The sequence below is a fragment of the Bacillus sp. NPDC093026 genome, from assembly GCF_044754665.1.
Classification (GTDB): Bacteria; Bacillota; Bacilli; order Bacillales; family Bacillaceae; genus Bacillus; species Bacillus maqinnsis.
The window spans coordinates 748,884-864,226 of sequence record NZ_JBIVPN010000001.1 but is presented as its reverse complement, the minus strand read 5'-3'; the positions used below and the strand labels follow the sequence as shown (position 1 = coordinate 864,226).

Sequence of the window (115,343 nt, the reverse complement as noted above, 5' to 3'; positions counted from 1 at the left end):
CTGGTTCTCCCTCGACAATTTCAATGGCTGCTTCAAATTGTTCTTCATTTAGGATCATTTTCGCTTCAGTGACTACCTCTTCTGTATGATCTTCAAATATGGGATTTTGCTGTTCATCATGAGGCACATACACTGGAGGTATTTGAAGATCTGCCATTCCGCCGCCGATATATGCGCCGCCAGTTATTGGACGAGGGGCATCAAACACTTGTCTGTTTGATTTTCTATCATGTGCATAAGCGACTGTCAGCTTGGCATGCAAAGTTTTGGCTAGAGCGATTGCCTTTTTTAATGCTTTCTTACTGTCTTCATGTCCATCAAACGCAACGACCATCCGATCAGCTTGAAACAATTTCCTCATTCCTTTCAAAAGGAGTCAATACAATCATGGTATACCCGTTATGAGGAAAAGATACACATGAAGGCACAAGTCTTTTTGTTAGAAAATTTCATTTATTGAAAAATATTTATTGACAAAATAGTGACAGTCACTATAAGATAAAAAAAGATTCAAGAGCCAAAAGGAGGAAATGTCATGTGCAACATTGCCAGAATGAAACCAAAATGCATAAATGGGTTGATTCACGTGACAGTCGCACCTTCATTGGTCATTGAAAAAGAACAGTTTTTTTCTAATTGATCGTATGATATCAAGGCGTATGTTGCGTATTTGTCAACATGCGCCTTTTTCTCATGTATGAAAGAGGCGTACCAGTTTAGCTGGTTGCCTCTTTTTTTGTTGAATACATTTCGTTTATCGAAATAATGGAATGTAATCAACGATTCAATAAAAGAGGAGTGAAAGCATGTGAATATGCCAAAAGCAAGAAAAATGACAAACGTTAGGAAAAATAAACAGGGTGATAGCCGGGAAAATGTAGAAAGCGGTTAGCTTTAAAAGGGAGAGACAAACATGTTTTCAGTATTTGTGAAATTAGGCTGGTTCTTTAAACAAGAGTGGAGGCGATACACAATCGCCATTACGTTACTGCTCATTGTGAACGTAATTGAAATGCTGCCGCCTAAATATCTAGGGCAGGCGGTTGACGACATTCGTTCTGGTCAATTTACTTCATCTAGTATTGTGTTTTACGTGACGGTCTTTTGTTTCCTTGGTGTTGTGGTCTATACGCTTACATATGTTTGGATGTATCAGTTATTTGGTGGCGCAAATGTCATGGAGCGTGTGCTGCGCGGAAAGCTGATGCGTCATTTGCTGAAGATGACACCTACGTTTTATGAAAAGAAAAAAACAGGCAATTTAATGGCTTTAGGTACAAATGATTTAAATGCCATTGCGTTAACGACGGGTTTTGGTGTGCTGACATTGGTTGATTCCACGGCTTATATGCTCACAATCTTTTTTACAATGGGTCTTACTATTAGTTGGAAATTAACCTTTATGGTCATGATCCCAATGCCGCTAATGGCGATGTTGGTTACTTTTTATGGCAAGAAAATTCATGAACGGTTCACGGTTGCTCAGGATGCATTTGGCGATATGAACGATCGTGTGCTTGAGTCAGTAGCAGGTGTACGCGTCATTCGGTCATTTGTACAAGAAAAGCAAGATGTCGAACGCTTTCGTCAAATGACAGATGATGTGTTTCACAAGAATATGCGTGTCGCGATCATTGATTCATTATTTGAGCCGACAGTAAAATTGCTTGTTGGAATCAGTTACTTGATTGGGATTGGTTACGGGGCATATCTCGTGTTTCAAAGTCATTTAACACTTGGTCAACTTGTGGCATTTAACGTATACCTTGGGATGATGATTTGGCCAATGTTTGCTATTGGTGAGTTGATTAACATCATGCAAAGAGGAAATGCATCGTTAGATCGGTTGAACCATACGCTTAGCTACAAGCCAGACGTGACAGACTTAGATGAGCCAAAGGCTTTACAAGAGCCTGGAGATATTCAATTTGACCATGTTACATTCAGATATCCCGCCTCTTCTAAAGATAATTTAGTCGATGTATCCTTCACTGTTCGAAAAGGGCAAACAATCGGGATTACAGGAAAAACAGGAAGCGGGAAAACAACAATCGTCAAACAGCTCCTGCGCCAATATCCTTTAGGTGATGGACAAATATTACTTTCTGGTGTCCCTATACAAGAGATTGAATTAGATCAATTGTATCAATGGATTGGATATGTTCCGCAAGACCATATTCTTTTTTCAAAAAGTGTAGAAGATAATATAAGATTTGGCCATAGGGAAGCTGGAAAGAATGAATTAGCGCAGACGATCAAAGACGCCTACTTTGAAAAAGATGTGCGCCTACTGCCAAAAGGTTTAAAGACAATGGTTGGGGAAAAAGGCGTCGCACTGTCAGGTGGACAAAAGCAGCGAATTTCGATTGCACGTGCCCTTTTAATTGACCCAGAGATTTTGATTTTAGATGACTCGTTATCTGCAGTAGATGCGAAAACAGAAACAGCCATCTTAAAAAATTTAAGACAAAATCGTCATGGGAAAACGACGTTTATTACGACACACCGTCTATCAGCCGTTGAGCACGCGGATATCATTCTTGTGATGGAGCAAGGACGCATCGTTCAGCAGGGAACGCATCAAGAACTCATTCAGCAAGATGGATGGTACAAAGAACAATTTCTGCGTCAGCAACTGACAAACCAGTTGGAAGGAGGGGATGAGGCATGACAACAGGAAGAAGACTCCTTGCCTATGCACTCCAATATAAAAAGATGTTGTCCGTTGCCTTGATCTTTCTCATTATCGCTGTGGGCGCCGAGTTGACAGGACCATTTATTGGGAAGAAAATGATTGATGATCATATTCTAGGTGTTGAAAAACCGTATATTCAAGTGAATGAAAAAACAGAAGAAACGGTGAATTATCGGGGAAAAGAGTATATACGGCATGACCGATTAATAAGTGGAAACGAAACAGGAAAGAAAATCAATGTGGTTCAAGTCGGATTCGGTTACTATTTTGTTGATGAGCCAATTCGTTTTGATGGAAAACGCACTCTATCTGGAAATGAGCTGACCATTGAAAATGGGAAACAGCGCAAAACCTATCAAGTAGAACGCTTATCAAAGGCTGAGATTTTTGCTTTTTATCAGCCAGAAATAAGCGGTTTAGTAAAGCTTGTTCTGTTCTATTTAGGGCTGCTGACGATCGCTATTTTCTTTCAGTATGGACAGCATTATTTACTCCAGCGTATAGCAAATCGCATCATTCAAAAAATGAGGATAGATGTATTTGAACATATTCAAACACTGCCGATTCGCTATTTTGATAATTTACCAGCTGGAAAGGTTGTTGCAAGAATTACCAATGACACGGAAACCATTCGAGATTTATATGTGACGGTATTGGCGAATTTCGTGACAAGTGCCATCTACATGATCGGAATTTATATCGCAATGTTTTTATTGAATGTCAAGCTAGCACTCATTTGTTTGCTGGCAGTGCCGATTATCTTTTTATGGTCAATGACTTACCGAAAATTTGCATCAGTGTACAACCACCGGATACGTTCAATCATCAGTGAGATCAACGCCAAGCTAAATGAAGCCATTCAAGGAATGACGATCATTCAAGCGTTTCGCCATGAAAAAGCGACGAAGGAAGAATTTGATGCACTAAATAACGACCACTTTAATTATCAGCGGAAAATGCTGCATTTAAATTCGCTACTTTCACACAACTTAGTCAACCTGCTTCGTAATGTTGCCTATGCGGCGCTCATTTGGTACTTCGGAGGCGCCTCATTAAGTGCGACAGGCATTGTATCCATTGGGGTACTCTACGCATTTGTGGATTACTTGAACCGATTGTTCCAGCCGATTACAGGTATTGTGAATCAATTTTCAAGACTAGAATTAGCAAGGGTTTCATCTGAAAGAGTCTTTCAACTATTAGATGAGCCAGGAACAAAAGTGGAGGAGCCCGTTCAGCAGAAAATGGAAGGACACGTTGCTTTTCAAGATGTTACCTTCGCTTATCATGAGGGGGAAAACGTGCTAAAGAACATCACCTTTGAAGCGAAAAAGGGGCAAACTGTTGCTCTAGTAGGACATACAGGTTCTGGGAAAAGCTCGATTATGAATTTGTTGCTGCGTTTTTATGATATTCAAAAAGGAGACATTCTCATTGACGGGGAAAGCATTTATCATAAGTCTCGTCAAACCTTGCGTAAACAAATGGGCATCGTCCTGCAAGATCCATATTTATTTTCTGGAACCATTGCTTCTAATGTAAGTTTAGGGAATGAAGAAATCAGCAGAGAAACGATCGAATCTTCTCTTCAGCAAGTAGGTGCAACAGAGTTATTAAAGCACTTGCCTCAAGGCTTTGATGAACCTGTATTCGAAAAGGGAAGTACTCTCTCCTCTGGTGAACGTCAGTTAATCTCATTTGCCCGTGCACTAGCGTATGATCCAGCGATCTTAATTTTAGATGAAGCAACCGCCAACATTGATACAGAAACAGAAGCCATTATTCAGAGAGCGCTTGATGTAGTAAAAAAAGGGCGTACGACCTTAGTGATTGCCCACCGATTATCCACAATTAAAAAAGCCGATATGATCTTGGTTTTAGAAAAGGGTGAAATTGTGGAGCGCGGCAACCATGAGCAACTAATGAAAGAAGGTGGGCTGTATGCCCAAATGTACGAACTGCAAAAGGGTACTGTCGCTAGCAGTTAAAGAGAAAAGTCACTAGAAAAAGTGATCATAACGGAACGAGTCTCTTTCAATCGAAAGGGGCTTTTTCTATGTGAAAAATCATTTCCTGACCCTTTATGAACATGTGGTGCATGTTGAGAAGCTTTCGGTGCCGCTTAAGATCATCCGATACAACACAAAAAAAGCTGAGGCTTTTTCCTGACACCTCGGCTTTTTAACTTGTCCTATACGGTTTGCACTTGTTAAATGATTAGTAAGCGATGCCAACTCGATGATGCACAAATTCCTTTGAATTTAATTGCTGATACAAAAAATGTGCGGTATCTTCAACTGAAATTCTCTTTCCATCTATCGGGAGAAAGTCTTTCTCATAGCGATATGATCTTGTCACCTTTCCATCTGGTAAATAGGTTGGACAAATAATGGTCCAATCTAGATCAGTCGATTGAAGGATTTCAAATGCTTTGGCATGCTCTTTTGCTGCTCGAGTAGTTGTCCGCTTCGATTCATTTGTTTCAAAGCGATACAGCTCCGGCTGTTGCCTTGCCTTTAGGATACCCGCAGTACCAATCGAGATAATCCTTGATGTACCTGTTTGCTGCATGGCTTGTACGATATGTTTCATTGAAACAGATAAGGTATCATCTCCATCTGTTGACAGACAGCTCACAACGATATCTGCTCCCTTGATCGTTGCAAGCACATCCTCTTGATTTCTTGAATTGCCGGTGACTTGAAACATACCCGCAAGCATTCCTTCCCGATTCGTTCGAATCAATGAACGAACCATGTAACGGTCATCTACGTGAACGAAACGAAGAAATGCTTGTCCTACACGTCCATGAGCACCGAAAAGAGCTATTTTCATCTGTTCGATCCCTCCACTACATACTATAAGTGAAAAAGACCCAAAATGGTATCATTTTATATCATGCTTTTTTTGTAAAGATGAAAGGACCGAATACTATGAGCATATTCACATAATAAAGAAATGCCAACAAATTGTAATAGTTCAAAATTAACACCAGAAATAATGTCCATGTAGATTTGCTCCTTTCTAATACATGATATGAGCAGAAAGGAGATTGGTGCGGATGAAAACAAAAAAAGAAGACACCATAAAAGTGCCTTCTATTCGCCACATATGAAATTAAGCTTTTGTTCCGCCAAGATGTTGCTGAGCGTAAGATACAAGACGTTTTGTGATTTCTCCACCTACTGAACCGTTAGCACGAGCTGTTGTTTCTGGTCCAAGGTTTACACCAAACTCAGAAGCGATTTCGTATTTCATTTGATCGATTGCTTGCTCTGCTCCTGGAACGAGTAATTGATTTGAACTATTAGAATTTGCCATGATGTGAATCTCCTTTTTATATATGATTTGGTTGGGTTTGCTGGAATCGCACCAGCGAATGAAAATTGTCATTTGCCACTTGGCGAACCCAATGCGACAAGTCCTTTGTACTAAATATTATGGTTATTTGCTAAGAAAACATACAAAAAAAGAACATGGTAAATCTTGTTTTAAATGTTCCTCAATGAATTAAAAAAACCATCACCCAACAAGCGGGTGATGGAGCAAGTTTCTCTTTATTGAGCTGACCGAATGCGTTCTTCAGTGTCGATATCAAAGAAGTGAGCTTTATTCATATCAATAGCAAGCGGTAAAGACTGACCTGCCTGAATATCCGTACGAGAATCAACACGTGCAATAAAAGATTGGCCTTCAAGAGAAGAATAAAGCATCGTTTCCGCTCCCATAAGTTCAGCCACTTCTACATGTGCCTCAATTTTTGTACCTTCAGATGCCTCAATAAAGACAGGTTCATCATGAAAATCTTCAGGTCGAATTCCAAGAATCACATTCTTTCCGATGTAACCTTGACTGCGTAATACTTTCATTTTTCCTTCTGGCACACGAATGTGCGTTTTTCCAACAGCGATGGCGCCGTCAGAGAGTTTTCCTGTGAAAAAGTTCATGGCAGGAGACCCAATAAATCCTCCAACAAAGACGTTTTCAGGATTTTCATATACATCCTTAGGTGCTCCAACCTGTTGAATAAAGCCATCCTTCATGACAACAAGCCTTGTTGCCATAGTCATCGCTTCTGTTTGATCATGAGTTACATAGATGAAGGTCGTTTGCAGGCGCTGATGAAGTTTAGATATTTCAGCACGCATCTGAACACGTAATTTTGCATCTAGATTGGAAAGCGGTTCGTCTAAAAGGAAGACTTTTGCATCTCGAACAATGGCTCTGCCAAGAGCAACACGCTGTCTTTGTCCGCCTGACAAAGCTTTAGGCTTTCGGTCCAAATATGGTTCAAGACCTAGAATTTTGGCAGCATTTCGAACCCGCTCATCAATTTCCGTTTTAGGAAACTTCCTCAGCTTTAATCCAAAGGCCATATTATCGTACACATTCATGTGAGGGTATAAAGCATAGTTTTGGAAGACCATCGCAATATCCCGATCCTTCGGTGCTACGTCATTCATTCGTTTGCCATCTAACAGAAAATCCCCTTGTGAAATCTCTTCAAGACCTGCGATCATTCGAAGCGTAGTTGATTTCCCACAGCCTGATGGACCAACAAAAACAATAAATTCTTTATCATGTATATGAAGATTAAAGTTATCTACTGCTGTCACTTTGTTATCATATACTTTATAAATGCGATCGAGCATCATTTCAGCCATTTGCCGTAGCCTCCCTGTTCCTTTCTGTTGAAAGCGCTTTACTTATATGTAAAGTGTATAAAATGGGCAAGTGTCTGTAAATGGACAACGTGCACAACATCTTATTTCATTTTTTGGGCAGACTGCTTATGGCAGTTTTTTTTTAAACATCTAGAAGACTCATCATGAAATAAGTAGCTGAGGCTTCTGGGAAATGACGTATATCTATTCCTGTCCGTTCAATAAACTTATCAATGCGATATTGAAGGCTATTTCTGTGTACATATAAAGCTTTGGCAGCTTTGGACGCATTCAAATTGCACTGCATATACGTTTTGAGAGTGCGGGAAACTTCTCGATCAAGGACCGTTTCTTTAAATGCATCGGAAATCGAGCTAGATACCGCATGAGGATTATAACGAAATAGGTATGGAAGACATTGATAAAATGTCGCTACACCTGATCTAAGCTTTCCCCGTTGAATGAGCGTCAAAAAGAGCTGATGTTCATTTAACAATCTCGTTCTTAGCTGTTCATTTGGCAGATGCAATTGTCCTTGTAAAAAGACTGAATCTGTTAAAAAGTCACTTGTGAATGCTTGAGAAAGATCATTCAGCTTGTCTAATTGTCCATTTTCTGATGTGGCATTTGATTGAATCATCATGGCAGTGTCAGCGCCTGTCCAAATCAAATGAGTATGATCGAGGCTGCTGCTAACAGCCTCTTTTATTTGTTGTTTCTGTTCTGCTTGATGGAACATTCTAAAATAATAAACACGGACGGGTTCGTGCACTGTTAATGATTTTTCTTCAAAAAGATAACTGTACCAGTTCTTTTCATCTTCAGTTTCTTGAGTATTAGATAAATTGATCGGTGTAAGTAATGAGTTTAAAAGGAGTGTTTCTCTTGAAGATAATTCGGTTCCGTCTACTCCAAATATTTCGCCTTGATCGGTTTGATACCATAGAATATGTTTGTCATTGGTAGGTGAACTGATGATATGTTTGCCGTATACAAGCTTTAATTTTTCTAGCATGACGAGGCTCCTTAATCAGTTTAATCATAGACATGAAATAGCATTAATTCATGGATTTCTTCTTTTAGGTTTGGTTCAACTTCGTGTGGTGGAAGTTGGTAGCCCCATTCGATATCACCAGTTTTGTGGTAGATGCCTTCATAATGCGCACCATTGTGAAAAAAGGATATTTTCCAGCCAGGCAATTGAGCTTTCTTAAAAAGCGGTTTCCATTGAAAATGGGAAATCATATCGTTACTGCCTCCTTGCTTTTATTGATTACACAATAAACAAAAACGACAATAAGAAAAGAACCTTTGACTTAGTTATATTGTATCTCATCTTATGGATAGAGCATAGGAAAAGGATAGATTTGAGAACACTGTTGATAATAGAAAAGCAATTAATTGACGTTCGAATGCTCGGTGATAAAGAGCGCTTTTTGTGATAAGTAGGATGCGTAATCGATGATTCTTTTACCAACGAGCCATTCTGAATTTTTTAATAAAGAATGCCGAAAAATTTCTCTTCCAGGCCGGGAATTAGCTTCAAACATCCAAGTAGATCCAGAGTGATCGATTCCTAAGTCAAATCCGATTTCACCTATGAAGCCCGGCATTTTTTCATCAATGACTTGACTAAGATGGATAGCAGTTTCTGAAAGCTGCTGTAAAATCTTCAATCGTGTTTCTTGTACATGAAAGATGTCAGTCAGCGTTTTAACAGTCCCTCCATGTAAATGATGGGTGGTAACTGTATGGTCTCCAGATACTTTTGCAGCGATAGCAGTTACTGTCCAATAACCATATTTATTTTTGTTTGTATGCACTCTGAAATCAAGCGGCTGATTCTCGATATGTAGTAAATCGATGCCTTGTTGAGCTATAAATTCATGTATCGTGTGTTCCTTTCTAAATTTTTCTAGAAATTCCTTTACTGAATAAAATTCAACGGACATCCCTTTATTTGTATAGACATCAATTCCACTCTTAGTCGTTTTTAGCTGATAAATGTCATGTCCATGACTTCCGTTCATTGGTTTTAGATAAATCACATTGTGCAGATGGAGGAGTGTTTCTATTTTACATGAAGCATCTAAAGGATCTAGTTGTATAGAATGCGGTAGAAAGGATACTGAACGTTGATCTGCAAGCAGCTTTTCATGAATGTGCCATTTATTAAAGAAATAAGGATTGAACCAAGGGATATCGTAGTCTTGTGTAAGTCTTCGTCTTGTTTCTTGTATGAACGCTGATTGAGCAACCTTTCTATTTGGTAGTCGATCATAAATGACTGTCGGGAGAGGGAATTGCTTTTTAATCCATTTTTGTTGTTGGAAAAGGTACCCTTCCACTACTCCTTGTTCCCAATCAATAGAATGAGTGCCAAAAAGATAAGCAAATCCAACATGTTTTCTGCAAGACTTTAGTAGATGAACGAAAAAATCAGAGCGAGTTCCTAATGGTTGAGCATTCTGTTCAAACCCTGCGGTAAATATTCCAATGAGAGGTCCTATATAGAGTGTATTGTCATGTAAAATCACATCAGCTTTAGTCTCATAAGGAATAAGCAAATCGTGGAAAAGATCTTCAGATAATAACATTTTATGTTTATTTTGATGGTATGAAATGGTGAAGCCGTCTAAAGAGAGAGACCCGAAAGCGATAGATTGTATAGATTCCTGCTGCTTAAATTGAAAGGGGAGATGGATCGTTCTTTTACTTGTTAAATGAGGAGCGATGATATAACGTTTTTGGAGCATAATGAACCTCCTTTTGTTGAGATATCATTGATTGCCCATGCTCGAGAATACAACGGATGAATTTATTTTCTTTTTCAGGAAAGACCTTTAAAAAAGCGGACCGCCCTGGCTTTGACATGATATTTGATATAAAAAGTTTACCTTCGCTTGTATGGAGCAAGTCTACAGCGAATTCAATGAAAGGAGAAAATCTTGTTTCCAAATAAGCTGGAAGAGACGAATGAATGGTTGACATATCATCTAGCAAGAGCTGCCTTATGTGCGGTTGCAATGTGTTTAGGTAGTGATCAAAGACTAACATATGGTTTGAATTTTGTGTATTCCTTAAAAAGCTATTTTTAGCTGCTGATTTTATATAATTTCCCATGCAGTGCCATTGATGTTGAGCATCTTTCATGAGAAAACTCCTGATTTCAGTTAATAAAAAATTATTTTGGAAAGGCGTGTTGAAATATTGAAGTAAATAGCGACCGAGATACTTTTGGCACCAGCGCTCGGCGTCTGATTGACTAGAAAATGTGATGAAATGCTTTTGATTGAGCTGGACGGTTAAAGTTGATTGATCATTCATATAAACCAAGTAAGTTGGAGCTGAATGTTGCTGTGAGAGCGGATGCATTTTACAATACCCGTTTTCCTTTACCATCTCGATAAGATCAGATGGTTTTTTTAATAATGAGCAGACTGGTAGATATGGATTTAATGAAGGGTGATGTTGGAGCTGCTCGAATAGAATCATTTGATTTGGAAATCCTGTGTTCAAAAATGTTGTTTTTGGATACTTTTTTAACCAATTCATGATTGGTTTTGCTTTTTTAGATCGTAAATCATGCTGGTACAGACATCGATCATAAATGAAATCAGGAATCGGAAATTCCTCTGATACAAAACCTTGACCAACCTTAAACTTTTGACCTTGAATAAGATTTGAAGTTGGTTTTAAGTCAAGTGGTGTAAAACGCACAATTTCTAAACCAAAAGGAGAGGCAGCTTTGGCGAGCTGAAGCGTGAATGTCTCTTCATGTTGTGTTGAAAGAGTAACAACGCCTAATGTTGACATCATGTAAAACCACCTACTTTTCACATTCTTTTTTAACAAACGAAAAACATTTTTTTATGATTTTACAAAAATCTTGTGTTCCTTTATCATTACGACAGATAGCTTAACCATATGTCTTGATGAATGCCCATTTGCTTGGACTTTTGACAACAACTATAATACGAATAGATAAAAAACAATAAACATCGGGTGTTGTTTGAAAGGTAGATGACAATTTTGGATATACTCACAACGTTTATCTTTATGATCGTAATAGGAGCGGTCATAGGAGCAGCAACAAATTATCTTGCGATTAAAATGCTTTTTCGTCCTTATAAAACTTATTATTTATTTGGGAAGCAGCTTCCATTTACACCGGGACTCATTCCTAAAAGAAGAGATGAAGTAGCAAAGCAAGTAGGTGTGATGGTGATGGAACATCTCCTTACTCCAGATGGTATTAAAAAACGCTTTGAAACGTCAGAGGCGAGAGAAGACATATTGAACACTGTTCACCGCTATATTGATAAGACCGCTGAAATGGAGATATCAGTCGCTACTTTTTTAGAAAAATTCGGAGTTCTACAGGCTGACGTGAAAATGGATGAATGGTTGAGTCAGTGGTCAGATGAGAAGGTCTCTGCATTGCTTGAAAAGTATGATCAACAATCATTATCCGAACTGCTTCCACAGGAAGTCAAAGATAAGTTCTCGGCAAAAATCCCAGATGTGGCAGATTATATTTTAATGAGAGGGATTCATTACTTTGAAAGTGAGGAAGGGAAAGCAAGGCTCGGCAATATGATTGACGACTTCTTAAAAGAACGAGGGATGTTTGGCAGTATGGTTCAAATGTTTCTTGGCAATTCAAGCTTAATCGACCGAGTACACCCTGAAATCATGAAGTTTTTGAGAAATGCAGAAACAAAGAGATTTTTATCAGATGTGTTAGTACAAGAATGGGATAAGGTAAAGACATTTTCTCTTCAGAAGTTGGATGAAAAGTGGGATGTGAAGAGGATTGTGTTTTGTGTGAAAAGGCGATTGCTTTCACATTTCTCTACAAAGCTGCTTTTAGACAGACCGGTAGGAACTTATATCAGTGCCGTGGCAAATGATCTCAAATTCCAATTTGCACCTGTTCTCATTGATAAGGGGATGGAAGCGGCATCGAATGCTTTAGAGGGTTTACTGACGAAGCTTCAATTTGAAGATATCATTCGCGAGCAAATTGAACTTTTTCCACTTGAAAAAATGGAAGAGCTGGTTGTCAGCATTTCCAATAAAGAGCTTAAGATGATTACATTTTTAGGTGGTTTTTTAGGCGGAATCATTGGCGCTATTCAGGCTGTTTTCGTCACATTATTCTAACAGTAAGAAGAGAATTTTGATGAATTCATTGTATATATGTGAAACAAAAGCCATAGTTTGTTATAGTGGAGTGGTGTCCGCCGATGATATCGGTGATAACGGATAGAAAGGAGACATGACATGTCTGTAAATCTTTATGATGTTGCATATGACCTTGAAAAAGCATTGCGACAAAGCGAAGAATATTCAACTTTAAGAAATCTTTATGATGAGGTTAACGAGGATGAGTCTTCTAAAAGAATGTTTGAGAACTTTCGTGACATTCAAGTAAACCTTCAACAAAAACAAATGACTGGTCAAGAGATTACACAAGAAGAAGTTGAGCAAGCTCAAAAAACAGTTACACTTGTTCAGCAACATGATAAAATCTCTCGGTTAATGGAAGCCGAACAACGTGTGAGTGTTCTTATCGGTGAATTAAATAAAATCATCATGAAGCCTCTTGAAGAGCTTTACGGAAATCCGGAAGAAAATTAATTGTAAGGGCGATTGAATTTGCCCTTTTTTTTGTTTGATCATCCAACTTAAAAAAAAGGTTGTCGAAGCTGAGAAATTTTGCGATAATACTTATTGAAAGTGCTTTCAAAAATGTACTTTCATGATTTCATTGGGTGCGTTTCATTTTGGATTTCATGGTGATCAGTCAACTAAGAGAGAAGCGCTTCAGGGAGAAATACAAAGCATAAGGGGATATGATATAAGCAATGCTTTGGTGTGTGAAAGATAAAGGGGAAAATGGGGAGCTTCATCACGCCATTGTTACGCATCCAAATCATACATAAAAAGCCTTAGGGGTAGGCTGGGGGACTGATGCCCGTTTTTAGGCAGGGATATCAAACACCTTTATGAAACAGCCAGTTGCCGAAACTCTTTCGGTGACTGGTTGTTTCATTTCAACTTATGGGGGTATCCTTTTTGATTCATGAAAGTTCGACTTCAACTGCATGTTCTAAAGCTCTCGGTTAGGGCATATCCTCATCATAAGTACAGTCATCAAGAAGGGGGATGCCTCAGTGTCAAAAAAATTACTTGCACTCAATATAGATGGGACGTTACTTCGTTCCAATGGGAAAATTCATTCCGCTACAAAAGAAGCTGTGGAATATGTAAAGAGAAAAGGGGTTTATGTGACGATTGTGACCAATCGGCATTTTCGATCAGCACAAAAAATTGCCAAGGCGTTGAAAATATCGTCTTCAACACTTGTGACTCATAGTGGTGCTTTTATCGCAGATAAACTCGATGAACCACTTCATGTGAAGAAATTAACGGAAGAAAAAACGTTTAATCTTGTGCAAATCCTTGAAAGCTTTGATTGTAATATCCGATTACTACATGAAAAATTCTCAATTGGTAATCGAAAAAAGACCCAGTCTCAACTAATGGGGAAAACACTGATTCACCCGTCTGATCCGATCTTTTATCCAGTCCAATTTGTAGAATCTTTAAGTGATATGCTGATGGATGAGCCAGTAAGTACACCTGTTATCGAAGTATATTCGACAGCAGCTCTTCAGCCTGAAATATACAAAACCATTCAACAAGCGTTCCCATCTATCAATCTGATCAAGATTAGCGATGAGAAAATGAATATCGTGTGTAAAGGTGTTTCGAAAGAAGCAGGTCTTTCCCTTTTGGTCTCATCACTTGGTTTTACTTTAGAAGATACAGTAGTGATTGGTCATGGGATAGATGATATTCCTATGCTTGAGCTAGCAGGATTAGGGGTAGCTATGGGTAATGCACCTCATTCGGTGAAGCGTAAAGCCGATTGGGTCACACGATCTCATGATGAACAAGGCGTTGCTTATATGATCAAAGAATATTTTAGGATGCAGCAAAGGGAAGGTTTTTTACATCAATTTGATATCAAACGATAAACAGATAAAGGTCCTGTCAATCATAAAATGGCAGGGCCATCGTCTGTTTCCTTCATTGCTTTTCCAAGATGAATTTTGTAAAATAAAACAAGTTTGAAGATAAAGGTGATTCGATGCGAATTGTAATTAAAGGGCTGTCAGATGAACGTTTTCATCGTCCGCTTGTCAATATTGCGAATTTATTTGAAGAAGATAGTGAAGTGTTGTTCGATCAACATGCTCTTGATGAGGGTCTGGTAATGGAGCTCGGTTGGAAAGAAGATCATGGAGTGGTTGAGGCCGTTGGACATATTGCTGATTCAGATGTAAGAAGTCGTTTTACAAGAGAAATGCCGGATGGATTGAATGAGAAGGAACGTTGGAAGCAACTCAAAAATGCTGTGCTGTCTGTTTACTTAAACCTTCTTCAAGAATATACAGGAATCACGCAAAAATGGGGAATTCTCACGGGAATACGTCCTACGAAATTACTTCATAAGTTGCTTAGAGAAGGGATGGAAAAGGAAGAGGCGCATGCTGCATTAAAACGTGATTATTTGATACATGATGAAAAAATCAATTTGATGCAGGAAATTGTAGATCGTCAGCTTCAAGCGATACCTGACCTGTATGACCTTCAGCAGGAAGTCAGTGTGTATATCGGCATTCCCTTTTGTCCAACGAAATGTGCCTATTGTACGTTCCCTGCATATGCGATTAAAGGACAAGCTGGCAGAGTCGAGACGTTTCTCTTCGGGCTACATTATGAGATGCAGAAAATTGGCTCGTGGCTAAAAGAACAAGGGATTAAAGTGACAACGGTTTATTTCGGAGGGGGTACACCGACAAGTATTACCGCTGAGGAAATGGATTTGCTGTATGAAGAAATGTATCGCTCATTTCCAGATGTGAAACATATTCGTGAAATAACGGTAGAAGCTGGTCGACCAGACACCATTACGCCTGATAAGTTAGAGGTTTTAAACCGCTACAATATCGACCGAATTAGTATCAACCCGCAATCGTACGAAAACGAAACGCTCAAAGCGATTGGTCGTCATCATAGTGTGGAAGAAACGATTGAAAAATATCATTTATCCAGACAGTACGGAATGAATAATATTAACATGGATTTAATTATTGGCTTGCCAGGTGAAGGTTTAAAGGAGTTTCAACACTCTTTGCATCAAACTGAAGAGCTAAAGCCTGAATCTTTAACTGTGCATACACTCTCCTTCAAAAGAGCATCTGAAATGACGCGTAATAAGGAGAAGTATCAAGTGGCGGACCGAGAAGAGATCATACAAATGATGGATGAAGCTGTCAAGTGGACAAAAGCACATCAATATCATCCATATTATTTGTATAGACAAAAAAACATTTTAGGGAATCTTGAAAATATAGGGTACTCTTTAGAAGGACAAGAGAGTTTGTATAATATCATCATTATGGAAGAAGTTCAGACGATCATTGGCATTGGATGTGGCGCAGCAAGTAAATTCATTGATCCGCGATCAGGAAAAATTACGCAGTATGCCAATCCAAAAGATCCAAAATCGTATAATGATCGCTATGAGCACTATACAGAAGAGAAAATCAACTTTCTTGAGTCGTTATTTGTATCTCACGAGTAAACACTGCGGTGATGCAGTGTTTTTTCATATACAAAAATGTCAGCAATTTTTTAAATTGATGAAAAAAAAGGGCCTCACTTCATGGGGCCCTTGTTTGTTTATATGGTCGTTTCTTTTTTCACGTTTGATTTTTCGGTTTTCCACTGGAAAATGTGGTTTAACATTTGATAGATGCGCTTTGATTCTTTCGTCACAAGCGGTCCTAAGATCGCAAGGATTAAGACATACAATGCAGCAAATGGCTTCAATGTGGCAGCAAGACCGCCTGCAATGCCAAGCTCTGCTACAATAATTGAAAATTCTCCCCTTGACACGATGGTTAATCCGATATTAGAAGAAGCTTTATGAGAAAAACCTGCTCTTCTTCCAGCAAACATACCGGCAGTGAAGTTACCAATTAAGGTGAGGATGACGGCGCCAATCGCTAGCCAAAATGCATCTCCTAAAGTAAAAGGATCGATGCTTAAACCGAAACTGAAGAAAAACATGGCACCGAAGAAATCTCGAAACGGAACAACGAGATGCTCAATTCGGTCTGAATGCTCTGTCTCTGAGAAAACAAGACCGAGTAATAGAGCACCAATGGCCTCTGCTACATGGATTGTTTCTGAGAAACCGGCGACAAAGAATAAAGCCGCAAAAATCACAATGATGAACACTTCATTTGAACGTATATCGAATATTTTGTTTAATAGTTTTGGCAGCTTTCGTGCGATGATGAAGAAAAGCATCATATATCCAAAGGCAATTAAAATAGATAATAAGGCACTGCCAACGGATGTGGCATCTCCAAGGACAAGACCTGATACAACGGATAAATAGACGGCGAGAAAAATATCCTCAAACATAATAATCCCAAGAATCAATTCTGTTTCAGGATTTGCTGTCCGTTTTAAATCAACGAGGACTTTGGCGACAATTGCACTAGATGAAATGGTGATGACACCCGCCATAATCAGAACCTCAAGGAAACCGAAGCCTGTGATAAAGCCATAAAGAAGACCTAAGCTGAAGTTGATTAAAATATAGATAGACCCGCCGACTGCAATGGATCTGCCTGATTTGATGAGCTTTCCGACAGAGAACTCAAGTCCAAGGTAGAATAGGAGAAATAAGACACCCATTCTGCCAAAGAACGAAATGATTTCAGAGCTTTCGATAAATTTCAAATCAATGATACCGATGGTCGGAGCGTGAGGACCAACAATCATTCCGAGGACAATGAGAAATGGAATGATAGAGAATTTCATTTTATTGGCGATTAAGCTGGCAATGGCGATCAGAATAAGCGCAGTGCCAACTTCAAAGACTAGATGATCCATTCTCTCATCACTCTCCCCCTCTAGAAAGAAAATCACGTATCAATCGCTTCAAGTGCTTTCTTTCGCCTGAAATAACCATCGTATCATTTTCTTCAATAATGGAATCGGCACCTGGGTTGAGTAATTTTTCATTTGTATGCTTAATAATCGCAATGACAGTTACTTCATAATTTTGTCTTACATCTAAATCACCGAGTGTATGTCCAACCGCTTTTGCACCTTTTTCCACCTTAAACCATTCAATGATGAGGTCATTAAAGGTCATTTCGATGGTCTCAAGTGCTTGCGGTTTATATACCATTCCGCCAATAATGGCAGCAATTTGTCGTGACTCAGAATCATCGAGGGAGATGGTTGACAGGACTTCATCTGGATCATCATCGTCAAATCGATAAATCTCCCGCCTGCCATCATCATGAATCACAATCGTCATCTTTTCTCTGTTTCTCGTTTCAATTTCAAATTTCTTTCCGATCCCTGGAAGATCATTTTCTTTAATATTCATATTATCCCTCCGAATATGATAGATAGGTATAGTTGCTCATACGGATGAAATAAAATGAATCAGGAGAGGTAATTTGATTGACACATAATGGGGATTGCACACTTCATTTCCAAAAAACATAGATCAATGGATAACGCTTTTGATTGAGTGGGCTTTAATAGAAAAGCCTTCAAGTCAGCCATTGATAATCCGCGGTACAATAGAATAGATGAAGCATGTTTTTTTGAAAATGGAGATGTCTTTACAGCGTTCATTTCTTCATCATATACAGACGGAGAAATGAGATTGATCGTGCTCGCTTCTGCCTGAGAAGCAAAAGCGACATTTGAAAAGGGAGAAAACATGACGATGAAGCTAACCAATATAAAAATGTAACACCTTATCAACAATCCTCCTCCTTTCAAATGATTTTTAATTTCTTGTTTAACTATATAAAAATATATTTCTTGTTTCAACAATTATGCTCATTTTAGTATCAATTGATCTTGAAATTTTTATGCAGAGGAAAAGGGATTATGAGTATGAAAAGGGAAATAGTCTTGTATTCAAACGAAAAAGGAGGATAAATGATGAAATTCATCAAATGTCAGCTAGAAGGGGATATTTTTGAAATCGTTCTCAATAGACCGGATGCCTATAATGCATTTCATGTCGATATGTTTGCTGAATTCAAAGAGGCATGTGATATAGCGGCAGAAAACAGTGCGAGGATTGTTGTGATAAAGGGCATGGGAAAAGGGTTTTCAGCAGGTGGAGATATCGGGATGATGCTCAAGCAAGAACGTGAAGAAGATTTTCATCATGTCATGGATTTGATCGAAGGAATTACACTTTCTCTTGCACGTATGAAAAAAGTGACGATTGCGCTTGTCCATGGGGCGGCGGCAGGTCTTGCTTTTAGTTTTGCACTAAGCTGTGATTATTTGTTCATGCATCAAGATGCAAAGCTGGCCATGAATTTTAATGGAATAGGGCTAATCCCTGATGGTGGAGGTCATTTTTTCTTAACAAAGAGAGTGAACGAGCAAACGGCCAAACAATTAATATGGAGTGGAAAAAAGCTATCGGCAGAAGAGGCGCTTCAGCTTCGACTAGCAGACGGTGTGTTTCAAGAAGAGGTCGATACGTATCAGAAAGCATGTGTGAAACCATTTTTAAACATGCCGCTTCAGGCTTTTGTTGAAACAAAGATGATTTATTTTCAGCAGTCAGAGCCACAGTTGTTAGCGGTTCTTCAAAAGGAGCGTGCAGCACAGGCAAGGCTTAGACAGAGTCATGATCATAAAGAAGGCATCCAAGCATTTTTAGAAAAAAGACAGCCTGTATTTCAAAATGTATAATTCGATGGGCCGGCGAAAAGCCGGCTCTTTTTAACGTTCAAATAAGAGCAGCTTGCCTGCATTGTCGACGAGCCGGTAAGAATGCTTCATATATTGTTGTTCGATTAATCGATGTCGTCCTAGCTCTTTTGCCTTTTCATCACTATCAGTTGTTATCTTTTCATTTAATAATGTCTCGCCTGATCGGTCAAATACGGTCAAAAAGTATGTCTTCTCCATCAATCATTTTCCTTTCTTCTGTTTTTTTATGTAATTAAACAATGTAACGGTCAAAACCTCTTTTTTACATAAAAAAATGGCTTTTTCTTAACAAAATTGATAGAACGTGCATTCGTAAAAATGACATGATAAAATATTGTCAACTACAGTATCGTGCAAGGAGATAGACGTTTGACTAAGCTAACCTTTATTCATGCCGCAGATCTTCATTTAGATAGTCCGTTTGCGGGAATGTCGAGTATACCAAGCCAAATATTTAAACGCCTGAAAGAAAGTACGTTTCAAAGTGCAAAGAACATGTTTGATCTCGCCATCGAGAAGACTGTGGACTTTGTGCTTTTAAGCGGAGATGTATTTGACGAATCCAATCGAAGCTTGAAAGCACAGCTTTTTTTAAGAAAACAATTTCTTAGACTCCAAACGTACGGGATTGAAGTCTTTATTATTTATGGTAATCATGATCATTTAGGCGGAGAGTGGACACCGATTGAGTGGCCAGAAAATGTTCGAGTTTTCTCAAGCGGAATGCCAAGTGAGCACTCCTATTATCGAGGCGAACAGCTTGTCGCAAGCATTTATGGTTTTAGCTACAAAGAGAGGGCTGTCTATGAAAATATGACACCTCATTACCTGAAAACAACAGATGCTACATATCATATTGCGATGCTTCATGGCACATTAGCGGGCCGCGAAGGACACGACACTTATGCACCGTTTCAGCTTCAGCAGCTTGTGGCGCAAGATTTCGATTATTGGGCTCTTGGACATATCCATAAGAGAGAGGTGCTGCATGAAGAACCATTGATGATCTACCCTGGTAATATTCAGGGCAGGCATATAAAAGAAACTGGAGAGAAAGGCTGTTACTTGGTTCATCTCTCTGAAGGTTCTGAGATAGCGGAGTTTCATAGCTGTTCAGACGTTATATTTGAAACAGTGGTCATCGACATTACACATACAGCACATATGACGGATCTTGTCACGCTGATTGATGAGCGAATCATTGAGCTGAAACATCGAGGTGTTCCTTTTTGTGTAAAAATTGAATTGATCGGTGATGCGCCTCCTTACTTTGAACGAACAAAGCTGGATGTGATGGAGGAGCTCATGTCCGTTCTTCACGAGCAAGAAGAAGACGAGGAAACGTTCGTTTGGGTCATGTCCATTGATGATCGAACAAATGAGCATTTCGTCTTTCCAGAAGATTCATTTCTAAAGGAACTCACGTCAGAAATTGCTCAATTTGAGGCATATGAACAGCTACTTTCACCGATCAAGCGTCACCCAACCTACAGGAAGTCTGGAAAGGCTATGACAAAAGAGGATGAAGCAGATATTAAAGAAGAAGCACAAAGATTACTTATAGAGCAGTTGAAGCAACTGTGAGAAAAGGAGAGGCATGATGAAAATACGTTCACTTCATATTACGCAATTTGGCAAATTTTCAAATCAAACCTTTCACTTTTCTAATGATGGTTTTCAGCTTATTTATGGTTTGAATGAATCGGGGAAAACGACGTTGAAGGCATTTATTGAATCGATTCTCTTTGGATTTTCTAAAAACAATGTGTACAAGCCCAAACAGTCATCTTTTTATGGCGGCTCCCTTACTTGTTTGCATGAAGAGCTAGGCATGATCAAGATTAAGAGGACGTCCGATCAAGGCGGTGAAGCGCAAGTGATGTTACCGAATGATGAAATCAAAGACGAGGGTTTTTTACGCACGATTTTAAAGGGAACTGACCGTAGATTATATCAATCTATTTATTCTTTTGATGTGTTTGGGCTACAAAATGTGCAAGCCCTAAATCAAGATCAGATCGGTGAATTTTTGCTCTTTTCAAGTCTATTTGGATCAGATGCCGCATCCAAGATGGATAGTCGTCTGTTCAAACAGCAGGAGTTACTTTTTAAACCAAATGGTCGAAAGCCTGAATTAAATCAACAGCTCGATCGTTTAAAGGAACTGGCAGACCAACTAAAACAGGCCAAAATGATAGAAAATCGTTATATAGAAAAGAAACAGGAACAGACTAGCTTAATAGAACAGATCGAACAACTTCAGAACGAAGCGAATCAGGTAGAAGAAGAGATTCATAAGCTGAATGAACACATTCGTCTTTATCCAATCATAGAGCAAAAAATCCAGTTAAAAAAAGAATTGGCTCGTTATCCGGAACGTGTCAAACAATTTAGACAAGAGACAGAGCATGAACTTGATAAATTAGAATCACACCTTCACCCGCAAAAAGCACAATTAGCAGCACTGGAGCAAAAATTAGATCGCGCGCAGACTTCTCTAGAGCAATTTCAACCATTGTATGACAAGAATACGTTGATGGAGATGCAAAGTGTGATTGATGCTTCCCCAGAATCTGAGCGTGTGACAAGACGCTTAACAGAGCTTGAGGAAGAAAGAGAAACATTGAAGCAAAAAATAGAAGCAAGCACATTGAAGCTGAAATGGGAAAGGCAGTTAAATCTAGAGCAGATCGACGACTCCCTTGATTTTGAGTGGGAATTAAAGGAGGCTGTCGGTCAATACGTTCGTTTAATGGATAGAAAGACTCAGCTTGATGAACGCTTTGATCATGCACGGCATGAATTAGAAGAAGCTGAAACAGCACTCAAAGGATTAAAAGATCAACTGGCAGCTCAACAGGTTGCAACAGGTGACAATGATACAAGAACGTGGTTATTCCCACTATTGTTCGTGGTTGCTACTGCTCTCATGATCATTTTATTATTTTTAGGACAATGGTTGGTCACTTTGCTGTTTGCAGGATTTTCTGTTTTTGTGCTCACATTGGTTTATTCATTGCTGAAAAAGACCCAGGTGGGACATGGCACAAATGCAGAAGCATTTCAAGTCCAAGCGGTTTCAGCTGAAACACTTGTGCGGCAAAAAGAGCTTCTTTATGAAAGAATCATTCGGCAATATGAGGACTGGGAGCAAGAGTTAGAACCGATTCAGCAACAAGTAGAAGAGATGAAAAGACAGTTGGGGCTCACTTCAGAGCTTTCTTTTCTCGTCGAAGCCTATCAGGTCCTTAAACAATTAAAAGCGAATACAGCTTTATATGAGCAGCTTTCCTGCGAAATAAATGAGCTAAGAGAGAGAAAAACCCTCTATGAGCAGCAAGTATTTGCTTTAAGCAGCGCACTTCAGAAAAAAGAAGGAACGGTTCAAGAAAGAATCTCAGCCTTTCAAGACATTCTGAAGGATGAGGCGATGAGAGAAAAGGAACGTCAAGCATTGAAGGTATCGATCCAGCATGTTGAGCAGCAACTGACAGCGTTAAAAAGGGAAATTCAATATTACGAAAAAGAAATCAACGAGCTTTTTCGTCAAGTAGAAGCAGAATCAAAGGAAGATTTCAATGTGCTGGTTCATTTATCGAAAGAATACCGAAAGCGGCTTTATGACTTACAACAGGTAAATCAAGAGTTGCACCGAAGCGATGGTTCTAAGGAGTTAGAAAGGATTGTAAGTAAGGGATTACACACAATAGAGGCGCTTCGTGTACAAGCTAAAGGTCGCCTAAAGGACATCCGAATGAATGTAACGAAAATGCAGGAACGATTAGCAGAACTCACAGTGGAAATTAGACACCTTGAAGCGTCAGGTACAGTGTCTGATTTAACCCACCAGCTCGGAATAGAGCAGGAACATACGAAGTTACTAGCTAAAAAATGGGCGGCCATTCAGCTTGTGAGATCGGTCATTCATGAGAAATTGAACGAACATAAAGAAACTAGACTTCCAGCTTTGCTTCAAACGGCTTCCAGCTTAATACAGCCTTTAACAGATGATCGCTATCAAACAATCATGTTCTCGAAAGAAGATGATCGGCTGATCGTGAAAAGGAACGATGAGCGAATATTCCGAGCGGAGGAGCTTTCACAGGCAACGTGTGAACAGGTGTATCTAGCCATTCGTTTTGCTTTGGCAATGTCTCATCAACAAGAATGCCAGTTGCCTTTTATGATGGACGACAGTTTTGTCCATTTTGATCATGTGCGCTTAGGGCGTGTGATGGATATGATGAGTGAGCTTACCCGTTCTGAAACACAGTTGTTTTATTTCACCTGCCATGATCGCATGAAGCAAGTAGCACAAAAAGAGCAGATTACGAGTTTAGTAGTTGAGTGATTGACAAATTATGACTTATGTTATACTTAAATGAGCAGAAACATGGAAGGAGCTTTTATTGAATGGCTAAAGGGATTATGACCTATGATGTCGGCGAACAAGTTGACCTGCATTTATTAATTAAATCTTCTACTAAAGGTATTGCAAGTAACGGCAAACCATTTTTAACCTTAATTCTTCAAGATCAAAGTGGAGACATTGAGGCGAAACTATGGGATGCAAAGCAAAATGATGAACTCACATATGCACCACAAACCATTGTCAAGGTAGTAGGTGATATTCATCATTATCGCGGGAGAAATCAGCTAAAGCTTAGGAATATTCGCCCAGTTGCTGAAAACGAACAAATTCGGATTGATGATTTTCTAGAAACAGCTCCTATTCCAAAACACGATATGATGGATACGATTATGCAGTATATCTTTGATATGAAGAATCCTAATATTCAACGTGTCACAAGACATTTGCTAAAGAAATATGGACAGGAATTTGCCGATTATCCTGCAGCGACGAAAAATCATCACGAATTTGTATCTGGTCTCGCCTATCATGTGGTGTCAATGCTGCATTTAGCTAAGTCGATCGTCGATCTATACCCATCACTAGATCGAGATCTATTATATTCAGGTATTATTTTACATGACTTAGGAAAAGTGAAAGAGCTCTCGGGTCCAATTTCAACGACATATACAGTCGAAGGAAATTTAATTGGTCATATTTCCATTATGGTAACGGAAATTGCTAAAGCCGCAGAAGAGCTTGGAATTGACTCCGAAGAAATTTTGATTTTACAGCATTTGGTGCTGAGTCATCATGGAAAAGGGGAATGGGGAAGTCCGAAACCGCCAATGGTCAAGGAGGCGGAAATCCTTCACTATATTGATAATCTTGATGCGAAAATGAACATGATGGATCGGGCGCTTGAGCATGTGAAACCTGGAGAATATACAGAGCGTATTTTTGCTCTAGAGAACCGATCTTTTTATAAACCTACATTTCACGATTAATATGACTTAAAAAACGTCCGGATAAAGCGGGCGTTTTTTTTTCATAACTTGTCTTCTTTTCGCATAAGCATGTAACACAAGGGAAGAGGGAGATGTCCTGAATAAAGGAGGCCATAAAAAGAGATGCTGTTTTTTCCATGGTGGGTGTATGTATGTATTATTGGCATTATTTACAGTGCGTATAAACTGATGACGACAGCAAAAGAGGAGCAGGAGATTGATCAATCCTTTATCGAGAAGGAAGGTGAAATCTTTATCGAGCGAATGGAACAGGAAAGAGAGCGCAGACGACAGCATCAAAAAGTAAAAACATCACAAGAAACGGCGAACCACGAAGATCATTCGATTGCTTAATTATTTGTTCATACAGAAACCCCTCTACTCATTACATAGTAGAGGGGTTTCTCACGATTATTGGTTTGGATTTGTAGTTGTATTTGTATTTGTTTGTTGAGATTTTTCTTTGAACGAGTTTTGAAGTTCTTTATCTTTTACTTTTACATCGGCTTCTTTCACCAATTTGTTTAAGACGGTTTGGATTTCATTTGTGTCTGTTTGTTTTTGCTCAAGCAATTCTTTTTTCAAGTCAGCTTTCATGTCATCATATTTGCCGCGTTCTTCGGTTTTTTTAATGATATGGTAGCCGTACTGTGATTTCACTGGGCTACTGATTTCATTCACTTTTAGTTTGAATGCTGCTTTGCTGAAATTCTTATCCATTTGACCATCTTTTGCAAACCAGCCTACATCGCCGCCTTTTTCTGCTGAAGCAGTGTCTGTTGAGTATTCAGACACAAGGTCGTCCCATTTTTCACCTTTAGCTAATTTCTTTTCTACTTCATCAGCTGTTTTCTTATCAGCGACTAAAATATGGCTAGCACGAATTTTGCCTTTTAGGTCATCATAATAAGCTTTGACTTCTTTATCAGTAATTTTAATATTCGCTTTGGCAGCCTTTTGAGTTAGTAACTCATATTTTACCTGATCTTTGATGTAGTCTTTACCATATTCATCTTGAAGTTGTTTTAAACGATCTTCTCCAAGTGTTTTTTTATATTCTTTCAATTTCTTATCGATTTCATCATCTGATACTTTGTATTTGTCAGCAAGAACCTTTTGTTGAACAAGTAGATTTAAAGCATCTCCACCAGCTTGTTTCTTAAGAGTTGTATATAGTTCTTCTTTTGTGACGTCTCCTGATTTCGTCGTTGCGATGACTTCTTTATCACCGCTACTGCATGCGCCAAGAGTTAAAACACTTACTGCTGTTACAGCTGCTAAAGCCATTTTTTTCATTCAAAAAACACTCCTAATCTTTCCAATTTATTTATCATTGACTGTATCATAACATATTGTGACACGCTGTAAAAAGAAATGCAAATGAGAGGGCATTCGTCTAGTCAAATTTTTAAGTGCGACATACACATATAGTGATCACAAAAAGGAGGCTGAATTATATGGGAGCAGGATATTCTAATGGTTTCGCTTTATTGGTCGTGCTATTCATTTTGCTGATCATCGTTGGTGCAGCATATCTTTACTAATTAAATCGCTGGTACAGAAGAGAGCCGTTCTGCCTGAGTGTGGGGCGGTTCTTTTTTCAAACGATGACAGGTGCCTAAACGTTTTAAATGTTTTTGCATACACTGAGCTTAGAACGGAAGAAGAACTGGCAGGAGGTGTATTTACATGGGAGGAGAAGTCTTTGCGGGCGGTTTTGCACTAGTCGTCGTGTTATTCATTTTATTGATCATCATCGGTGCATCTTGGATTTACTAATAGATAAAAAATCACAAAAAGCTGCCCCTCAAACTGGCAGCTTTTGCTTTGATCTTAAGCAGTAATCGTAATTTCAACAAATGATGAGATGAGTAAGATGAGTATTGATACATTAATAAAGCGAAACACCTTATCTTGCCGTTCTTCAGGAATCTCTCTGACAAGGCATAATGTATTAGTAAGCCTGTTTATTGAATATACAATAAACGCAGCAAAGACGATGAAGTAAAATAAAACGATCGGAGAGCCCCCCTCTCTATGCTATTCCCATACTACATTACCAAATTTTTTATGAAAAAGATAGAAGTTGACTTTAAAAACCTCTTGATGAGGAAGTTTGCTCAACTAAAATATCAAACTCATCTTGAGCTTGATCGATGATACATGATTTTGGTGCTTTTAGCAGTTTCCAAGTAAATAAAAAGTCAGGCAAACAATAGCCTGCATGAATACTTGCGATGATGATGAAATAGTGAGCATACATGGGAAACGCCATGCCTAAAACAAAGTAAACAGGTGAGATGACACAAAACGGGCTGACCAATGAAAAGAGCATTACCCTCTTTGGCACACGCTGCCAGCAATTTCGTTTAAATAACGTCATTTTTTTCTTATTTTTCATCACTGGAATCAAGTGAATCACACGATGGACAAGCAATGTCGCGAGTAAAAGCACAGCAAAAAGCGGCGCGTTATGACTGCTTAGTTTCGTTTCAGGATGAGTCAGTTGAAAACATAAAAAAGCCAAAATGAAAAAGAAGATAGCAAGACTTATTGCTGAAATCATCATTCTCGTATAACCATAATCCTTTTCAAGATTAATGGTTTTCCAACAATTCATTTATTCATCCTTCCAATCTCAAAAATCTAATTGAATACCTCAAGATAATTTACTCTTTCTGAGGATAAAAATCAATGGTTTTGATGAAAAAAAATAAAATGTTCCATTCATGAAGGATAAACAGAGGAAACTTTGAGTTTTTCAAGAAAAAATGACAGAAGGGGGAGGTTCGTCTCTTTCGTCAATGAGTATTTTCGGCTAAAATAGAAAGACTAAGAGAAAGAGGGAACGTACATGAGGATTGAGGAACGAATAAGTCTGCTCGAATATCATATGGAACTTTTACTGATGGCCTCGGATATGAGCCGCTATCCATATTATGCGCTGTTGATTCGGCAGCGTGTGTCTAAGGAAGAAGCAAAGGACATTGAACGTATTTGTGCAAAGCTTTCAGACGATATGGACAAGCAAAAAGCACAAGGATTTGTCATGTTCGACGATCTCCTTGCGCTTTTTGCGGGACAGTTAATTGAGAAGCTGGATGTTCATGAGACGATTTTTGCTCTACATGATCAGGGGCTGTTTCAGCCATTAATGAATGAATTTATAAAGATCATTAAACAGTTTGATTTGATTTAGCCGTCTTTTCTTTTTCTGCTACCTCAGTCGAGCCTTCAAGTTCCTCAGCCCTTTTCGTGACTTTTCCATGTTCATTCAAAAAGTCCTTCTCAATGTTTGAAAACGATTTCTCAAAAATCTCCATGAAGTCCTCACCATAGATGTTTCGGATAATACACATCATTTCTAAAATTTCAGGGAACTTTCCGTAAATGTCATGAAGCGGCTGTGCGCCTTTGACAATACCAGTTCGGGCAGGGTCGTAATCTTCGAGTAGTTTATGGAATGTCTCTTCGCCTTTTGGCGTTAGCTCAATATACGTATTGCGTTTATCGTTTAACTTTTTAGAAAATTTTAAAAATCCTCTTTCTTCCAGTTTTTTGGAGAAGTTAAAAGCAGTTGATACATGCATGACGCCAAATTTCGCAATTTCTGATATTGAAGCTCCTTTTAACTGGTACGCAATCCACAAAATATGATGTTCATTGATATTTAGGTTATACGGTTTGATCCATTGCTGCCAGTCTTTTTCAATGGATTTCCAAAGAGCTTTGCTCAATTGAGCCATTCTTTGACTGAATAAAAGTGCTTCTTTTACATCGAAAGGCTGTTCCGAATGATTCATCCATTTCACCTACTTCTCTTTTTCTTGTAATTCTATTATGCCAATAAAATAAAGATTAATAAAGCTGAAAATTCAAGAATTTTAAAAAGTCATGAATAACATTGGCGAAATAACTTTTTTTCAACAAAAAAAGTGCGGGATACGCACCCCGCACACTTTTGTAAACGAATATTTTTTTGTGAATATAAATTAGTTTTGTAAGGTTTTCTCCAGTTGTTTGAGCTTCTCCTCAATTTCCTGAATTTCCTTTTGCAAGTCTTGCTGATGAGGTTTGATTTCTTCGCGCCATCGTTGAATGGATGTTTGCAATTCAGATGCAACTTCTTTGATAACTCCTGCGCTTTCTTTTGCGGTTTCAACAATTTGCTCTTTTAAAGACTGTCCATCTCTTTTTAATTTTGTCAGCGTATCTTCCAATTTGCCATAACCATCTTTCACTTTTCCGCGCACATCTCTGCCGGAAGAGGGAGTCGTCAGGAGCACTGCAACGCCTCCGAGGAGACCGCCTACAAATAATCCTGTTAGTAAAGAACGTCCACTAGCCATTGATATCACCTCTCGTCAAATTTTACACATACTCAGTTCATTCTGATCTCAAGATCAGGTTCAAACTTCCATACATAGCTTGCTTTATTTTAGCATACTTTTGAAGAAAAGGGAGGGGAGAAGGTTGTCTGTCTTTCTGTTTGTTTTTACGTGTATCGGTGTTGTTTTCACAGGTGGTTCTATTCATTATTTAAGACAACTTGGGTATGCAGGGTCTTATCCGCCCAAACATGTATTAAAGCAAAAAGCGCTTGTTTGTGGGGCGGGTGCAGGGATTTCGCTTCTCGTTTTGCTGCTTACCCTTTTTCTTTTATAAAAACATGAAAAAACCTCTTCAATATCATGAAGAGGTTCGGTTTTTGTTAAGCGACTTCAATCATTCTTGCACGCTTTAGAATGGACTGAGCAATCGGGAAGACAAACGCCATTGCAATGGTATTAATGACGGCTGCTGGAAGGACAACGCCTGCCAAGAGTGCCGGTAATGCTGCTGGCAGTCCAGTGATGAGCAAAGCGGCAGAAAGGAAAATGACGCCGGATATCATGGTTCCAACAGCTGTTAAAACAGCGGTAAGAACCACTTTATTTTTCATTTTTTGGCAAGATAAGAAAAGTACTAAGAAAATAATGGAAGTGACTGGTTTATCTATCATATTTGGAATTTGTCCGCCGGGGAAACTCGTTGTCAAAGCGGAAATGACCCCAGTCACAAGGGCAATGACGACAACATGCTGTACCTTTGGAAAAAGGATGATGCTTAAAAACATCATGACCAGCATCATATCAGGTTTCATTCCAAAGAAGATTGGCGGGAAAATCGTATGCAAAACAGCTCCCATTGCTGCAAGCAATGACATAATGACTAATTCTTTTGTTTTCATTTCTATGCTCTCCTCTGCTAAGCTCTTATAGGACTCTCCAATAATATGGCTGATCATTTATTGCAAGAGTCAACGCTTCATATTCTCGTTATTATAACAAATTTATTTCGGGTTAGAAAAGCCTTTTTACTCATTTTCTTGCTGAAACTTTTTCATAAAGTCCGCAAGCTTTTGGCAGTCTTCAATGGAAACCGCATTGTAAATGGAAGCTCTACATCCGCCGACTGATCGATGTCCGGCAAGTCCAACCATCTTTTCTTGTTTTGCTTTCTCTACAAATGATTTTGTCAGTGCATCATCTCGGAGGGTAAAAGTGACATTCATGTGAGAACGGCTGTCTATACGAGCATGTCCTTTGTAAAAACCGCCACTTTGATCAATCGTATCATATAGAATAGTCGCCTTTTGTTCATTGCGTTTCTCGGCTGCTTCAACGCCGCCAGTCTCTTTTACATGTTCTAGGACGAGGGACAGCATATAAATCGCAAAAGTTGGTGGTGTGTGATAAAGAGAATTGGCTTTCACATGTGTTGAATATGTTAATATTTTTGGTGTGCTGCTTTTTTCTTTTTCTAATAAACTTTTGCGTACGATGACAATCGTAATGCCAGAAGGGCCTAGATTTTTTTGAGCCCCAGCATAAATGAAATCAAATGAAGAAACGTTTATTCTTTTACTTAGAATATCGCTGGACATATCAGCAATGAGCGGTAAAGAAGTTGTTGGGAACGTTTTCCACTGAGTGCCGAAAATCGTATTATTCGATGTGATATGCAAATATGCGCCATCTGTAAGAGCTGATGTATCCACTTTTGGAATATACGAATAATTGTCATCTTCACTTGATGCAAATACAGAAGTCTGACCAAACCCTTTTGCTTCTGAAAGTGCTTTTTCTGACCAAGCACCAGTTTGAATGAAATGAGCTGTCTCACCTTCATGTAAGAAGTTCATTGGAACCATCGCAAATTGAAGACTTGCCCCGCCTTGTAAAAAGAGAACTTCATAATCTTCTGGAATCTCCATGAGTTCTATCAAAAGCGCTTTCGCTTTATTGTGTACTTCTTCATATTCAGTGCTACGATGAGAAAGCTCCATCACAGACATTCCGGTTTGTTGAAAATCAACAAGTTCTTCTTGTGCTTTTTGAAGCACTTCAAGCGGCAATGCCGCCGGCCCAGCATTAAAATTTGTCGTTCGCTTCATCACAATCTCTCCCTATTTCTCGCGTTAATGGATCAAAAGATAAGACCATCCTATCACAAATTTGAGGGATTTGGAGAAAAAATTCGAATCATCACAAATATCTTAATATTTGCGTGAAGGGAAGGGGTTTTTCTAGGTAAAGGATGTTGAAAAAGAAAAACCTCATCAATTAAGATGAGGTAAGCCGCTTGTGGATAGCAGTAGAAATGTCTGCTAACTCCTCTGAAGTGTATTGATCTTGGTGTGATTTCCAAACAGCACCAAAGCCATCACCTTTGCCGTAGCGTGGAATGATATGCATATGGTAATGGAAGACAGATTGCCCTGCTTTTTCACCATTGTTATTGAGAAGGTTTAACCCAATGGGTTCAAATTCTTGTTTGATGGCTCTTGCAATCCTCGGAATGGCTTGGAAGTAATGATCGGATACATCTGGTGTCATCTCATAAATGTTGTCTTTATGTATTTTCGGGATGACAAGGGTATGTCCTTTTGTCACTTGACTAATATCGAGAAAAGCCAATACATGCTCGTCTTCATATACATTTGCACACGGGATGTCTCCATTAATAATTTTGCAAAAAATGCAGTCGCTCACGCAATGTCACTCCTCATTGTTTTCCTTTATCGTATCACAAAAAGTGACAAAAAAGAAAACAGGACAAGCGAACTCCTTTGGTCGCTCATCCTGCTCCTGTAGAAGAAATGCTGATGGATTCATACGTCATGCCTTTTGAACACTTTATTCACTAGAATAAAATGCTCATACGCCTGCTATTTCTGCCGTAAACACCTCATTTGACGTTTGGTTTGTCATATACAGGTTGTATAGGACACAAAAATCAAGAATCAGTGAAGCAAAACAGAAGCTAAGGTTTTTAGATGAAAAACCAACTTGTTATGCGGTTCTTTGCCTTTGACAAACACCTCATTTTCATATTGGTCATCAAGCTTATTTCTTCTACATAGATTATGATGACCAGTGCACCTATTTTTTATTCATGGATTATGGTTAGGTAAACATTTCAAATTATCTTTTGTTTTTGGTACTATAAAGAAAAAAAGAAAGAAAGGAACGAAATGATGTCCCTTTTAACTGTGAAAGACGTAACGGGTGGATATACGAAGAATCCCGTTCTCAAAAATATCTCTTTTGAATTAGAAAGAAATCAAATCGTAGGTCTTATTGGCTTAAATGGAGCGGGAAAAAGTACAACCATTCGTCATATCATCGGGTTAATGAAACCTCACAAAGGTTCGATTGAACTGAACGGCCGTACACTCCAGGAAGATCAAGAGGCATATCGTTCGCAATTTACATATATTCCAGAAACGCCTATCTTATATGAAGAGTTAACGTTAAAAGAGCATTTAGAGCTGACAGCGATGGCATATGGCCTTTCAAAGGAACAATTAGAAAAACGTCTGCCGCCATTGTTAAAAGAATTTCGTATGGAAAAACGACTGAAATGGTTCCCTGCACACTTTTCAAAAGGAATGAAGCAGAAGGTCATGATTATGTGTGCATTCTTAGTTGAACCAGAGTTATATATCATTGATGAACCGTTTTTAGGTCTGGATCCTCTTGCAATTAATGCACTTTTAGAGCGTATGAATGCTGCTAAGAAAAACGGTGCTAGTGTGCTCATGTCGACGCATATATTGGCGACAGCTGAGCGTTACTGTGATTCCTTTATTATTTTGCACGAAGGTGAAATTAGAGCAAAAGGCACATTGGCAGAGTTAAGAGAGCAGTTCAACATGAGAGATGCGACACTTGATGATCTTTATTTAGAATTAACAAAGGAAGAAAGCTATGAATAAAACGACACAATCCATTTGGAAATCACGATTAAAAGAACACGTACAAGAAACAAGAAAATATTTAAAATACATGTTCAATGATCATCTTGTGATTGTGCTCATTTTTTTCCTTGCAGGCGGGGCGAGCTGGTATAGCGGGTGGCTAAAGGAAATTCCTTCTCAGTTTCCGTCATTTTGGGTGATGGCAATTGTTTTCTCTTTTGTCTTGACAAGCTCCTATGTTAGAACACTGATTAAAGAGGCAGACTTGGTCTTTTTACTCCCTCTTGAAGCGAAGATGGAGCCCTATTTAAAACAGGCATTCAACTTTAGCTTCATCTCACAGCTATTTCCTTTGATTGCCGTATCAATTGTTGCGCTTCCTCTTTATTCTGCTGTGACTACAGGAGATCTAGTGTTTTATATACTGATTTTGGCGCAAATGCTCATTTTAAAGGGCTTGAATACAGCCATTCAGTGGAGGATCACATACTTTCAAGGAAAACATGTTAGATGGCTTGATGTGGGGTTTCGTTTTATACTGAATACGGTTCTTGTTTATACCATTTTACAGGCAGCTTATGCTATTACAATCGTTGTTTATATCATTTATGCGGTTTACCTCATTTATTTAACAAATGCTGTGAAAAAGCAGCCTTTTCAATGGGAATTGCATATTTCTGATGAATTAAAGCGGAAGCAACGCTTTTATCGATTGGCGAATCTATTCACAGATGTGCCGCATTTAAAGAAGCAAGTCAAAAGAAGGATTTATATGGACTGGTTGTTCAAGTTCGTTCCATATAATCAACGCAAAACATTTTCTTACATGTACGTGAGAGCGTTTATTCGTTCAAATGACTATTTTGGCCTTGTGTTTAGATTAACTGTCGTGTTTGTTTTGATTATATTGTATACAGGTGTGACAGAATGGGTCGGATCTGCACTTGTTTTATTCACAGTATTTATTACGGGCGTGCAGCTTGTCCCTTTAACGAAGCACTTTGCCCATCTATCATTACAAGCACTTTATCCAGTCTCTCAGAAAGAAAAGGAGCAAAGCTTTTTTGCCCTTGTTCGTAATGTGCTCATTATTCAATCTATTCTGCTTAGCTTAGCATTGTTGCCAGCAGGAGGGTTGAAGGGAAGTGGACTTGCCCTTCTTGTTTCATTCACATTTGTTCTCGTTTTATTCAAACCATACGTACAAAGCCGATTGAAAAAAATGAGATAATGGGCAATGTGTGATTGAAATGGCGTATGATGAAATGAAGGGGGGGATGACGTGAATTTAGCTGAACGTCAATTGTATGAAGAGGCGTTTCTTTTTCAAACACGATTTTTAAGAAAACCTTCAAAGTTGGAACGGTTCTCAAAAGGAGTTCAGCAGCAAGTGAATCGCCGAATTCCCGCCAAATTTCATCAAGTCATCACAAGTGCGATGAAAACAATCGTTGAATCTACGGTGTCAGGTACTCATTTCACTTCATTTTCAGTGGTCGACGAGCATTTATCCATCCTTGAGAGAAATGAGCTGGCAAAGGAGAAGGTGAAGTATTATCAAAAAACAGCGACCATCGAAGGAATTGGGACTGGTGCAGGCGGACTATTCCTTGGAATGGCGGATTTTGCACTATTACTGAGCATTAAAATGAAATGCCTTTATGAGCTGGCATGTATATACGGCTTTGACTTATCTCAAAAAGAGGAAAGGCTTTTCTTGCTGTGTATCTTTCAACTAGCCTTCTCAAGCAGTGCACATCGTAAAAAAATGATGAAGGTCATTGACGATTGGGACACTAGCCGGGAGGAGATGGATTGGTACAGCTTTCAGCAAGAATATCGCGATGATATTGATCTTGTGAAGCTGTTTCAATGTATGCCTGTTGTTGGTGCCGCTGTTGGCGGAGTGGCGAATCATCAGCTTACTGGACACCTTGGGGATGTCGCACGCCATGTTTTTCATGTAAGAGTCTTCAAACAAAACATAGAAAAAGCCACTTATCCGTAAGTGGCTCAGCTTGTAGAAGAAACATGAGTTTCTCTACAAGTTGAGTGCCTTTAGTAGGCACCCTTTCCATTCGAAATAAACTTTCTTAGAAGGATTATTTATACTTTTTTGTAAAAAAATGTAATAATATCTTTTTTGTATTCATTTTAGTTTTTTCAAGGTATGCTAAAAATCTTCTACTTCTTTTTTATCTTTAATGATAAGATAATTATTTAAAAAAATGCTCTAAAAGTGCGTATCACTTTCTAGTAGTGCCGGTGGGTACGAGTTTCAACTTGAAGAAAATCGTGTGGAATAATATGAAAATTTTAGAAAAAATATTTTCTATCGTCATATGAGTCTTATCACGTTACATCATGAGTTTTTGATTGATATACCAAGTTAGTTTTTAACATTAAAATTTTAATCATAAAACGTGCAAAAAGGAATGCACTATCTTCAAAAAACAAGTATCTCACCTTAGTAAATCAAGAAACTCTCTAAAATTATCTGCAATTTGAAATACAGCCTCTTCTCTATCCTCGTACGCTAGATCATAACTAAAGAATGCTATAGCCGGTTCTTGTTTTCGTCCATTATTAAAGTAAAAACAAATGTAGTCATCGTATTCTGTAATTGCAAATGGGATTAAATCATCTAAAAGTATATTTTTCTCTCTGAAATATACATTTGGTAAATAATTTTCGCTTCGCTCATTATCTAAAGAACAATACTCTTTAATTTTTACTATTTCTTTATCATCAGGAAGGTATAGCGAAGTAAACTCATGTAGTTTCTTATTAAAAATTTCAACATAATCAATTGGAAATTTAATATTTAATATTTCTTCTATTTTCTTATACATGCTTCCTCATCCACCTTCTTTTTATAATAAGGAAATTGCGAATGTTTACTCGGATTGTTCAGGTTTAAAAAACTCGGTGCTGTCCCGTTGGAGTATCTGGAGTGCTTATATTAAAATGATAATTCTTTTTATATGCTAACGTATTTTTTATATCATCATATTGAACACTATCTGGGTTTAACATAGTATCTCTTCTCAATTCATATACATCTATATCTTTACCATACTGAGTTTTCTTGGGTGTGGAGATTGTGTCAGAATCATACATATGCTTTTGTGAATGGCTTGATATAAAGTCGATAGCACTTGCACCCCCATTTTCCTTAGTAAACTTACCCGCATCCTTAACCCCCATCTTCCCATGAAACCCTTTCGCCCCAAACGGCAAAAGCATCCCCAGCGCCGCATTCATACTCGCTTCCTGTTGTTCTTTCGAGATTTTATTTCCAAACATGTCTCTACCTGTAATCGCTTCGCTGAAGCCGTTTGTTGCGGTGAGGCCATATAAGCCTTTTTGCGAGGTTTTTAAGACGTCAAAGGACTTTTGCGACGTTTTGTAAATGTCAATCGCCCTGATTGCGGCTGATGTGGCTTGGGTGGTTTTGTAGATCGCTTTCCCGCCTTTGAAAATGCGCCCCGCCCAGCCGACGATTGGGATGTAGCCTGCCGCTGCCATTCCGCCTGCCGCGACTCGCTGTCCTGCGGTGAGCTTTTCGCCTGTTATTGGATCAATACCCGTTGCGGCTCGTTTGGCGTCATTCACTCCGGTCAGTTCATTCAAAAGCATACCGCCATCATCAAGTGCTTTTTCATACCAAGGACGGTTGGCGAGGGCTTCCTGTTCTTTCGCAATCTTGCGGGCTTCTTCTTGTTCTTTTTTGATTTTGAGATATTCAGAAGTTTGCTTTTCAATATCGCTTTTTGCCTTGTAGATTTCACTATTTTGATACGCTTTCTTATCAAAATTGATCGGTGAAATGGTTTTTCCGTCATTTGTCGCATTCATCATTTCGGCGTACAATGCCATTGTAGCCTGCTCTTCAGTCTCTGACAAAGCATATTCATCTTTTAGGTGTTGGTCTAATTCGTTTAATTCTTTTACGGTCTTCTTCCGTTCGTCTTCGGTATCCGTTATCTTTTCATCAAAGATTTGATCATCAAACACATCAAGAGAGATGAGATCATCTATGTCCTGAAAAATGGTTTCCAGAGCCTTCTTTTGATCAGATACAATACTTTTGGCGTTTTTTAACCCCATCTCTACCTGATTTTCTAAAAAGTGTTCATCAATAAAAGTATCACCGCCAAGATTGGCATCTTCAAGTGTACCCGCAACACCTTCATGGAAGGCTTTTTGTTTATCTATAAAGCTAGTAAGCATGTCCACATTTCCAGCTAGTTCTTGATAAAAACTTTTAATATTGTCGGCACCTTTTCCCGTGAAATCATCACCTAGATTCGCCACACCTTGTAATGCCTTTTTTAAATCTATCATTTGTTCACGGAGTTCTTGATAGTGCTTGGCTCTTTCTTCCATAGCGCTTGTTAGTGCTTTGGCATCAAGTATTTTCCCCAGAAGAAATCACTCCCTCCTATTCATTGATAAGGACAATTTTACCAATGCAAAGATTGTCATTAAATAGGGAGAAAGATATAAAAACAGCACTCATATGATCTCTCTGTCGAACGGTTAAACATTGCTTGCTTTTTCAATTTATAATTTAAAAGATCGTGGATTAGTATTTTTTCTCCAATCTATCTTTCCTTTTCCTTACAGTTAGCCTAGCTTCTTATATACCTCATATAAATCTTAGAGTTGTTTACAAAGTTCGCTATTATAGTTCCAAGTATCGACAATCACTCTTGGATAAGTGGGGATATCATTTAGCAATTCGATCATTAGTTCTGTTTCTTTATAGATATAGTTTAATTTTTACATTTCAGCTTCTTTTTTTAATTTTACAGTTTTATCAAGTCTCTAGCTTCGTTATATAACACTGTTCTCCTCCTATATATTGGTTACCCATTGGAAACTGCGGACCGTCTTTCTCTTTAATTATAATTGTGCCTAGCTTTTACCTGGCCATTCAGGTGGAGGTGCTAAATTACTTCTATTCACTTGTGGTGAAAATGTTTTAGATCAATATCTCTTTCGCACTGTGTCCTTTCCTTGAAAACTGTACAGGACCCAAAAATCATCAAAAGATCATTTCAAGACAAGTATGGGAGGATTTTAAAGAAAAGGTCAGACAAAATCCCTTGTCTGGTCTGCCTCTGGAAAAGAGCTTTGCAAATTCAAAACAACTTTATGGGCTTCGTTACGGCCGGTTAAGGAGAAAACAAAATGTTAGCGCAATGAAGAAGTTTGCCACTAGCAGAGTTAGGCAGGTGAGTGGGAAGCCTTTTTTAATCTATTTCATTCATCATACATACTTTAAAAATAAAAAAGCTTGTAGAAAAACATGCGTTTCTCTACAAGATGATCCATTTATCTGTAAGTGTCCTTTTCTTTTATGCATCATAGGAAAGTACAGCATTCGCAAGTACTTTTGCAGCGACAGGCATTGCCTTTTCGTTGATATCAAATTTAGGATGATGATGCGGATACATATGGTTACTGTTTTCTGGCATGGCTCCTGTGTAAAAGAATGTACCGGTCACATGCTGAAGGTAGTAAGCAAAGTCTTCGCCTCCCATTTGGGTTTCCGCTTCTTTTACTCCTGTGACACCCTCTGTATGTTTCGCTATTTCAGCAATATATTCAGTTGGTTTTGGATGATTTTTGACAGCGGGATATCCTCTCACATATTCATATGTATAAGAGGCATCGCTCATTTGACAAACACCTTTCACCACCTGTTCAATTTCACGTTCGATCGTTATTCTTGCACTTTCATCAAAGGATCGCGCAGTCCCGGTCAAAACGGCTGAATCTGCAATGACATTAAAGGCATTTTCAGCGACAAAACTACCAACAGACACAACTGCTGATTCAATTGGATTGACTTTACGGGCAACGACCTGCTGCAGGTTTGCGACAATTTGTGAGCCAATTAAAATAGCATCTTTTGTGAGATGAGGCTGTGCCCCGTGTCCTCCTTTTCCTTGCACTTGAATAGAAAAGCGGTCAGCTGCTGCCATGAAGTTTCCACTTTTATATAGAATGGTGCCACAAGGTTCTGATGACCAAAGATGGGTGCCGAATATGACATCAACACCCTCTAAGCAACCGTCTTCAATCATCGGTTTAGCTCCGCCGGGTGCATACTCTTCAGCATGTTGATGAATAAGCACGATTTTCCCTTTTAATTGATCACGATGCGCATGTAATATTTTAGCTAATACAAGAAGTGTCGCTGTGTGTCCATCATGACCGCATGCGTGCATCACACCGGGTTTTGTTGAGCGATATGGCACGTCTTTTTCATCTTGAATTGGGAGCGCATCAAAATCAGCTCTAAGTGCAATCGTTGGTCCAGGTGACGCTCCTTCAATAAATGCTAATACGCCATGACCGCCAACATGAGTACGTGTAGGAATGTTTAATGTCTCATAGTAGCTTGCAATGAAAGCGGCTGTTTCCACTTCTTGAAAAGAAAGCTCTGGATTCATATGAAGAAAGCGTCTAATTTCAACCATTTCCTCATATTGTTCATCAAGACGTTCATAAATACTTTTTTGTAAAGTGGATTTTGTCATTGAATGAAAACCTCCTTCATGCTCTTTTTCTGATTGTATGGGAATTGTTAGAATCTTTCAACAGAAGGGGTTGAATTGTAATAATGAAGAGGTCATTTTACATAAAGGTCGAAGGTTGAAAATGAAGCTATGCAAAGGGGGAAAGGTGTTGGGAAGTTGTCCAAATTGTTCAAAAGTATTTTCTTTTGTAGAGAAATTTCATTTATCTCATACAAGAATGATGGTGTGCCCAAACTGTAAGCATCGAATCAAAGAGACGTTTGCCTCGAAGATTGGATTCTTCACGATTTGTTTCATTCCACTTATTTTTATGCTGATTCAGCTCAAAGGCGCCATACCGATCATAAAGTGGCCTATTTTATTAGGATGGATTTTACTAAACTTTTATGTGGTGCAGCCACTCATGCACCGGTACGAGCTTAAATGAAGACAATAAACGGAGAGCCCAAGATCATTCCATTGGGCTTTTTTTATATGAAAAAGGGAAGTGCATAGCAGCACTTCCTTAATTTTCTGTTACGGCATGATAGGATGTGAGATAGGCAGGGCGAGAGAAGATAGAGCCTGTATCTTCATGTGGCTGAAAGAAAGCCTCAGACTCGTGAAAGTCCTGAAACAGGTCCTCAGATTCCCAAAGCGTTAAAATAATATATACTGCTTCATCCTTCTGCGGTCTTAAAACACGAAGTGCCTGAAAGCCTCGCTGATGTTCAGAGATCTTCGTTTTTTTCTGATAGGTCGATTCAAAAAGTGTTCTACTTTCAAGCTTAACGGGGATATGATGCAAGGTGACGAAACCAGATTGGACGAGCTCGCCTTTTGCATAAATCACATCATATGAATGCGGGGCTTTAAACACAGTCTCTCCATCTGTTTCATGAAAGAGCGCTGCTTGGTCTTTACCAACCATATAAAGCAACTTTTCTAGGTGATGTTTCTTTGCGATTTTGTGCAAAAAGTCTGCTGTTCCATATGTGATATAGAAATTCAACTAAACCGCCTCCTGCTTGATAGTATAACAAAAGAATGATATATAATTCTTTGGTAGTCAATCCATAAAACATATTATGAAGCAATCCATCCCATACTATCCTTATAAAGGAATGAGGTGACCTAATTTGAAAAAAAAGAAGATAATCATTCCATTAGTCATTGCAGGAAGTACCCTCGTGCTTTCATTTATTGGCTATCTGACCATTTTATTTTTAGGACATTATGTTATAGATGAGAAGAAGCTCGTTTTTCACGCTTCATCAAAAATCATTGATCAGAATGGAAAAGAAATCACAAGTATGTATTCAGAAAATCGGGATCCTGTGTCATTAAAGGAAGTTCCTGATAAAGTGGCAAAGGCTTTTGTTGCTGTAGAGGACAAGCGTTTTTATGAGCATCACGGAATTGATGCTCAATCCATTTCAAGGGCGATTTATCGAGATATATTAGCTGGAGGAAAAATAGAGGGCGGCAGTACCATTACCCAGCAGCTCGCAAAAAATATTTTTCTCACACATGATAAAACCTTTCTTAGAAAAACAAAAGAAGTCATTATTGCGATTAATTTAGAAAGAGATTATTCAAAGGATAAACTTCTTGAAATGTATCTCAATCAGCTCTACTTCGGTCATGGCGTATATGGCATTCAGGCGGCTGCAAACTATTACTTTAATAAAGATGTAAAGGATTTGACCGTAAGTGAGGGAGCCAGTCTTGCAGCTATGCCTAAAGCACCTTCCACTTACTCACCAGTACTACATCCTGATAAAAATAAACAAAGACGAGATACAATCTTGAATTTAATGAATGAACAAGGTTATTTGTCATCTTCAGAAACAGTTGAAGCAAAAGGCAGAACACTCGGTATTCATGTAAAAAAGAAATCAGAAACACCTTGGGTAGACAGCTATGTTGATCTCATTATTAAAGAAGCGGAATCCGAGTATGCAATTTCCCATGAACAATTGCTTCAAGGTGGCTATACCATTACTGTACCGATTGATATGAATTTACAAAAAGTTGCTTATAATGCGATGAAAAACAATCATTATTTCCCGGGAAAAAGCGGTTCACCCGAAAGCAGCGCAGTGTTTATTGATAATGTAACAGGTGGTGTAAAAGCAGCCGTTGGGGGACGAGAATATCATGCGGGAGGTTATAACAGAGTGACAGCCGTCAGACAGCCTGGATCTGTTTTTAAACCAATTGCGGTTTATGGTCCAGCGATGCAAGAGAAAAAGTTTAAGCCTTATTCACTGCTTGAAGATAAAGAAAAAAGCTATGACGGCTATTCGCCAAAGAATTACGATGGGCAGTATGAAGGACAAGTGACGATGGTTGATGCGCTCATGAAAAGTAAAAATACTGCTGCTGTATGGACGCTAAATCAACTTGGAATTGACACTTCTAAATCGTATCTTGAAAAAATGGGGATTGATATATCGGATAATGGACTCGCGATTGCACTTGGCGGCTTAGAAAAAGGGGTTTCACCTCTTCAGGTTGCTGGCGCTTTTCATACATTTGCAAATGAGGGAGTATATCAAAAACCTTTCTTCATTACGAAAATAGAAAATGATGAAGGAGACACACTTGAAAAGAATCAAAACAAGCCAGAGCGTGTGTTTAGTGTCCAAAATGCATGGAATATGACGAGAATGCTTCAGCAAGTCGTGAAAGGTGGGACAGCTCAAAGCGGCTCTTATGCTGGAGATTTAGCAGGGAAGACTGGGACGACGACATATTCAGGTGTGAAAGGTGCAACAAAAGATGCATGGTTTGCTGGGTACACACCTAGTACAACTGGAGCGATCTGGATGGGGTATGACAAAACAGATGACAGCCACTACTTAACAGGAGGCAGTCAGTATCCAGTACAGCTTTTCAAAGATATTTTAACAACAGCAGGAGTGACTCAAGAGACGTTTGAAAAGCCAGAGGGCATAAAAGATTTGCAATCACCTATTCGTTTAGAAGCACTATCAGGATTTGAAGCCAGTTACACGTTTAAAATAAAAGGGTTGTTTACTTTAGAATTGTCTTGGGATGATCAAGAGGATAAACGGGTTGAATATCGAATTTACGAAAAGAGAAATGGAAGAGAGGCGCTGATTGACACAGTAACTGGCACAAACAGCTACACTATGCCGTATGCGAATGTGTTTTCAGATGCGGAGTATAAGGTCGTCCCGTACAATACCCAGACGAAAGAAGAAGGCGAAGGCAGCCCTTATGTGAAGCCAGAGGCTTTTGGACGTTAATATTCGGCGATTTTTTGAACATTGAGCCGCTTTAGTATACCGTACCTTGAAAAAGCGGTATAGTAAAAGCAGTGTTTGAGCCTTGTGCAAGAGAGCGTGAGGCGAAAGGTGGAATGAAAGGTAATGGGAAAAACGAAGGCTTTTAATGATACGTTCTTAAAGGCGTGCAAAGGGGAAAAAACAGAATATGTACCTGTTTGGTATATGAGACAGGCAGGGCGCTCACAACCTGAATATCGTGCTCTTAAAGAAAAGTACGGGTTATTTGAAATTACCCACCAGCCAGAGCTATGTGCTTATGTGACAAGACTTCCTGTAGAACAATATGGTGTAGATGCCGCTATTTTATATAAAGATATTATGACCCCGCTTCCGTCTATCGGAGTGGATGTGGAAATTAAAAATGGAATTGGACCTGTTATTGATTCGCCAATTCGAACAAGGGCAGATATTGAACGTCTAGGAGAGCTTCATCCTGAGGAGGATGTGCCGTATGTGCTCGAGACGATCAAGCTTTTAACGACGGAGCAACTGAGTGTTCCGCTCATTGGTTTTGCAGGTGCTCCATTCACGATGGCAAGCTATATGATTGAAGGCGGTCCATCAAAAAATTATCATAAAACGAAGGCGCTCATGTACAGTAATCCAGATACTTGGATGTTATTAATGAACAAATTAGCTGATATGACAATTACGTATATTCGGGCACAGGTGAAAGCGGGGATAAGTGCATTTCAAATCTTCGACTCTTGGGTTGGCGCTTTAAATGCAGCAGATTATCGGACATTTATTAAGCCTGTGATGCAGCGTATCTTTACTGAACTTAAGTCTGAGAACGTACCAATGATTATGTATGGAGTTGGAGCTAGTCATCTTGCAAAAGATTGGCATGATCTGCCGCTGGATGTCATTGGACTTGATTGGCGCATGAGTGTAGACGAAGCGCGAAAAGAGGGCTTAACAAAAACATTGCAAGGGAACCTTGATCCATCTATCTTACTTGCTCCTTGGAAAGTGATTGAAGAAAGAGCGAAAGACATTTTAGATCAGGGCATGAAAACAGATTACTTCTTATTTAATCTAGGTCATGGTGTTTTTCCTGATGTTTCCCCAGAAACGTTAAAGAAGCTGACAGATTTTATTCATGACTATTCTGCTAATCAAAAAAGGCGATCCATCTAAACTATTTTTATGATCTGAAGGAGTGTTGGTTGTGGAGAAAAAGAAAATGGGACTTCTTGTCATGGCATATGGCACCCCATATAAAGAAGAAGACATTGAGCGTTATTATACACATATCCGTAGAGGTAGAAAGCCGGAACCAGACATGTTGCAAGATTTAAAAGATCGCTACCGAGCAATCGGCGGAATTTCTCCTTTATCCAAAATCACAGAACAGCAGGCAAACGGTTTATGTGAACGTCTAAATGAAATCCAAGATAACATTGAATTTCACGTATACATTGGTTTAAAACATATTGAACCTTTCATTGAGGATGCTGTGACGCAAATGCATCAAGATGGCATAACAGAAGCGGTCAGTATTGTACTAGCGCCTCATTTCTCCACATTTAGTGTGAAGTCTTATAATAAACGTGCGCAAGATGAAGCAGAAAAGCTCGGCAACCTGAAGATTATATCTGTTGAAAGTTGGTATGATGAGCCGAAGTTTGTTAACTATTGGGTGGAACAAGTCAAAAACACTTATGCATCTATGAGTCAGGAAGAAAGAGAATCGGCAGTATTGATTGTTTCTGCTCATAGTCTGCCTGAAAAAATTATTGCTGCAGGGGATCCATATCCTGATCAATTAGCTGAATCTGCAAAAATGATTGCAGAAGGCGCTGGTATTGAACATTATGAAATTGGCTGGCAAAGTGAAGGAAATACGCCTGATCCATGGCTTGGTCCAGATGTACAAGATTTAACGCGTGATTTATTTGAACAAAAAGGCTATAAAACGTTTGTCTATGTACCTGTTGGCTTTGTAGCAGATCATCTTGAAGTGTTATACGACAATGATTATGAATGTAAAGTCGTGACAGATGAAATTGGTGCTTCCTACTATCGTCCAGAAATGCCAAATGCAAAACCTGCATTTATTGATGCACTGGCAACAGTCGTTTTGAAGAAGCTCAAGGAAAAGCAAGTAACTATATAAAAGAAGGCGATCATATGCATGACATTCAAAAACACCTTGTCATCATTGGCGGTGGCATCACTGGTTTGGCCGCCGCTTTCTATTTGGAAAAAGAAGTCCAAGAAAAAGGACTTCCTATTCAAATATCTCTTATTGAAGCGAGTCCTAGGCTAGGTGGGAAAATTCAAACACTATATAAAGACGGCTATATTATTGAACGCGGACCAGATTCTTTTCTAGAAAGAAAAGTCAGTGGACCGCAGTTGGCGAAGGATGTCGGTCTGTCCGATCAGCTTGTCAATAATGAGACAGGGCAGGCGTATGTTCTAGTGAATGAAACGCTTCATCCAATGCCAAAAGGTGCTGTCATGGGAATTCCAACCCAAATTAGCCCTTTTATCACAACAGGTCTATTTTCAGTAGCAGGAAAAGCCAGAGCTGCTATGGATTTTGTTCTGCCAAAGAGCAAACAGACAGAAGACCAGTCGCTTGGTGAATTTTTTAGAAGGCGTGTGGGAGATGAAGTGGTCGAGAATTTAATCGAACCGCTCCTATCAGGTATTTACGCAGGTGATATTGACCGTCTAAGTTTAATGTCGACATTCCCACAATTCTATGAAACAGAACAAAAGCACCGCAGCTTGATTTTAGGAATGAAAAAGTCTCAACATCATGCGAAAGCGCAACAAGTGACAGCGAAAAAGCAAGGTCAGTTCCAAACCATTAATCAAGGGTTACAGACGCTTGTTGAAGCAGTAGAAAGCAAGCTAAAGCGTACGACTATTTATAAAGGAACAAAAGTCACGCGCATTGAAAAAACAAGCGGGGGTTATCATATTCAATTAGACAGCGGTCAAACGCTCTATGCGGATTCAGCCATTGTGACAACTCCGCACAAATCCATCTACTCCATGTTTCCAAAAGAAGCTGGGCTTCAGTATTTGCATGACATGACGTCTACTTCTGTAGCCACCGTTGCATTAGGCTTTAAAGAAGAGGATGTTCATAATGAATATGATGGAACAGGTTTTGTGATTTCAAGAAATAGTGATTTTTCTATTACAGCATGTACATGGACGAATAAAAAATGGCCGCATACAGCTCCTAAAGGAAAAACGTTATTGCGTGCGTATGTAGGGAAAGCAGGCGACGAATCCATTGTCGAGCAGTCAGACAGTCAAATCGTTAGCATTGTGCTGGAAGATTTAAAGAAAATCATGGATATTAAAGCTGACCCTGAACTCACAACGGTGACGCGATGGAAGACAAGTATGCCGCAATATCACGTTGGGCACCAACAGCAGATTTCGAATATGCGTGAAACGTTTAAGCAATCATATCCTGGTATTTATATCACAGGTGCTGCTTTTGAAGGAGTTGGGATTCCTGATTGTATTGATCAAGGAAAAGCCGCCAGCACAGAAGCCGTATCTTACTTATTTTCATAATTAGTTAATCTCCCTTTTCGATGATTGGAAAGGGAGATTTTTGATGTTCGTATGTTTAGAAAAAAGAAGTGAATAATAAATGTGATCTAATAGTTGCTTTTTAGGAAAGGATCATGGTATATTACTTTCTGTACTTAATGACCAAAACGTTCAAATAGTCAATTTGGGAGTGAGATCATGAGTGTTGACAGGAGACAAATGATTTTAGATGGGGCAACCAAAGCTTTTACTCAGTTTGGTTATAAAGCGACAACGATGGATCTTGTGGCAAAGCTTGCAAACGTCGGAAAAGGAACCATTTATACCTTTTTTAAAAACAAAGAAGAGCTGTTCGATGAAATTTTCACATCCCTCTTAAAGGAGATGAGAAGAATTGCTGATGAGGCAATAGATGAGAACAATAGCTTCTCTGAAAATCTTCACTTAGCGCTCTTTGCAATATTGGAATTTCGAAAAAACCACCAGCTCACAATTAAAATCTTTCAGGAAAATGCAGAGATCGGCACGTCAGCAGTCAAGGAAATGATTGAGAAAATGGAGCAAATGATCATTCGCTACATTAAAACAAAAGTAAAAGAAGCGATAGAAAAAGGCGACATTAAGCCTTGTGATCCTGAATTGACTGCATTTGTGATGGTGAAATTATATATTGCACTTATTTTTGATTGGGAAAAAAGATATGAACCTTTATCGAAAGAAAAGGTAGCTGAATCCTTAGAGCTTTTTGTACTAAAGGGACTTTCTGCCACAACATAATTTTTTTGAGTTCAAATGACTATATTGTAAATTTAGTCATTCATCTAGGGAGGAAAACAGCAATGAATTTAATTCGGAATCAATGGAAAGACATTGTGACGAGCAAAAAGCTACTGATCCCGATTTTAGCTGTACTATTTATTCCACTGATCTACAGTGGTGTATTTCTAAAGGCATACTGGGATCCATATGGGGCAGTTGATCAATTGCCTGTAGCAGTGGTCAATTTGGATGAGGGAAGTCACTATGATGGCAAAACGTTACAGGTTGGTGACGATTTAGTCAAAGAATTAAAGAAAAATGATAACTTCAAATGGCATTTTGTTGATAGTGAAGAAAAGGCGATCAAGGGATTAAATAACGAGGATTATTATCTCATCGTAGAAATACCAAAAGATTTTTCAAAAAATGCGAGTACCGTTTTAGACAAACATCCAAAAAAATCGAATTTAAAATACTATACGAATCCGGGCGCGAACTATGCCGCATCACAAATTGCGAATAATGCCATTATCAAATTAAAAGATTCGGTTTCAAAGGAAGTTACAGAAAATTATGCGGAGGTCATCTTTGATAACTTCAAAACAATTGCTAAAGGATTAGATCAAGCAAGCGATGGTGCGAAAAAAATTGATGACGGGACAAAAAGTGCAAAAAATGGAAGTAAAAAGTTAAAAGACAATCTAGCGAAATTAGCCGAGGGAACTTTAACATATAGTGAAGGTGTTCATCAGTTCGCAGGAAAATTGGGCGAATTAAATACTGGCATACAATCTCTTGATAGTGGGCTTGGTCAACTCTTAACGGGTTATCAAACCATTGATAATAAATTCGGAGAGCTTGGCACTGGAATCGATACATTGACCAAAGGACTCAACACAAGTCTTGAGGGGCATCAGCAACTTGCGTCCAAAATGCCACAATTCACAGCAGGCATTGAGCAGCTAAATAATAAAGCCCAGTCATTCTCAGAGAAGATAGAAGCAGTGGAAAACGTATTGTCTTCACCAGAATTAGCGAATCTTGAAAAGATGGCGCCAAAACTCGATCAGATCAAAAAAGATGCAAAAACATTCAATACAAAGCTCGCCTATTTAAATGAAGCACTGTCTAATCGTGATGCAAAAGTAAAAAGCATTATTCAAAACAGTTCCATGACAGATGAAGAGAAAAAAGCAGCAATGGAGCAACTTGATAGTCTGCCTGAAATCGAACTGCCTGACTTGTCTGGGCTTAAGCAAAGCTTAACGGCCCTGCAGCAACTCCCTGATGCAAGTGAAATTCAGTCTGCCGTTGCTTCAGCAAAAGCACAATTACAGCAAGTAAAGCAGTTGCCTGAGAAAACGGAACAGCTTTACACTTCGACAGTTGCGATACAAGATGCGATTGATCAAATGACAGCTGGTACGAATAAGCTGTATCAAGGTGCATTAACACTTCAAACAGGTCAAGGTACATTACAAGAAGGTTTGCAGACTGCAAACAGTAAGTTTCAGACGGCGAAAAGTGGTGCAGATAAGCTTGCAAGTGGTTCAAGTCAACTTAACGCAGCATTAAATAAACTAGAAAGTGGTTCAGCTAGTATTCAAAACAACACATCTAAGCTTGCTGAAGGCTCAAAATCGCTTGATAAAGGGTTGGGAGACTTAAAGAGTGGTACTGGCGAGCTGTCCGATAAATTGAAAAGTGCAGCAGATAAAACGGGAGACATTGATGCAGATCAGAATAATTATGATATGATTGCCAACCCAGTCAAAACAGAAAACGATACAGCGAAAAAGATTGATAATTACGGAACAGGGCTTACACCGTATATTTTATCAATGGGACTATTTGTAGGTGCATTAATGCTCACAGTGGTGTTCCCAATGAAAGAGCCTTCTGGACGCCCTAAAAATGCATTTGAATGGTTTGCCAGCAAATATAGTGTACTCTTGCTTGTTGGCATTTTGCAGGCAGTGATTGCAAGCTCCATGCTCATCTTTGGACTTGGTCTTGAGGTTGAGAGCCTCTGGCGCTTCTATCTCTTTGCAATCATCGTCAGCCTGACCTTCCTAGCGATTATTCAGCTTCTTGCGACAACAATGGGGAACCCTGGACGCTTCATCGCCGTCATTATATTGGTTCTTCAGCTCGCAGCAAGTGCTGGAACATTCCCAGTGGAGCTAGTACCAAAATTTTTCCAAATCATTCATAATTTGCTTCCGATGACGTACACGATTAATGGGTTTAGAACGATCATCGCAAGCGGCGATTATAGCTATCTGTGGCATCAAGCAGCGATTCTTGGAACAGTTGCTGTGATCATGATGGCGGCAACAACCGCATACTTTGCTTGGAATGTACGAAAAATGAAACAGGACGAAGCTTAATCAATGATCCTTTCTCTTTCATAGAGAAAGGATTTTCTTTATGAAAGCAAGTTGGACATGTGGAACCCGAAGCGATATATTTTAAGAAGAGATGCTTGAAAAAGGCATTGATTGATGAATCGTTTTCAGACGAAGGAGGAAGTACCTTATGACAACTGAATTAAATGAGACCATCCAGCTAATTCAAAAACTCGTTTCGATCCCAAGCCCTTCAGGAAATACAGAAAAAGTGATCGGTTTTGTCGAACGCTTTTTACATGATTTAAATATTGAGACGAAACGAAATCGAAAAGGCGGATTGATTGCAACGATTAAAGGAAATGATGATCAACAACACCGTATGCTGACCGCACATGTTGATACGCTCGGGGCTATGGTGAAAGAAATTAAATCGAATGGCCGAATTCGTCTTGCATTAATTGGAGGCTTTCAATATAACTCGATTGAAGGTGAATATTGTGAGATTGAAACAGTGTCAGGTCGTACATATCGCGGCACCATTCTCATGCATCAAACCTCTGTTCACGTATACGAGGATGCAGGAAAGGCAAAACGGAACCAAGAGAATATGGAGATTCGTCTCGATGAAAAGGTACAAAGTGCAAACGAAGTGAAAGCTCTTGGTATTCAAGTAGGGGACTTTATCTCATTTAATCCGAGATTTGAAGTGACATCCTCTGGGTTTATTAAATCAAGACATCTAGATGACAAGGCAAGCGTGGCTTTACTGTTGCGATTGATGCATCGTATTCAAAAAGAGAACATCATTTTACCACACACGACTCATTTCTTGATTTCGAATAATGAAGAAATTGGATACGGTGGAAACTCGAATATCCCTGAAGAAACTGTTGAATACTTAGCTGTCGATATGGGGGCAATTGGAGACGGTCAATCAACAGATGAATACAGTGTATCTATTTGTGTAAAGGATTCAAGTGGTCCTTATCATTACGGTTTACGCAAACATTTAGCCAAATTAGCAGAAGAAAACAAAATCGATTATCGTCTTGATATATACCCTTATTATGGTTCTGATGCGTCAGCAGCCATAAGAGCAGGGCATGACATCATTCATGGGCTCATTGGTCCCGGCATCGATTCCTCTCATGCTTTTGAAAGAACACATGAAGATTCGCTCACCCATACAGCAAATCTACTTTATCATTATGTACAATCCGCATGTATCACAGTATAAAAAAGAACCCCAGCATATGGGGTTCTTGTTAATTAAATTGAAAGCCGAGTTGGTTCAGGAGTATCTTGTCCAGTCATGACAAGATGTCCTTTTTCAGAATCATATTGCCCTTCCCATTTAGACATCACGACAGCTGCAAGTGCATTTCCTGTTAAGTTGACAACTGTGCGGGCCATGTCCATGATACGGTCAACCCCAGCAATAAAAGCAAGTCCTTCAGCAGGAACACCAATCGTTCCTAATGTCGCTAGCAACACAACAAAGGAAGTACCAGGAACAGCGGCCATTCCCTTTGATGTGACCATGAGCACCAAAACAAGCGTTAACTGCTGTACGATCGTAAGGTCAATGCCATATACTTGTGCGAGGAAAAGCGCAGCAATGGCTTGATACAAGACGGAACCATCCAGATTAAATGTATAGCCTATTGGGATGACGAAAGATACAATTCCTTTTGGACAACCGATACGTTCCATTTTATCCATCACTCTTGGTAAAACGGTTTCGGAACTGGATGTACTAAAGGCAAGAAGCATTTCATCTTTCATGTAAGCGAGAAATCTGAAGATATTGACGCCAATCATCTTTCCGATGATTCCGAATACAACGATAAGGAAGAAGATAAGCGTAAAATAAACAAGACCTACAAGCTTACCAAGAGAAATAAGTGATCCAAGACCAAACTTTGAGACTGTTACACCAATGAGCGCAAAAACACCAAATGGCGCGGCTTTCATCACGATATTTACGACATGGAACATGGCGTGTGATACACCTTCAAAGAAGGCTAATACCGGTTTGCCTCGTTCCCCAACGGCGGAAACCCCAAGTCCAAATAGCACAGTGAAGAAAATAATAGCAAGCAAATCACCTTCCGCCAGTGACTGGAAGAAGTTCGTTGGAACGATATGAAGGAACGTATCAGCAAAAGATTTGTTGCTTTGCTCTTTTTCTGTCTCAACGTATTGACTAATATCTTGTTTTTCAGCATGACCAAAGTCAACGCCCGCTCCAGGTTGAACAAAGTTAGCGAGTACAAGACCAAGGATAATCGCAAACGTTGTGATGATTTCAAAGTAAAGAATGGTTCTAAAGCCAAGCTTCCCTACTTTTTTACCATCACCGGCACCTGCAACACCTAAAATTAAGCTAGAAACAACAATCGGTATGACGATCATCTTAATGAGTCTTAAGAAGAAGTCACCAATAGGTTTTAAGAATGTCTCAACACCTGGATTACCGAAAAAGATCGCACCAACAACGACACCGAGAATAAGACCGATTAGGATTTGAGTAGCTAATCCAAATTTTAATTTTTTCATAGATTTCCTCCCTGACATATTCATTAAGGGAATATTCCCATCATACTTAAGTTTTAGTATATGAATTAAAGTATAACTAAATCTAAAGAGGTTCGTCCACGATTAAATTTTATTAAGAAAATACAAAATTATTTGAAAAAATGAACATTTCGAATCCCCTTCATTCACTTAAGTCAATAAAAAATGACTTTAGACCTAAAATTCACCCTATGAAAATACTAAAAAACCCTTCTGTATCAAGGATTTTACCTTTTTACCTATTTTTCAGAAAAAATAAAAAGCACTTTTGACTCCAACTGTAGACGGAGGAAAAAAGTGCTTTTTTATTCAAGTTACTTCCTTATTTAAGATAACTTACTTGTGAGCATTCCTCACATTCATTACCATAACACTCGTGCTGTTCCGTTAATTCATTTCCACATTTTGTGCATTTCTTCGAGGGCAAATTTCTAAAAAACTCAGTGATTTTTCCTAGCATTTGACATCCTCCAATACTTTTTGTTGTTATCATTGTATTATAACAGATTTATTATTGTCAATCTGTTTTGTAACAAAGGGCAAAAAGAATGCTTTTTTGATGAAAAATGGGTATATTGTAATGAGGGAAGTTTAAGAAAAAGGAGGTAAAAATGACGATGAAATTAACCGTTATTGGATGTTACGGAGGGTTTCCAGCAGCTGGTGAAGCCACGTCAGGTTATTTGTTTGAATCAGATGGTTTTCGGATGCTTGTAGATTGTGGGAGTGGTGTGCTTTCAAAACTACAACAATACATTGATCTTGAAGAACTAGATGCTGTCATCCTCTCACATTATCATCATGACCATATTGCAGATATCGGACCTCTTCAATACGCAAAATTAGTGGGTTATCATTTAGGAAAAAGCAGCGGTCCGCTTTCGATCTATGGACATCTTGGTGATCAAGAAGCGTTTGATAGGCTTCATGATAATGTACATACAAAGGCTGTGCCTTATCATCCAGCAGAAGGCATTCAAATTGGTCCATTTCACATCGACTTTTTGAAAACGGTTCATCCGGTAGAATGCTATGCCATGAGAATGAAAGCAGGTGATGCTGTTGTGGTATATACAGCGGATTCAAGCTATCAGGACGCTTTTATTCCATTTGCCAAGGACGCAGACCTTCTGATTGCTGAAAGCAATTTCTACGCTGGACAAGACGGATCAAGCGCGGGGCATATGAATAGCACTGAAGTTGGAAAGATTGCAAATGAAGCAAACGTAGGTGAATTGTTCATCACGCATCTACCTCATTTCGGGCGGCATAAAGACCTAGTCAATGAAGCAAAGGCATTATATACTGGCAATATACAGCTTGCTCATACGGGGCTTAGATGGAACAAGGAAGGAAGATAAATATGCTGTTTATTGATAACGAGCAACATGACGATCCAATGATCAATCTGGCAATTGAAGAATATTGCTTGAAATATTTGGACCCAGAAGAAACGTATTTGCTGTTTTATATCAATCAGCCATCCATTATTATTGGGAAGAACCAAAATACGATAGAAGAAATCAACACGAAATATGTCGAAGAAAATGGGATAAAAGTTGTTCGCCGTTTATCAGGTGGAGGTGCTGTTTATCATGACAAAGGAAACTTAAACTTTAGCTTTATCACAAAAGACGATGGAGACAGCTTCCATAACTTTAAAAAGTTCACTGAACCGGTCATCCGGGCACTAGAGAAGCTAGGGGTCAAAGCTGAATTAAGCGGTAGAAATGACATTATGGCAGATGGACGTAAAATTTCTGGAAATGCGCAATTTGCGACACGAGGACGTATCTTCAGTCATGGCACACTCTTATTTGATTCAGAGATTGAACATGTTGTCTCCGCATTAAATGTAAAGAAAGAAAAGATCGAATCTAAAGGAATTAAATCAATTAGAAGTAGGGTAGCCAATATTCGTGAACTGATGGATCAAAAGATGACAATAGAAGAATTTAGAAACATTCTTTTAAGCTACATCTTTGATACGGATGGTGATATACCTCAATATCATTTGACAAAAGAGGATTGGAAAAAGATTCATGAAATCTCTCGTGACCGCTATCAAAAATGGGAATGGAACTATGGTCGCTCACCTAAATTCAATTTACAGCATTCCAAGCGTTTCCCAGCAGGTTCTATAGACCTGCGATTAGAAGTGAAAAAGGGAACCATTCAGGATTGCAAAATCTTTGGTGATTTCTTTGGTGTTGGGGATATTGCCGATATTGAACAAAGACTGATCGGGCGTCAATATGATCGTAAAACAATCAGCGATGCGTTAGAAGATATAGACATACGCCACTATTTCGGCAACGTATCGAAAGAAGACTTTCTTGATTTGATTTATTAAGCGATAAAGCACTGCTCACGGAAAGCAGTGCTTGTTTCTATCTAAAGAAATGAAAGTGATCAACATTTGATCTTGTGGATTTTTTCGTTTGTCCATTATAATAGAAAGGAGTAATGTTTGGCCATAAAATGAATGGCTATTCATTCATTAATGATACGTAAGGGGTGGGAGAATGGATTTGATCAAAAATCTTGAGCAGACTGCGATGACCAAGGGAGAAAACATCGCACTTGTGTTTGAAGGAAACAAGATAACCTATCAAGAGCTAATGACAAGTATTGATCGTTTTGCAGATGGTTTAGTTAACGAAGGGTTTCAAGAAGGCGATCATATCGCACTCATTTTAGGGAATTCACCACATTTTGTGATTTCATTTTTTGGTGCTTTGAAAGCAGGACTCGTCGTTGTACCAGTGAATCCCACATATACGCCGAGTGAAATCGGGTATATGCTCATCACAGGCGATGTGAAGGGAATTGTGGCGCCAAGTCAGCTTTTACAAGTATACGAGCAGGTGTATGAACAACTTCCATTAATTGAACGGGTCATTATTTGTGCAGAAAATGAAGCGATGTGCAGTTCAAGTTTGAAAGAAGTATCTGATAAGCTCGTATTTTATGGAAAGCTTGTATCAGGAAACGCGCCGAAAATTACACATCCTTCCGTTCATCCTGACGATACAGCTGTCATTTTATTTACATCTGGAACAACAGGGAAACCAAAGGGTGCAATGTTGACTCACACAAACCTTTACTCAAATGCAAGAGACATCGCAGAATACTTATCCATCGGTGAAAAAGACAAGATGATTGCTGCCTTACCGATGTTCCATGTATTTTGTCTGACGGTCTGTATGAATGCACCACTCATCAATGGTGCAATCGTTTACGTACTTCCACACTTTAGCCCATCAGAGCTTTTGAAAATGATGGAAAAAGAAAAGCCGACGATATTTGTTGGCGTTCCTACCATGTATAACTATTTATACCGCCAAGAGGGACATGATGAGGCAATGAAATCGGTGAGAATTTGCATCTCAGGTGGTGCCTCCATGCCTGTTGCCTTACTTCACGGATTCGAAAAGAAATTCGGTGTGACGGTTTTGGAGGGCTATGGATTATCAGAGGCTTCTCCAGTAACTGCATTTAATCCGCTAGATGGAGAAAGAAAACCAGGTTCGGTTGGAACCGATATTATGAACGTGAGAAATAAGATCGTGAATGAACTTGGCGAGGAAGTAGGACCGAATGAAGTCGGAGAACTTATTGCAAAAGGTCCAAATATTATGAAAGGCTATTATAAGATGCCGGAAGATACAGAAGCTGCTCTGAAAGACGGATGGCTGTATACAGGTGATCTGGCGAGAAGAGATGAAGATGGATATATTTATATTGTCGATCGAAAAAAGGATATGATTCTAGTCGGAGGGTACAATGTCTATCCAAGAGAAGTAGAAGAAGTACTTTATAAACATGAAGCCGTCGCAGAAGCCGTCGTCTTTGGTGTGCCAGATCCAAATACAGGAGAAGCTGTCGTCTGCTTCATTTCCCCTAAGAAAAATGCTCATATCAATCAAGATGATATCATCACACATTGTTCACACTATTTAGCGAAATATAAGCAGCCCCAAACGATTCATTTCATAGATGATATTCCAAAAAACACAACAGGAAAAATTTTAAGAAGAGCACTAAAGGACAAGTATCAAACGGAAGAAAGTAAATAAAAGCAGGGAGTCTCTTATGAAGAGGCTCCCTTTTGAATGGCCGCTTTCAATTGCTTTTGAAAAGAAGACGAATGTTTTTTATTGAGTTCATAGTACGTTCCATTTACTAAAAAAATGACCTGTGATCGATTCGTCCATAGCTGAAAGGTGGTTCCATTTGTTCTGCCAAACATCACCTTTGCGATGTAATCTGGCTTTTTTAAGTTTTTATTAAAGTGACTGCTCGTTCGTTTGCCATTGTTTAATTCTTCAATTAAATCTTCTGCTGTATCTTTATCATCTATTTCATAGGAGATGGGCTTGTTAGGCGGTGAGAGTAATACTTTTTCTGCTCGATTTTCATCGAAGATATCATTCGTCCGGCTAAACACATAAAAGAAGGTGATCAGTAAAAGCCCAAAGATCACAATTCCTGCAAGGATTTTCTTCATATTGAACCTCCATCTCGCTGTTTTATGCTTAGCTTCTCCGATCTTTATACAACATAATCATTTTTTTCACAGAAGCTTTTTCAAATGGGACATGCTATGATGGAGCCACATCAGACAGGTTCTAAACAAAAAGATCCGCGATTAGAATAGGAGAAAAGAGATAGAAAGGAGGCTGACATGTGCGAATACGTAACTGGATTGCTCTGGCAACGGTAGCGTACGTATTGTACGGTCTTTTCATTTATTTTTATTTGTTTCTTATTGGTGATTCATCAGTTCCTGAAAATGTGAAAGGAACGAGTGCAGATCCGCACACGTTTATGACAAGCCATGAGCTTGAGGTCAGCGAGGATTTTTCAAGAATCCGAAATTTTTTGTACTTTATTACGATACCGCTAGACTGGTATGTATTTTTTCTTTTACTAATTACAGGTCTTTCCCGAAAAATGGCCGACTGGAGCTTTGTTGCGGCTCGTTTTCGATTTCTTGGTCAATTTGTCTATGTTTTCTTGCTCTCGCTACTTACCATGCTGATTTCACTGCCGATTAAGTGGATTGGTTATCAGCTTTCCTTGCATTACGGGGTATCTGCTCAAAGCACTGCAAGCTGGCTAAAAGATCAAACACTCGATTTTTGGATCCAATATCCGCTTCTCGTGTTGTGTACGGTTGTTTTCTTTTGGCTCATTCAAAAAAAACGAAAGTTATGGTGGCTTTATGCGTGGTGTTTAACGGTTCCGGTGACACTGTTTCTCTTTTTTATACAACCAGTTGTCATTGATCCGTTATACAATGAATTTTATCCATTAAAGGATCAAGCACTTGAGACAAACATCTTAACTCTTGCAGAGAAAGCACACATCCCAGCAGACCATGTATATGAAGTGAATATGTCTGAGAAAACAAACACAATGAATGCTTATGTGACAGGGATCGGTGAAAATAAACGCATTGTGCTATGGGATACAACCTTACAAAAGCTGAAAGATCGGGAAATTTTATTTATCATGGCCCATGAGATGGGACATTACGTCATGAAGCATGTATATATCGGTTTAGCAGGATATTTCATGCTGTCACTGGTTGGCTTTTTTGCAATTGACCGTATCTATTTTTATCTATATAAAAGAGGACAAACTTCCTTTCATCTGAAAGTGTCACATGACATCGCCGCTCTCCCGCTTCTTTTAGTCATTGTGTCGATGTTGTCATTTGTTGCTTCACCTTTTACAAATGCAGTATCAAGGCATCAGGAACAGGCAGCTGATCAGTACGCAGTGAATTTGACAAAAGATGGTGAGGCGGGAGTAACGTCTTTTCAGAATCTTGCAAAATCAGGACTGACCCAAGTAAACCCGCCGCTTCTAGTGAAAATATTTCGTTATGATCATCCGACTATGATGGAGAGAATCGTTGATATGGAAAAGGTGGCAAAAAAAGAGGAAGAGTCTCAACGTCAATAAACAAGCAAAATCCGGCTATATGAGCCGGATTTTTGAATACGGTGATTAGTTAGAAGCAGCTTGAACATTAATTAACCCTTTACCGTAGTAGAATGAGTTGCCAAGTGGTGTGGCTGTGTTTTCTAAACGCTGACGAACCTGTGAATTCGTTAAATTCGGGTTCTTAGAAAGAATAAGCGCTGCTGCTCCTGCTACATGAGGAGAAGCCATGGATGTACCAGTATAAGATGTGTATCCGTTATTTGGCACTGTGCTTAAAATGGATGTACCAGGTGCAGAAACATCTAATTCAGGACCTGCACTAGATGAAGAGTTTCTCACATTGTTGCTGTTCACATTGGCAACAGCGATAGTAGAATCATATTTTGCAGGGTAACCGACAGTGCTTGTAGATCCAGAGGAGCCAGAATTACCTGCAGCCGCAACAACGACGACTCCGCGGTTGTTCGCTGTGTCAACAGCGTTCTTTAGAGCTGTTGAACCGGTTGGTCCGCCTAAACTCATATTGATGACATCCATATTATTGGCAACTGCCCATTCAATACCGCTAATAATCCAGCTGTATTGTCCATCACCGTTACGGTCTAGCACTTTAACGGCGTATAAGGAGGCATTTGGAGCGACACCAAGAACACCAATTGTGTTATCAAGGGCAGCAATGGTTCCGGCTACGTGAGTTCCGTGTGATTGAAAATCCTGGGTGGCATTTGGCTCTGAAGGGACGAAGCTAGCACTACCTGCAACATTTAAGTCAGGGTGTGCAGCGTCGATACCAGTATCAAGGACAGCTACTTTTACATTAGCACCTTTATAACCTTGAGCGTGTACGGCTGGAGCTTTGATTTGAGGGATACCATAAGGAACGGTTTGTGCATATGCTTCTGCTTTGTGGTCTTCTTCTACATATGCAATGCTAGGGTCATGTTCAAGTTTTTTTGCGGCTTGTTTTGACATCTTTACTTGTGCAGCATTAATGATTCGATATTGCTTTTCTAGTTTTCCGCCATGCTGAGTCACTGCATTTTTCTTAGCGCTGTTTGTGATGGCAGAAGCTTTAAAACCTACAATATAGCTTTTTTCACTATCTGCCTTTGAGAGAGTCTCTGCATTTGCCATTGAGTCTCCAAACCCTGCTGAAAATAGAAGAGGGACAGCCAATAAAATACTCGTCATCACATTTTTCTTTTTCACTCACATTACACATCCCTTTTTTCTTATTTCAGAATAATCATCAATAGTCTATAAGAAGGAGTCGTTTGATTATTCTGTATTTTCAGTTTAAGGGAAGTAGGCAAATAAGAGTAGACCTGAATTTTTGTGGAATTCCTAGCAAAAATTAGGGTAATAAGTCGCTTGGAAAATTTAACGAAATCTGTTTTAAGTGAATTGACTGCTGATTTCTATTAAAATGGAAGGATGCTTTTTTTCTTATGAAACATTTTGCGACAAACATTCGGTACTCGAAAGGCTGCAAAATAGGCAGAAAAGTCTAGCAATTATTTCAAATTTCGATATAAAAAAATATTATTTCATAAACGTTTTTGTCGAAAAAAAAAGACCTGTTCTTAAAGAACAGGTTCCATCGTGTAGAACACAATCATAGTCAAGTGTTGCGCGCTAGTGCTTACGAATCTAGCATTCGCTCTGGATAAGTAGCCATCCTTTCTAGACTTAAAGGGATTTCAGGTCACGATGTAATGAAGGGGAAGATTGTGTTAAATGGCTGACAACGTTATAATCACGTACTTTCCATTCACCATCTTTCCATTCGACATAATTTAAGCAAGCATTAACAAGTCTTGCATGATGAAGGTCTATATGTTCATCAGCAAGAACGGACAGTAATGCATGTATGGCAGCACCATGAGCAATGATCAATACATTCTGATCAGGATAGGCTGCTCTTACCTTGTGAATACCTTTTAGCATTCGGTCTTGAAGAGACTTTAACGATTCCATGTTTGGATACTGTTTATCAGGAAACAGCTCCTGACGTTCTTCAAGAGACATGCCTTCAGCATCTCCATAATCACGCTCAATGAAATCATCCATTATAACAAGTGGAGCATGCACATACTTTAGGATTAAATTGGCTGTTTCTTTTGCTCTTGATAATGGACTTGAAATGACTACATCCCAATGAAAATCTTTTAAGTAGAGTCCAGTTTGCTCAGCTTGCCATTTACCTATTTTATTTAAAGGGATATCCGTTCGCCCTTGAATTCGTTTAGCTGCATTCCAATCTGTTTCCCCGTGCCTGACTAGACAAATTCTTGTCACTAAAATCCCGCCTTTTCTTTCTTTTCTTCTATTATACTAGAACATAAGAAAAATGGTCGGTTTAGCGATTGGTTAGAGTGGTTAGAGATTCTACAGAGCTTGTTACTTGAGACACTGTTTCTTTAACTTCATTCAATTCGTTCAGGAACGTTTGAAGGTCTGTCTCAATTTTTCCATTTTGATTTTTACTCAAGTTCATACTACTCACGATATCATCAAATAGTGAATTGATATGAGTCATTTTTTCTTTACTGTCTGTTACAAGCAAATTCACGTCTGCAATATGCTGTGACACAATAGAAATTTGTGAATTTGTGTTGTTGACTAGTTCTGATACTGTTGAAACCGTTTTCTTTGTATCTTCTGATAACTTTCGAACTTCATTTGCCACAACTGCAAAGCCTTTTCCATGTTCTCCTGCTCGTGCAGACTCAATAGAGGCATTCAGCGATAACAAATTCGTTTGTTCTGCGATTCCTGTTACAATACCAAAAATCTGTTCAATCTGTTTAGCGATTTCTTCTAAACGTATCATTTCTGTTTCGATTTTTGTCATACTGCCATCAATCTGGTTCATTTGTGTTTGTTGAATCTCTAATTCTTTTTTACCGCCAATTGATTTTTCCTCTACTTGTGCAGATATCTTCGTTCCTGCCTGCGACATGGCTGCCATCTCATCAGATTTTGATACAAGCTTATCAACTGCATTTGTTGTTTGAGAAAAAAGTGAAGCAAGCGAGTTTGAGGTTTCAGTAATTTTAGTATGAAGTTCTTGCTGCTGTACTTCTGCAGCATCACGAATTTTAGAATATTCATGTTGAAATGTATCAAGGACAAGCTGCTGTTCTAAATTTAGTATTTTAGTGGTGGCTTTGACAACTGTCTGATATTCTTTGAAATCTTGGATATGCTGTGCAAATAAATCCATCATTGATAGCAAAAGGTCTTGGAAAGCAGCCATATACCATTTAGGCTGAAGCCCAATACGTAAATGAACTTGTGCAATTTTAATCCGTTTTGCAATATAGGCTTCGTCAATTACACCTGCGAACATTTCGCTAATGTGAATACGAAGTGTCTTTTTTAATCGGTCCACTGAGCTGTTATTTTGAATGATATGCATCAAGGAAGACTCTACTTCTAGGTTTTTATAAAATTTATTGACGATATGTTCAATGTCAGCTTGCACGAGCGGATTCAACTGTTTCAGTACAAAAAGGTCTTGCTGAGTCAGGTCAATCATTTTAATTTGTTTGGCAATATCCGTATTTTCCGTTATGTTCATTCTTTTTATCTTGTCATCCTGCTGCGTGAAAAAAGCAGTGTTTTTTCTTCCTTTTTTAAATAACAATGTTTTTGTCCCTCCATCATCCACAAATATCAGACTTTATGTTTTTTATCGGATTATTTTGGATTTTTTAAAGGGAGACTAATGAATTTTACTGTTCATAATATGGCCTTTTTAGTGGTTTTTTCGCTGGACCTTCTACTACTTCTCCAGTTACAGAAAATCGTGAACCGTGACAAGGACAATCCCAAGTGCGATCACTGTTATTCCAAGCGACTTCACACCCTAAATGGGTACAGGTTGTATCGACAAGAACGACATTGCCGTCTTCAAATTTAAAGGCCCCGCATTTCTTATGTTCATAAGACACAATGCCGCCTTCGCCTGGCTTTAAATCATCGATTGTCTGATCAGGTCTATTCAATTTACCAGTGATAAGCTGAGCAGCTACATTGGCATTTTCTTTAATGAATTCTTTGACAAACGGATCAGGAACGAATCTTGATGGGATATAGATGGATTCGTATGGATTGGACTTACCTTCGATCAAATCTCCAATCAGGGTCGCTGCGACATGGCTTGTGGTCATGCCCCATTTTCTAAAGCCCGTGGCCACGAGGATATTTGGATGATTTTTGGTCAGGTACCCAATATAGGGGATTTTATCCATTGTGACCAAATCGTGAGTAGACCAGCGGTACAGGACCTCTTGAATCCCGAGTATTTCGTGTCCAAACTTTTCAAGTGCTTCATAGTGTGTGCGCGCATCCCCGCCTTGTCCAGTTTTATGACCTTCTCCGCCAATGAGGACCACTTTTTCACCATTTATTTCGGCTGTTCTTAATGAGTGGGATGGTTGATCAATTCCTAAGTACATCCCATCTGGGAGTGGCTTGTTTGTTTTAGCTGCCACTACATAAGATTGATTTGGATGAATTCGGGTGAAATAAAGTCCTTTTCCATCATAAAAGGGAAAGTGTGAGCATGAAATGATATAGCGTCCTGTGAGATGATGTCCATTTTTTGTGATGAGAGCAGGCCGATGTCCTTCTTTAACATCTACTGCTGTCGTATTTTCGTAAATACGTACGCCTCGCTCTATGAGAAGCTGGACAAGTGCATTCAAATAGTGAAGAGGGTGAAACTGTGCCTGCTGTTTCATTACTAGAGCGGCTTTTATTTCTGGATCAAAAGGAAGTTCTGTTTTCCAATCATGATCAATCCCAAGCTGTCTATAGGCACCTAATTCTTTCTTTAATTTTTTTAAGCCGCTTTCTTCTTTTGTGTACAGATAAGCATCTCTCACTTCGAGCTGACACTCGATTTGATGCTCCTTGACACGTGTTTGAATGAGCTCTTTTGCTTTTTCATTTGCTTCTACATACAATCGGGCTTTTGGCATGCCAATATGCTGAATCAACTCATGATAATACACATCGTGCTGTGATGTCACTTTTGCCGTCGTATGTCCGGTGGTGCCTTGCATTAGTTCATTTGCATCAATCATGATGACATCTAATCCACGTTCTGTCATTTCAAATGCAGTGGCAATACCAGTAATTCCGCCACCGACGATTATGACGTCTGCTGTGAGATCCTCTGATACTGACGGAAAAGAATCCTTCTTCTTGTCTGCTAACCATAGTGATTGAGATTGATCCATTCCTTTGTGTTCTTGTTCCATTTTGTCGCCTCCAGTTTCTTGTTGTGTATAATTTTTCCACATTATTGAAAATCATACATTCGCAAGGTGAACTGTTCATGAAATACATAAAAAAATCACGTTTTCATAAAAATAAACAAGATAGAAGAAAGGAGTGGATTTGTGTGTCAACAAAGCAGCCGAAGAAAACGTTGCCGCCTCAACATCAAAATGAACGCCCAGGTCTTGAATATAAAATGAACCCTAGACCTATCTTTGATCGGGAGGTGCAAGAGAAAAAATTAGCTGGGAAGACCGCTATTGTGACAGGGGGAGATAGTGGGATTGGAAGAGCGGTGGCTGTCTTATTTGCAAAAGAAGGAGCAAATGTGGCGATTGTTTACTTCAATGAACATCAGGATGCAGAGGAAACGAAGGCCTATATTGAAAAGGCTGGAGGCCGTGTCATCTTGATTGCAGGTGATTTGGGAGATGAATCTTTTTCACATGAGGTCGTCAAAAAAACAAAAGATGCTTTCGGTTCAATTGATATTTTGGTGAACAATGCGGGAGAACAACATCCGCAAAAAAGCATAGAACAGATTACTTCACATCAGCTTCTTCGTACATTTCAAACAAATATTTTTGCAATGTTTTATTTAACAAAAGCAGTGCTCCCTCATTTAAGGAAAGGAAGCACCATCATTAATACGACATCTGTCACGGCATATAAAGGCCATGAAACCTTGATTGATTATTCATCGACAAAAGGAGCAGTTGTGACATTTACAAGATCACTATCACTTTCTCTGATTAAACAAGGGATTCGAGTCAATGGAGTAGCCCCCGGTCCGATTTGGACACCGCTTATCCCCTCTACATTTACGGAAAAGGAAGTATCTGAATTTGGTGGGGATGTCCCAATGGAAAGACCAGGTGAACCGGTAGAGCTTGCACCTAGCTATTTATTTTTAGCGAGCGAAGACTCGTCTTACATGAATGGACAAATTCTTCATGTAAATGGTGGAACGATATTAAATGGGTAAACAAAAAACTTGCGGTAAAGAGAAGAATGACCGTCTCTCTGCCGCAAGTAAATCAACCATTATTGATGTAAGCAATGTTCTGTATATTGAGCTGACAGGTCATTGAACCGGTTTTCATCACGCTGATCCAGTGCCTTATCAATCTCTTCTCTAAGAACGGTTAAGCGCTGTTTATAAAGCGCCTCATCTAAAACCATTTGAATATAGATGTCTAGAATTGTGACGCCTTTTTCTTCAGTTTTTTGGGTGTTGCGGGACTTCATGAGCTCAGCATACGTTTTTTTCTCTTTCATAAAGAATCCCCCCGATGCCTTTTTTATAGTATATGGATTGGTGGAGAAAAAATCAATAAGAATTTATAATTTTTAGACAATTTATTTTTGTCCGATATCAACACCCCTTGTCTAATCGACATCATGAGCTGTTATTCTAAAAAATGTTTTTAAATAGATCGAATGGACTAAAATATACGATAAAAAGAATATTTTTGATAATTTTTAAAAAAATCCTGTCGTTTCTTATACGTTGGTGATAGATTAATAGTATCTAAATTAACCAAAAATTAACACAGGAGGAAAAGAAGTGTCAGGAATTAGTGAAACCCCTTTAGATTCATATGTCATTAACCAAACAACAATGGCGATCCTTCCAATAGAAGAAGGGAAAAAAGTATATTCAAAAGTCATTGAAAGAGAGAAATGTTTTTTCGTTGAATTAAAGCCGTTGCACATTATTGAACGTAGCTGCAGGTTCTTTGGTTCAAGCTATGCAGGCAGAAAAGCAGGAACGTACGAAGTAACGGGAATTTCACACAAACCCCCGATTGTGATTGACTCATCCAATCATCTGTATTTCTTTCCAACGTTTTCGTCCAATCGCCCTCAGTGCGGATGGATATCCCACAAATATATTCATACTTTTCAGGAATCGTCCCTTGGAGACACGATTGTCACCTTTACAAATGAGCAAACGGTCGAGCTGGATGTCTCATATAAATCATTTGAGAGTCAGGTGCACCGGACAGCGTATCTTCGGACAAAATTTCAAGATCGTCTTGATGGAGGTCTTCCTAAAAAACAAGAGTTTATGCTGTATCCAAAAGAGCAACAGCTCAATCTTGTGTACGATTTTATTTTAAGAGAACTTCGTAATAGATATTAGCAGAAAACCAGCGGCATGTAGCCGCTGAATGTTTTGATCTCGTGAGCGATTTAAAGCTCAACTTCCTCGTTTCTCCCATGAATTTGATGAAGTTGATGTAAGACAGAGCAAGAGGTGAACGTGTATCAGCGTTGTTTTTGTGCAACATTTTCAGGTGAATGTGGATACATTTTTGTGAATTTGATGAGAAAAAGAACGAAAGGGCAAGTGGACGTCTGTTACAATAAGAAGAAGTCATTTCTTTATTATTGTTCATATGTGTTTTAAAATGATGATATTTGACCGATATGAACAAATGTGTAAGAGAAATGGAGGCTCTGTATGAAAAAACAATGGTATTTGGTGCTGTTACTAATCGTGACGGTCACATTATTAGCAGCTTGCAATCAAGTAGGTCAGTCGCCTTCCAAACAAGAGAAAAAAGAAGTAGCGTATGAACAATGGGTTCAGCGTTATATGGATGAGTTAAATGAGTCATATGAGAACATGACCGATCAATTTATTTCAGATGGACATGGTGCGATTCAACCAAATGAAAAATTGACAAAAGCGACAAAAGCATTTGATCGTGTGATTCAAAAAGGACTTGCTCATCAAGAAGTCCCGAATGCATACAAAAAAGCTGATAAACAATTAAAGACAGGTTTAGCATCATTTGAAAAAGGGATAAACACGGTGGAGCAACTGTTGAAACGTCCTGATCATGATAAACTATTTATCTCTGCTACGCACCACTTACAAGATGGGCTACAAGAGACGGCAACCTTTATCGAAGAATTTGGCAAAATTCAGCATGCAAAATAAGAACACATAACAAAGCTTGGAAAGCTTCTCTAGAATCGAAAATCTTTCCAGCTCATTTCGTTAAAATAAAGGTTAGAGAGGGGGAGGGTGACATGAAAAAGGTTCGGCTTAACGGGAAGGCATGTATTTCACAAGAGGACCTTCATGAACAACTGAAAGCAACATTGCACCTGCCCGATCATTATGGAAAAAATCTTGACGCACTTTGGGACTGTTTGACAGGAGAGATTGAGCTTCCTGTACAACTCATATGGGAGGATTTTCTAGTAAGCAAAGAATATCTTGGAGAATATGCCGATACCTTGCAAAAGCTGTTCAAAGAAGCAGAAATGGAGCTTAGAGGGCAATTTCAATTCACCATTCAATAAAGAGTAGCCGATTCTACAAGCTAAAAAGATGACAAAGGGCTACAATTAAAACCATCTTAGCCCTTTGTCAGACAATCTGGAGCCTGCCAAAAGGCTTTTGCCTTCTCTCAAGGGAAAATTTCATTCGGTTTGATGGAGAAAATAACGAGTAAGCAGTTCCTCGACACGATGTCGTATACGCGGATTAAAGTACTTATGTGTTTCTTCATAACCGTTCATGACAAATAAATAAGTAGTAAACCCTTCATCGTGTTCAATTTGCTGTACTTTCATTTTTTCTTTTCGTAAATACTGTTTCAGTTGGTAGAGAGCTTTTTGTGCCTCTTGTAATGTGGAGGTCACAAGCTGAATATATGGTTCGTTTAATTTTAACGTTTGATTTTCTTTTAAATGTGCCAAATCGCGATTGAGGATGGAGATAACCATCGGGAGGAAAATGGCCTGTTCCATCATTTGAAGCTGTATTCTTGATAGTCTAGTCATTTTCAATGCCTGCTTTCATCACATTTAGAACGTTTGTTCTCATTTATTATATAGGATGATTGAAAGAATCTCAAGGAAGAAGGGATTCATTTGTAATTTCATGTTTTCCATGTAAAATGAAAAGTAGACAAACTTTGAAGGAGTAAACAAGTTGCCATCATTTCTTTCAATATTTACTCATGAAAATATATCAGCATTTTTTGAGAGCTATAAGGCTTTTGGTCCAATTATTGCGATATTACTCCCTTTAATAGAAGCGTTTTTACCGTTTTTACCTCTGGTTGTTTTTGCGGTTGCCAATGCAAATGCATTTGGGCTTTGGGAAGGTTTTTTATTGACATGGATTGGGGCGAGCGCAGGGTCTATTCTTGTCTTTTTACTGATCAGAAGATTTGGACAAATGAGAATGCTACATTTTATAAGCAGACATCCTTCAATTAAAAAATTGATGCTTTGGGTAGAAAAACGGGGTTTTGGTCCGTTGTTTATTTTGCTTTGCTTTCCATTTACGCCTTCTGCTGCTGTCAATGTTGTCGCAGGCTTATCAAGAATTAGCATCTGGCAATTTTCATTGGCTGTTTTCTCAGGTAAGTGTGTCATGCTCTTGATCATCAGTTTTGTTGGCTATGATTTGACCGCTTTAGTAAAGAATCCGTTAAGAAGTATTTTTGCGGTTCTAGTCATCGCTTTATTATGGTATGTTGGAAAGAGAGTAGAAAACAGGTTGAACATTCGAATGAGCAAACGCGGCGACAAAGGAGGCACTTAATGAAGAAGAAGCCATTATTATGGTTGATGATTATTACATGCATCGTGTTATTGTTCCAAGTAAAGAATTTCATGTTTGTCACGTACAAAGTAGAAGGGGTTAGTATGGATCCTACATTTACTGATGGAACAGAACTATTAATCAACAAGTTCTCGCCAAAGCTCACGAAAATCAATCGTTTTGATTACGTTCTTTTTCAAGGTCCAAACAATCAAATTTTTATTAAACGTGTCATAGGTCTTCCGGGAGAAACACTCAAATATGAAGATGATCAACTATTAGTCGATGGTGTTAAATGGAAAGAACCGTATTTAAAAGAGCAAAAGAAATATAAAATGGGAAACGTCCTGACAGGTGATTTTCAGCTAGAAACGATCACTGGACGGAAGAAAATACAAAACAATCATTACTTTGTGATTGGTGATAACCGAATACATAGCTTTGACAGCAGACATTTTGGGACGATTTCAAAGGATCAAGTCGTCGGAGTGAAAAGAAATAGTGAATAACAAAAAAGAGGCGCCTTGCTCATGCAAAGCGCCTCACTTTTATTTTGCTGCTTTATAATTCATTTGTCTTTTCACCCAAAAGTGGTGTAAAAACCTGAAAAACGGCGGCAGCATGGCGATCACAAGAATGACTCTGATCACTTGTACAGCCACAACAAACGTGGAATCCTCGTGAAGTGTGACGGCTGTTGTCGCCATTTCAGCAATTCCGCCGGGGGAAAAAGCAAGAATGGCAGTAATCACAGAAATGCCGGTAATCTCTGCAATAGCAATCGAACTGAGAACAGTTGCTGCGATAAGCCCAGCAGAGCTAATGACAGCCACGATGAAGGTGTTTTTTAAACCGACAAACATTTGTTTATTCATTTTTGAACCAATGGTCGCACCTAAACATAGTTGTGAAGCGACATTCGCTTGTGCTGGCCAGTAAGGAATCAAATCATGTTCTATAAAAGCGCCGGCGGCCACTTGAAGTGTAGCGACACCTAACATGCTGCCAATTAACCAAGGGGCAGGGAAGTGTAGACGGACGGCCATGCGGGACACTAGCCAAGCGGCGAAGATGAGCGCGGCGGTCCAAGTGAGATTTGACACGGTAAAAACGCCTGAAGAGAAAGCACTGCCATGCGTTGTCACAACAGCGTCAGAATGACTTTTCGTGTTTAAATAAAACACAGTAAACGGAATGGTCAATACGACCATCAAGACACGTATTGTTTGCACTAAACTGACAACAGCCGTATTGGCACCAACTTCTTGTGCAATCCCCGGCATAGCAGACAATCCTCCAGGAGCAGTACCGACAAAGCTGGTCAGCATATCTGTTTTGCTCAATTTCCACATAACGAAGCCCGAGAGCATCGCTAGAAAAATAGAAAATATGAGCATGAAGCTGACAGAGAGCCAATTTTCAGCGAAAATATGAAGCACTTTCATGTTCATTTTCTGCCCAAGCTCTACTCCAAGAATGAACTGACCAAGGATAAGCCAATTGCCGTGAATAGGTGATATTTTCTCTTTACGCTGAAAGCGAAAGGGGCGAAATAGGGCAATGAACGCGGCAGTGACCAATGTACCAATCATCCAGCCGATAGACATTCCTGTTAAAGATAAAAGAAATCCGCCTAAACCGCTAATGACAATAAAAATAAGGTCGGTTTGAAGGCTGTTTCCTTGTTTCATCACGTGTAAACCTTCTTCCTGTATGTTTGTTCAATAAGTGAAATGTGGATATGTTCACTATAATATAAATGTATCAATAAATAAAATACGGATTTTTTTATCTTTTTCATAAGATAAACTTATAGATTGGTAAGTTCAATTTATGTAGGGAAGAAGATTTGATGAAAAAAGACCAATAAATAAAAAATAACTTTAGTCAGAAATAAAGACAATACACAACTATTTTCCCCTATTTTTGTTATCGGTTGACTATGATTTTTATTTACACTACAATGCTTAGTGTGAGGTGGTAACATGAAAATTCCTTCTTTTAAATATAATGAAAAGGGATTGAATCGTTTTTTTGGTCCTTTAGAAGGAAAGATTATGGAAATTCTATATCAAGGTAAGGATATGTCGATTAAAGAAGTACAGCAGAAGCTATCAGATGAGAAGCCTATTAATTTCAACACTGTCATGACTGTGCTGAATCGCTTAACCGAAAAAGGGATTGTGGAAAAGAAAACGAAAGGTCGTTCATCTATCTATAATCCGATTTTAACAAAAGAAGAATTTCTCAATGAGCAAACCAAGTGGATAACGCAAGGGTTAATGGACGATTTTGGTCCACTGGCGGTGAATCATATGGTGGATGCGATTGAAAGTGCTGATCCTGAATTACTCAAAGTACTTGAAGCAAGACTTGCATCTAAAAAAAAGGAGAAGCAAAATGATTAAACTTAAGTCGAGTCTGCTGTTTTTAGGCGGGATGTTGATTGGTTTAGCCATTTTCTTTCAGATGGGTTATTACGTGCTCTCTAGCTTTTTTGGCTGGAACCAAGCATATAACCTCATCCATGTATGTCAGTCTGTTCTTAAATTCTATGGGTTAACTCCCTTGAAATATTTTTTGGATGCTTTGGTGATGTATACATTGGGATTTGCAGTGTTCTATATGACAAAGCAGATCAGAAAGTACACTCAATTAAAAAGAAACATAATGGTCGCTGTTGATCGAAAGTTGACAGAGGTCCTGTCAAAGAAGTATGCAAACGAAATCATTGTTTTTCATTATCATGAACCGCTTGCTTTTGCAATGGGTATGCTTCATCCGAAGGTTTACTTATCAACGACATTGATGAACATGCTCAATGAAGAAGAGATTGATGCCGTTGCTTACCACGAATTACATCATAAGGACAGCTACGACCCCATAAAAGCTTTCACTTTTTCAATGCTCACAAAGGTGATTTGGTATATTCCTGTGTTAAAACATATGAAAAAAAGCTACTCCGTTTTCCGTGAAGTCATTGCAGATGACTATGCTATTCAGCAGACAGGAACTGAGGAAGGAGTGGGTCAAGCCCTTTTGAAACTCATTAAAAATAGAACCCAGTTTCAAAAACGAACAAAGTTTGCTGTTTCCTTTGGAGACAGGGCGTTGAATTTACGAATTCAAAAGATTTTAAACCCAACATATAATATACCTTTCAATGTACCACTCATCCCATTTGTGACATCAGTCATTTTAATGGTCATCTTAATGATTATGTTAAATCTAAATTACTAAATTTTTTTATGTATACACATGACATAGTGTAGTGTGAAATAGGAGGAAATCACTATATGAAAACAAATCAAGAAATTGGAACCTTTTTTGTACGAGTTATTTTAGGCGTTATTTTCTTTTTACATGGGCTTCAGGCATATCAAGGAGGGCTAGAAGGCACAGCCGCATTCTTTGGTCAAATTGGTATTCCTGAATTTATGGCTTACATTGTAAAGACGATTGAATTAGTCGGTGGAATAGCACTTATTTTAGGTCTAGGTACACGTATTTTCGCTGCTTTATTTGTGCCAATTATGATCGTGGCGATTATCACGGTTGGTCTTTCTAAAGGATTTGTTGGTGGCTATGAATTTGAGCTGTCATTATTGGGCATGGCGCTTTACCTTGCACTGAGCGGCAGTAACCTCTTGTCTATTGATGGTCTGATGAAACATAAGCAACAAAGCAATGAAGCTAAATTTAATTAAAACTGTATGAAAAACTCCTCCTGTTGCTTTTAGCAGGGGGAGTTTTTGTTTATATCAAATTGTTGTTTTCACGTTTGAAAAAGTGATAAATGCAAGAGATGTTGCTTACGACACCTTTAATTTTCACTTTTTCGAATGAAGAAAAATCATTTTCATTTTTTGACGGAACATACGATCTCCTATTAAAATAGGACTATCTAGGAAGAGTGATGTGTTAAAAGATATAAAAACCACACAGCATGCTGCTGTTCATCTTGAGCTGTTCTTCGCATTAACTCTTTTGTTCCCTGATCTTGGACATAGTCAGATACTGTTAAGTAAAAATCAACTGTTTTTTGTTCGTCTTTAAATGCAAAAACGAGGCCCTCTCTCAGTTGATCTGGACAAGGTTCTGTTACGCTTGGTTTGTGGTTTTTTCCAGTGAGAGAATAGTATAGCTTTGAAAAATTTTGATAATGTCTTACCTCGTCCTGGCGTATTTCTTGAATGATCTTTTTTACCTCAGGATTTTTTGCTTTTTGTGCAAGTTTTTCGTAGCATTGTATCGCAGAATATTCACCATTAATGGCTTTTTCAAGATCTGAAATAATTCTTGTGTTTTGACGTATGTCATAGGGGGTGTAGTCATAATAACCGTAATACATGATATTGCTAGCCTCCTTTTAGATCATGATGGTTTATCATATGAAATGAGGTAATAAAGGTGCCTATTTTATTTCAGATAGGAAATGAGAAAGCGGGGTTTGTTATAGGAAAATAGCCATTTATCCTTATTTCCGCTAGAATATGAGTACATATAGAAAGGTGTTGTGGAGCGTGGAGATTCAGTTTTTAGCAGGCAGATCGGGGAGTGGAAAAACGACTGCGATAGTAGAAGAGATCAAAGAACAATTACGGCTTGATCCATTGGGTCATCCGATCATTTTTTTAGTCCCGGATCAAATGACATTTTTAATGGAATATGAGCTTGCAAAAACGTCTGAAGCTGGCGGAATGATCAGAGCTAAAGTATTTAGTTTTACTCGTCTCGCTTGGTCTATTTTACAGCAGACTGGCGGAGCGAACAGGCAATTTGTCACGAGTACCGGAATTCAAATGCTTTTAAGAAAAGTGATTGAGGAGCATAAAGAAAGTTTTAAAGTGTTTAAAAAGGCGAGTGATAAGCCAGGTTTTGTTGAGCAAATTGAAAAGACGATGGCGGAATTCAAAAGATACTGCATGATGCCAGAAGATGTAGAAAGAATTGCAACATCTAGCATGCATTCCGAATATACAGAAGAAAGGCGAGCAGCCGAAAAACTGCATGATCTGCATATTCTTTATAAGCAGATTGAACAGCATTTGCAGGGTGAATATGTACACTCTGAAGACTATTTGACCCTTCTCGCGCAGCAAATCCCTTTATCTGAAGAGCTGAAAACGGCTCATATTTATATAGACGGTTTTTATCAATTTACACCACAGCAGCTTCAAGTCATTGAGCAGCTTCTGCTACATACAAAAAAAATAACGGCTGCCTTCACGGTTGATCGGTCATATCACGACACACAGCCAAACGAACTTGATTTATTTCGGGTGACAGGTAAAACGTATTTTCAACTCTATCAGCTTGCCAAAAAGTGCGGAGCTGACATTTCCGAACAAGTATTAGAGAAGAATAAGCGTCATATCCATGCACATGATCTTGCCTATATAGAGAGTAATTACGAGCAAAGGCCGCTGCAGCCGTATCAAGAGAAAACGCCTCATATCACGGTGTCCAGAAGTGCAAATAAACGAGCCGAGATTGAGGGTGTTGCGAGAGACATTCTTGATTTAGTGAGAGAAAAGGATTTGAGATTACGCGATATCTCAATTATTGCAAGACATTTAGATGACTATAAAGATACATTGAAAGAGGTTTTTCGTGATTATGACATTCCTTTTTTTATTGATGGAAATGAATCAATGCAATATCATCCCCTCATTGAATTGATTCGTTCTAGTTTGGATATCATCAAAGGGAATTGGCGGTATGAAGCAGTATTTCGCTGTGTGAAAACAGAATTCCTATTCCCGCTTGAGCTTGCAAAAAATAAAGCGAGAGAACAGGCAGATCAGCTTGAAAATTATTGCATTGCATATGGTGTGAAAGGTGAACGCTGGACAAACGGTTCCCGCTTTCATTATCGAAGATTTCAATCGCTGGATGAAGATTTTGGACAAACAGATCAAGAAATTGAAATGGAACAAATGTTGAATGAGGTAAAAGAATGGATTGTTCCTCCTCTTTTTCAACTGCAAAAAAGGCTGAAAAAAGCGCAAAAAGTGAGGGAAAAGGTTGAAGCTATTTATTTATTTCTTGAGGAAGTGCAAGTGCCAGAGAAGCTTGAAAAAGCAAGATTAGAGGCCGAGAAAGCGGGGAGATTAGCTGAAGCGATGCAGCATGGACAAGTATGGGATGCTGTTATTCAATTAATGAATGAATTTGTTGAAATGCTAGGCGACGAGGAGCTTTCACTCCCTTTATTTCAGCAGATGATGGATACTGGCTTGGCATCTTTAAAGTTTGCTTTGATTCCGCCTTCACTTGATCAAGTGTTTATCGGAAGTATGGATTTATCTAGAATGTATCAAGTGAAGTGTACGTTTATCATTGGAGTAAATGATGGTGTAATTCCTGCACGGCCTTCTGATGAAAGTGTATTGTCTGAGGATGACCGCGAATGGCTAAAGCGTGCAGGAGCAGAGCTAGCAGATACAGGAAAGGAACGGCTGCTAGATGAGCAATTTTTAATTTACCAAGCATTATCAAGTCCATCTCATTATTTGTTTCTTTCATATCCGGTGGCAGATGCTGAGGGACGCTCTCTATTGCCTTCGACCTTCATTAAGTATTGCCAAGAGCTTATGCCAAACCATCAAAATGCATTGTATGTGCTTGACCCAGAACAGTTGGAGGAGCAGGATCAATTAAAGTTTGTAGTCAATGAGCCTGTCGCATTGTCCTATACCGTTTCGCAGCTTCAGCAATGGCTCAATCACTATCCCATCAGCGATGTGTGGTGGAGTGTATATAATTATTTAATGACATCACCATCACGGGATATCTCAAAGAACATCATTTCAAGCTTGTTTTTCACAAATAGAGCCAAGCCTTTAACGGAAAAAGTGACAAAAGAGCTTTATGGTGATCATATACAAGGCAGTGTTTCAAGGATGGAGAAATTTAATGCGTGTGCTTTTTCTCATTTTGCTTCACACGGTTTAAAACTAAAGGAAAGACAATTTTATAAATTGGAGGCACCTGATATAGGTCAGCTTTTCCACTCTGCATTAAAACACATTTCAGATACGCTCATTGAACAAAAAAAAGATTGGAAAAACTTGACGAAAGAAGACTGTGTCACCTATTCAAAATATGCGATTGAACAGCTTGCACCTCGTCTGCAACAAGAGATTTTATTAAGCTCTAATCGGCATGCTTATATAAAAGAAAAACTCCAGAAAATCCTGATAAGAGTTTCTTCTATACTAAGTGAGCATGCCAAAGTGAGTGCATTTTCTCCAGTGGGACTCGAGTTAGGCTTTGGAGGTCAAGGTCCTCTGCCGCCGTTCACCTTTCAATTAAAGAACGGTTGTACCATGGAGCTTGTTGGAAGAATTGACCGAGTTGATAAAGCGGAAGGTTCTAAAGGTTTGCTTTTGAGAATTGTAGACTACAAGTCAAGTGATAGAGGACTTGATCTAGCAGAGGTTTACTATGGTTTGGCATTGCAAATGCTGACTTACTTAGACTTGACGATTACTTATTCTAAAGAGTGGCTTGGAATGGAGGCGACACCGGCAGGTATTTTATACTTCCATATTCATGATCCGCTCATTCAAGCCCCGATTCCGTTAGCAGAGGATGAAATTGAGCAGGAAATATTTAAGAAATTTAAAATGAAAGGTCTCTTGCTTGAAGATGTAGAGGCAGTTAAGCTCATGGATCAGACACTTGAAACAGGGAAATCACAAGTCATTCAAGCCGGTTTGAAAAAGGATGGATCTTTCCGTTCTGATTCTGCTGTTTTAAGTGAGGACCATTTTCAAATACTCACAAAGCATGTTCGCCGTACTTTTGAAGAAGCAGGGGAAAGAATTACGAATGGTGAAGTGGATATTAACCCATATAAACTTAAGGATCAGACTCCTTGCCGATTTTGTTCGTTTAAGTCTATTTGCCAGTTCGATGAATCAATAGAGGATAACGAATTCCGAGTACTTACTTCTGAGAAAGATGAAGTCATGTTAGAGCGGATCAAAAAAGAAGGGGATCAGTATGCAAATTCCAAAACCGAATAACAGTACATGGACGGATGATCAGTGGGAAGCCATTGTTTCAGAGGGGCAGGATATCCTTGTTGCAGCGGCGGCGGGATCAGGTAAAACGGCCGTCTTGGTTGAACGGCTGATCCGAAAAATGACGCGGGCTGAGCATCCAGTTGATGTTGACCGTCTGCTAGTCGTTACTTTTACAAATGCGTCTGCGGCAGAAATGAAGCATCGAATCACTGAAGCACTTGAAAAAGAATTATCAAAGAATCCAGGTTCTCTTCATATTAGAAGACAACTATCACTTATGAATCGTGCCAATATTTCTACCTTGCACTCATTTTGTTTGCAAGTTCTGCGCACATTTTATTATGAGATTGACCTTGATCCGGGTTTTCGTTTGGCAGACCAAACGGAGGGAGAATTATTAGGAGATGAAGTCTTGGACGAGCTGTTTGAGGATGAATATAAAGCTGGAAAGCAATCATTCTTTGAACTGGTTGATCGTTACACATCAGATCGTCATGACTTAGATTTGCAATGGCTTGTGAAAAGAATTTATGAATTTTCTAGGTCGCATCCTTCTCCTCTGCAGTGGATGCGTGCGTTTATTTCTCTTTACGATGTGGATGAACATACAAAAGTCGAAGATTTACCATTTTACCGATATATAAAAGAGGATATTTCTCTCGTTTTTCGAAGCTGCCAAGAGCTATTGGAACGAGCACTTGCTCTGACAAAAGAGCCGGGCGGTCCAGCACCGAGAGCAGAGAATTTTATAGATGATTTACAGCAAATAAATGAATTAATCAGTCATCAAGATCATTTTGAGATGCTTTATCAACTTGTGCCTAACATCAATTTCAAAAGGCTAAAGACATGCAAAGGAGATGAATATGATCCTGTTCTTTTGGAAAAAGCCACGGATGTACGCAATCAGGCAAAAAAACAAATAGAAAAGTTAAAAAATGATTACTTTATGCGAAGTCCGGCTCAGCATTTGCAAAGCTTGGCTGAAATGAAGCCAGTTGTGGAGACCCTCGTGGAGCTTGTGATTGAATTCGGAGAGCGTTTTGAAAGAGCGAAACAAGAAAAATCCATCGTGGACTTTTCAGATCTAGAGCATTATTGTTTAAGAATTTTAGCTAAGCAGGATGCGCAAGGGAACTTAATCGAAACAGACGCCGCTAAATATTATCAGAATCAATTCGAGGAAGTACTCGTTGACGAATATCAAGATACAAATCTTGTTCAAGAAACGATTTTAAAGCTTGTATCTAAAGGTCAAAAACCAGAAGAAGGCAATCTATTTATGGTTGGAGATGTGAAGCAATCTATTTATCGTTTTAGACTTGCAGAGCCAATGCTCTTTTTAAATAAATATAAACAATTTACATCAGACGGCAAACAAACTGGCAAAAGAATCGATTTAAATAAAAACTTTCGAAGCCGTTCGGATGTTTTGGACAGCACAAACTTTCTGTTCAAACAGCTCATGGGAGAAACGGTTGGAGAGATTGAGTATGATGAACAAGCTGAATTAAAGCTTGGTGCAAGCTATCCAAAGGGTGAAGACACGACAACAGAAATGCTTCTTGTACACCTTGATCAAAATGAGACTGAAAGCGATGAAGAACGAGAAGAATTAGAGACAGTTCAGTTTGAAGCAAGGGTGATTGCTAGAAAAATAAAAGAATTGATTGAGCAACCTTTTCAAGTTTACGATGCCAAACAGCAAATGAGTCGAAACTTGCAATATCGTGATATTGTCATCTTGCTGCGGTCCATGCCATGGGCACCGCAAATGATGGAGGAACTGAAGAAGCAGGGAATTCCTGTGTATGCGAATCTCTCTTCAGGATATTTTGATGCAACTGAGGTATCTGTTGTTCTTTCGCTTTTAAAAGTAATCGATAATCCATATCAGGATATCCCATTAGCAGCAGTTTTAAGATCACCTATTGTCCATTTAGATGAAAATGAAATGGCGCTTATCAGAACGAGCGATAAGAAAGGAACTTATTATGATGCTGTGAAGAAATACATGAGTATGACGAGCTCTGATCAACCAACATGCCAAAAACTAGAGCGATTCTTTCACTTATTGCGTAAGTGGCGTGATTTCTCTATGAATCACTCGGTGGCAGAATTAATTTGGGAGGTTTATAGGGATACACAATATTTTGATTATGTTGGCGGGATGCCAGGAGGCAAACAAAGACAAGCGAATCTCCGGGCTCTTTATGATCGTGCAAAACAATATGAAAAGGCTGCATTCCGAGGGTTGTTTCGATTTCTTCGGTTTATCGAAAGAATGCAAGACAGAGGAGACGATCTTGGAGCGGCGAAGACGTTCAGTGAAACAGAGGATGTTGTCCGTATGATGACGATCCATAGTAGTAAAGGGTTAGAATTTCCTGTTGTATTTACTGCTGGACTCGGTAGGAATTTTAACATGATGGATTTAAATCAGTCCTATCTGCTCGATAAAGAATTAGGCTTTGGAAGCAAGTATATTCATCCTGAACTGAGAATCAGTTATGCCACATTACCGCTTGTGGCGATGAAGAAAAAAATGAGAAGAGAGTTATTATCTGAGGAGCTAAGAGTGTTGTATGTGGCACTTACAAGAGCCAAGGAGAAATTATTTTTGGTCGGTTCAGTCAAAAATCAGGTAAAGGCATTAAGCAAATGGCAGACCGTAGCAAAAGGGGAAGAGTGGTTGCTTCCTGATTTTGAACGGTATCAAGCGAAAACATACTTAGACTTCATCGGACCTGCCCTCATCCGGCATCAAGCAATGACATCAATTTTAGAAGAGGCAGGAGACATCGTTTTAACTCATCCATCTTCATTTTTGATCTCATTTACACAATCAGCAGACCTTTTAAAAGAAGATTTATCTCATGAAAAGAAACATCAAGATCAAGTTGTACAAGCATTGATGGAAGGTCTACCTGTTCAAGGAGGGGATGTCTTTGAGGAGGAAGTGGCTAAGAGACTTACATGGAGATATCCATATTTAGCAACCGCACAGGTTGGCACGAAACAGTCTGTTTCAGAGATCAAGAGAATGAAAGAATTAGAGGATGAATACAGTGTTCCCTCTTCCATTCGAAAAGCTCGTGCAACATTATATGACCGGCCGGCTTTTATGAAGAAAAAGGCACTCACCGCCGCAGAAAAAGGCACAGCAATGCATACTGTGATGCAGCACATTCTTTTGCCAGTGCAAGAGCCTTATCATGAAACTCAAATCGAGCAGCTACTTCATTCGTTCATGGAGCGAGATTTACTGACAGAAGAACAAATCCAATCAATTGATAAAGATGGAATTACTGCATTCTTTTCTACTTCCGTTGGACAAAAACTAATGAAAGCTGATTGGGTGAAAAGAGAAGTTTCATTTAGTATGGTTCTGCCTGTGAAAGACGTGTACAGCCATATTGATGCAGATGGTGATCCTGTGCTGATTCAAGGAATGATTGATTGTTTGTTTGAAGTAGATGGAAAGCTTTATTTACTTGATTATAAAACAGACAGAGTACAAGGAAGGTATGCAGGCGGAATTGAGGCGGCTGAGTCCATTTTGAGAAAACGCTATGAAACACAAATAGAGTTATATGCAACAGCTGTGGAACGATTAACGAAAAGACCATTAGAGGAGAAAATTCTCTATTTCTTTGATGGCAACTTGGAGATTTCTTTATAAGTCAATTGGAATGAGAGGTGAATGACATGAGGATTCTGCATACAGCTGATTGGCATTTAGGGAAAACACTGGAAGGGCGTAGCCGACTTGATGAACAAGCTGAATTTTTAGATGAATTGTATAGAATCGTCAAGGACGAACAAATTGATGTGGTTGTGATGGCTGGTGATGCCTTTGATACAGTCAATCCGCCTGCAAGAGCAGAACAGCTTTTTTATGAAAGTCTATCTGCTTTATCAGATAAAGGGAAGCGGCAGGTTGTTGTGATTTCAGGTAACCATGATCATCCAGATCGTCTATCGGCGGCATCTCCCTTAACAAATGAGCGAGGAATTCATTTAATTGGATATCCAACCAATGACCTCATCCGTGTGGACGTTCCTTCTTCGAGTGAACGTCTATTGATTGCAGCACTTGCTTATCCATCAGAGGCGAGGTTAAACGAGGTGTTGGCTGAAACATTTGATGAGAAACTGCTACGGGATCATTACAACCAGAAAATACAACAATTATTTCATCATTTAAGCAATCAATTCCAGCCAGATGCGGTCAATATAGCGACTAGCCATATTTATGTAGCAGGGGGGAGTCAAACAGACTCAGAAAGACCGATTGAAGTTGGAGGTGCTTATACAGTTGCGGCTGAAAGTCTGCCAGAAGAAGCTTGTTATGTCGCACTCGGACATTTACATCGTCCGCAAACAATCAAACGTGCAAAAACCATTGCCCGCTATTCTGGATCACCACTTGCCTACAGTTTTTCAGAATCAGGCTATGCCAAGTCAGTCACAATTGTGGATGCGAAACCTAATGAAAAAGCAAGCTGGCAAGAAGTGTTTTTATCAAGTGGTAAGCCACTTGTGAAGTGGAAGGCGACTGAAGGGTTAAGTCAAGTGCATAAATGGGTAGATGAGAAACGAGATCTTCATGCTTGGATTGACTTAGAGGTTCATTTAACAGATCAACTATCAATCGAAGACATCCATCAGTTAAGAAATCAGCATAGTGGATTTGTACATATTAGACCAAAGTTCCGAGAATTACAGCAAATTGAAGATCAAAAAAAACAAGACCAACTCTCTATTGAAGAACGATTTGTTAAATTTTATGAGCGACAAACAGGTGGTGGACTACCTGATGAAAATACAGTAAAGCTGTTTTTAGAGCTTGCAAATGAAACGCAAGAGGAGGAAGCGACATGAAGCCGATCACGCTAACCATTAAAGGTCTTCATAGCTTCAGAGAAGAGCAAACCATTGATTTCAGCTTATTATGTGATGCAGGTGTGTTTGGCATATTTGGGCCGACTGGAAGCGGCAAGTCCTCCATATTAGATGCTATGACACTAGCACTCTATGGCAAAGTCGAGCGCGCCTTGAATAATACCCACGGTATTTTGAATCAAGCTGAGGAGAAGCTATCGGTTTCTTTTACTTTTGCTTTGCAAAAGGAGCATAAAATTTCTTATAAAGTCGAACGTGCTTTCAAGCGTGCAGATGAAATGAAAGTCAGAACAACACTATGCCGCCTTATTGAAATCAGCGATACACAAACTGTTCTTGCGGATAAAGCGAGTGAAGTTAATCGTAAAATAGAAGAATTACTTGGATTAACCATTGATGATTTTACGCGAGCAGTTGTCTTGCCTCAAGGGAAGTTTGCTGAATTTCTCTCATTAAAAGGAGCAGACAGACGTCAAATGCTTCAGCGTTTGTTTAATTTAGAAAAGTATGGTGATCAGCTTGTCAAGCGTTTGCGAGCAAAGGCCCAGCATGAATATGGACGGAAAAATGAACTGCTAGCTGAACTTACTGGTTTAGGGGAGGCTGGACCAGATGCGCTAGCAAAAGCAAAGGAAGCCGCTGAGCAAGCAAAAGCGGTTTTTTATGAAAAAAAACAGGCGCGGGACGAAGCGGTAAATGCTTTTACAGAGGCGCAAGCGATATGGCAATATCAAGAGGAGCAGCAAGCATATAAAACAGAACAAAACAAGATCAACTTGCTTGCGCCAACTATTGAAGAAAAAAAGAAACAACTCGAAACTGCTCAGCAGGCAGAGATGTTAAAGCCATATGCAGATGCATTAACAAGATCTATAGTCCTGCTTACTCAAGCGGTAAAAGAGAGGCAGGAAGCTGAAAAAAATCTACTCCAGCAACGTACAGTTTATGATCAAATGACGCAGGAGTATGAGCGTAATAGACAAAAGAAATTAGAGACTGAACCAGAGCTTCTCCAAAAGAAAGAGCAGCTTATTCATTTAAAAGAAGTCGAACGTAAAAAAGAAGCGGCTTTTCAGGAAAAGGTGGTATTGGAACAGCAAAAAACGGAAAAAACTCAGCAATTGGCACACAAAAAAGAAGAAGCTGAAAATATCCATTCTTTATTAGAGCGTGCTCTTACGAAACAAACGCAGCTGAAACATGAGTTGGAGCAATTACATGTGCCTTTAAAAGAGAGGAAAAGTGTACAGGATGCTTTGCGTTTAAGTGAGAATGTTCAAAGAATCAACCTGAACATTCAAAAAGAAGAACAAAAACTTGAGGAAGTAGAAAAGCGATCTTCATATGCAGTACAAGTATATGAGAAGCTTCAAAAACAACAAAAAGAACATCATGAAAAATTAGACCAATCGTTTCAGGCGATTGAAGAGCTTTATTTCTATGTATGTGAATTAGAACGAGCGCTCGCAGATGTGAGCAAAAAAGAGCATCATCAAAGAATCGAAAAGCTAAAACAGCGTGATGCAGCAAGAGCTTCAGAATTAAGAAAAGAATTGGCTGCAAAACTAGTGGATGGTGAGCCATGCCCAGTGTGCGGGTCAATTCATCATGATCCGCAGGTTGCGCTAGCTGATGAGCACGAGGAGACCGTTGCCCATATCGACGAAGCCATCCAGAAGATTGATCAAGAGCTAAAACAAGCAGAAGAATATGCTAGGGAGATGTATGTAGCAAAACAGAATTTAGAAACGCACTCAAATCATTTAGTCAAGCAATTCTCTTTTTTATCTCAAAAAGCCCCCGATACGGAGGTTGCAGCGGCAGTTGAATCAGTGGAAAATCATCAGTCTCTGCATCACATCATTCAAGAGTGGAAAGGCATCAAACAAGATATTCAAGGGATTGAGAGTAAACTTTCTCGTTTAATGGATGATACTCATCATACAACGGCAGAGATGAGTAAAATGGAGGATCAGTTGCAATTTGAACAGCAACGTATCCAAGAATTACATGAGCTGATTGAGGGGCTTCAAACTGAGCTTGCAGATCAAACTAAACAATTTGAACAGGCATTCCCAAACTTTACAATGAATCAAGTACACGATTTGCAAAGGCAAATAGATGAAAAGGATCAACTAGCTGAAGGTTTTAAAGAACGTATTGAGAAGAGCATTGCATTTTTAGAAGAAAAACAGCAGATAAAAGAGCAACTGCAAAAAAACATATACGATTTAGAGATGGAGCTTCATAAATTAGAGCACCAGCTAGAAAGCCAACAACAGATTATTCATCAATATGAAACAGACTTAAGTCGCTATCCATTAACAGCTTCATCTGTTTCAGAAGAACTGATATCGGTTGAACAATCATTAACTCATTTGAATGAAAATGAACAGCAATCATACCAAAAATTAAAGCAGGCACAGCAATTATTTAGTGAGGCACAGAGTCATTTTTCAAGTAGCGAGCGTCAACTGCAGGAAGCTAAGCGACGAAATCAAGAAGCTGAAGCAGCATGGCAAAAAGAAACAGAATCATCCAGCTTTACCAAGCCGCAGGAGATTGAATCTGCCTTAATGGATCGAACTGTACGTCATACGGTAAAACAAGAAATTGAAGAATTTGAGGATAAAAGGAAGCAATGTGCAGCAAACTTAAAGCGAATTTCTGAACTGCTCAAAGATAAGTCATTGGATGAAGAGCAGTGGACGGACGTCCAATTAAGAAAAGAAGCGGCAGAAAAAGCACTGGAAGAAGCGGCAGCGATGAGCGGCTCCGCCAATGAACATTTACGTGTCATTGAAGCAAATCATCAACGTTTTTCAAGCATTCATGCACAATTACAAGAGTTACAACAAGAAATTGATCGGCTTGATAAGTTGCAAACCGTTTTTAAAGGGAATGCCTTTGTTGAGTTTTTAGCAGAGGAACAGTTAGAGAGTGTGAGCCGTGATGCATCTGCTCGTCTCGGTATTTTGACAAGACAAAGATATGCTATAGAGGTCGACTCAGAAGGGGGCTTTGTGATGCGTGATGATGCAAATGGAGGGGTCAGACGTCCAGTGTCAAGCTTGTCCGGCGGGGAAACCTTCCTGACGTCACTTGCGCTTGCACTTGCTCTTTCAGCACAAATACAGCTGAGAGGAGAATTCCCGCTTCAATTCTTTTTCCTTGATGAAGGATTCGGCACACTTGATCAAGACTTATTAGATACTGTCATTACTGCACTAGAAAAGCTTCAGTCGCAAAACTTGGCAGTTGGTGTGATCAGCCATGTAGAAGAATTAAAGATGAGACTGCCGAAAAAACTGATTGTCCATCCAGCAGATCCAAGCGGGAAAGGGACAACGGTATCAATGGAATTGATGTAAACATTTGGGGTGTTGACAGGATGGTCAAGCAAACAATTGGATTATGTGAGTTGTGCGGAAGACAAGAAGTCCTGCTTACGGAACATCATTTAACACCAAGAGAGGAAGGTGGGGCATTTTCCCCGACTGCCTTCATGTGCATCCCTTGCCATAAACAAGTGCATGCCTTATATACAAATCAGGAGCTCGCGGCACGTTTAAATACAATTGATGCGTTGAGACGAGATGAAAAGCTCACTTCGTACATCAAATGGATTCGAAAACAGCCGGCAAGCAGGCTGGTCAAAACAAAAAAATCAAGACAACGCAGAAAGAAATAAGCATAAAAAAGCACTCCTCTAGGTGAAATCAGTGTATAGAGGAGTCGCTTTATGCATTGCCTACCATATTCTGGTCATTTAAGTCAGGATCTAAATAGTTGGTTGCGCTAATGCCATTATTCAATATCAAAAAATCTCCGGTATTTCCCGCTCCAGAACCTAGAGCTGATTTTGACGAACTTTTAGGCGAAAGGTAAAATGAATCACCCACGTTTACGACGCCTCCAGAAATAGAGTTAATGTAAATTGGTCCGACAATTGCTGGCATAATCGACATCCTTTATCCGAAGTCATATCACCATCATATGCGCAGGTGGGTCCATTTGTGAGTTTGGCTAATTTTCGTCATTGCTAAATAGCTCTCGAATGTGCTTCACTCGCGCCACAGCATTTATTTCACAGCTAGAGCCAATTTGATAAATAGAAGAGGAAGAGACCCCTTCTACATGTATCGAGGAAACTTTAATAACAGGCTTTTCATGGTAAAATGCGGTTCTGACTGATCGTTCTGGCAGCATCTTGGGTATTGACTGATAATATACTTCGAATTCTTTTGCATTGAAATTCCCTTCATAGCTATAAAATAAGCTAATCGTTCTTTGAACAGCTAAAACTTTTATTTTCGGGCATAGCTCTTGCGTATCTCCAATTTGAACCACACTAGAAATCCCGACAGAATTCACCTTTGAGAATTTCACTTGTGATGTGCGTTTCATCATTATCGAGGTCCTAGAGGAACAAACGGACCAATAATGAGTGATTCTGGCGGAGTATCAAAAATTGAAGATAATTGTACATGGTCTGTGTCCCCAATGATAAATAATGAAGAGGACGAAACCCCAGTTACTTTAATACTTCCAGTCTCGATGTTGCGGTTGACGACTGTGAAATTCATCCGTTTTCCTCTCCTTTCATTTCATTTGGAATGTGAGTTAAAAAGTGCTCAATCGCTCTTTTGACATCATGCTTCACGTATTCAGCTATTTGCTCTGAACGCTGCAGTGGAGTCATATCTTCCCTTTGCGGCAGTTGTCCCGCATAGTATTTGATTCTGCTGTCAATTTGCTTTCGGATGTCTTCGATAATATGGTGTTTGTTGCTTTCATCAAGACTGCCTTCATATCGCTGCTCTAATTCTTCAAGAAGGTCAGGTGCTTCTTCATTTAAGAAAGAATCGACAAGCTGACGTGTTTGATTGAAAAATTGATCAGCCATTTCTTGCTGCATCATCCCAATTCCCGGCGTGGTTGTTTGACCTACTTCAAAATTTTGAACACTGTTAGGATCAGATGGATTGAGGCCAATATTTAATGTGCCTTCCAGCCGCTCGATTTTCAGTTGATCAAATTGATAATCAATTCGTTCAATATTCGTTGTCGGTTTATCTTTGATCATTTGTATTTCCTGCTGAAGCTCGTTAAGCTTTTTTTCAAGCATCATAATTTGTTGTGTTTGCTTTTGAATCATGCCGTACATTTGCGAAACATTGACTTGGTAGTCATACATTTAGATACACCTCCCGGGATAGCAGATGAACTTAAGTTGGTGACTGAAGCGGAACAAAAGGTGCTGTGCTTGCTCCTTCAGATTCTTCAATTCCTTGTGTGCTTGTTGTTGCAGGTGCTGGTTCAACATAACTTCCCGTGTTATACAGGTTGGAAAGAGCCTTGATGGATCCAGCACTCCCAATTTGCAGAACAGACGAGTTACTCACAGACTCCACGCGTAAATAGTTAATCTGTATCGCTTGATTAATATAGAAGTTCAATGCATTCTCACTCCTTACAAGTTACCAACAAGCGGTTGATCAATGACATCACTGTCGTACGTATTTGTCACACTTTTATAGTTGTTAATGCGCAATTGATCACCAGTGTTAAAACTGCCTGCTCCAGCAAACGTTTTAACCTGACTGTTTGGAGAAATGGTGATGCAGTCTCCAACATGAACGACTCCGCTCGTTCCGACCGCATTCACTTTAAAGGCTCCAACGATAGCCGGCATAGCGGTGCACATCCTTTATAAAATGAAGGCTTTTTGATTTTGGGCGTTTCACCATAGCTTATGATGGGTCTTTCAATGTGTGATTGTCTTTTGTTTAGAGGAATAGGTGTATGGCTTACCCTTTTTTCGAGCAATCTTTTGAGGTGTGTTGAATGCCTTTATTTAAGAGTGTGTCTAGTTCTTGACTGCACCGTATAGTTTCTTCAGCGTTCATACCGAATTTTTTTGCAGTCTCAATTAAATGCAATCTTTTTTGTTCAATTTCATAATTGATCATAACGGACGCCAACTCTCACATTTTTTATCAAATAGAAGGATATGGTTAGTATACTCTATTTTTCTAAGGAAAAAGCTGTTTCGTCAATATGAGTAATAAAGTGACAAAATTCGAAAGTATCCTTATCAGTCAGATGCCTCTTTCCTAATCTCAGCTTGCAAATATTGTCGTCTTTTGTTGATATACTTCCGTATGAGGTCACGTTCTACATGTAAAGCGTCTCTTCTTTCTTTCGTATATGGATCCTCCTCTATCCGTTTCTCAATGGATGTATGCCAATTCTCTATCATTGGAGAAAGGTGTTCTTCTGAAAACTGTGTGTCCAGTACCTTTTGGAAAAGAGCATAATAGGCTTTTTTAAATGAACGGATATCTAGTAATCTAGCGGTTAATGTATTAAAACCGCCCACTGGAATATAGTCGAAAGCCATTTCTTCTCCATGAATGTCACGCCCCCATGTGGCGTCATAATCCCAAGGAAGCACTTGGAACTTCCCATGTTCATTCAAGTAAAGTGCATAATTATGAACAAACCCATCGAAGTTTTGGGTGCATACAACACCAATGAGCCATAGGAAATATTGTGTCACGTCAAGATACTGCTCAATTTTTGCTGCGAATACGTCGTCTGTTGCTGTGTTTAGAAAATAGATAAACTCACTGAGACGCTCGTCATGTTCGGTTGTACCCACTTTTTTTTCGTAACCAAGAAGGAGGTGTTTTTTAGGTTTTTTATCAAACGAACTGAGGAGAGAGAAATTGGCGTCATCATCCACTGCGTAATAAATGCCGCCAACCGATAGCTGGCGTTTTTGAAAAAACAGCTCATCAACAGATTCAATTTTTAAATAAATGCCTTCTTTTCTCCCGTTGATGGTCAAAAAAACATGCGATGTAGCAGGGCTTAACACACCAATCTGTTCAAAGAAATAAAAGGAAAGTCTGTTCCGAATAAAGGAAGGGTCATTGTACTCGGCGTTTAAATGAAAGATGGCTTCGCCTTGTCTTTGTTTCGGTTTTCGATATTCAATTTGATACGACTTTTTCTTCAGTTTTCTAATGTGTGATCCGCGGTATGAAGCATAGATATGTGACTTGCTTTTACCAGTTTTCAGTATCGCTTCAACGGGCTCATCATTCCATATGTCCTTTTTCAATTCAATGAGATTCTTTGGATGAATCCAGATATCAAGATTTTTTAAAGGTTCTGCGGTCATGCTTGAATCAGCCTCCTATTCTCTTCTTTACCATATGAATATATAGGAATGTCCCGTACCCGCCGAGTAGGTATTCATGGAGTTTTCCAACAAAGAGGCATTCGCCAAGAACACTTGTCTATTCAATCTCGTACCATAAAGAAGAAAAGATAAACAGTTTTGTCTGTTTGTTTTGTCAAAGAATAGACTGGGAGGGGAATTGTAAGTGAGCACATTTGATCATTCACATATTGAACATGCGGTTGAGTCACTAAGAAGTGAGGGACGTGATCATCACCTAGACCGTGAACCAGAGTCGAGACATTCACACAAATCATCTCGTTCTCATCGTTCCAAACGATCTCAAAAATACCGTCACTGGTTCTTTGGTGGAGGCGGCTACCGCAAGTCATACCGTAGCAAAAAAAGCCACAAAAGCTATCGATCTAAAAAAAGCCGCTGCTCAAAGAAAAGTAAGAAGAGTGAAAAGTCGTGTAAAAGCAAAAAATCATACAGAAGCAAAAAATCGTACAGAAGTAAAAAAAGTGAACCGAAAAAATCATGTCGCAGCAAACACAGATCATATGATAAGAAAAGCCATCGTTCCAAACGAAGCCGTCGATCTAAACGATCCTATCACCGTAGCAGAAGTCATTCTTGCAGAGGATGCGGAAAGAGAAAGCATCATGCTCGAAGCAAAGGAAATGTTCATCGTAAATGGGATCAAGGGAATATGTGGGAGTATCGACGCTTCCGTTAAATCTGATACTCATTTCCTTAAAATCATGTTTTTTGAAACCCTTTTTAAAAGAGAGTATGATAAAAAAGGGTTTTTTTTATTTGGTAGAGAAATAAAATTGAGACATCATTACTTAAGCAAAATGAAGATTGTGAGGGGAAGGCATGAAGTTTTTTACAGGTGAGATACACAACAGCGTTTTTATAGGAGTCGTCATTGATGATAAGTGGGTGATGGATGTAAAGAAGGCAGAAGCGAAATTATTTGAACTAGAGACTTTGCCAAATTCTTTATCTGAATGTGTCAAGATTGGGGACAAGTTTGTCGAGCATGTCAAACAACTCCTTGATTGGGCTGAGAAAAAAGAAGAGGAGCGCGGCTCTTATATTTATCCGCTGGCGGACGTGAAACTCCTTGCACCGATTCCAAAGCCATCTAAAAATATCATATGTGTCGGTAAGAACTACAAAGATCATGTCATAGAGATGGGAAGTGCTGCCGATATTCCAGAAGAATTAATAATCTTTACGAAGGCCCCTACCTCTGTTATTGGACATGAAGCCGACGTCTTACTTCATGAAAATGTGACGAGTGAACTAGATTATGAAGGGGAGCTTGCTATTGTCATGGGCAAATCGGGTAAGAATATTCAGCCTGAAGAGGTAAAAGATTACATCTTTGGATACACCATTTTAAATGATATTACCGCAAGAGATTTACAAAAAAAGCATAAACAATTTTTTATTGCAAAGAGTTTGGATACATCTTGTCCAATGGGACCTTATGTCGTTCATAAATCAGTGATTGATCATCACGGAGATTTGCATATTGAAACTAAGGTCAATGGAGAGGTGCGTCAGTCTGCCAGTACAGATTTAATGATCTTCCCAATCGAGGAGATTGTGTCGACTTTGTCAAAAGGAATGACTTTAGAAGCAGGGGATATCATTGCGACGGGAACACCTTCAGGGGTTGGAAAAGGCTTTGAACCACCAAAGTTTTTAGCAGCAGGTGATCATATTGAGGTGACCATTGAACCAATCGGCACCTTATCCAATCGCGTGAAATAAAGTGCATGTTGACACAGGATTGTCGTTTTGTGTTCGACTTATTTCATGGTACGATGATGAAGATACTTGTTCTGATAAAGGGGGAAATAACAGTTGGGAACACATTTACATATTACAGCGTGGGTGCTAGGTATTATTTTATTTTTCGTGGCCTTTGCATTAGTGGGTAAAAATGACAAGAGTGCAAAAATTATGCATATGATTGTACGACTATTTTACTTGCTTATTATTGCAACAGGCGCAGAATTGTATGTTCGCATAGGAATGAAAATTCCAGGATTCCAAGGTGAATATATCGGGAAAATGCTACTTGGTATTCTTGTCATCGGCTTAATGGAAATGGTACTTGTACGGAAGAAAAAAGGGAAATCGGTTACGGGTGTTTTTATTGGTTTTATCGTGATTGCCATTGTGACCATTTTGCTTGGCTTGCGTCTGCCAATCGGTTTTCATATCTTTTAATATAGAAAGGGCATTGCATGAACAACGCAATGCCCTTTTTATGTGACATGAAACTGAGAAATTGATCGGTGACCGCTAGAAGTTGTCCACTCAAAGCGAATCAAACCCGATGCTGAATCACGATGATATTGAAGCGCCAGCGAATGTGTATCTGTCGAAAACTGAAAGAAAGAAGCACGATGAAAAGGATGAAAGGAGGAGAAGACGCAATCATAAACGGAAAAATCATACTGCTCTAATATTTCTATCACTTGATAAAATACGTTCTCTGGTACGGACAACAGCAAATCAAGCCAGCCTTTGGCAATCGATTGCGTATATTGAATGATTTCTCCGCCTTGTACATCGATCAATTGACCGTTTTCATGCAGTATAACAGTTCCAAGCAATTCTCCTTTTCTCCATAAACCGCTTTCTTTTATCAGAATCATGGGGCTTTGAAGACTTTCTGGCATCATGATATCACCTTCTTCATCTTCAATGAGACAATGTTCATTTTCAAGCAGTAAGTAACCGTTGCACCATCTTTGGCTGCTTTGTTGAAGATGCTTCAATCTGCTTTCCATTTGCAACATCTCCTTTCTTCTTTAATTTCTTGCCCAAATTAGCTTGTCCTATACTAAGGGAAAAAAGGACAAATCAACTATCAAGAGAACGATGCATAAACTAAGAAAGGCTAAATGAGAACACTTGATGAAAAACGGATGGGAGCTGATGATGATGTGTGGAATAACAGGCTGGGCAGACTTTAAAAAGCAGCTCATCCAACAGGATCATGTAATCAATCAAATGACAGATACATTATCTAAAAGAGGGCCAGATGATACGAATACGTGGAAAAGTGAGCATGTTCTTTTTGGGCATAAAAGATTATCTGTTGTGGATCTAGAGGGCGGCAAGCAGCCGATGACGTATACACATCAAAACCATGCGTATACAGTTGTATACAATGGGGAGCTTTATAATACGGAGGATATACGAAAAGAATTATTAAAAAGAGGTCACCGCTTTCTTGGGCATTCTGATACAGAGGTACTTCTTCATGCTTACACAGAGTGGAAGGAAGAGTGTGTGAGCCATTTGAATGGGATTTTTGCTTTTGTGATTTGGGACAGTAAGCGAAATTTGTTATTTGCAGGAAGAGATCGGCTTGGTGTAAAGCCATTTTTCTATACGGAACGTCATCATTCCTTTTTATTTGGTTCAGAGATTAAAGCGCTCCTTGCACACCCTGATATGAAAGCAAAAGTAGATTACGCTGGTTTATCGGAGATCTTTGGGTTAGGACCTTCTAGAACGCCAGGGCAAGGCGTGTTTAAAGGGATAAAAGAACTTAGACCTGCGCATGCATTGATCTTTTCGACAGAAGGCTTGCGCGTATGGAGATATTGGAATGTCAAGAGTCAGCATCATACGGATTCACTTGATGAGACGGCTCAGCATGTGAAGCATCTATTTACCGATGCAGTCACAAGGCAGCTCGTCTCTGATGTGCCCGTTTGTACATTTCTATCCGGTGGTGTGGATTCTAGTGCGATTACAGCGATTAGTGCCAAGCACTTTGAACAGATCGGGAAAGCACCGCTCCATACGTATTCCATTGATTATGAAGGAAATGACCAATTCTTTGAGGCAAGTCAATTCCAACCGAATGCTGACGGTCCATGGATTGATAAAATGACCAAAGCATTTCAAACCGAGCATCATCACTGCATCATTGGTCAAAAAGAGCTTGCCGCCTACTTAAAGGAAGCTGTTGAAGTTCGAGATTTACCGGGCATGGCAGATATTGATTCTTCCTTGCTTTGGTTTTGCCGAGAAATTAAAAAGGATTTTGTTGTCGGCTTGTCAGGTGAATGTGCAGATGAGATTTTTGGGGGCTATCCGTGGTTTCATATGGCGAATGAAACAAATGGTTTCCCATGGATGAGATCAACAGAAGCTCGCATTCATCTCCTTCAAGACTCATGGCAAAAGAAACTTTCACTTCAGGAATATGTACACAGCAAATATGAAGAAACAGTGGCAGAAACGCCTCTTTTAGATGGAGAAACTGGAATTGATAAAGCACGGAGAGAACTTTTTTACTTAAATATGATCTGGTTTATGACGACACTACTTGATCGAAAAGATCGAATGAGTATGGGAGCAAGTCTTGAGGTGCGTGTTCCCTTTGCTGATCATCGCCTTGTGGAATATGTATGGAATATTCCTTGGGAAATGAAAATGCACGGTAATCGTGAAAAAGGGGTTTTACGAAAAGCATTAGAGGGAATTTTACCGAATGAAGTGCTTTATCGCAAGAAGAGTCCTTATCCTAAGACACATCATCCAGCTTATACTCAGGCGGTCAAACAGATGTTAACAGAATGCCTTGCGCATAAAGATTCTGCGCTCCATGAATTTCTAGATTCACACCAGTTGAAACAGCTCATTGAAACTGAGGGTGCTTCCTTCCATGTTCCTTGGTATGGACAGTTGATGAAGGGGCCGCAGCTGATCGCCCATCTAGCACAGATTCATCATTGGTTTGAAACATATAGAATTGATGTAGAAGCGTAATAAAGAACCGGTTTTCTTGCAATTGATGAAAGAAAACCGGCTTTTTAATACATAACATGCGTTTTTTTAGAGCGCATCAAAAGTTGATCTAACATTTCTAATTTGTATAATTAACTTAAAGTGAATTAATTTGGAGGAAAAAGGATAATGAAAATCATTGTGATCGGAGCAGGACCAGGGGGACTTGCGGCAGCTATGATGCTGCAAAGCAAAGGACATGATGTTCATGTATATGAAAAACAGCCCTTTGTTGGTGGACGTAACTCTAAGTTTCAACTTGGTGATTTCACGTTTGATACAGGTCCTACCTTTCTCAGCATGATTCATATTGCAGAGGAGTTGTTTGCCTTTGCGGGTAAAAATCTTCATGATTATATAGATGTGATTGAATTAAAAGAGATGTATAGATTAATCTTTCAAGATCAGCAGCTTGATATGGTTCGAGATAGAGAGGAAATGTACAAACGGTTAGAAGCCTTTGCACCTGGTGAAGGAGAAGGGTATTTGCGCTTTATGAATGATACAAAGCGTAAGATGGATCGACTTACGCCGATTTTGCAAAGTAAGATGGACCGCTTTCATCATTATTTACGCTTGAGAGTGATAAGAGCACTTCCACAGCTATCATTAAATAAGAGCTTGTATGATGTGCTGTCAAACTATTTCTCACATGAGTCTGTGAAATATGCATTTACGTTTCAATCAAAGTATTTAGGAATGTCACCGTGGGAATGCCCAGGTGCTTTCTCTATCCTTTCTTTTATGGAGCACGATACAGGTGTTTTCCATCCAAAGGGCGGCGTGAATCAGCTATCAGAAGCCATGGCGAAGGCAGCAGTGGAATTGGGAGCGACCATTCACCTGTCATCTGGAGTAGAAAAACTGCTCACTAAAGGCAGAAAGGTGAAAGGTGTTCGATTAGAATCAGGTGAAGAAGTACAGGCAGATGAACTTGTCATCAATGGAGATTTTGCACATGTCATGACGAAGCTTGTAGAGCCAGGTCTTTTGAAGAAATTTAGCGAAAAGAAATTGAAAAAGAAAAAATTTTCATGCTCAACTTTTATGTTGTATTTAGGCTTAGATAAGCTGTATGACGAACCGCATCATACCATTGTTTTTTCTGATGATTATGCTAAGAATGTGAAGGAAATTACAAAGACATATGCTCTTCCAGATGATCCGTCCATCTATATCCAAAATGCAAGTGTGACAGATGATTCGCTCGCTCCTAAAGGAAAGTCAACGTTGTACGTTTTGGCGCCAGTTGCAAATAATCAAAGCGGTATAGACTGGGAAAAGCATCAAGATGAATTCAGAGAACTTGTGTTAGATACGATTGAGCGAAAAACCGGTTTTCAAGAGATTAGAAAACATATAGAAGTCGAGCGGATGATCACGCCGAAAAATTGGGAAGAAGATCTTTATGTGTATGAAGGCGCTACATTTAACCTCGGACACCAGCTAACGCAGATGATGGTGCTTCGCCCGCATAATGAATTTGATGAATTGAAGCACTGCTGGCTTGTGGGCGGGGGGACACACCCTGGAAGCGGTTTGCCGACCATTTTAGAATCGGCGCGCATCACGACAAATGCCATTCTTTCAAAGCAGAAAGCAACTCAAAAAATGATGCCACATCACGAAAAGGGGAGTGCTTCATGATCAAACATATACTGGTTGCAGGTGGCGGTATTGGCGGAATGATTTCAGCTCTCTATTTAAGAAAAGCTGGGCATGATGTCACCCTGATCGAAAAAAATGAGAGACTTGGCGGGAGACTTGCTTTTGTAAGGGAGAATGGATATAAAGTAGATGAAGGTCCAACCATTGTCCTGCTACCAGACATGTTAAAAGGGATATTAAATGAGGTAGGAATTGATATTTCATCACTTGATCTTCTGCAACTGAATCCACTGTACACCATTCGATATCAAGATGGAACAGCCTATACGAAGTATTCTGATCTTGAGCGTCAGTTAGAAGAAATCAGACGTGTGTTTCCAAAAGAAGAACAAGGATTTCTTAAATTTATGGAAGAAATGACCGTTCGTTTTCATGAAGGACAGCAAGCTTTTCTAGAAAAATCTTTTCATGAAAAACGAACATTCTTCACAAAAGAAAATATGAGAATTCTGATGAAATTAAAAGCATATCGTACGGTCCGAAGCTCTCTTAAAAAATATTTTGCCGATGAACGCTTGCGAGATGCATACGCACTTCAAACACTCTATGTCGGGGGGAATCCGTATAAGGCTTCTGCTATTTACTCGCTTGTTTCTTATAGTGAGCATGCGCACGGGATTTACTATTTAAAAGGTGGCTATGCGAGTTTAGTAGATATAATTGAGAATCAATTACAGGCTATGGGTGTGCATGTGAGGCGAAATCAGACAGTTGAGCAGTTTGAGTTTGAGGGAGAACGTGCTGTTCGAGCGCTAGTAAACGGTCAAAAAATAGCGGCTGATGCGTTTGTCATAAACGGTGATTATCCAGCGGCTTTAAAACAGCTTGGTTTACATGAACAAGACCGTCATAAATATGTCCCTTCCTCCGGTTGCGTGATGGTGTATCTAGGTTTAAATAAAATATATCGCAATGCACCTGTTCATCAATTCTTTATGGGGGCTCACTTTGATCAGCATATGAAAGATGTATTTCAAACGAAATCTGTCCCTAAAGACCCGTCGTTCTATACGTTTAATCCGTCTATCATTGATCCGTCTCTTGCACCAGAAGATTGCAGTGTTCTATACATGCTCATTCCAGTTCCATCAGGGAATCATATCAACTGGGCTGAGGAGACAGATTTTGTTGAAAAGATGATAGATCGACTTGAGAAGAGAGGCTTTCCGCAATTGCGAGAGTCTATTGTTTGGAAAAAGGTAAAAACACCAAATGATTCCTTGCGAGAAGGATTGTTTGAGGGAGGCAGCTTTGGCCTTGCACCTAATTTATTTCAATCCGGTGTATTTCGGCCGCAAGTGAAGGCTCAAGAGACGGAAAACATTTATGCAGTAGGTGCTTCTATCCACCCAGGTGGCGGAGTACCGATCGTGATGCAAAGTGCTAAGCTGATGGCTTCTGTACTGCTAAAGGACTTGAACGACAGAAAGGAAGTGAAGCTAAGTGGTTGATGTGCAAACAGCACTGAAAGCATGTGAAGAGACCATTCAAACACATTCGAAAACATTTTACCGTGCGTTTTCCATGCTACCCAAAAAGAAAAGACAGGCGGTATGGGCAGTCTATTCCTTTTGCCGGAGAGCTGATGACATTGTGGATGAGTCACCTTCACCAAAAGAAGAATTGGCATCTTTTCAGGAGTCATTTGCTCGTTTCTTAAATAGGGATGTAGATCGAGATGATCCAATGTGGGTTGCATTAGAGTATACATTTCAAGAGTTCGATATGGATGAATCTCCGTTCCGTGATCTATTGCAAGGGCAAGAGATGGACCTTAAGCAACAAAGATATGAAACGTTAGATGAACTCCTCATCTATTCTTATCATGTGGCAAGCACCGTCGGATTAATGCTGCTTCCAATCATTGCACCGCGTAAAAAGGAACGACTAAAAGAAGCGGCCATTTCATTAGGAATTGGCATGCAATTGACAAACATTCTTCGTGATATTGGGGAGGATGTAGCGCAAAGAGATCGTATCTATTTACCGAAGCAAGTACTAGACCAATTTGGGTATACAGAGCAACAATTGCAAGAAGGAGTCGTCAATCAAGCATTTCAGCATGTGTGGGAATACATTGCATTTGAGGCTGAGGCTTACTATGAGGAATTTTTTGATCAACTTCATGAATTCCCGCTCTATTCACGGATGTCAGTCAAGGCGGCTGCTTATTTTTATAAGGCTATTTTAGATAAAATAAGAGAGAATGAGTATCGCGTCTTCACGCAAAGATCTTTTATTTCAAAGCAGGAAAAGGCACTTATTTTAGAGGATATCACTAATCATTGAACATCATGAAAAAAAGGACTGCAAGAAAAAATTTGCAGTCCTTTTTATGTGGAAGAAAAGCCGTCCTCAGTCCATACTCTTGAACGCCATCGTCTATACATGAAGATTCCTCTCACCCATTCATCCACAATAAAGGAAATCCACCCCCCGATAAGTCCTAGTTCAAACTGAATACCTAGTAGGGTTTATATGAAAAGAGCGTTCTGGTTCTAAAATAATTGTCAACATGAGTAGCATACCTGCAATGTGAATAATATCGCTGTTGCTAGTGAAAAAAGCAAGCAAGTGCGTCGATGATAAAGATAAAGCAGATGACGAAGGTAGGGATATCGCAATTGCCTAGTACAAGCTCTTCATACACCGTAATAGACATCATTGAATTCTTTCGCTCCAATATAACGGCCGATTAAAATTGGTGTGCCTTGGCTGGTAGCTGCTCCAAACAGCATAATGCACATCATCAAACACTTTCGCTGCAGATTTGATAGGAATTGACGACCCCACTTATTTTTCTAAATTATTTAGGCAAAGTGAAGGGATAACGCCTATTCAATACCGTCATCTTGCAAGAAGAACGACAAAGTAAAGGAACGTGAAAAGATAATGGGGAAAAAAGATGATCTTGTGACAATACGAACATTAAATGAAACTGATCTAGAAGTTGTTTGGCATTTAAGATTTAAAGCTTCTGACCAGACCTATCGAAAGTGGAATGCACCCTATTTTCATGAACATGAAATTCCGCTGCCTCAATTTAAGAGACGATACTTGCAAGATGAGTCCTTCCCTCCAAAACTATTAGGAATTGTGATAGATGGTGAGGTGAAAGGAACAGTTTCTTATTACTGGGAGAATGAACGTACACGCTGGCTTGAATGCGGAATCATCATTTACGACTCACGCTTTTGGAATGGAGGGTATGGAACAAAAGCGTTATCTTTATGGATAGATCAGTTATTTTCTCAAATCGATATCCCAAGAATAGGTCTTACCACTTGGTCTGGCAATAAACGTATGATACGCTGTGCAGAAAAATGTGGATTTACTCTTGAGGGAAGACTGCGAAAGGTGCGCTATTATCAAGGAGAATATTATGATGCGATGCGGTACGGAATGTTAAGAGAGGAATGGCAAAGCCTCCTGCATCACAATTCGTCTGAATCATCGTTATTCACATTTTAAGACAAAAGTAGCGTATGAGTGAATAGACATAGACGAACGAATTGACTTGGATTACTGGCTGGTTTGTGTATCTTAGTAGCGATCTATATGTTTGTGGATGCGCCTAAGAATGGAAAAAATCAATGGCTATGGTCTATTTTAGGGCTTCTATTTGGCTTGTTTACACTCGGTATTTATTTCATTAAAACGAAAAGAACAGGACGTGGCTGGACCATTCTTTTATCTCATAATGCTGATTGCTGTGTTGATTGGTATGATTCTTTTTTAAGTGAGTCCTTCATGAGGAAGGGCTCTTTCTTTTAGTTAAATTATACCATCATAACCATTTTAATCAATTAAGACATGAAATCCTACCACTTGACTGTATAAATAAATCATCAACATTGTGTAGAACAAAAGAACCAGGAAGAACGATTTGTAATTTTTATTCAATATCTAATGCGATCAATCCGAACATTGTCCTTATGACAGTAGATGTTCCTTGAATGAAATCGAAAATGCTCGTAAAGAAGACAATTTTGTATTCATATGCTTTTCGTATCATCTTTTTAAAATCAATTGACTTTAATATCTCATATCCTCTAGTCTAGTAAATGAAAATGATAATCTTTATCAATTGGAGGAGTGTTTTATTATGTCCATCAAAACCGTTTCTAAAAATCAGCAGTTTTTAGAGCAGCAAAATCAAAGAGAATCTAATGCAAGGTCTTACCCGAGACGGTTCCCATTAGCTATGCAAAAAGCCGAAGGAATGATTGTGACAGATGCTGATGGCAGAGAGTTTTATGACTGCTTGGCAGGAGCAGGAACGCTTGCGCTAGGTCATAATCATCCGGTTGTCATAGAAGCCATTGAGCGTATGCTTCATGAAAAGAGACCCTTGCATACGTTGGACATAACCTCAGAAATTAAAGAAGAATTTGTCAATGAGATATTTTCTAGTCTGCCAAAGGAATTTGCAAAAAGAGCGAAAATCCAATTTTGTGGACCAACTGGCGGTGATGCGATAGAAGCAGCAATTAAATTAGTCAAGACAGCGACAGGGAATCGTTCGATTCTGTCTTTCCATGGAGCGTATCATGGCGCGACTCATGGGACGATGTCATTAAGCGGGAATTTATCTCCAAAGGAAAAAGTGCAAGGATTAATGCCAGATGTTCATTTCTTGCCTTATCCGTATGAGTACCGGTGCCCATTTGGAATTGGCGGGAAAGATTCACACCGCATTTCCAGTTCCTATATTGAACGAGTATTAAATGACCCCGAAAGTGGGATTCTTCCTCCGGCAGGTATGATTCTTGAAGCTGTACAAGGAGAGGGAGGATCGATACCAGCATCAGTTGAATGGTTGAAAGAAATGAGACGGATTACAAAAGAGAAAAAAATTCCGCTCATTATTGATGAGGTCCAAACAGGAATTGGCAGAACGGGTAAGATGTTTGCTTTTGAACATGCGGGAATTGTTCCAGATGTCATTGTGCTATCAAAAGCAATCGGCGGTAGTCTTCCGCTTTCAGTTGTGATTTATGATAAAGACTTAGATCAATGGAATCCAGGAGCACATATTGGCACATTTAGAGGAAATCAAATGGCGATGGCTGCTGGAACTGCCACTCTTAAATTTATCAAAGAAACAAACTTGCTGGATCATGTCGATCAGTTAGGAGAGCGTATGCAGGCTAGCTTAAAAGACATCCAAAAACAAGTGCCTGCATTAGGTGATGTTCGCGGAAGAGGGTTAATGATAGGAGTAGAAGTGGTCAATCCAGATGAGAAGCAGGATGTGGATGGAAGTTATCCGGCGAATCCTAAACTAGCCAGTTTGATACAGAAAAACTGCTTCGATAAAGGCTTAATTGTTGAAACAGGAGGCCGTTTTGGGAGTGTCATTCGATTCTTACCACCACTGATCATGACAGAAGAGCAGCTTGAAAAAGTCATCACTATTTTCAAAGAGGCAGTTTACGATGCAGTCAACTAAGCCTACTACTGTCGATTCACTATTTATGAACCAAAGTCAGCAAGGGATGGAAGCTTTTCAAACAGCACTCCATACATCAATCGACAGTTTGCTTACAGAATGGAAAAAGGGCAAAGGACCATATAGCGGAATATTGCCTGGGAAATTAGCAGATAGTGTCGAATCATTATTTCAATTTCAACCGTCTGGAGAAGCAATTGAATCGGTCTTTCAAGATGTAAAAGACCATCTCTTGCCTCATTTAGTCAATGTGTCTCATCCGAAATGCTTAGCACACCTTCATTGTCCACCTCTTATTCCTGCACTTGCAGCAGAGGTAATAGTTAGTTCCTTCAATCAATCCATGGATTCTTTCGACCAAAGTGGCATTGCCTCTTTGGTTGAAGAGCGAATCCTCAAGTGGTTATGTGAAAAGTTTTCTTATGGAGATATGGCAGATGGGACTTTTACTAGCGGCGGAACACAATCTAATTATATGGGGCTACTGCTTGCTAGAGATTCATTTTGTGAAAACACATGGCAATGGAATGTTCAAAAGAAAGGTTTACCGAGGGAAGCTCACCGAATGCGAATTCTCTGCTCTAAGAATGCACATTTCACAGTTAAGAAATCAGCTTCCCAACTAGGATTAGGAGAAGATGCAGTGGTTCTAGTAGAGACGGATGAGCATCATCGAATGAATATAACGGATTTGAAACAGAAACTCGCTGACCTTCAGGCAGATCAGTTGTTGCCATTTGCTATTGTGGCTACTTGCGGAACAACTGATTTTGGCAGTATCGATCCAGTGAGTGACATTTACGACATCGCTAAAAAATATGGCATTTGGATTCATGCTGATGCAGCTTATGGAGGAGCACTTGTACTAAGCCATGCCTATCGAGATAAGCTCGCTGGCATTGAACTGGCTGATTCGATCACTGTCGATTTTCATAAACAATTTTATCAGCCCATCTCCTGTGGGGCGTTTTTGTTAAAGGATAAAAGACATTTTGGATTGATCGATTACCATGCAGATTACCTCAATCCGAAAGAAGATGAGATCGAGGGAATTCTTCATCTTGTGAATAAGTCAGTACAAACAACGCGCCGATTTGATGCTTTGAAATTGCTTCTATCTCTTCGGCTCATTGGTGAGGAAGGATTCGGTGACATCATTGACCATACCATTCGTTTTGCAAATGATGTTGCTTCTCTGATTGACCAGCATGACGATCTTGAAGTGATCAATCAAAAGCCAGAGATCAATGCGGTTGTTTTCCGATTTATTGATGACAAGCGAGCTAATGAAATAAACAAGTTGATTCATCGTACATTATTTCAAACAGGTTCTGCAGTTGTCGCGAAAACAGTCGTTAATGGTCATACATGCCTGAAATTCACTTTATTAAATCCGAGAACGACAATCAAACATATTGAGGAAATCCTTTCTGACATCGTTGATATCGGGATCGCTCATATTCAATCCGGGAGGGTACTAAATTGAGTCAATATAAACAAATGGCTGAAAATGCAACAATGCAAAGCTTTTTAAACTGCTTTCTGCGTGAAACGGGAGCAGATCAGACAGCAAAAAAAGAGACAAGAGCGGACGGATCGGTTGTATTCGTCACAGAACTAGCAAAGCAAGATCTTGAATTGGTGATTCCCGTACGCTATTTTTCACCTGTAGGTCGTCATCTTTTTGAATTTCCAATTCGCTTTCGACCACAAGGCAGTGATCAAAAAGGAACTGTATTAGATTACACCACACTTGTTGCCTTATGTTCAAAGGAACTTCTCATTGAGTACGGTCGCACAGATGCAGAGGATGAGTTCATGCTTCGCATCATTTTGAGCTGCCGAAATATTGAGCGTTTTATGAGAGAAAGGGAAAGTGATCGGGAGGCTCTTTCTCAAGCTGATTTTGAGTATATTGAAGCGGAGCAGTCGCTTCTCCTTGGACATTTGACGCACCCTACGCCAAAGAGCAGACAAGGGATGACAGAGGCAGAGGAAGCAGTCTATTCTCCTGAACTGAAAGGAACTTTTCAACTTCATTACTTTAAAGCGCACCATTCTATTGTGCTGCAGGATTCCTCTAAATCACAGTCTGCAGCAAACTTGATGCTTAATGAACTTGAGCGCCAAATGCCAGAAGAAAGAGAGAGGCTTCAGACGCTGACTGAGAATGGGGAATATGTGCTCATACCAATCCATCCACTCCAAGTAAAGGTGGTGATGGAGAAGGAATTTGTTCACCGCTATATGGAGGAAGGGAAACTGGCGTATTTAGGACCGCTTGGCGCTGATTACACAGCAACATCTTCCTTTAGAACCGTCTATCAAAAAGACTCAGCATACATGCTGAAATTCTCAGTACCTGTGAAAATTACGAATTCTCTTCGAGTCAACAAACAAAAGGAACTCGATCGTGGTGTTGAAATGTCTCGTCTATTGCAAACGGAATTAGGGATATCTTTATACGATCAATTTTCAGGTTTTCGTGTGATTGAAGATCCTGCATATCTATCCATCCGAGGAGATGAAGCTGAATCTGGATTTGAAGTGGTGATTCGTCAAAATCCATTTTTACACAATGAAAAAGGAGCCAGTTTGATCGCTGGATTATGTCAAGATCATGCCTATGGGGGGAAATCACGTTTAGCAGGTGTCATTCATGATCTGGCTGAAAAAGAAGGCAGATCAACAGAGGTAGTCAGCAAGGATTGGTTTAAACGATATTTAACCATTTCATTAGAGCCAATGCTGTGGCTATTTGAAACATATGGTCTTGCACTGGAAGCTCATCAGCAAAATGCCGTTGTCCAGTTAAAGGATGGATACCCAGACACATTCTATTATCGTGATAATCAAGGCTACTATTATAGTGAATCCAAAAAGGATAAGCTCGCAAATCTTGTGCAACATTTGAGCGTCAGAAGTGAAACCATTTGTACAGATGCTGTAGCTGTTGAGAGGCTGCGTTATTACTTCTTCTTTAATCATTTATTTGGTTTGATTAACGGGTTTGGAGCAGAAGGGCTAGCAAGGGAAGAACATTTGCTCTCACTTGTTAGAAATACGCTGCTTGCTCATGAACAGCAATTTGGTGCATCTGAGCTTACAAATAGTCTTCTCCGTTCAAAGGAACTTCCTTCTAAAGCCAATTTGCTGACAAGATTTGAAGATATGGACGAGCTGACAGGTTCATTAGAAACACAATCTCGTTACACATCTGTGCCCAATCCACTTTTTATGCATAAGGAGGCGCTGATTGGATGAGGCATCGTATTGAATTCATTCGCGCTGAATATGAAAGGGACGTCCGTCTTGTTCACAAGTGGATGCAAGAAGATTATGTTCATCCTTTTTGGCATCTGAATATTCCCTTTCCTGCTTTTAAAAAGCATTTTTATCAAGCGATTCATGATCCCCACCAAACCCTTTATTTAGGAACGATTGACGGGATACCGATGAGCTATTTTGAGGCGTACAATGTCAAAGGAGATGTGATTGAATCCTATTATCATTCGGCTCCGCATGATCAAGGAATTCATCTCTTAATAGGGGAGCCAGAATATGTCGGAAAAGGATTTGCTGCCCCATTGCTGCGTGCGATGACAGAATTTCAATTTCAGCAGAACAAACGAACGGAAAAGATCGTTGCCGAACCTGATATTCGCAATGAAAAAATGATTCATGTTTTTGAGAAATGCGGCTTCGAGCGGGTGAAACCAGTAAATTTACCAGATAAAACAGGTCTTTTGATGTTTTGCGATCGAGATCGATTTGAAAGGAAGTATAACCATGACGCGGTTCAACAAGCAAAATAATGTAGTGGATGTAATTGGTATTGGCATCGGTCCATTTAACCTAGGGCTTGCCGCATTATCTGAGGAAGTAAATGACATTAACGCTTTATTCTTTGAAAGAAGTGAAGCGTTCCATTGGCATCCTGGAATGCTCATTGAAGGCACAACACTTCAAGTTCCCTTCTTAGCAGACCTTGTCAGCATGGCAGATGTCCAAAGTAAATATAGCTTTCTAAACTATTTGCAAGAGCAAAATCGTTTGTATTCTTTTTACTTCTTAGAAAACTTTCATATTCCGCGTAAGGAATACAGTCATTACTGCCGCTGGGTAGCTGAGCAATTAGATTCGTGCCGATTTGGTATGAATGTAGAATCGATCTCTTTCGTTGAGAAAGCAGGAGAAAAGCGGTTTGAAGTGCATGTTCGTCATATGAAAGATCAGACGGTAGATGTGTATGAAAGTAAGCATCTCGTCTTAGGTATTGGCACACAACCAGCAGTACCAGCATCGCTTCAGCCAGCTTTAGGAGATCGTGTGTTTCATTCTGCGAATTATTTAAATCGAAAGAAAGAAGGTTTTTTTAAAGGAAAGTCAGTGACTGTTATCGGCTCTGGTCAAAGTGCTGCGGAAGTATTTTATGACATTTTATCAGAGGATGAGGCGAAGGATATTCACTGGTTCACTCGGTCTAAAGGTTTTTTCCCAATGGAATATTCAAACCTTGGTCTTGAGTATTTCTCTCCAGACTATATTGATTTCTTTTATGAGCTTCCGCAAACAAAAAAAGATGCATTATTAAAGCAGCAAGACTTACTCTATAAAGGCATCAGCTCTGCGATGATACGTGATATTTATCACTTACTCTATGAGCGATCTGCCTGCGGGGAACAATTGAACACAGTGCTTCAAGCGATGACGGAGGTCAACTTGATTGAGGAAACAGCGGGCGGTTTAAAGCTTTCCTGCTCACAATGGGTAAAAGAAGAATCATTTACACATGAAACTGATATCGTCATTTTAGCAACTGGTTATCAATCGGTATTGCCGTCATTTATTGATCCGATTGCCCATCATATTGAATGGGATGATCAGGGACGATTCCAAATAGAACGTGAGTATCGTTTGAAAACAAAAATGATGGGCGAAAATGACATCTTCGTGCAAAATGCAGAGCTTCATACACATGGGGTCGGAGCACCAGATTTAGGACTCGGAGCCTACCGAAACAGCGTCATTATAAATGAACTTGCTCATAAAACAGTATATCCACTTTATCAAAAGCATGTCTTCCAGACATTTGGTACACATAAGAAGGCGAACACATTTGAGGAAATCAAAGGTTAAGGAGGATGGAGCGATGAATGTGCAAGACGAATTGAAAAAAGCAGTGAACCCAGATGCGTGGAAAAAAGCAAACCAGAAAATGGTGGCAAAAATGCTGTCTGAATATATGTATGAGGATATGATTCATCCCGTTCAGCTTGAAGGCGGGGACGGAATCGTTCAGTATGAACTAATGATTCATGAACATAAGAAATATCGTTATCTTGCAAAACCTCGCTTATTTGATAGTTATGATACGATTGCTGAATCAATCGAGTACTATCAAGATGGAAAATGGACAAAGGATGTCAGCGCTATTATTTTTTTACTGGATATACAGCCAATCATTCCAATGTCATCTGAAACAACAGGTCATCTGATCAAAGAGCTTCATCACACATTGTTAGCAGATGTTCATTTGTTATCGAAAAAGGCGCTTCGTGCGGATGAACTGATAGATACAGATTATGCGTGGATTGAAGGAGAGATGACCGGACATCCTTGGATTGTATATAACAAAGGACGTATCGGGTTCAGTTATGAAGATTACTTAGCCTATGCACCTGAAAGACAAGAAAGTGTGCAGCTGTCTTGGATTGCCGTACACCGTCAGCTTGCAACATTTCATGCGGTCGAACATGAAAATTATGAGCAGATAATAAAGAAGGAATTAGATGAGGTGACCATTCGTCAATTTCAGCGTGTATTAAAGGATGAAGGCTTGAATCCGACTGATTATTATATGATGCCCGTTCATAAATGGCAATGGACACATATGATTATTCAACATTTCCCAGAAGATTTGGCCATGCGCCGCATTGTTTATTTAGGCGAGGGTCTTGATCAATACGTGCCACAGCAGTCGATCAGAACCTTTACAAACATCTCAAATAAAGGAAAGCATCATATTAAATTACCAATGAGTATTTTAAATACGCTTGTGTATCGAGGGCTGCCGTCAGAGCGGACTGTCATCGCTCCTCGCATTACGGCACATATTAAAGGGATTGCCGATCAAGACCCATTTTTGTCTGACGTATGCCGCGTGATTTTACCAGGTGAAAATGCGAGTATAAATGTCGATCACCCTTACTACAGCAAACTACCTGGTGCGCCTTATCAATATCTTGAAATGCTCGGTGTGATTTTTAGAGAAAGTATTTATACGTACTTAGATGAAGGGGAGACCCCTGTGACACTTGCGGCACTGACGTATGAAGATCATGAAGGTGAACCGTATATTAAACAGCTAATTGAAAAATCGAAACTCTCGGCAAAAGAGTGGATGGCTGCTTTCTTCCATGTTGTGATGCCTCCGCTACTACATTTTATGTATCAATACGGGACGGTATTTTCCCCACATGGGCAAAATACGATTCTTGTCCTAAAAGATTATCAACCACATCGTTTGGCGATAAAGGATTTCGTTGATGATGTGAACATTAGTGACCAGCCACTGCCAGAATTAGCATCATTAGATGAAGATTTAAAAGAAGTGTTGCGAAGTGAACCCCCAGAAGGTTTAGTGCAATTTATCTTTACAGGACTGTTTATTTGTAACCTGCGTTACGTGTCAAATGTTTTAGAAAACCATCAGCTACTAGAAGAAACCGCTCTTTGGCGTTTGCTTGCAGAAGAAATTCTAGATTATCAGCAGCAATTCCCGCAACTAAAAGAACGTTTTGCATTATTTGACCTTTTCCAGCCTCAGCTAACAAAGCTTTGTTTAAACCGTAATCGAATGATTGATTATGGCTATGGAGATGGAGACGATCGCCCACATGCGTCAGAGCATGGGAAAGTAACAAATGCGCTTGCACACGTCCTATCATCTGTAGGCGAAAAATAATGAAAGAGCTGTAGACGAATGGTGTCTACAGCTTTCAAGAACCTCCATTCAAAGGAGGTTCGACTATTATTAACACAAAAACAGGGCAAACCAATTTTTCTCTCTGCCTTCATTGAGAAGATGTTGTTCAGCTAATAATTTTTCACTTTTCCTTGTAAGACTAGGTGGTGACCAAACAGCATTTCCATCAAAGACGAGAATTCGTTTCTTTAGCTGTTCCGTGATAGTTGACATGTGCTTTTGCCCCCTTATCTTTCTGGTGAATGTAAGTCGTCAGTTCTGCTGTTAAATCTGATCGAAGGAAAGGTGTAATTAAATAAATGCCATTAAACAGATCACAAGCAGCGTCTATTAAAGAGCGGGCAATCGCTAACCCTTCTGTTCGCTGTTTTTCCTTGTCATCCCCTGCTTTTGCCATGATGTCACGAATCGAGTCAGACAGCTTGATGCCTGGGATTTCATGGTGAATAAATTCTGCATTTCGGCTACTTGTTAAAGGCATAATGCCGATGTAAATCGGTTGATCGAGGTGACGGATTTCCTCATGAATTTTCACAAGCTGTTCCTCTGAATAAACTGGCTGTGAGATGAAATAATCAGCACCGTATTCTACTTTTTTCTCAAGGCGTTTGACGGCTTTATCGATATGACGAACATTTGGATTAAACGCTCCTGCCACGGAAAAATTGGTCTTTTTACCAAGCGGTTTGCCTGAGAAGGAGAGTCCTTCATTAAATTGTTTAATCAGACGGATCAGATCAAAGGACGTTAAATCATAAACAGACGTTGCTCCTGGGAAGTCACCGATTTTTGAAGGGTCGCCTGTAATCGCTAAAATATCGGTTAATCCAAGTGTATCAAGTCCCATCAAATGTGATTGCAATCCGATTAAATTGCGATCTCGACAAGTAATATGAACAAGTGAACGCATATCGAGTTGCTGCTTCAGCAAAGCGCCGCATGCCACATTGCTAATGCGCGGGGTGGCAAGGGAATTATCAGCTAGCGTCAGAGCATCAATGCCTGCTTTCTTTAATTCTTTCGCAGCATTAAGAAATTTTTCAAAGTTGAGCTTCTTTGGCGGGTCCAGTTCCACGATGATTGACCGCTTTTGAATGGCAAGCTCGTCAAGCCCAGGTTCTGTGCGTTGATCTTGGAGTGAAATGCTTTCTTCTTTTAAAATTTTGACTTCTTTTTCTGTGATCGGCGCTAAATCTTTTACAGCTTCCGCCATGGCTCGGATATGCTGAGGGGTCGTTCCGCAACAGCCACCAATAATACGGGCACCTTGATTTCTAAACTCTAGTGCACTCTTTCGAAAATAATCATTATCTGTATCATAGACAAGTCTACCTTTTTCAAGAGATGGGAGACTGCTGTTTGGATAGACAGATAAATAAGAATTTTCAAAAAGTGGCACACCTTCGAGTGCCTGAATCATATGATAGGGACCTAGTCTGCAGTTAATTCCGACGACATCAGCTCCAAGAGAGGATAATTCAGATAAACCGTCATGGAGCGGCGTTCCATCTTGCAGGACACCTTGTTCGTGCATGGATACGTTCATGACAATAGGGAGTTCCGTTTCTTTGCGTGCGATGTGTAGAACCGCCTTTGCTTCTTCGAGGTCGTAATAGGTTTCGAGTAATAGTCCGTCAGGCTGTTCATTTAATAGAAGATACAACTGCTCTCTAAAGCTTCGTTTAATTTCCTCAATGGAGTATGCATTTTTGTTAAACGTTCGAATGCCGCCAATCGTTCCGAGTACATAAGCAGAGCCTGCGGCTGCTTTGGCAATTTGCATAGCTTTTGTATTGATACGTTTCGTTTCTTCTTCTAAACCGTAGCGGGATAGTTTAATATAATTCGCTCCATACGTGTTCGTTTGGATGATGTCAGCTCCCGCCTGTACGTACGCCTCATGTACCCTTTTGACTTCATCTTCCTTTGATAGATTTAATTCTTCAAAGCAGCGATCAATTCCATAAGAATATAAAAGTGTTCCCATTGCTCCATCAGCAATCAGCACGCGGTTTTGTAAATCTTGTAATAGGCCCATTGTATTCCTCCTTATTTCTATGTAACAAAAAAAGCCTTCTGATAAGAAGAAGACTTTTTGAAAGTATCGTAATTCTTCTCCTTATCTTCCAAGCAGTAGCTTGCTGGATTTAGCACCTTGGTTATAGAAAGTGTTTGTCTATTACACCGGTTGCTGAGGCTTCACAGGGCCAGTCCCTCTGCCTCTCTTGATAAGAAAACAATATGAATCTGTCAATGAATTGAACTTCCATTAACTGTATCGAAAAAATCGGAAATAATCAATGGAAAATTTAAAATTTATCGAAAATTTATAAATTGGACATCAATCGGCAAATCAGCTTTGCGAATAAGTGAAATGACTTCCTGTAAATCATCCTTATTTTCCCCTGTCACACGCACTTGATCATCTTGGAATTGAGATTTCACCTTGAGACCAGATTGCTTAATGAGTGTGTTGATTTTTTTAGCATTGTCTTTATCAATTCCGCTAATCAGTTTTGCACGTTGACGTACAGTCCCGCCAAGTGCATGCTCGGTTTTGCCGTAGTCGATATTTTTTGTCGGTACATTTCGTTTAATGAGTTTTGACACAAGCACATCTTTTAGCTGCTCTAGCTTGAAGTCATCGTCAGAGATGAGCACGAGCTCTTCTTTCTCTAATGAAATATCACTTTTACTTCCTTTGTAATCATAACGGTTTTTGATTTCTTTTAAAGCTGCTTGAATGGCGTTTTGCACCTCTGGTAATTCGATCTTCGATACAATGTCAAACGAACTTTCTTTTGCCATGACTCATGACCTCCAAGTATTAGATATTGCGTCTATCTTATCATGCAAATGGGGATAGAAGAAACGTTAGCGTATTGATAGGTCAATGAGCTCAAGCTCTTTCTGTATAAATCACCTACGGATTGTCCACTTTAGCTAACAGAACTAGAGATGTTCATGTGCTAAGAAGTATAGTAGAATAAAGTGAAATCAAATGATGAACGAATGCTCTTTATGGGCAGATAGGAAGGAAGAGAACATGAGACCAGGTGAGCAATTGACCTTGCAAATAGAGAAAGAGATGGAGTATGGATACTTTTTGACAGATGGCGAAGATTCTGTCCTCTTACATCGTAGTGAGATCACAGAAGATATTGAAGATAGAGATGAAGTGGATGTCTATCTATATGTAGATCATGAAGAGAGACTAGCAGCTACAATGAAAAAGCCTATTATTAACGCACATACATACGGCTGGGTTGAAGTCGTTGATGTTGTAGAGGATATGGGCGTATTTGTTGATGTCGGGTTATCAAAGGATGCACTTGTGGCAACAGAACACCTCCCGCCTTTTGAAGAAGCATGGCCCAAAAAAGGAGACCGGCTGTACTGTATGCTGAAAGTCACAAGCTACGGGAGATTGTTCGCAAAACCAGCCACAGAAGATATCATCAGTAAGCTGTTTACCGAAGCACCTAATACCATTATGAACAAAGACATAACAGGGACGATTTACCGCTTGATTGCGACAGGCTCCTTTATGCTTACAGATACAGGAATTAGAGGGTTTATCCATCGCACAGAACGGAAGGAAGAACCAAGACTAGGATCTACTGTCACAGGTCGTGTCATTGCAGTGAAAGAGGATGGAACCGTTAACGTATCTCTCCTTCCTAGAAAACAGGACGCATTATCAGTTGATGCAGAACAGATCTTAACTTATATGAGAAACAGAAATGGTGCGATGCCCTATTGGGACAAAAGTGACCCAGATGATATTCGCGAAAGATTTCAAATGAGTAAGGCCGCTTTTAAACGAGCATTAGGTCACTTGATGAAAAATGGTCTAATTGATCAAAAAGAAGGCTGGACATATGAGAAAAAGTGAGCAGTTGCTCACTCAGGCTGTCGAGATTTTCTCGACAGCCTGATTTTTCCACTTATCATTGAAACAACATCACCGAAATCCGATAAAAAAGAGTAAGTTGATAAAAGGAGTGTGTGGATGATTGTGCTCGCCTCATGCAGCAATCAACAGGAAGAACGACCGAAATCAAATATGTAGCGGATTGGCGTCATGCTGACAGACTAGGGTCTCCCCTACGTATATAGGGAAGGGTGCTTTTATGATGGGTTGCCTGTAAAAAAGATTGCAAGCGTTCCAGGTCCTGAATGAGACCCAACGGCTGCACCAATGATATTGATATCAATATCTTTTGGATGAAATGCTGTTTCTATCAATTGTCTCATATCCTCTGCAAGTACAGGGTCATCGCCATGGCTGATCCCAACAGTTTGATTTGACCAGTCTGTTCCACGCTCTTTCATCAGTTCGATAATTCGTTTGAGTAGTTTTTTACGTCCTCGGATTTTCTCAAGCGGAACAAGCTTTCCATCCTCTACGTGTAAAATAGGTTTAATGCTCAAAAGACCGCCAACAAAAGCTGATGCTTTACTGATTCTTCCCCCTCTTGCTAAGTACGATAAATCGTCTACAGTAAAAATATGTTGTAAAGATCCACAAAAATGCTTTACAGACGTTTCAATTTCTTGTATTGTATTTCCGTCAATGGCAAGTGTCTGAGCGTGTTTGACAGCCAGTCCATAGCCGAGTGAAGCACATTTAGAATCAATGATTCGTAAATCGAAGTCTGGATATTCTTCCTTTACTTCGTTTGCCATCATGACAGCTGTTTGATATGTACCTGAAAGCTCTGATGAAAAAGCGACATATAGTGCGGCTGTATGAGTTTGTGCAAGGGATACAAAGGCTTCTTTGATCCTGTTTGGTGAAGGTTGTGAAGTTTTTGGACTTTCGCCTTGTCTCATTGCATCAAATACTTGTTTTGGATCAATTGTGATTAAATCCTCAAATTCCTGCTCACCAAGTAATACACGTAGCGGAATGAGTGTTATGTTATGTTCATCATAATAAGAAAGAGGCAGGTCAGCAGCACTGTCTGCTATGATATGAACAGTCATAAAAATCCCTTCTTTCTGAATGAAATCTGCAAAATTACATCTTTTTAGCCTAACTATATCATAGAAATCATCCTTTTCGTGTTCAAATTCTAATTTTTAGGGAAAACCATAGAGAGAATGGTAAGTGGAGGAATGACATCATGTTTATTGGAGAAGCAAAAAAACTTATTGTCGTTGTCATTGGTGCATTATTAAATGCGATTGGACTTAATTTATTCTTAATTCCGGCTGACGTATATGCGAGCGGTTTTACCGGAGTAGCACAGCTGTTATCCAGTGTAATTGATGAATATGCACCATTTTATTTATCGACTGGGGTTCTATTATTTGTATTAAACATTCCAGTAGGGATTTTAGGCTGGATGAAGGTTGGTCGTTCCTTTACTTTATATAGCATTATCAGTGTTGCCTTAACAACCATTTTCCTCGGCATCTTACCGGAGACGAGCGTTTCTGAAGATATTTTATTGAATGCTGTGTTCGGCGGTGTCATTTCTGCACTTGGTATCGGGATTACGCTAAAATACGGGGCATCAACAGGTGGACTCGATATTATTGCGATGATTTTAGCGAAATGGAAAGATAAGCCTGTTGGCACGTATTTCTTTATTTTAAACGGAATCATCATTTTTACAGCAGGATTATTACAAGGTTGGGAGAAAGCATTATATACCCTTGTTACATTATATGTGACCACAAGGGTCATTGATGCGATTCATACGAGACATGAGAAACTGACGGCCATGATTGTGACGAAGAAAGCCGATGAAATCAAAGAAGCCATTTATGGAAAAATGGTAAGAGGAATCACCACTGTACCTGCTAAAGGCGCATTTACCAACGAGCCAAAAGAAATGATGGTGATTGTCATTACAAGGTATGAGCTGTATGAACTTGAACGAATTATAAAGGAAGTCGATCCAAAAGCCTTTACGAATATTGTTCAAACGACCAATATTCTTGGATTTTTCAGACGAGATTAAAAAGGTGGGAAAGAAGATGAAAAAACTTTTGGTGCTTCTTTTCATTCCATTGATTTTAGCGGCTTGTGGTTCTCAAAAGAATGACGAACCAGAAAAGGAGGTATCTGGTCAAATGGGAGAAAAAACGGTAGAGCTCACAATCGACCCTGTCCAGAAAGGTGCTTCGGTTCAATTTCAAATGTCATTGAAAAATCGATCTGATCATGATATTGAATTTACATTTAATACAAGTCAGAAGTTTGAATTACGTGTCTATGATAAAAATGGAAATGAAAAATACCGTTACTCGAAAGATCGTATGTTCACACAAGCCATCCAATCATTTGTCTTAAAGGCAAATGAAACGTATGATTTTCAAGATACATGGTCAAGTGGTGTAGAGCCTGGAACTTATGAAGTGGTTGTATCGTTCAAGGGGAAAGCGGAAGGGCTTAAGCAAATCACGGAGAAGAAAATGTTCCAAGTGAAGTAAAGCATAAGAAAAAGCTGTCCAACACCGGACAGCTTTTTAAGTGAAAGATCATCAAGCAGATCTTGGAAGGTATGAAGCTGATTTCTTTTTGTTGATACAGCATTTTTTGCCCGCTTTACAGCTTTTTGACGCTCTGGTCCAGATTAAAATGAAGAAGTAAGTGCTTCTTCAGTAAATGATTTGGCTTGATCAAAAAGTTCGTTTCTCACAATGAACCTAAAGAGCATTTGTCTTCTTATCTCCTTGGTCTGTAGCTTCTTCAAGTGTAGATCGATAAGGAAAACGTGCGTCATGAAGACTGACTGAATCTTTACCTTGTTGTATAAAGCGTTTCGACTTGCTTCTCTTACCCATTCGGATCCGCCCCTTCAAACAAGCTGACAGGTTGCCCTGTCTAAAGCTTAGTATACCCGCTTCCTTCTTCTATGTATGAATGGAAAAAATTAAAGCGCAAAATAATTTGTTAAGAACTTAGCAATTCCATCTTGTTCATTCGTATCTGCAATCTCATTTGATACCCTTTTCACAGCATCAATTCCATTGCCCATCGCAACACCGCATCCAGCAAACTGAAGCATTTCTAAATCATTGTCTTCATCCCCAAATGCGATCATTCGTTCTTGCGGAATGCCGTAATAATCGCTAATTTTTTGCAGACCAACCGCTTTATTTATTCCTGACTTAATGATTTCAATGACGTGCCATGGAGCGGCCCATCTTCTGTGATCAATCACTTCTGCGTGAACATCTGTTAAATAGCCTCGAATGGCTCCCACGTCTTCTTCTTTTGCGTGAATTAAGATACTTGTGACATTCTCTAAAAGAGTGTCCCTTAAGTCCCCAACGGTCACTTTATTGGCGTTCATATTAAATATATCAATGAGTTTTTCATCATGATAATGGAAATATAAATCGTCTAAGACTTCAGCTAACACATTGTGCACCTGATACTCTTCACTAATGTCTACAAGCTGCTTGACTACTTGAAGGTCAAGCGACGTGTGGAATCTGCCCCATTTTTCATCGAGAGGATGATGGACAAATGCCCCGTTAAAGTTCACGATCGGTGAATCGAGTTGTAATTGCTGATAATAAGGAGAGCTGGAACGATATGGCCGGCCCGTTGATATACATACATGATGCCCGCTATCTCTCACTTTTTGAATGACGTCAAGTGTGCGTGAAGAAATGGTTTTATCATCTTTCAATAATGTGCCATCCAGGTCAAGTGCGATTAGATAAGGTTTAGTCTCCATAAAATCTCCTTTGATCTGTAAGTGATAGGAGGCAATATGTCCTTTGCCTCTAACTATAGTGTATCTTTATCACATCTTTATTGTCTACATGTTAAAATAAACAAAGACGGGAATGATAAAGGAGGATTCATAGGCTGTGATCACCATTGATGAGCAAATTACGCGCGATATTCCATTTTTACATATCGTAAAAGCTGAAAATAAAGACAAACCGCTGCCGCTTGTATTTTTCATACACGGGTTTACAAGTGCACGTGAGCACAACTTACACTTCGCCTTTCATTTGGCGGAAAAAGGCATGAGAGTCATTTTGCCTGACTGTGCTTATCATGGTGTAAGATCAGAAAACCTCAGCTTAGAGGAACTAGCATCAAAGTTCTGGGAAATTGTCCTGAACGAAATTCGTGAAATCGACATACTCAAAACACATTTTCAAGAAAAACAATTGATTAAAGCCGATCTGATAGGCGTCGCTGGTACATCCATGGGAGGCATCACCACCTTTGGCGCACTTGCAAAGCATGATTGGATTAAAGCGGCCGTCAGCTTAATGGGCAGTCCGAAATATACGACTTTTCTTAAGGCACAAATCATGGACATGCGTCACAAAGGTCTTATGAAAGATTTGACAGATGATGACGTGAACAAGCAATTAGAAGCCTTGCGTCCTTATGATTTAACCCTGCACACAGATCGGCTTAAGAAAAGACCACTTTTATTCTGGCATGCTGAAAATGACCCTGTTGTCCCTTATCGCCATGCAAAAGAGCTTTATGATGAGTTAGCGGCGACCCAATATCAGCATGACCCGCACCTGATTCGTTTTATCACAGATGAACAAGCAGGTCACAAGGTCTCAAGACAAGCGATGTTTGAAACGATTGACTGGTTTGTGACAC

Annotated in this window: 112 protein-coding genes, 5 pseudogenes and 1 riboswitch (2 of these 118 cut by a window edge); of the genes and pseudogenes, 66 read left to right on the top strand and 51 right to left on the bottom strand. The window is 39.4% G+C overall.

Going from position 1 to position 115,343, the window contains the following annotated elements:
• Nucleotides 1–352, bottom strand: partial view of a universal stress protein gene (locus ACIQCE_RS04415; RefSeq protein ID WP_400493748.1) — the 5' portion only. Its footprint begins 152 nt before the window's first position; the window shows 352 of its 504 coding nt (coding positions 1–352); it begins with the start codon at nucleotides 350–352; its stop codon lies beyond the left edge, outside the window.
• Between the two features lie 561 nt (nucleotides 353–913).
• Here ACIQCE_RS04415 and ACIQCE_RS04410 point away from each other — a divergent pair.
• Together ACIQCE_RS04410 and ACIQCE_RS04405 are read left to right on the top strand one after the other, a co-directional pair.
• Nucleotides 914–2,671, top strand: coding sequence for an ABC transporter ATP-binding protein (locus ACIQCE_RS04410; protein ID WP_400493747.1), 1,758 nt, complete (start codon nucleotides 914–916; stop codon nucleotides 2,669–2,671).
• A complete protein-coding gene (locus ACIQCE_RS04405; RefSeq protein WP_400493746.1) occupies nucleotides 2,668–4,683 on the top strand; it encodes an ABC transporter ATP-binding protein in 2,016 nt (671 codons plus the stop codon). Before ACIQCE_RS04410 ends, ACIQCE_RS04405 begins: the two co-directional genes overlap by 4 nt.
• 229 nt (nucleotides 4,684–4,912) lie before the next feature.
• On the opposite strand, the gene ACIQCE_RS04400 is transcribed toward ACIQCE_RS04405, so the two are convergent.
• The 7 genes from ACIQCE_RS04400 to ACIQCE_RS04370 all read right to left on the bottom strand — a co-directional run bounded on the left by ACIQCE_RS04400 (nucleotide 4,913) and on the right by ACIQCE_RS04370 (nucleotide 11,178).
• Nucleotides 4,913–5,530, bottom strand: coding sequence for an NAD(P)-dependent oxidoreductase (locus ACIQCE_RS04400; protein ID WP_353856249.1), 618 nt, complete (start codon nucleotides 5,528–5,530; stop codon nucleotides 4,913–4,915).
• A gap of 282 nt (nucleotides 5,531–5,812) precedes the next feature.
• Complete coding sequence (locus tag ACIQCE_RS04395) at nucleotides 5,813–6,016, bottom strand: alpha/beta-type small acid-soluble spore protein (RefSeq protein ID WP_353856248.1); 204 nt, start codon at nucleotides 6,014–6,016, stop codon at nucleotides 5,813–5,815.
• A gap of 236 nt (nucleotides 6,017–6,252) precedes the next feature.
• Nucleotides 6,253–7,359, bottom strand: coding sequence for an ABC transporter ATP-binding protein (locus ACIQCE_RS04390; RefSeq protein ID WP_400493745.1), 1,107 nt, complete (start codon nucleotides 7,357–7,359; stop codon nucleotides 6,253–6,255).
• A gap of 142 nt (nucleotides 7,360–7,501) precedes the next feature.
• Nucleotides 7,502–8,374: a helix-turn-helix domain-containing protein gene (locus ACIQCE_RS04385; RefSeq protein WP_400493744.1), complete on the bottom strand. Its 873-nt coding sequence runs from the start codon at nucleotides 8,372–8,374 to the stop codon at nucleotides 7,502–7,504.
• Between the two features lie 20 nt (nucleotides 8,375–8,394).
• Nucleotides 8,395–8,604, bottom strand: coding sequence for a YheE family protein (locus ACIQCE_RS04380; RefSeq protein WP_400493743.1), 210 nt, complete (start codon nucleotides 8,602–8,604; stop codon nucleotides 8,395–8,397).
• 152 nt (nucleotides 8,605–8,756) lie between these two features.
• A complete protein-coding gene (locus ACIQCE_RS04375) occupies nucleotides 8,757–10,115 on the bottom strand; it encodes a YheC/YheD family endospore coat-associated protein (protein WP_400493742.1) in 1,359 nt (452 codons plus the stop codon).
• Nucleotides 10,072–11,178 (bottom strand): YheC/YheD family protein, encoded by a 1,107-nt coding sequence (locus ACIQCE_RS04370; protein ID WP_400493741.1) that lies wholly within the window; start codon nucleotides 11,176–11,178, stop codon nucleotides 10,072–10,074. The genes ACIQCE_RS04375 and ACIQCE_RS04370 overlap by 44 nt, the downstream gene beginning before the upstream one ends.
• A 213-nt stretch (nucleotides 11,179–11,391) precedes the next feature.
• Here ACIQCE_RS04370 and ACIQCE_RS04365 point away from each other — a divergent pair, with 213 nt between their 5' ends.
• The 4 genes from ACIQCE_RS04365 (at nucleotide 11,392) to ACIQCE_RS04350 (ending at nucleotide 16,018) form a co-directional block, all read left to right on the top strand.
• Nucleotides 11,392–12,525, top strand: coding sequence for a DUF445 domain-containing protein (locus tag ACIQCE_RS04365; protein WP_400493740.1), 1,134 nt, complete (start codon nucleotides 11,392–11,394; stop codon nucleotides 12,523–12,525).
• 120 nt (nucleotides 12,526–12,645) lie between these two features.
• Nucleotides 12,646–13,002: a YlbF/YmcA family competence regulator gene (locus tag ACIQCE_RS04360; protein ID WP_353856241.1), complete on the top strand. Its 357-nt coding sequence runs from the start codon at nucleotides 12,646–12,648 to the stop codon at nucleotides 13,000–13,002.
• A 536-nt stretch (nucleotides 13,003–13,538) separates the two neighbouring features.
• The gene (locus tag ACIQCE_RS04355; protein ID WP_400493739.1) at nucleotides 13,539–14,405 is read left to right on the top strand and encodes a Cof-type HAD-IIB family hydrolase; all 867 of its coding nucleotides are present in this window, start codon (nucleotides 13,539–13,541) and stop codon (nucleotides 14,403–14,405) included.
• 113 nt (nucleotides 14,406–14,518) lie between these two features.
• Nucleotides 14,519–16,018, top strand: coding sequence for a coproporphyrinogen III oxidase (locus ACIQCE_RS04350; protein WP_400493738.1), 1,500 nt, complete (start codon nucleotides 14,519–14,521; stop codon nucleotides 16,016–16,018).
• 98 nt (nucleotides 16,019–16,116) lie between these two features.
• On the opposite strand, the gene ACIQCE_RS04345 is transcribed toward ACIQCE_RS04350, so the two are convergent.
• Both ACIQCE_RS04345 and ACIQCE_RS04340 read right to left on the bottom strand, forming a co-directional pair.
• A complete protein-coding gene (locus ACIQCE_RS04345; RefSeq protein WP_400493737.1) occupies nucleotides 16,117–17,340 on the bottom strand; it encodes a cation:proton antiporter in 1,224 nt (407 codons plus the stop codon).
• Nucleotides 17,341–17,347: 7 nt separating this feature from the next.
• A complete protein-coding gene (locus ACIQCE_RS04340; RefSeq protein WP_400493736.1) occupies nucleotides 17,348–17,845 on the bottom strand; it encodes a cation:proton antiporter regulatory subunit in 498 nt (165 codons plus the stop codon).
• A gap of 566 nt (nucleotides 17,846–18,411) precedes the next feature.
• On the opposite strand from ACIQCE_RS04340, the gene ACIQCE_RS04335 reads away from it, so the two are divergent.
• A complete protein-coding gene (locus ACIQCE_RS04335) occupies nucleotides 18,412–19,185 on the top strand; it encodes an enoyl-CoA hydratase (protein WP_400493735.1) in 774 nt (257 codons plus the stop codon).
• Nucleotides 19,186–19,215: 30 nt separating this feature from the next.
• Here ACIQCE_RS04335 and ACIQCE_RS04330 read toward each other — a convergent pair whose 3' ends face one another.
• A complete protein-coding gene (locus tag ACIQCE_RS04330; RefSeq protein WP_400493734.1) occupies nucleotides 19,216–19,404 on the bottom strand; it encodes a YhzD family protein in 189 nt (62 codons plus the stop codon).
• A 171-nt stretch (nucleotides 19,405–19,575) separates the two neighbouring features.
• On the opposite strand from ACIQCE_RS04330, the gene ACIQCE_RS04325 reads away from it, so the two are divergent.
• The 4 genes from ACIQCE_RS04325 to ACIQCE_RS04310 all read left to right on the top strand — a co-directional run bounded on the left by ACIQCE_RS04325 (nucleotide 19,576) and on the right by ACIQCE_RS04310 (nucleotide 24,918).
• Nucleotides 19,576–20,790: a metallophosphoesterase family protein gene (locus ACIQCE_RS04325; protein WP_400493733.1), complete on the top strand. Its 1,215-nt coding sequence runs from the start codon at nucleotides 19,576–19,578 to the stop codon at nucleotides 20,788–20,790.
• A gap of 16 nt (nucleotides 20,791–20,806) precedes the next feature.
• Nucleotides 20,807–23,557: an ATP-binding protein gene (locus ACIQCE_RS04320; RefSeq protein WP_400493732.1), complete on the top strand. Its 2,751-nt coding sequence runs from the start codon at nucleotides 20,807–20,809 to the stop codon at nucleotides 23,555–23,557.
• Nucleotides 23,558–23,619: 62 nt separating this feature from the next.
• Nucleotides 23,620–24,564 carry a 3'-5' exoribonuclease YhaM gene (gene yhaM / locus ACIQCE_RS04315; protein WP_353856233.1) on the top strand — a complete coding sequence of 315 codons (945 nt, stop codon included), beginning with the start codon at nucleotides 23,620–23,622 and terminating at the stop codon, nucleotides 24,562–24,564.
• A 123-nt stretch (nucleotides 24,565–24,687) separates the two neighbouring features.
• On the top strand, nucleotides 24,688–24,918 hold the full coding sequence (locus ACIQCE_RS04310) for a sporulation YhaL family protein (RefSeq protein ID WP_353856232.1): 231 nt from the start codon (nucleotides 24,688–24,690) through the stop codon (nucleotides 24,916–24,918).
• A gap of 57 nt (nucleotides 24,919–24,975) precedes the next feature.
• Here ACIQCE_RS04310 and ACIQCE_RS04305 read toward each other — a convergent pair whose 3' ends face one another.
• A complete protein-coding gene (locus ACIQCE_RS04305; protein WP_400493731.1) occupies nucleotides 24,976–25,860 on the bottom strand; it encodes a peptidylprolyl isomerase in 885 nt (294 codons plus the stop codon).
• A gap of 161 nt (nucleotides 25,861–26,021) precedes the next feature.
• Between ACIQCE_RS04305 and ACIQCE_RS04300 the strand changes: the two genes are divergently transcribed.
• Together ACIQCE_RS04300 and ACIQCE_RS04295 are read left to right on the top strand one after the other, a co-directional pair.
• Entirely contained in the window at nucleotides 26,022–26,108 is an 87-nt protein-coding gene (locus ACIQCE_RS04300) for a YjcZ family sporulation protein (RefSeq protein WP_008361129.1), read from the top strand.
• A gap of 145 nt (nucleotides 26,109–26,253) precedes the next feature.
• Nucleotides 26,254–26,343, top strand: a complete 90-nt coding sequence (locus ACIQCE_RS04295) for a YjcZ family sporulation protein (RefSeq protein WP_034647786.1) — start codon at nucleotides 26,254–26,256, stop codon at nucleotides 26,341–26,343.
• A gap of 54 nt (nucleotides 26,344–26,397) precedes the next feature.
• On the opposite strand, the gene ACIQCE_RS04290 is transcribed toward ACIQCE_RS04295, so the two are convergent.
• The gene (locus ACIQCE_RS04290) at nucleotides 26,398–26,583 is read right to left on the bottom strand and encodes a hypothetical protein (protein WP_353856596.1); all 186 of its coding nucleotides are present in this window, start codon (nucleotides 26,581–26,583) and stop codon (nucleotides 26,398–26,400) included.
• A gap of 73 nt (nucleotides 26,584–26,656) precedes the next feature.
• The gene (locus ACIQCE_RS04285) at nucleotides 26,657–27,184 is read right to left on the bottom strand and encodes a DUF3267 domain-containing protein (RefSeq protein WP_400493730.1); all 528 of its coding nucleotides are present in this window, start codon (nucleotides 27,182–27,184) and stop codon (nucleotides 26,657–26,659) included.
• 234 nt (nucleotides 27,185–27,418) lie between these two features.
• On the opposite strand from ACIQCE_RS04285, the gene ACIQCE_RS04280 reads away from it, so the two are divergent.
• Nucleotides 27,419–27,763: a YhaI family protein gene (locus ACIQCE_RS04280; protein ID WP_400493729.1), complete on the top strand. Its 345-nt coding sequence runs from the start codon at nucleotides 27,419–27,421 to the stop codon at nucleotides 27,761–27,763.
• Here the strand turns inward: ACIQCE_RS04280 and ACIQCE_RS04275 are convergent.
• Together ACIQCE_RS04275 and ACIQCE_RS04270 are read right to left on the bottom strand one after the other, a co-directional pair.
• Nucleotides 27,741–28,367, bottom strand: coding sequence for an HTH-type transcriptional regulator Hpr (locus ACIQCE_RS04275; protein ID WP_400493728.1), 627 nt, complete (start codon nucleotides 28,365–28,367; stop codon nucleotides 27,741–27,743). The genes ACIQCE_RS04280 and ACIQCE_RS04275 overlap by 23 nt on opposite strands.
• Before the next feature lie 189 nt (nucleotides 28,368–28,556).
• Nucleotides 28,557–28,913, bottom strand: coding sequence for a YtxH domain-containing protein (locus ACIQCE_RS04270; protein WP_353856227.1), 357 nt, complete (start codon nucleotides 28,911–28,913; stop codon nucleotides 28,557–28,559).
• 124 nt (nucleotides 28,914–29,037) lie between these two features.
• Between ACIQCE_RS04270 and yhzF the strand changes: the two genes are divergently transcribed.
• Complete coding sequence (yhzF, locus tag ACIQCE_RS04265) at nucleotides 29,038–29,229, top strand: membrane protein YhzF (RefSeq protein WP_400493727.1); 192 nt, start codon at nucleotides 29,038–29,040, stop codon at nucleotides 29,227–29,229.
• Between the two features lie 46 nt (nucleotides 29,230–29,275).
• Here yhzF and ACIQCE_RS04260 read toward each other — a convergent pair whose 3' ends face one another.
• The 3 genes from ACIQCE_RS04260 to ACIQCE_RS04250 all read right to left on the bottom strand — a co-directional run bounded on the left by ACIQCE_RS04260 (nucleotide 29,276) and on the right by ACIQCE_RS04250 (nucleotide 31,598).
• Nucleotides 29,276–29,794 carry a tryptophan transporter gene (locus ACIQCE_RS04260; protein WP_400493726.1) on the bottom strand — a complete coding sequence of 173 codons (519 nt, stop codon included), beginning with the start codon at nucleotides 29,792–29,794 and terminating at the stop codon, nucleotides 29,276–29,278.
• A 126-nt stretch (nucleotides 29,795–29,920) separates the two neighbouring features.
• Entirely contained in the window at nucleotides 29,921–31,000 is a 1,080-nt protein-coding gene (serC, locus tag ACIQCE_RS04255) for a 3-phosphoserine/phosphohydroxythreonine transaminase (protein WP_400493725.1), read from the bottom strand.
• Between the two features lie 169 nt (nucleotides 31,001–31,169).
• Nucleotides 31,170–31,598: an HIT family protein gene (locus ACIQCE_RS04250; RefSeq protein WP_400493724.1), complete on the bottom strand. Its 429-nt coding sequence runs from the start codon at nucleotides 31,596–31,598 to the stop codon at nucleotides 31,170–31,172.
• 485 nt (nucleotides 31,599–32,083) lie between these two features.
• Here ACIQCE_RS04250 and ACIQCE_RS04245 point away from each other — a divergent pair, with 485 nt between their 5' ends.
• Genes ACIQCE_RS04245 through ACIQCE_RS04235 form a run of 3 tightly spaced genes read left to right on the top strand, consistent with a single transcriptional unit; the run spans nucleotide 32,084 to nucleotide 34,814 of the window.
• Nucleotides 32,084–32,824 (top strand): ABC transporter ATP-binding protein, encoded by a 741-nt coding sequence (locus ACIQCE_RS04245; RefSeq protein WP_400493844.1) that lies wholly within the window; start codon nucleotides 32,084–32,086, stop codon nucleotides 32,822–32,824.
• Nucleotides 32,817–34,037, top strand: coding sequence for an ABC transporter permease (locus tag ACIQCE_RS04240; RefSeq protein ID WP_400493723.1), 1,221 nt, complete (start codon nucleotides 32,817–32,819; stop codon nucleotides 34,035–34,037). Before ACIQCE_RS04245 ends, ACIQCE_RS04240 begins: the two co-directional genes overlap by 8 nt.
• Before the next feature lie 51 nt (nucleotides 34,038–34,088).
• A complete protein-coding gene (locus tag ACIQCE_RS04235) occupies nucleotides 34,089–34,814 on the top strand; it encodes an EcsC family protein (protein ID WP_400493722.1) in 726 nt (241 codons plus the stop codon).
• Nucleotides 34,815–35,268: 454 nt separating this feature from the next.
• Here ACIQCE_RS04235 and ACIQCE_RS04230 read toward each other — a convergent pair whose 3' ends face one another.
• Nucleotides 35,269–35,658, bottom strand: a complete 390-nt coding sequence (locus ACIQCE_RS04230; RefSeq protein WP_400493721.1) for an SMI1/KNR4 family protein — start codon at nucleotides 35,656–35,658, stop codon at nucleotides 35,269–35,271.
• A gap of 64 nt (nucleotides 35,659–35,722) precedes the next feature.
• On the bottom strand, nucleotides 35,723–37,195 hold the full coding sequence (locus ACIQCE_RS04225) for a ribonuclease YeeF family protein (protein WP_400493720.1): 1,473 nt from the start codon (nucleotides 37,193–37,195) through the stop codon (nucleotides 35,723–35,725).
• A gap of 623 nt (nucleotides 37,196–37,818) precedes the next feature.
• Here ACIQCE_RS04225 and ACIQCE_RS04220 point away from each other — a divergent pair.
• A pseudogene (locus tag ACIQCE_RS04220) lies at nucleotides 37,819–38,010 on the top strand (IS5/IS1182 family transposase); the annotation flags it as partial.
• A 159-nt stretch (nucleotides 38,011–38,169) separates the two neighbouring features.
• Here ACIQCE_RS04220 and ACIQCE_RS04215 read toward each other — a convergent pair.
• The gene (locus ACIQCE_RS04215; protein WP_400493719.1) at nucleotides 38,170–39,357 is read right to left on the bottom strand and encodes a M20 family metallopeptidase; all 1,188 of its coding nucleotides are present in this window, start codon (nucleotides 39,355–39,357) and stop codon (nucleotides 38,170–38,172) included.
• A 145-nt stretch (nucleotides 39,358–39,502) separates the two neighbouring features.
• Here ACIQCE_RS04215 and ACIQCE_RS04210 point away from each other — a divergent pair, with 145 nt between their 5' ends.
• Nucleotides 39,503–39,784 (top strand): hypothetical protein, encoded by a 282-nt coding sequence (locus ACIQCE_RS04210; protein ID WP_400493718.1) that lies wholly within the window; start codon nucleotides 39,503–39,505, stop codon nucleotides 39,782–39,784.
• A gap of 78 nt (nucleotides 39,785–39,862) precedes the next feature.
• Here the strand turns inward: ACIQCE_RS04210 and ACIQCE_RS04205 are convergent, their stop codons facing one another.
• Nucleotides 39,863–40,348: an antibiotic biosynthesis monooxygenase family protein gene (locus ACIQCE_RS04205; protein ID WP_400493717.1), complete on the bottom strand. Its 486-nt coding sequence runs from the start codon at nucleotides 40,346–40,348 to the stop codon at nucleotides 39,863–39,865.
• Nucleotides 40,349–40,475: 127 nt separating this feature from the next.
• Here ACIQCE_RS04205 and ACIQCE_RS04200 point away from each other — a divergent pair, with 127 nt between their 5' ends.
• From ACIQCE_RS04200 to ACIQCE_RS04170, 7 genes are all read left to right on the top strand, one after another.
• Entirely contained in the window at nucleotides 40,476–42,611 is a 2,136-nt protein-coding gene (locus ACIQCE_RS04200) for a transglycosylase domain-containing protein (protein ID WP_400493716.1), read from the top strand.
• 123 nt (nucleotides 42,612–42,734) lie between these two features.
• Nucleotides 42,735–43,793 carry a uroporphyrinogen decarboxylase gene (gene hemE, locus ACIQCE_RS04195; RefSeq protein ID WP_400493715.1) on the top strand — a complete coding sequence of 353 codons (1,059 nt, stop codon included), beginning with the start codon at nucleotides 42,735–42,737 and terminating at the stop codon, nucleotides 43,791–43,793.
• Nucleotides 43,794–43,824: 31 nt separating this feature from the next.
• Entirely contained in the window at nucleotides 43,825–44,772 is a 948-nt protein-coding gene (gene hemH / locus ACIQCE_RS04190) for a ferrochelatase (protein WP_400493714.1), read from the top strand.
• A gap of 14 nt (nucleotides 44,773–44,786) precedes the next feature.
• Nucleotides 44,787–46,199, top strand: coding sequence for a protoporphyrinogen oxidase (gene hemY / locus ACIQCE_RS04185; protein WP_400493713.1), 1,413 nt, complete (start codon nucleotides 44,787–44,789; stop codon nucleotides 46,197–46,199).
• 177 nt (nucleotides 46,200–46,376) lie between these two features.
• Nucleotides 46,377–46,955, top strand: a complete 579-nt coding sequence (locus ACIQCE_RS04180) for a TetR/AcrR family transcriptional regulator (protein WP_400493712.1) — start codon at nucleotides 46,377–46,379, stop codon at nucleotides 46,953–46,955.
• Between the two features lie 62 nt (nucleotides 46,956–47,017).
• Entirely contained in the window at nucleotides 47,018–49,327 is a 2,310-nt protein-coding gene (locus ACIQCE_RS04175; protein WP_400493711.1) for a YhgE/Pip family protein, read from the top strand.
• Between the two features lie 148 nt (nucleotides 49,328–49,475).
• The gene (locus ACIQCE_RS04170; protein ID WP_400493710.1) at nucleotides 49,476–50,525 is read left to right on the top strand and encodes a M42 family metallopeptidase; all 1,050 of its coding nucleotides are present in this window, start codon (nucleotides 49,476–49,478) and stop codon (nucleotides 50,523–50,525) included.
• Between the two features lie 32 nt (nucleotides 50,526–50,557).
• Here ACIQCE_RS04170 and ACIQCE_RS04165 read toward each other — a convergent pair whose 3' ends face one another.
• Nucleotides 50,558–51,847: a glutamate/proton symporter GltT gene (locus ACIQCE_RS04165; RefSeq protein WP_400493709.1), complete on the bottom strand. Its 1,290-nt coding sequence runs from the start codon at nucleotides 51,845–51,847 to the stop codon at nucleotides 50,558–50,560.
• 340 nt (nucleotides 51,848–52,187) lie between these two features.
• The gene (yhfH, locus tag ACIQCE_RS04160; RefSeq protein ID WP_400493708.1) at nucleotides 52,188–52,325 is read right to left on the bottom strand and encodes a protein YhfH; all 138 of its coding nucleotides are present in this window, start codon (nucleotides 52,323–52,325) and stop codon (nucleotides 52,188–52,190) included.
• A 157-nt stretch (nucleotides 52,326–52,482) separates the two neighbouring features.
• Here yhfH and ACIQCE_RS04155 point away from each other — a divergent pair, with 157 nt between their 5' ends.
• The 3 genes from ACIQCE_RS04155 to ACIQCE_RS04145 all read left to right on the top strand — a co-directional run bounded on the left by ACIQCE_RS04155 (nucleotide 52,483) and on the right by ACIQCE_RS04145 (nucleotide 55,944).
• Nucleotides 52,483–53,226 (top strand): MBL fold metallo-hydrolase, encoded by a 744-nt coding sequence (locus tag ACIQCE_RS04155; protein ID WP_400493843.1) that lies wholly within the window; start codon nucleotides 52,483–52,485, stop codon nucleotides 53,224–53,226.
• A 2-nt stretch (nucleotides 53,227–53,228) separates the two neighbouring features.
• Complete coding sequence (gene lplA / locus ACIQCE_RS04150) at nucleotides 53,229–54,218, top strand: lipoate--protein ligase (protein ID WP_400493707.1); 990 nt, start codon at nucleotides 53,229–53,231, stop codon at nucleotides 54,216–54,218.
• Nucleotides 54,219–54,390: 172 nt separating this feature from the next.
• On the top strand, nucleotides 54,391–55,944 hold the full coding sequence (locus ACIQCE_RS04145) for a fatty acid--CoA ligase family protein (protein ID WP_400493706.1): 1,554 nt from the start codon (nucleotides 54,391–54,393) through the stop codon (nucleotides 55,942–55,944).
• Nucleotides 55,945–55,958: 14 nt separating this feature from the next.
• Here the strand turns inward: ACIQCE_RS04145 and ACIQCE_RS04140 are convergent, their stop codons facing one another.
• Nucleotides 55,959–56,375: a YhfM domain-containing protein gene (locus ACIQCE_RS04140; RefSeq protein WP_400493705.1), complete on the bottom strand. Its 417-nt coding sequence runs from the start codon at nucleotides 56,373–56,375 to the stop codon at nucleotides 55,959–55,961.
• Between the two features lie 185 nt (nucleotides 56,376–56,560).
• Here ACIQCE_RS04140 and ACIQCE_RS04135 point away from each other — a divergent pair, with 185 nt between their 5' ends.
• On the top strand, nucleotides 56,561–57,838 hold the full coding sequence (locus tag ACIQCE_RS04135; RefSeq protein WP_400493842.1) for a M48 family metallopeptidase: 1,278 nt from the start codon (nucleotides 56,561–56,563) through the stop codon (nucleotides 57,836–57,838).
• 45 nt (nucleotides 57,839–57,883) lie between these two features.
• Here ACIQCE_RS04135 and ACIQCE_RS04130 read toward each other — a convergent pair whose 3' ends face one another.
• The 5 genes and pseudogenes from ACIQCE_RS04130 to ACIQCE_RS04110 all read right to left on the bottom strand — a co-directional run bounded on the left by ACIQCE_RS04130 (nucleotide 57,884) and on the right by ACIQCE_RS04110 (nucleotide 63,090).
• A complete protein-coding gene (locus ACIQCE_RS04130) occupies nucleotides 57,884–59,029 on the bottom strand; it encodes a serine alkaline protease SapB (protein WP_483861782.1) in 1,146 nt (381 codons plus the stop codon).
• Nucleotides 59,030–59,509: 480 nt separating this feature from the next.
• A complete protein-coding gene (locus tag ACIQCE_RS04125) occupies nucleotides 59,510–60,118 on the bottom strand; it encodes a histidine phosphatase family protein (RefSeq protein ID WP_400493704.1) in 609 nt (202 codons plus the stop codon).
• A gap of 61 nt (nucleotides 60,119–60,179) precedes the next feature.
• The gene (locus tag ACIQCE_RS04120) at nucleotides 60,180–60,695 is read right to left on the bottom strand and encodes a methyl-accepting chemotaxis protein (RefSeq protein WP_400493840.1); all 516 of its coding nucleotides are present in this window, start codon (nucleotides 60,693–60,695) and stop codon (nucleotides 60,180–60,182) included.
• Between the two features lie 240 nt (nucleotides 60,696–60,935).
• Nucleotides 60,936–61,403, bottom strand: a pseudogene (locus tag ACIQCE_RS04115) (protoglobin family protein); the annotation flags it as partial.
• Nucleotides 61,404–61,557: 154 nt separating this feature from the next.
• Nucleotides 61,558–63,090 (bottom strand): FAD-dependent oxidoreductase, encoded by a 1,533-nt coding sequence (locus tag ACIQCE_RS04110; RefSeq protein ID WP_400493703.1) that lies wholly within the window; start codon nucleotides 63,088–63,090, stop codon nucleotides 61,558–61,560.
• 143 nt (nucleotides 63,091–63,233) lie between these two features.
• On the opposite strand from ACIQCE_RS04110, the gene ACIQCE_RS04105 reads away from it, so the two are divergent.
• Complete coding sequence (locus ACIQCE_RS04105) at nucleotides 63,234–64,094, top strand: SDR family oxidoreductase (RefSeq protein ID WP_400493702.1); 861 nt, start codon at nucleotides 63,234–63,236, stop codon at nucleotides 64,092–64,094.
• Nucleotides 64,095–64,153: 59 nt separating this feature from the next.
• Here the strand turns inward: ACIQCE_RS04105 and ACIQCE_RS04100 are convergent, their stop codons facing one another.
• Complete coding sequence (locus ACIQCE_RS04100; protein ID WP_400493701.1) at nucleotides 64,154–64,387, bottom strand: IDEAL domain-containing protein; 234 nt, start codon at nucleotides 64,385–64,387, stop codon at nucleotides 64,154–64,156.
• 289 nt (nucleotides 64,388–64,676) lie between these two features.
• Between ACIQCE_RS04100 and ACIQCE_RS04095 the strand changes: the two genes are divergently transcribed.
• From ACIQCE_RS04095 to ACIQCE_RS04085, 3 genes are all read left to right on the top strand, one after another.
• On the top strand, nucleotides 64,677–65,255 hold the full coding sequence (locus ACIQCE_RS04095) for a competence protein ComK (protein ID WP_353856194.1): 579 nt from the start codon (nucleotides 64,677–64,679) through the stop codon (nucleotides 65,253–65,255).
• Between the two features lie 321 nt (nucleotides 65,256–65,576).
• Nucleotides 65,577–66,059: a hypothetical protein gene (locus ACIQCE_RS04090; protein ID WP_353856193.1), complete on the top strand. Its 483-nt coding sequence runs from the start codon at nucleotides 65,577–65,579 to the stop codon at nucleotides 66,057–66,059.
• A 92-nt stretch (nucleotides 66,060–66,151) separates the two neighbouring features.
• Complete coding sequence (locus tag ACIQCE_RS04085) at nucleotides 66,152–66,427, top strand: barstar family protein (RefSeq protein ID WP_400493700.1); 276 nt, start codon at nucleotides 66,152–66,154, stop codon at nucleotides 66,425–66,427.
• A gap of 120 nt (nucleotides 66,428–66,547) precedes the next feature.
• Here the strand turns inward: ACIQCE_RS04085 and ACIQCE_RS04080 are convergent, their stop codons facing one another.
• Entirely contained in the window at nucleotides 66,548–66,910 is a 363-nt protein-coding gene (locus ACIQCE_RS04080) for a YhjD family protein (protein WP_400493699.1), read from the bottom strand.
• Between the two features lie 151 nt (nucleotides 66,911–67,061).
• Here ACIQCE_RS04080 and ACIQCE_RS04075 point away from each other — a divergent pair, with 151 nt between their 5' ends.
• Both ACIQCE_RS04075 and lepB read left to right on the top strand, forming a co-directional pair.
• The gene (locus ACIQCE_RS04075; protein ID WP_353856190.1) at nucleotides 67,062–67,679 is read left to right on the top strand and encodes a TVP38/TMEM64 family protein; all 618 of its coding nucleotides are present in this window, start codon (nucleotides 67,062–67,064) and stop codon (nucleotides 67,677–67,679) included.
• Nucleotides 67,679–68,188, top strand: a complete 510-nt coding sequence (gene lepB, locus ACIQCE_RS04070; RefSeq protein ID WP_400493698.1) for a signal peptidase I — start codon at nucleotides 67,679–67,681, stop codon at nucleotides 68,186–68,188. The genes ACIQCE_RS04075 and lepB overlap by 1 nt, the downstream gene beginning before the upstream one ends.
• Nucleotides 68,189–68,227: 39 nt before the next feature.
• Here the strand turns inward: lepB and ACIQCE_RS04065 are convergent, their stop codons facing one another.
• Nucleotides 68,228–69,370: an AbrB family transcriptional regulator gene (locus ACIQCE_RS04065; protein WP_400493839.1), complete on the bottom strand. Its 1,143-nt coding sequence runs from the start codon at nucleotides 69,368–69,370 to the stop codon at nucleotides 68,228–68,230.
• A 294-nt stretch (nucleotides 69,371–69,664) separates the two neighbouring features.
• On the opposite strand from ACIQCE_RS04065, the gene ACIQCE_RS04060 reads away from it, so the two are divergent.
• The 3 genes from ACIQCE_RS04060 to ACIQCE_RS04050 are packed head-to-tail and all read left to right on the top strand — an operon-like array spanning nucleotide 69,665 to nucleotide 71,386.
• A complete protein-coding gene (locus ACIQCE_RS04060; protein WP_400493697.1) occupies nucleotides 69,665–70,087 on the top strand; it encodes a BlaI/MecI/CopY family transcriptional regulator in 423 nt (140 codons plus the stop codon).
• Nucleotides 70,080–70,919 (top strand): M56 family metallopeptidase, encoded by an 840-nt coding sequence (locus ACIQCE_RS04055; RefSeq protein WP_400493696.1) that lies wholly within the window; start codon nucleotides 70,080–70,082, stop codon nucleotides 70,917–70,919. The genes ACIQCE_RS04060 and ACIQCE_RS04055 overlap by 8 nt, the downstream gene beginning before the upstream one ends.
• 56 nt (nucleotides 70,920–70,975) lie before the next feature.
• Nucleotides 70,976–71,386 (top strand): DoxX family protein, encoded by a 411-nt coding sequence (locus ACIQCE_RS04050; protein WP_400493695.1) that lies wholly within the window; start codon nucleotides 70,976–70,978, stop codon nucleotides 71,384–71,386.
• A gap of 197 nt (nucleotides 71,387–71,583) precedes the next feature.
• Here the strand turns inward: ACIQCE_RS04050 and ACIQCE_RS04045 are convergent, their stop codons facing one another.
• Nucleotides 71,584–72,030 carry a ferritin-like domain-containing protein gene (locus ACIQCE_RS04045; RefSeq protein WP_400493694.1) on the bottom strand — a complete coding sequence of 149 codons (447 nt, stop codon included), beginning with the start codon at nucleotides 72,028–72,030 and terminating at the stop codon, nucleotides 71,584–71,586.
• 172 nt (nucleotides 72,031–72,202) lie between these two features.
• On the opposite strand from ACIQCE_RS04045, the gene addB reads away from it, so the two are divergent.
• Genes addB through ACIQCE_RS04020 form a run of 5 tightly spaced genes read left to right on the top strand, consistent with a single transcriptional unit; the run spans nucleotide 72,203 to nucleotide 84,308 of the window.
• Nucleotides 72,203–75,712 (top strand): helicase-exonuclease AddAB subunit AddB, encoded by a 3,510-nt coding sequence (gene addB, locus ACIQCE_RS04040; RefSeq protein ID WP_400493693.1) that lies wholly within the window; start codon nucleotides 72,203–72,205, stop codon nucleotides 75,710–75,712.
• Complete coding sequence (addA, locus tag ACIQCE_RS04035; protein ID WP_400493692.1) at nucleotides 75,690–79,394, top strand: helicase-exonuclease AddAB subunit AddA; 3,705 nt, start codon at nucleotides 75,690–75,692, stop codon at nucleotides 79,392–79,394. The genes addB and addA overlap by 23 nt, the downstream gene beginning before the upstream one ends.
• Nucleotides 79,395–79,420: 26 nt before the next feature.
• Nucleotides 79,421–80,596: an exonuclease subunit SbcD gene (gene sbcD / locus ACIQCE_RS04030; RefSeq protein ID WP_400493691.1), complete on the top strand. Its 1,176-nt coding sequence runs from the start codon at nucleotides 79,421–79,423 to the stop codon at nucleotides 80,594–80,596.
• Nucleotides 80,593–83,988, top strand: coding sequence for an exonuclease subunit SbcC (gene sbcC / locus ACIQCE_RS04025; protein WP_400493690.1), 3,396 nt, complete (start codon nucleotides 80,593–80,595; stop codon nucleotides 83,986–83,988). The genes sbcD and sbcC overlap by 4 nt, the downstream gene beginning before the upstream one ends.
• A 20-nt stretch (nucleotides 83,989–84,008) precedes the next feature.
• On the top strand, nucleotides 84,009–84,308 hold the full coding sequence (locus ACIQCE_RS04020) for an HNH endonuclease (protein WP_400493689.1): 300 nt from the start codon (nucleotides 84,009–84,011) through the stop codon (nucleotides 84,306–84,308).
• A gap of 49 nt (nucleotides 84,309–84,357) precedes the next feature.
• Here the strand turns inward: ACIQCE_RS04020 and ACIQCE_RS04015 are convergent, their stop codons facing one another.
• The 8 genes from ACIQCE_RS04015 to ACIQCE_RS03980 form a co-directional block, all read right to left on the bottom strand.
• Nucleotides 84,358–84,576 (bottom strand): spore germination protein, encoded by a 219-nt coding sequence (locus ACIQCE_RS04015; RefSeq protein WP_400493688.1) that lies wholly within the window; start codon nucleotides 84,574–84,576, stop codon nucleotides 84,358–84,360.
• A gap of 67 nt (nucleotides 84,577–84,643) precedes the next feature.
• Nucleotides 84,644–85,027, bottom strand: coding sequence for a spore germination protein GerPE (locus ACIQCE_RS04010; protein ID WP_353856179.1), 384 nt, complete (start codon nucleotides 85,025–85,027; stop codon nucleotides 84,644–84,646).
• A complete protein-coding gene (locus tag ACIQCE_RS04005) occupies nucleotides 85,027–85,203 on the bottom strand; it encodes a spore gernimation protein GerPD (RefSeq protein ID WP_353856178.1) in 177 nt (58 codons plus the stop codon). Before ACIQCE_RS04005 ends, ACIQCE_RS04010 begins: the two co-directional genes overlap by 1 nt.
• Nucleotides 85,200–85,814, bottom strand: a complete 615-nt coding sequence (locus ACIQCE_RS04000) for a spore germination protein GerPC (protein WP_400493687.1) — start codon at nucleotides 85,812–85,814, stop codon at nucleotides 85,200–85,202. Before ACIQCE_RS04000 ends, ACIQCE_RS04005 begins: the two co-directional genes overlap by 4 nt.
• Before the next feature lie 31 nt (nucleotides 85,815–85,845).
• A complete protein-coding gene (locus ACIQCE_RS03995; RefSeq protein ID WP_400493686.1) occupies nucleotides 85,846–86,076 on the bottom strand; it encodes a spore germination protein GerPB in 231 nt (76 codons plus the stop codon).
• Nucleotides 86,077–86,090: 14 nt separating this feature from the next.
• Nucleotides 86,091–86,312, bottom strand: a complete 222-nt coding sequence (locus tag ACIQCE_RS03990; protein ID WP_353856175.1) for a spore germination protein — start codon at nucleotides 86,310–86,312, stop codon at nucleotides 86,091–86,093.
• 115 nt (nucleotides 86,313–86,427) lie between these two features.
• On the bottom strand, nucleotides 86,428–86,589 hold the full coding sequence (locus ACIQCE_RS03985; protein WP_400493685.1) for an aspartyl-phosphate phosphatase Spo0E family protein: 162 nt from the start codon (nucleotides 86,587–86,589) through the stop codon (nucleotides 86,428–86,430).
• Nucleotides 86,590–86,714: 125 nt separating this feature from the next.
• Entirely contained in the window at nucleotides 86,715–87,806 is a 1,092-nt protein-coding gene (locus ACIQCE_RS03980; RefSeq protein ID WP_400493684.1) for a CotH kinase family protein, read from the bottom strand.
• Nucleotides 87,807–88,011: 205 nt separating this feature from the next.
• Between ACIQCE_RS03980 and ACIQCE_RS03975 the strand changes: the two are divergent.
• The 4 genes and pseudogenes from ACIQCE_RS03975 to ACIQCE_RS03960 all read left to right on the top strand — a co-directional run.
• A pseudogene (locus ACIQCE_RS03975) lies at nucleotides 88,012–88,062 on the top strand (hypothetical protein); the annotation flags it as partial.
• A 28-nt stretch (nucleotides 88,063–88,090) separates the two neighbouring features.
• Nucleotides 88,091–88,708 (top strand): hypothetical protein, encoded by a 618-nt coding sequence (locus tag ACIQCE_RS03970; RefSeq protein ID WP_400493848.1) that lies wholly within the window; start codon nucleotides 88,091–88,093, stop codon nucleotides 88,706–88,708.
• A complete protein-coding gene (locus tag ACIQCE_RS03965; protein ID WP_400493683.1) occupies nucleotides 88,689–89,594 on the top strand; it encodes a fumarylacetoacetate hydrolase family protein in 906 nt (301 codons plus the stop codon). The genes ACIQCE_RS03970 and ACIQCE_RS03965 overlap by 20 nt, the downstream gene beginning before the upstream one ends.
• Nucleotides 89,595–89,687: 93 nt before the next feature.
• The gene (locus ACIQCE_RS03960; protein ID WP_400493682.1) at nucleotides 89,688–90,056 is read left to right on the top strand and encodes a YisL family protein; all 369 of its coding nucleotides are present in this window, start codon (nucleotides 89,688–89,690) and stop codon (nucleotides 90,054–90,056) included.
• Nucleotides 90,057–90,094: 38 nt separating this feature from the next.
• Here ACIQCE_RS03960 and ACIQCE_RS03955 read toward each other — a convergent pair whose 3' ends face one another.
• The gene (locus ACIQCE_RS03955; RefSeq protein WP_400493681.1) at nucleotides 90,095–90,622 is read right to left on the bottom strand and encodes a DUF2777 family protein; all 528 of its coding nucleotides are present in this window, start codon (nucleotides 90,620–90,622) and stop codon (nucleotides 90,095–90,097) included.
• Nucleotides 90,623–90,776: 154 nt separating this feature from the next.
• Between ACIQCE_RS03955 and asnB the strand changes: the two genes are divergently transcribed.
• The 4 genes from asnB to ACIQCE_RS03935 all read left to right on the top strand — a co-directional run bounded on the left by asnB (nucleotide 90,777) and on the right by ACIQCE_RS03935 (nucleotide 96,593).
• Nucleotides 90,777–92,618, top strand: coding sequence for an asparagine synthase (glutamine-hydrolyzing) (gene asnB / locus ACIQCE_RS03950; RefSeq protein ID WP_400493838.1), 1,842 nt, complete (start codon nucleotides 90,777–90,779; stop codon nucleotides 92,616–92,618).
• Between the two features lie 147 nt (nucleotides 92,619–92,765).
• Complete coding sequence (locus tag ACIQCE_RS03945) at nucleotides 92,766–94,283, top strand: phytoene desaturase family protein (RefSeq protein WP_400493680.1); 1,518 nt, start codon at nucleotides 92,766–92,768, stop codon at nucleotides 94,281–94,283.
• Entirely contained in the window at nucleotides 94,280–95,755 is a 1,476-nt protein-coding gene (locus tag ACIQCE_RS03940; RefSeq protein WP_400493679.1) for a phytoene desaturase family protein, read from the top strand. Before ACIQCE_RS03945 ends, ACIQCE_RS03940 begins: the two co-directional genes overlap by 4 nt.
• Nucleotides 95,748–96,593, top strand: a complete 846-nt coding sequence (locus ACIQCE_RS03935) for a phytoene/squalene synthase family protein (protein WP_400493678.1) — start codon at nucleotides 95,748–95,750, stop codon at nucleotides 96,591–96,593. The genes ACIQCE_RS03940 and ACIQCE_RS03935 overlap by 8 nt, the downstream gene beginning before the upstream one ends.
• A gap of 44 nt (nucleotides 96,594–96,637) precedes the next feature.
• Here the strand turns inward: ACIQCE_RS03935 and ACIQCE_RS03930 are convergent.
• Nucleotides 96,638–97,057: pseudogene (locus tag ACIQCE_RS03930) on the bottom strand (MATE family efflux transporter); the annotation flags it as partial.
• An 11-nt stretch (nucleotides 97,058–97,068) separates the two neighbouring features.
• Between ACIQCE_RS03930 and ACIQCE_RS03925 the strand changes: the two are divergent.
• The 9 genes and pseudogenes from ACIQCE_RS03925 to ACIQCE_RS03885 form a co-directional block, all read left to right on the top strand.
• A pseudogene (locus tag ACIQCE_RS03925) lies at nucleotides 97,069–97,179 on the top strand (AraC family transcriptional regulator); the annotation flags it as partial.
• 17 nt (nucleotides 97,180–97,196) lie between these two features.
• Nucleotides 97,197–97,775 carry a GNAT family N-acetyltransferase gene (locus ACIQCE_RS03920; RefSeq protein ID WP_400493677.1) on the top strand — a complete coding sequence of 193 codons (579 nt, stop codon included), beginning with the start codon at nucleotides 97,197–97,199 and terminating at the stop codon, nucleotides 97,773–97,775.
• 63 nt (nucleotides 97,776–97,838) lie between these two features.
• Nucleotides 97,839–98,078: a hypothetical protein gene (locus ACIQCE_RS03915; RefSeq protein ID WP_400493676.1), complete on the top strand. Its 240-nt coding sequence runs from the start codon at nucleotides 97,839–97,841 to the stop codon at nucleotides 98,076–98,078.
• 331 nt (nucleotides 98,079–98,409) lie between these two features.
• The gene (locus ACIQCE_RS03910; protein WP_400493675.1) at nucleotides 98,410–99,756 is read left to right on the top strand and encodes an aspartate aminotransferase family protein; all 1,347 of its coding nucleotides are present in this window, start codon (nucleotides 98,410–98,412) and stop codon (nucleotides 99,754–99,756) included.
• Nucleotides 99,743–101,242 (top strand): pyridoxal phosphate-dependent decarboxylase family protein, encoded by a 1,500-nt coding sequence (locus tag ACIQCE_RS03905; RefSeq protein WP_400493674.1) that lies wholly within the window; start codon nucleotides 99,743–99,745, stop codon nucleotides 101,240–101,242. Before ACIQCE_RS03910 ends, ACIQCE_RS03905 begins: the two co-directional genes overlap by 14 nt.
• Entirely contained in the window at nucleotides 101,239–103,020 is a 1,782-nt protein-coding gene (locus tag ACIQCE_RS03900) for an IucA/IucC family protein (RefSeq protein ID WP_400493673.1), read from the top strand. The genes ACIQCE_RS03905 and ACIQCE_RS03900 overlap by 4 nt, the downstream gene beginning before the upstream one ends.
• Nucleotides 103,017–103,571: a GNAT family N-acetyltransferase gene (locus ACIQCE_RS03895; RefSeq protein ID WP_400493672.1), complete on the top strand. Its 555-nt coding sequence runs from the start codon at nucleotides 103,017–103,019 to the stop codon at nucleotides 103,569–103,571. The genes ACIQCE_RS03900 and ACIQCE_RS03895 overlap by 4 nt, the downstream gene beginning before the upstream one ends.
• Nucleotides 103,546–104,895, top strand: coding sequence for a lysine N(6)-hydroxylase/L-ornithine N(5)-oxygenase family protein (locus ACIQCE_RS03890; RefSeq protein ID WP_400493671.1), 1,350 nt, complete (start codon nucleotides 103,546–103,548; stop codon nucleotides 104,893–104,895). Before ACIQCE_RS03895 ends, ACIQCE_RS03890 begins: the two co-directional genes overlap by 26 nt.
• Before the next feature lie 13 nt (nucleotides 104,896–104,908).
• Nucleotides 104,909–106,723 (top strand): IucA/IucC family protein, encoded by a 1,815-nt coding sequence (locus ACIQCE_RS03885; RefSeq protein ID WP_400493670.1) that lies wholly within the window; start codon nucleotides 104,909–104,911, stop codon nucleotides 106,721–106,723.
• A 69-nt stretch (nucleotides 106,724–106,792) separates the two neighbouring features.
• Here the strand turns inward: ACIQCE_RS03885 and ACIQCE_RS03880 are convergent, their stop codons facing one another.
• The 3 genes from ACIQCE_RS03880 to ACIQCE_RS03870 form a co-directional block, all read right to left on the bottom strand.
• Nucleotides 106,793–106,957 carry a hypothetical protein gene (locus ACIQCE_RS03880; RefSeq protein WP_400493669.1) on the bottom strand — a complete coding sequence of 55 codons (165 nt, stop codon included), beginning with the start codon at nucleotides 106,955–106,957 and terminating at the stop codon, nucleotides 106,793–106,795.
• Nucleotides 106,911–108,782, bottom strand: a complete 1,872-nt coding sequence (locus tag ACIQCE_RS03875; protein WP_400493668.1) for a bifunctional homocysteine S-methyltransferase/methylenetetrahydrofolate reductase — start codon at nucleotides 108,780–108,782, stop codon at nucleotides 106,911–106,913. The genes ACIQCE_RS03880 and ACIQCE_RS03875 overlap by 47 nt, the downstream gene beginning before the upstream one ends.
• A gap of 78 nt (nucleotides 108,783–108,860) precedes the next feature.
• Nucleotides 108,861–108,979: riboswitch (SAM riboswitch) on the bottom strand.
• A gap of 81 nt (nucleotides 108,980–109,060) precedes the next feature.
• Nucleotides 109,061–109,552, bottom strand: a complete 492-nt coding sequence (locus ACIQCE_RS03870; RefSeq protein ID WP_400493667.1) for a YajQ family cyclic di-GMP-binding protein — start codon at nucleotides 109,550–109,552, stop codon at nucleotides 109,061–109,063.
• Nucleotides 109,553–109,790: 238 nt separating this feature from the next.
• Between ACIQCE_RS03870 and ACIQCE_RS03865 the strand changes: the two genes are divergently transcribed.
• Nucleotides 109,791–110,639 carry a CvfB family protein gene (locus tag ACIQCE_RS03865; protein ID WP_400493666.1) on the top strand — a complete coding sequence of 283 codons (849 nt, stop codon included), beginning with the start codon at nucleotides 109,791–109,793 and terminating at the stop codon, nucleotides 110,637–110,639.
• A 236-nt stretch (nucleotides 110,640–110,875) separates the two neighbouring features.
• On the opposite strand, the gene ACIQCE_RS03860 is transcribed toward ACIQCE_RS03865, so the two are convergent.
• Nucleotides 110,876–111,733 carry a DegV family protein gene (locus ACIQCE_RS03860; protein WP_400493665.1) on the bottom strand — a complete coding sequence of 286 codons (858 nt, stop codon included), beginning with the start codon at nucleotides 111,731–111,733 and terminating at the stop codon, nucleotides 110,876–110,878.
• A 140-nt stretch (nucleotides 111,734–111,873) separates the two neighbouring features.
• Here ACIQCE_RS03860 and ACIQCE_RS03855 point away from each other — a divergent pair, with 140 nt between their 5' ends.
• On the top strand, nucleotides 111,874–112,716 hold the full coding sequence (locus ACIQCE_RS03855; protein WP_400493664.1) for a YitT family protein: 843 nt from the start codon (nucleotides 111,874–111,876) through the stop codon (nucleotides 112,714–112,716).
• A gap of 16 nt (nucleotides 112,717–112,732) precedes the next feature.
• Nucleotides 112,733–113,188 carry a BsuPI-related putative proteinase inhibitor gene (locus tag ACIQCE_RS03850; RefSeq protein ID WP_400493663.1) on the top strand — a complete coding sequence of 152 codons (456 nt, stop codon included), beginning with the start codon at nucleotides 112,733–112,735 and terminating at the stop codon, nucleotides 113,186–113,188.
• Between the two features lie 216 nt (nucleotides 113,189–113,404).
• Here the strand turns inward: ACIQCE_RS03850 and ACIQCE_RS03845 are convergent, their stop codons facing one another.
• A complete protein-coding gene (locus ACIQCE_RS03845; RefSeq protein ID WP_400493662.1) occupies nucleotides 113,405–113,542 on the bottom strand; it encodes a competence protein in 138 nt (45 codons plus the stop codon).
• An 89-nt stretch (nucleotides 113,543–113,631) separates the two neighbouring features.
• Nucleotides 113,632–114,444, bottom strand: coding sequence for a Cof-type HAD-IIB family hydrolase (locus ACIQCE_RS03840; protein ID WP_400493661.1), 813 nt, complete (start codon nucleotides 114,442–114,444; stop codon nucleotides 113,632–113,634).
• A 136-nt stretch (nucleotides 114,445–114,580) separates the two neighbouring features.
• Between ACIQCE_RS03840 and ACIQCE_RS03835 the strand changes: the two genes are divergently transcribed.
• A protein-coding gene (locus tag ACIQCE_RS03835) for an alpha/beta fold hydrolase (protein WP_400493660.1) crosses the window boundary here: on the top strand, nucleotides 114,581–115,343 show its 5' portion. The gene runs 23 nt beyond the window's last position; 763 of the gene's 786 nt are visible here — the first part of the coding sequence; its start codon is at nucleotides 114,581–114,583; its stop codon lies off the right edge, out of view.

Coding starts and splice junctions, on each gene's coding strand:
- ACIQCE_RS04410 (WP_400493747.1), top strand. CDS start 914: ATGTTTTCAGTATTTGTGAAATTAGGCTGGTTCTTTAAACAAGAGTGG.
- ACIQCE_RS04405 (WP_400493746.1), top strand. CDS start 2,668: ATGACAACAGGAAGAAGACTCCTTGCCTATGCACTCCAATATAAAAAG.
- ACIQCE_RS04400 (WP_353856249.1), bottom strand. CDS start 5,530: ATGAAAATAGCTCTTTTCGGTGCTCATGGACGTGTAGGACAAGCATTT.
- ACIQCE_RS04395 (WP_353856248.1), bottom strand. CDS start 6,016: ATGGCAAATTCTAATAGTTCAAATCAATTACTCGTTCCAGGAGCAGAG.
- ACIQCE_RS04390 (WP_400493745.1), bottom strand. CDS start 7,359: ATGGCTGAAATGATGCTCGATCGCATTTATAAAGTATATGATAACAAA.
- ACIQCE_RS04385 (WP_400493744.1), bottom strand. CDS start 8,374: ATGCTAGAAAAATTAAAGCTTGTATACGGCAAACATATCATCAGTTCA.
- ACIQCE_RS04380 (WP_400493743.1), bottom strand. CDS start 8,604: ATGATTTCCCATTTTCAATGGAAACCGCTTTTTAAGAAAGCTCAATTG.
- ACIQCE_RS04375 (WP_400493742.1), bottom strand. CDS start 10,115: ATGCTCCAAAAACGTTATATCATCGCTCCTCATTTAACAAGTAAAAGA.
- ACIQCE_RS04370 (WP_400493741.1), bottom strand. CDS start 11,178: ATGATGTCAACATTAGGCGTTGTTACTCTTTCAACACAACATGAAGAG.
- ACIQCE_RS04360 (WP_353856241.1), top strand. CDS start 12,646: ATGTCTGTAAATCTTTATGATGTTGCATATGACCTTGAAAAAGCATTG.
- ACIQCE_RS04350 (WP_400493738.1), top strand. CDS start 14,519: ATGCGAATTGTAATTAAAGGGCTGTCAGATGAACGTTTTCATCGTCCG.
- ACIQCE_RS04345 (WP_400493737.1), bottom strand. CDS start 17,340: ATGGATCATCTAGTCTTTGAAGTTGGCACTGCGCTTATTCTGATCGCC.
- ACIQCE_RS04340 (WP_400493736.1), bottom strand. CDS start 17,845: ATGAATATTAAAGAAAATGATCTTCCAGGGATCGGAAAGAAATTTGAA.
- ACIQCE_RS04335 (WP_400493735.1), top strand. CDS start 18,412: ATGATGAAATTCATCAAATGTCAGCTAGAAGGGGATATTTTTGAAATC.
- ACIQCE_RS04330 (WP_400493734.1), bottom strand. CDS start 19,404: ATGGAGAAGACATACTTTTTGACCGTATTTGACCGATCAGGCGAGACA.
- ACIQCE_RS04320 (WP_400493732.1), top strand. CDS start 20,807: ATGAAAATACGTTCACTTCATATTACGCAATTTGGCAAATTTTCAAAT.
- yhaM (WP_353856233.1), top strand. CDS start 23,620: ATGGCTAAAGGGATTATGACCTATGATGTCGGCGAACAAGTTGACCTG.
- ACIQCE_RS04310 (WP_353856232.1), top strand. CDS start 24,688: ATGCTGTTTTTTCCATGGTGGGTGTATGTATGTATTATTGGCATTATT.
- ACIQCE_RS04305 (WP_400493731.1), bottom strand. CDS start 25,860: ATGAAAAAAATGGCTTTAGCAGCTGTAACAGCAGTAAGTGTTTTAACT.
- ACIQCE_RS04300 (WP_008361129.1), top strand. CDS start 26,022: ATGGGAGCAGGATATTCTAATGGTTTCGCTTTATTGGTCGTGCTATTC.
- ACIQCE_RS04295 (WP_034647786.1), top strand. CDS start 26,254: ATGGGAGGAGAAGTCTTTGCGGGCGGTTTTGCACTAGTCGTCGTGTTA.
- ACIQCE_RS04285 (WP_400493730.1), bottom strand. CDS start 27,184: ATGAATTGTTGGAAAACCATTAATCTTGAAAAGGATTATGGTTATACG.
- ACIQCE_RS04280 (WP_400493729.1), top strand. CDS start 27,419: ATGAGGATTGAGGAACGAATAAGTCTGCTCGAATATCATATGGAACTT.
- ACIQCE_RS04275 (WP_400493728.1), bottom strand. CDS start 28,367: ATGAATCATTCGGAACAGCCTTTCGATGTAAAAGAAGCACTTTTATTC.
- ACIQCE_RS04270 (WP_353856227.1), bottom strand. CDS start 28,913: ATGGCTAGTGGACGTTCTTTACTAACAGGATTATTTGTAGGCGGTCTC.
- ACIQCE_RS04260 (WP_400493726.1), bottom strand. CDS start 29,794: ATGAAAACAAAAGAATTAGTCATTATGTCATTGCTTGCAGCAATGGGA.
- serC (WP_400493725.1), bottom strand. CDS start 31,000: ATGAAGCGAACGACAAATTTTAATGCTGGGCCGGCGGCATTGCCGCTT.
- ACIQCE_RS04245 (WP_400493844.1), top strand. CDS start 32,084: ATGTCCCTTTTAACTGTGAAAGACGTAACGGGTGGATATACGAAGAAT.
- ACIQCE_RS04240 (WP_400493723.1), top strand. CDS start 32,817: ATGAATAAAACGACACAATCCATTTGGAAATCACGATTAAAAGAACAC.
- ACIQCE_RS04230 (WP_400493721.1), bottom strand. CDS start 35,658: ATGTATAAGAAAATAGAAGAAATATTAAATATTAAATTTCCAATTGAT.
- ACIQCE_RS04225 (WP_400493720.1), bottom strand. CDS start 37,195: ATGGAAGAAAGAGCCAAGCACTATCAAGAACTCCGTGAACAAATGATA.
- ACIQCE_RS04215 (WP_400493719.1), bottom strand. CDS start 39,357: ATGACAAAATCCACTTTACAAAAAAGTATTTATGAACGTCTTGATGAA.
- hemE (WP_400493715.1), top strand. CDS start 42,735: ATGGGAAAAACGAAGGCTTTTAATGATACGTTCTTAAAGGCGTGCAAA.
- hemY (WP_400493713.1), top strand. CDS start 44,787: ATGCATGACATTCAAAAACACCTTGTCATCATTGGCGGTGGCATCACT.
- ACIQCE_RS04180 (WP_400493712.1), top strand. CDS start 46,377: ATGAGTGTTGACAGGAGACAAATGATTTTAGATGGGGCAACCAAAGCT.
- ACIQCE_RS04175 (WP_400493711.1), top strand. CDS start 47,018: ATGAATTTAATTCGGAATCAATGGAAAGACATTGTGACGAGCAAAAAG.
- ACIQCE_RS04170 (WP_400493710.1), top strand. CDS start 49,476: ATGACAACTGAATTAAATGAGACCATCCAGCTAATTCAAAAACTCGTT.
- ACIQCE_RS04165 (WP_400493709.1), bottom strand. CDS start 51,847: ATGAAAAAATTAAAATTTGGATTAGCTACTCAAATCCTAATCGGTCTT.
- yhfH (WP_400493708.1), bottom strand. CDS start 52,325: ATGCTAGGAAAAATCACTGAGTTTTTTAGAAATTTGCCCTCGAAGAAA.
- ACIQCE_RS04155 (WP_400493843.1), top strand. CDS start 52,483: ATGAAATTAACCGTTATTGGATGTTACGGAGGGTTTCCAGCAGCTGGT.
- lplA (WP_400493707.1), top strand. CDS start 53,229: ATGCTGTTTATTGATAACGAGCAACATGACGATCCAATGATCAATCTG.
- ACIQCE_RS04145 (WP_400493706.1), top strand. CDS start 54,391: ATGGATTTGATCAAAAATCTTGAGCAGACTGCGATGACCAAGGGAGAA.
- ACIQCE_RS04140 (WP_400493705.1), bottom strand. CDS start 56,375: ATGAAGAAAATCCTTGCAGGAATTGTGATCTTTGGGCTTTTACTGATC.
- ACIQCE_RS04120 (WP_400493840.1), bottom strand. CDS start 60,695: ATGAACCAGATTGATGGCAGTATGACAAAAATCGAAACAGAAATGATA.
- ACIQCE_RS04110 (WP_400493703.1), bottom strand. CDS start 63,090: ATGGAACAAGAACACAAAGGAATGGATCAATCTCAATCACTATGGTTA.
- ACIQCE_RS04100 (WP_400493701.1), bottom strand. CDS start 64,387: ATGAAAGAGAAAAAAACGTATGCTGAGCTCATGAAGTCCCGCAACACC.
- ACIQCE_RS04090 (WP_353856193.1), top strand. CDS start 65,577: ATGAAAAAACAATGGTATTTGGTGCTGTTACTAATCGTGACGGTCACA.
- ACIQCE_RS04085 (WP_400493700.1), top strand. CDS start 66,152: ATGAAAAAGGTTCGGCTTAACGGGAAGGCATGTATTTCACAAGAGGAC.
- ACIQCE_RS04080 (WP_400493699.1), bottom strand. CDS start 66,910: ATGACTAGACTATCAAGAATACAGCTTCAAATGATGGAACAGGCCATT.
- lepB (WP_400493698.1), top strand. CDS start 67,679: ATGAAGAAGAAGCCATTATTATGGTTGATGATTATTACATGCATCGTG.
- ACIQCE_RS04065 (WP_400493839.1), bottom strand. CDS start 69,370: ATGAAACAAGGAAACAGCCTTCAAACCGACCTTATTTTTATTGTCATT.
- ACIQCE_RS04060 (WP_400493697.1), top strand. CDS start 69,665: ATGAAAATTCCTTCTTTTAAATATAATGAAAAGGGATTGAATCGTTTT.
- ACIQCE_RS04055 (WP_400493696.1), top strand. CDS start 70,080: ATGATTAAACTTAAGTCGAGTCTGCTGTTTTTAGGCGGGATGTTGATT.
- ACIQCE_RS04050 (WP_400493695.1), top strand. CDS start 70,976: ATGAAAACAAATCAAGAAATTGGAACCTTTTTTGTACGAGTTATTTTA.
- ACIQCE_RS04045 (WP_400493694.1), bottom strand. CDS start 72,030: ATGTATTACGGTTATTATGACTACACCCCCTATGACATACGTCAAAAC.
- addA (WP_400493692.1), top strand. CDS start 75,690: ATGCAAATTCCAAAACCGAATAACAGTACATGGACGGATGATCAGTGG.
- sbcD (WP_400493691.1), top strand. CDS start 79,421: ATGAGGATTCTGCATACAGCTGATTGGCATTTAGGGAAAACACTGGAA.
- sbcC (WP_400493690.1), top strand. CDS start 80,593: ATGAAGCCGATCACGCTAACCATTAAAGGTCTTCATAGCTTCAGAGAA.
- ACIQCE_RS04020 (WP_400493689.1), top strand. CDS start 84,009: ATGGTCAAGCAAACAATTGGATTATGTGAGTTGTGCGGAAGACAAGAA.
- ACIQCE_RS04015 (WP_400493688.1), bottom strand. CDS start 84,576: ATGCCAGCAATTGTCGGACCAATTTACATTAACTCTATTTCTGGAGGC.
- ACIQCE_RS04010 (WP_353856179.1), bottom strand. CDS start 85,027: ATGATGAAACGCACATCACAAGTGAAATTCTCAAAGGTGAATTCTGTC.
- ACIQCE_RS04005 (WP_353856178.1), bottom strand. CDS start 85,203: ATGAATTTCACAGTCGTCAACCGCAACATCGAGACTGGAAGTATTAAA.
- ACIQCE_RS04000 (WP_400493687.1), bottom strand. CDS start 85,814: ATGTATGACTACCAAGTCAATGTTTCGCAAATGTACGGCATGATTCAA.
- ACIQCE_RS03990 (WP_353856175.1), bottom strand. CDS start 86,312: ATGCCGGCTATCGTTGGAGCCTTTAAAGTGAATGCGGTCGGAACGAGC.
- ACIQCE_RS03985 (WP_400493685.1), bottom strand. CDS start 86,589: ATGATCAATTATGAAATTGAACAAAAAAGATTGCATTTAATTGAGACT.
- ACIQCE_RS03980 (WP_400493684.1), bottom strand. CDS start 87,806: ATGACCGCAGAACCTTTAAAAAATCTTGATATCTGGATTCATCCAAAG.
- ACIQCE_RS03965 (WP_400493683.1), top strand. CDS start 88,689: ATGAAGTTTTTTACAGGTGAGATACACAACAGCGTTTTTATAGGAGTC.
- ACIQCE_RS03955 (WP_400493681.1), bottom strand. CDS start 90,622: ATGGAAAGCAGATTGAAGCATCTTCAACAAAGCAGCCAAAGATGGTGC.
- asnB (WP_400493838.1), top strand. CDS start 90,777: ATGTGTGGAATAACAGGCTGGGCAGACTTTAAAAAGCAGCTCATCCAA.
- ACIQCE_RS03945 (WP_400493680.1), top strand. CDS start 92,766: ATGAAAATCATTGTGATCGGAGCAGGACCAGGGGGACTTGCGGCAGCT.
- ACIQCE_RS03940 (WP_400493679.1), top strand. CDS start 94,280: ATGATCAAACATATACTGGTTGCAGGTGGCGGTATTGGCGGAATGATT.
- ACIQCE_RS03920 (WP_400493677.1), top strand. CDS start 97,197: ATGGGGAAAAAAGATGATCTTGTGACAATACGAACATTAAATGAAACT.
- ACIQCE_RS03910 (WP_400493675.1), top strand. CDS start 98,410: ATGTCCATCAAAACCGTTTCTAAAAATCAGCAGTTTTTAGAGCAGCAA.
- ACIQCE_RS03905 (WP_400493674.1), top strand. CDS start 99,743: ATGCAGTCAACTAAGCCTACTACTGTCGATTCACTATTTATGAACCAA.
- ACIQCE_RS03895 (WP_400493672.1), top strand. CDS start 103,017: ATGAGGCATCGTATTGAATTCATTCGCGCTGAATATGAAAGGGACGTC.
- ACIQCE_RS03890 (WP_400493671.1), top strand. CDS start 103,546: ATGACGCGGTTCAACAAGCAAAATAATGTAGTGGATGTAATTGGTATT.
- ACIQCE_RS03885 (WP_400493670.1), top strand. CDS start 104,909: ATGAATGTGCAAGACGAATTGAAAAAAGCAGTGAACCCAGATGCGTGG.
- ACIQCE_RS03880 (WP_400493669.1), bottom strand. CDS start 106,957: ATGTCAACTATCACGGAACAGCTAAAGAAACGAATTCTCGTCTTTGAT.
- ACIQCE_RS03875 (WP_400493668.1), bottom strand. CDS start 108,782: ATGGGCCTATTACAAGATTTACAAAACCGCGTGCTGATTGCTGATGGA.
- ACIQCE_RS03870 (WP_400493667.1), bottom strand. CDS start 109,552: ATGGCAAAAGAAAGTTCGTTTGACATTGTATCGAAGATCGAATTACCA.
- ACIQCE_RS03865 (WP_400493666.1), top strand. CDS start 109,791: ATGAGACCAGGTGAGCAATTGACCTTGCAAATAGAGAAAGAGATGGAG.
- ACIQCE_RS03860 (WP_400493665.1), bottom strand. CDS start 111,733: ATGACTGTTCATATCATAGCAGACAGTGCTGCTGACCTGCCTCTTTCT.
- ACIQCE_RS03855 (WP_400493664.1), top strand. CDS start 111,874: ATGTTTATTGGAGAAGCAAAAAAACTTATTGTCGTTGTCATTGGTGCA.
- ACIQCE_RS03850 (WP_400493663.1), top strand. CDS start 112,733: ATGAAAAAACTTTTGGTGCTTCTTTTCATTCCATTGATTTTAGCGGCT.
- ACIQCE_RS03845 (WP_400493662.1), bottom strand. CDS start 113,542: ATGGGTAAGAGAAGCAAGTCGAAACGCTTTATACAACAAGGTAAAGAT.
- ACIQCE_RS03840 (WP_400493661.1), bottom strand. CDS start 114,444: ATGGAGACTAAACCTTATCTAATCGCACTTGACCTGGATGGCACATTA.